Genomic DNA, 96,763 nt, shown 5'->3' with positions numbered 1-96,763 from the left:
GGCGGATGGTGACTTGAACGAAGTGGACATAACCCGCTCCCCAAGCTAAGCAAACCGCGCCTCTAACTTCCGGTACGCGTGCCATGCCCGAATTGCTGCTCGAACTTTTTTCCGAGGAAATCCCCGCCCGCTTTCAGCGTCGTGCGGCTGAGGATCTGCGCAAGGCAGTGACCAACGCGCTGGTGGATGCGGGCCTGGTCTATGAAGGTGCCAAGGCGTTCGTGACGCCCCGGCGCCTGGCGCTGACCGTGACGGGGCTTCCCGCCCGCTCGCCGGACACCCGCGAAGAAAAGAAGGGCCCCAAGGTCGGTGCGCCGCAACCGGCCATCGATGGCTTCCTGCGTGCTGCGGGATTGGCCTCGATCGAAGATGCCAAAGTCGAGAGCGATCCCAAAAAGGGTGACTTCTATGTCGCCCATATCAGCAGGCCCGGCGCCGATGCCGTCGATCTGCTGTCGGCCGTTCTGCCCAAGATTCTCACCGATTTCTCCTGGGCCAAATCCATGCGCTGGGGCAGCGGCACCTTTAATTGGGTGCGCCCGCTGCGTGCCATCACCGCTACCTTCGGCGCTGAAAACGAAGAGCCGGTGGTCATTCCCTTCGCCTCCAACGAGCTGAAATCAGGCCAGACTACGTTCGGTCACCGGTTCCTCGCGCCCGAGGCCATCAAGGTGCGCCGGTTCGACGATTATGCGGCCGCGCTGGAGCGCGCCAAGGTGGTGCTCGATATCGATCGCCGCAAGGACATCATCAGGACCGATGCCGAGCACCTGGCCTTTGCTCAAGGCCTGACTGTCATTGCCGATGAAGGCCTGCTCGAGGAAGTGGCAGGGCTGGTCGAATGGCCGGTCGTCATGATGGGCTCGTTCGATCCCGATTTCCTCAAGCTGCCCGAAGAGGTGATCATCGCCACCATTCGCGCCAATCAGAAATGCTTCTGCCTGCGCGATGCCGAGGGCAAGCTGGCGCCCAATTTCATCATCACCGCCAATACCATCGCCACCGATGGCGGCGCGGTGATCACGGCCGGCAATGAACGGGTGATCCGCGCCCGCCTCAGTGATGCGGCCTTCTTCTATCAGGGCGATCTGGCCCTGCCGCTCGAACATGGCCTGCCCAAGCTCGAAGACACCGTGTTCCACGCCAAGCTGGGCACCCAGTTCCAGCGCGTCGAGCGGCTGGTGAAGCTCGCTAGCGAAATCGCCCCGCAAGTGGGCGCCAATCCCGAACGCGCCAAGCGCGCCGCCATGCTCGCCAAGGCCGATCTCACCACCGGCATGGTCGGCGAATTCCCCGAATTGCAGGGCCTGATGGGTCGCTATTATGCATCAGCGCAGGGCGAGCCCGCTGATATCGCCACCGCCATCGAGATGCACTACAAGCCGCTCGGCCCCACCGATAAGGTGCCGACCGAGCCCACCTCCATTGCCGTGGCACTGGCCGACAAGCTCGACCTATTGACCGGCTTCTGGGCCATCGACGAAAAGCCCACCGGCTCCCGTGATCCATTCGCTTTGCGCCGTGCGGCACTGGGTGTGATCCGCATCATTTCCGAAAATGGGCTCAAATTCCCCCTCAAGGTCGAGCCGGACCTGCTGGCCTTCTTCCATGATCGGCTCAAGGTTTCCCTGCGCGATGCAGGTGCTCGGCACGATCTGCTTGATGCAGTGGTTTCGGCCGATAGCAACGACATCCTGCAGATCACCCAGCGCGCCGAGGCCCTCTCGACCCTGCTCTCGTCCGAAGACGGCAAGAACCTGCTCGCCGGCTACAAGCGCGCCGCCAATATCCTTGCTGCTGAGGAGAAAAAGGACGGCAAGAGCTACGCCGGCGCTGTCGATCAGGACACTTTGCAACTCGCGGAGGAAACCACGCTGGCCTTTGCCGTCGACGCCGTGCACGCCGCCGTCTCCGCCCATGTGGCCAAGGACGACTATAAGGGCGCCATGGCCGAATTGGCGACTTTGCGCGCGCCGGTGGATGCGTTCTTCACTGCGGTGCTGGTCAACGACGCCGATCCGGCTGTCCGAGCCAACCGGCTGAATCTGCTGGCCCGCCTGCGCGACACCATGCATCTGGTGGCCGATTTCTCCAAGGTTGCCGGCTAGGAAAAGCCGCCAACCCGCAGCGACGAGCTAGGCCGGGGTAGCGCACAAAACGCTGCCCATGTTCGTGCTGAACATGAACGAGGTCCTGCCGCCCTCGGTGCTGAAGCTGCCCGTGAGCCCGATATCGGCCAATGGGCCGCTCACAGCATTGACGCTATTGCCCGACGACGCCATTTGGCCTGTACCGCCAATGGCGGTGCTGGAACGGAAGTCGTAGTCGCCCGCCGGCGCAAGGCCCAGCGTGCCGAAGGCGGCGCCTTGCATGTCGACGCAAAGATAAACGCCGGGCGGTGGGAACTGGGCGAAAGCAGGGCTCGTTAGCGCCACGGCCAGTGCCGCACTGATTAAAAATCGTTTGCTCATGGGACGATATTGCGCTCGGTTGGCATCAACGCCAAACTAAACCGGCGCCGCTGCAAAAGGAAATACGCCAATGAGTGTTGGTTTGCTCGCCCTGCTCGACGACGTGGCCGGCCTGGTCAAGGTCGCCGCGGCGTCCCTGGATGATGTGGCGGGGCAAGCGGCCAAAGCGGGTGTCAAGGCCGCGGGCGCGGTGATCGACGATGCGGCGGTGACCCCGCGCTATGTCGATGGCTTTTCTGCGGACCGCGAACTACCCATTGTCGGCAAGATCGCGCTGGGCTCGATCAAGAACAAGCTGATTTTCCTGTTGCCCGCCGCGCTTCTGCTCAGCGCTTTCGTTCCTTGGTTGATTACGCCGCTATTGATGATCGGTGGCGCCTATCTTTGCTATGAGGGCGCAGAAAAGGTGCTGCAGGCGCTATTTCCGCACCTTGCCCACGACCACGAAGTGCAGGTCGAGGCTGCGCCGCCGAACCCGACGGCGCTCGAGGAATCCAAGATTGCCGGGGCGATCCAGACAGATTTCATCCTCTCTGCCGAGATCATGACCATTGCCCTGGCCGCCATCGAGACCGGCAATATCGTCAATGAAGCAATCATCCTGGCGGTCGTCGGCATCGGCATCACAATAGTGGTCTATGGCGGCGTCGCGCTGATCGTGAAGGCCGATGATGTGGGGCTGTGGCTGGCGACCAACGGTCGAACCGGCGGCGGCCGGGCATTCGGCCGGGGGCTCGTCACCGGCATGCCGGTCTTCATGCAGATTCTGGGCGTGGTCGGCACGGCGGCCATGATCTGGGTCGGTGGCGGCATCGTTATCCATGGACTGGTGAGCTTTGGGCTAACCGCGCCCGAACACATTGTCGAGGCGGCGGCCGAATGGGGCCAGCATGCTCTGCCGGCCATCAGCGGCTTCGCCGGCTGGTTCATGACTGCTTTGGTTGACGGCATTGCGGGCCTCGCGCTGGGCGCGGTGCTGATTCCGATTGCCGGCTATGTCATCATGCCGGCCTGGAAGGCCGTGTCGGGGCTGCTGCCGAAACGAGCCTGAGTTCTCAGTTCCGCCGTCATTGCCCGGCTTGTCCGGGCAATCCATGCTTCAGTGCGCTCGGAGAGAATGGATTACCCGGACGAGCCGGGTAATGACGATGGAACGAAGGTTCGAGTCCTCACCTAGAGATTGGACCGCGACAGCCCGCCATCGCGCTTGGGTTTGAACGGCGCCATGCCTTCATTGGCCAGCTGATCGGCGCGCTCGTTGAGGTCATGGCCGTTGTGGCCCTTGACCCAATGCCAGGAAATCGTGTGGCGCTTGGTCGCTTCGTCCAGCGCCTGCCAGAGTTCGAGATTCTTCACCGGCTTCTTGTCGGCGGTCTTCCAGCCATTCTTCTTCCAGCCATGCATCCAGCTCTGGACGCCATTTTTGACATATTGGCTATCGGTATGCAGCTCGACCACACAAGGGCGTTTGAGCGCGTTGAGTGCCTCGATGGCGGCGGTCAGCTCCATCTTGTTGTTGGTGGTCAATTGTTCGCCGCCACTCAATTCCTTGGTCTTGTCGCCATATTGCAAAATAGCGCCCCAGCCGCCGGGTCCCGGATTGCCGGAGCACGCGCCGTCGGTATGGATGATTACACTATCGCTCATGGGCAGGCCGTTTCAAATCATAGAATTGGTGGGGCATATCGGCAAAAATCGCCGCATAGGTCGGCTGCATGCCGATCTTTTCGAGGACGCGGCGAGAGGCTGTGTTGTCGCGATGCGCGAAAGCGATGAAGTAGTGCTCAGGCCGCGTGGCAAAGAACCAGTCGCGCAAGCCAATCGCTATTTCGGTGGCATAGCCTTTTCCCCACGCTTGGGAAAACAGCCCGTAGCCCAGTTCAGGTTCACCGGTCCGAGCATGGAGGCTGAACCCGGCGCGGCCCAGCAATCGGCCATCGGCGCGGCTTTCGAGGCGGTGCTTGCCCAGCCCGTGCTGCTCCAGATCCGCTATCCAACCATCAAGGCGCTCGCGGCACTTCTCCATCGACCATGCCGCGCCCGTAATGTCATAAAACCGTGCCACCAAAGGGTCAGAATGCAGGCTGAACAGCTCATCGACCTGATCGGCCCGCCAGGGCACTATGCGTAAGCGCTCGGTTTCAAGGATGACGTGGTCACTCACCGCGCAACCGCAGCTTCAATCGTGCGCAACTCGCGTGGAATGTTGAAGGCGATGTTTTCCTTGGCGGTGACGCGGGCCTCGACCTTTATGTCGTAGCGCTGCGCGAAGGCCTCGATCACCTCATCTACCAGTTTCTCGGGGGCCGAGGCACCGGCCGAAACGCCCAGCGATTTGATGCCTTCGAACCGCGCCCAGTCGATATCGGCGGCGCGGTCAACCAGCACGGCGACCTTGCAGCCCGCGCGCTCGGCCACTTCGACCAGGCGCAGCGAATTGGAGGAGTTGGGCGAGCCCACCACGATCATCGCATCCACCTCCGGCGCCACAGCCTTGATGGCCTCCTGCCTATTGGTGGTGGCGTAGCAGATGTCTTCCTTGTGCGGGCCGTTAATGGCGGGGAAGCGCTGCTGCAATGCGGTGACGATCTCGCGCGTGTCATCGACCGACAACGTCGTTTGCGTCACAAAAGCCAGCGTCTGCGGGTCGCGCGGCTCAAAGCGGCGGGCATCGTCAATAGTTTCGATCAACGTGATCGCGCCGTCGGGCAATTGCCCCATCGTGCCCACCACTTCGGGGTGCCCCTTGTGGCCGATCAGCACGATTTCATGACCCTCGGCAAAATGCCGCTGGGCCTCCACATGCACTTTGGAAACCAAGGGGCAGGTGGCATCGAGAAAGAACATGTTGCGGGTGCGCGCATCGGCCGGCACGCTTTTGGGCACGCCATGGGCCGAAAACACTACGGGCGCCCCGGTATCGGGGATTTCGTCGAGTTCTTCGACAAAGATCGCGCCTTTGTCGCGCAACCCGTCCACCACATATTTGTTGTGCACGATGGCGTGGCGCACATAGACGGGGGCGCCGTATTTTTCCAGCGCCAGCTCCACGATCTGGATGGCGCGATCGACGCCGGCGCAAAATCCGCGTGGGGCGCAGAGCAGAATGTCTAGTTGTGGCCGCTTTTCCATATCAGATCAGATGCTTTCGGCGCTGCGCCAAGTCAAGTCTTGTTGCAGCCGGTCTGGGTCATAGGCATTATGCACCCGTAAATATGGCAAGGACTTAACGGTGAGTTTGGCCCAGGAAATGTTCGCGATCGCCCCGGCCATGGGGAAGGCGAACCTGTCGGCCAGCCAACTCAAGCTGCTGAGCGGCAAATCGCGCTGGATTTTCCGCGTGGGCGAAGCCGGTTTCCCAACTGTGCCCACCATCTGCATCACCCGAGCCGCCTGGGACGCTCTGCAATCTGAGCGGGCGCGGCGGGACCTCAAGCTGCGCACCCATTGGATCGCGTGCCTGTTCAAGCTGGTAGACAAGGATGGCAATCCGCCGGTTCTCGTGGTCCGAACCTCGGCCGCCACCCATAATGGCGGGCTGATGCCGGCAAAGCTGGGGATTTCCGCCCCTGCCAATCCTGAAGATTCGGTCGATCCGGCAAGGCCACTGGCCAGGGCGATCAAGAACGCCTTTGACAGCTATGGCTTCGGCCAGGGCTGGACCAGCCCTCGCCAGGACGATGATCGCGGCAAGCAGATCGTGCTGGTGCAGGCTTTGGCCGATGGCGAAATCGAGCAATTCCTGACCCGCAATGCGGTCACCGGCGCGCTGGGTGCCTCGCCGATCAATGGCGGGCCACTGCCCAAATTGCCCGACACGATCGAGCCACTGGTGGCCCTTCTCGATGCCAAGGCCGGGCGTCATATGGTGTGTTCGGTTGCCATCAAGCGCGGCCAGGTGACGTTCGTTTCCGCACGGCCAGCGCAGGTGACGGCGGCTGCGGATCTGGAAGCGGCAGTCGACCGCGTCAATCGCAAGGTCTGGTCGGCCCAGAACGCCGTCTCCCGCGTCGATCCGTCGCGGCTGGCTCAATTGCTGCATCCCCGCATCCGCTCGACCGAGGGGGCCGCGCCGATCGCAGCGGGCCTGGGCGTCTCGCCGGGCGCGGCCAGCGGCATCATCGTGTTTAATCCCGAAGATGCGGCACGGCTGCGCGCGCGCGGCAAACATTGCATTCTGGTGGTCAACGAAACCGGCCCCGCTGATATCGAAGGCATGAAGGCCGCCACCGGCATTCTGACGGCGCGTGGCGGCATGTCCAGCCATGCTGGCGTCATTGCCCGCATCACCGGCAAGCCCTGTGTCGCCGGGGTGCGTACGCTTTCCGTCGATGCTGCCGAGATGGTGTGCCGTATTGGCGATCGTGAATTCCGCAGCGGCGATAGGTTGACCATCGACGGATCCGACGGCTCGGTTTATCTCGGCACCCTCTCGCTGGCGCAGCCTCATATCGGGGGGGCCATCGGCACGCTGCTGGGTTGGTCCGATGCCAGCCGCACCATCGCGGTGCGCACCAATGTGGAAACCGTGGAATCGGCCAATACGGCGCTGAGTTTTGGCGCCGAAGGCATCGGTCTCGCGCGTTCGGAACACATGTTCTTTTCGCCCGAGCGCATGGTGGCGCTGCGCCGCATGATCCTCTCCGAAGACGAGGAAGACCGCAGTCGCGCCGTCAATGGCCTGGTGGATTTCCAGACGGGGGATTATTCCGCGCTGTTTTCGGCCATGAAGGGCCTGCCGGTCACGGTGCGGCTGTTTGATCCGCCCTTGCACGAATTCCTGCCGCGCAGCGATGAGGACATTGAGGAAACTGCCGCCTCGCTGGGCCTTGCCGTGCGCGCGCTACGCCTGCGGCTCGAGCGGATTGCCGAGATCAATCCCATGCTGGGCCATCGCGGCGTGCGGCTGGCCATCACCTATCCCGAAATTCTGCAAATGCAGATGCAGGCCATCATGGCGGGCGTCCGCGCGGCCAGCGAAAAGCAAAGCGAGCCGGTGGCCGTCGAGGTCATGGTGCCCTTCGTCTCTACTGCGACCGAAGTCGCCTGGGTGCGTGAGCGGGCCCATGCCATTGCCGCCAATTCGGGCCTGTTACGCTCGGACCGGGTCAAATTCTCCTTCGGCACCATGATCGAACTGCCGCGTGCTTGCCTGCGCGCCGGGGATATCGCCAATATGGTGGATTTCATCTCCTTCGGTACCAATGATCTGACCCAGACCACGTTCGGCATTTCCCGCGACGACGCGCCCACTTTTCTCGCCGCCTATCAGCGCAAGGGCATTTATGAGCGCGACCCCTTCGTCACCATTGACGAAAAGGGCGTGGGCGAAATGATCTCCATCGCCATCGAGCGGGGCAGGGCCGCCAATCCCCATCTCAAGATCGGCATTTGCGGCGAACATGCCGGCGATCCGGTCTCGCTCAAGTTCTTTGCGGGGCTCGGCGTCGACTATGTCAGTTGCTCACCCTATCGTGTGCCGGTGGCAAGGCTGACGCTGGCGCAGACTTCTGCTTAAATAGTGCCCGACACTCCCCATATAAGGGGGCAATGAAGGCCGGCGCCAATTGACCGGTTACTTTGGGATGGGAACGAAGACCAAGTGAAATTTTTGCCGGTTCTGGTGCTGCTGCCGCTGCTTCTTGCAACTTCGCCACAGGCTTTCGCGCAAACCGGCGGCGAACAATGCGCTGCTATCACGGGCGATGCCGAACGCCTGATCTGCTATGACGGGGTGTTCCGCGCGCCCACGAGCGACGGACAGAGCCTCAGCGTTTCCCTTGAATCCGAGCAACTGATCCCCGCCCGGCCCAGCGGGCGCGCGCCTGCAATCATGACAGTGTCCTGTGATGCGGGCCTGCTCAGCATCGCCTTCGCCTTTGCGGGCAACAACCTGTCCGCCCTGGGCAATGATGCGGGCCTGACGCTGCAATATGATGTTCAGGCCGCCCGCAGCCGCACCCTGCCAGTCAATGCCGACAATACTGCTGTGCTGATCAACAATAGCCGGGATGCCATGGCGTTTCTCGATGGCCTGATTGGCACGACGAACCTGACGGCCCGGGTAACCCCCGTCAATTCGCGATCCCTGTCGGTGCGGTTCCGGGTGGATGGATTTATCGAGCAAGTGGCCCCGGTTCGCGCCGCCTGCAACTAGTCCTGCGACAAATCAGTCTTCACATTTTGGCCGGATAACGGCCATGCTGGCTCCTTTTGCGCGCCGGATTGCTCGTTTACGCGCTGCTAACCCTAATAAGCGATAACTTCTTCTGTCGGCATTTTAGCGTCACTTTCGCCGATCAGTAATTTGTTGCGTAGCGTTGAGTAGTGTTTTGATGGCCAGTCCACACCGGACCGCGGCGCATGCGCGCCCGGCTAGAGCGGTTCGTCGCGGGCATCCCCTTGCCAAGCTATCGGCTGTGGGAGTGTTTTGCGCTCTAAGCTATGCTGGTCTGACCGGCGGGGCCTTCGGCCCGGCTGCTGATCCCCTTGGCGATCTGGGCCTGCCCGGCGTCAAGATTGCCCAGGCAAGCCTGTCCTACACCGGCAGTGAAGCCGTCATCACCGGCTCGGTGGATCATCTCTTCCAAACTGCCAGCTTCACCGGCCCCAACCGCGCCGAAAAGACCGCCCGCGTCAAACCGCCGGTCGACGTGCTCGCGCTGTCCCGCGGCTTTGAGGAAGTGCGCACGCGCCTGGCTGCACTGCGATCCCCGCCGCCTGACCCGACCGACCTGGGCCAGTCCCGCCTCGCTGCTGTCACCGGCCAGGGCACGGGCGACGTGGAAGAGGGGCCGCGCATGTCCGTGGCGGCCATCAATCCCAATGCGGCGGCGGCGCTCGACGCCATTGCCGGTATTGCCCCCAATGCCGGCGGCGCTATGGCGGCCCTCCCGCCCGGCGACCCCATTCCCGCGCTCGCCTCCGAACAACTGGCCTATGCCCGCGCCAATGCGCCGGTCACCGGTGGTTTCTCGGAAGGCGCCGTCATGCAGGTGTCCACCAAGGAACTCTGGTGCCTGGCCACTGCGATCTATTTCGAAGCGCGCGGCGAGGCCTATCGCGGCCAGGTCGCCGTTGCTCAGGTCGTGCTCAACCGCGTCAAGGATCACCGCTACCCCAATACGATCTGCGGGGTGGTGTTCCAGAACCAGCAGCGGCGCAATTCCTGCCAGTTCTCGTTCGCCTGCGACGGCATTCCTGAAGTCGTCAACGACCAGAAATCCTGGGCGCAGGCCGAGGATATTGCCAGGCGCTTCACCGATGGCGAGCTGTATCTGACCGAGGTTGGCGATGCGACGCACTATCACGCCACCTATGTGCGCCCCGCCTGGGCGCCGCGCATGCAGAAGGTGACCCAGATCGGTCTGCACGTCTTCTACAAGTTCAAGCGCGGCTGGATGTTCGGCTGATCAGCAGACGCGAACCGACGCCGTGGCGACACAAATGACGTCGCCCAGCTGACTTAGAGCAACGGCGCCGGTGTCGAGGTAGAACCAGGAATTGCCGGGCTTGCTGTTGAACGAGGACCAAGCGCCATTGCTCCAGAAGGAGAAATGGTTGCGGTTTCTGTTATGGGGCCCGGGTGCGCGCTCGACCGAGATGCCGGGATACTGGATGTGGCTGGAAAACATCGCGTCGGTTGAATAGGTGCCGGTTTCGGTGGTGGTGATGTCGACATAGGACACTTTGCCCATCTCGATCTTTTTCACCCGTGTCGTCGACAGCGGCGTGGTGGAAACCCAGTTCTCGTTTTCGACCAGATAGTTAGTGCCTTCGAACCTGACCAGCTGCGAAGGGTCGAACCCCTGCGCACCAAACTCGTCACCGAAAGCCTCGACCACGAAACCGGGGCCGATGGCCGCCAGGATAGAGGCGCAAACGGCGCCGAGGGCGATGCCCAGCAACATGTGACGATCTGGCAGATCCATGATTTCCGTCCCGGAATGAAGCGTCGGCAGAGTTCTGTTAACGCTTGAGTAACCACGGCGGGCGGCGCGAGGCAAAATTCATCCCTTGTTAGGGTTAATGTTCACGGATCAGAGGGCGATGGAATCGAAGGCGTCGACGAAGCGGTCATGGGCTTCGCGGGTCGGCCAGGGGCGGATCAGGCGGTCGAAGGCTTCGACATCGAAGGCCGGCATGCTGGGCTCGCCGAACAGTTTTCGCGCTTCGGTATCTTCGAAGCCGGCCAGGTGGATGGCCTCGAAAAATGCGGCTTCGCGATCGGCTTTCTTGATCAGCTTGGCGAGGGCGCCGGTTTGGGCCGAGGGCAGCGAGAAACGCAGGTAGATCGCTGATAACAAACGATTTTCAACGTCTTTGTAATTGCCGCCCATGGCTGCCTTGAAGGGCGAAATAATGTCGCCCATGACATATTCGGGGGCGTCATGCAGCAGCGCCTGCAACTGGGAAATGCCGTCGCAATCGGGGTTGTGGGCGCGGAACAACTCGAGCACCAGTACCGAATGCTGGGCTACGGAAAAGGGGTAGTCGCCCAGCGTTTGCCCATTCCAGCGGGCCACGCGGGCAAGGCCGTGCGCGATGTCGGACAGCTCGACATCCATTGGCGAGGGATCGAGAATATCGAGCCGGCGACCCGACAACATGCGTTGCCAGGCGCGTCCACTAGTCCGTGCCATAATGCCCCGAGCAAGAATGAGTTAGCAAAGTGTTAACCCTGACGGCTCGATTCGCCAATGATCGGCTATTCCTCGGAGGCCGTCTCGCCGAATTGATAGGTCGCCCAAGCCGGCAGGCTGACCGTCACCGGTTTGCCATCCACGGTGACGGTGGCCGGATCGGCAATGCGGTCGAGCCGCAGGATCGCGACGGCCTTGCCATCGACCACCACGCCAATGCTGCCGGCTTCACGCGCCCCGGCCATGACCGGCATGCCAGCCGCTGCCTCGATACCCGAAACAATCACCGGCCGCCGCCTTGCGGTGCCGCGATGTTTCATGCGGGAGACGACTTCCTGGCCGACATAGCAGCCCTTGACGAAGTCGATGCCATCGAGGATGTCCATGCCCAGATCATGGGCGAAGGCATCCATGCCAGGGAAATCGGGACCAAGCTGGGGTATGCCGCGGGTGATGCGGGTGGCGTGATAGGCTCGGTCATCGGCCGTCCACCCGGCCGTCGCTTCGACGGGGGCGATAATGCGCCAACCCAACGCGTTCCCATCCTTATGCGAGATCAGTTCCGGCGCGGGCGCATCGGAAAAGCCGACACGGTGACTTTCCCGCAGATCATCGATCACCACCTGGGCGCGCAGGCGATACATCTTCATGCGCTTGAAGAAATCATCGGCCACTGACTGATGCACGTCGAGCCAGAGCGCGTCGTCGGCCCAACCGGCCAGTCCCTCGGCCAAAACCTTGCCTTGGGCGGAAAGCAGTGCCCACCAGGCGGCGACGCCCGGCTCCTGCGGGATGTGGCCGGTGACCACGTCATTGACCAGTTTATGGGCATCGACACCGGAAAACCGAAACACGGCCCGGTCGGCCCGCAAATGAATAGTCATGCTCGCTTGCCTCCCGGACGAAGTGTCCGCTAAACCGGCCATGGACAACGGCTCGATGGGAACCAAAGACATGGCGCACTACGACACGATTTTCAAGAACGCCACTCTGGTCAACCATGACGGCGAGGGGCAATCCGATATCGGCGTACGGGGCGGGCGGATCGTGGCTCTGGGGGCGCTGGCGGGCGATACGGCTGATGCGGTGGTCGATTGCAAGGGGCTGCATATCCTGCCCGGCGTCATCGATACGCAGGTGCACTTTCGCGAACCCGGCCTGACGCACAAGGAAGACCTTGAATCCGGCTCGCTCTCGGCCGTGATGGGCGGGGTGACGGGCGTGTTCGAAATGCCCAATACCAACCCGCTGACCACCAGCCGGGAAACGTTCGAAGCCAAGATCGCCGCCGGCACCAATCGCATGCATTGCGACTTCGCCTTCTATATCGGCGGCACCCACGAAAATGCCGGCCAATTGGCGGAACTGGAAAAGCTGCCCGGCTGCGCCGGCGTCAAGGTGTTCATGGGCTCCTCGACCGGCTCGCTCCTCGTGGCGGACGATGATGGCGTGGAAGCCATTCTGCGCGCGATTTCCCGCCGCGCGGCCTTTCATTCCGAAGACGAATATATGCTCGAGCAGCGCAAGCATCTGCGCGTGCCGGGCGACCCATCCAGCCACCCGGTCTGGCGCTCGCCCGAAGTGGCGCTCAATTCCACCAAGCGCCTGGTGGAACTGGCCCGCAAGACGGGCAAGCGCATCCATGTGCTGCATATCTCGACCGGTGAAGAAATCGCCTATCTCGCCGACCACAAGGACGTGGCCAGCGTCGAGGTCACGCCACACCATCTGACGCTGGACGAGACGGCCTATACCAGGCTGGGTACCTATGCCCAGATGAACCCACCGGTGCGCGACAAGGCACATCGCGAGGCAATCTGGGGCGGTGTGCGCAATGGCGTCGCCGATATTCTGGGCTCCGACCACGCGCCGCATACGCGGGAGGAAAAGGACCACGCCTATCCCGATTCCCATTCCGGCATGACCGGCGTGCAGACGCTGGTGCCGACCATGCTCGATCATGTAAATGCCGGTAAGCTGAGCCTCATGCGGTTTGTGGATATGACCAGCCATGGGCCCAACCGGTTGTTCGGCATCGCCAATAAGGGCCGGATCGCGGTGGGCTATGATGCCGACCTGACCATTGTCGACCTCAAGCGCCGCGAGACGATTACCAATGAGTGGGTGAAGAGCCGGGCAGGGTGGACGCCTTATGATGGGGTGTCGGTGACTGGCTGGCCGGTGGGCACGATCGTGCGGGGCAAGACGGTGATGTGGCAGGGCGAATTGGTGACGCCATCAACGGGCCAGCCGATGCGGTTTTTGGAGGCGCTGGGGTAGGGGGCGATCTCGCTGAGGCAACGTGTGCGTGACAGGCCGTCAGATGGCCGCCGGAGGCCGTCAATTCTTGTTCGCTGAATTAGCTGTCGGAGTTGATATTTTATCCACTTCACTTGGACGAACGGGAGTGGCGTTTGGGTCGCGTGGATCATCTGGAAACGGTATATCCAGACTGAGCTGCATCCCTTTCAGTATTGAAAGTAGATACATCGCATCACCCAGCGCCATGTCCAGCTGCTGCCACTGACCTGATTTGTCCTTATACTGGATGCCCACGGCCTCATGCCCGTAGCTGATGCGAACCCCCATCATTTCCCCAACAGCGGGCAGAATGTTGATGGGCGAGTTGGCCTTTTTCGGTTCCGCTTCGGGCTTGGGCATATCTGTCGGCTCCGGTGGGTTAAAATGAATGGTGCCTCGTCGTGGCGATGTTCTCTTGTTGTCCGGCGAACTCAGTTCGGGATGCACAAACCAGCTGGCGTTCTGATAGCTGATGGCGAAGGTTTCGATGGGGCGCAGCTGAATGGCGGCTGCCAGTTCAGAGGGCAGCATCAATTTGACGTTGAGCTGGGGGAATTCCTTGCGTTGCGAAGCACGCCTGAAGTTGTCTATCAGGGGAAAATCTACGGCTAGAAAGCAGTACAGATCATACTTGTGAGCCGTATGTATGTGCCACGCATCGAGATTGCTTTTTTTTGGTAGCAGCCGTGCCAGCGTCGCGAAAGGTTCGGCTTTGGACTCGGCGAGGCGTGCTTGCTGGGCGGCCTTGGGATCTACCGCATCAAAATGATGCCCATCGACTGAGGGCATGTGGATGTCATCAAAAACGTTGAGGTCCTGCGCTCCATATCCACGGAAACGACCGATTGGTTGTCTCAAACTTTCAGCCTGCAACTCCGCTGAGGTGACTAGTTTTATGTGACCTCGCTTAGCCAGCTCAGCAATGCCGACGAGGTATGTCACCTCGCGATAGAGACGATCTGAGCTATTCGGCGCGTGGACAGGAATTCGAGTCGAGTACCCTGTGTTTTCCGGTATCTGCCCTCCCCACAAGGACCTTCCGGTATTCATCCATGCCGTCTCGTGGGTGACGCCGTGCCCAAGTGCCGAATTGTCAATGAGGACCTTTATCGGACCCACCTTTCGCAGATGCACTTCCGCCTGCAAAATCGACAGACGCACATAGGCCCGCCCAAGTACCTTTTTGCAACGAAAGCTGACCGTATTCCGTAGCAGGAGTAAACGGCGCTTAACTTGCTCATATGAGGATGAAATGCGTACCATACCAGCAGTATAGCCGACCTCGCATGATCCGCCATTGAGTGGCTCGATAATCAGGCGGAACATTACATTGTGGGTGTTTCAAGAGTTTGGCGCGTGGGGAGGGCAAGAGGGAGCCACAACTGCGATGTCATCCCGGCGCAGACTGGGATTCATGCTGAAGGTTTTCCGCGATATCGGATGGGTGGATAGGGCACAGCATGGATTCCGGCCCGCGCCGGAATGACGTGGTGGGTGGGGTGAATTTTGCGGTGCACGAACTCTTTCACATAACCACAACTGTCCTCCCTGGGGCTTGACCCGGGGGCCATTCACAGCTTGTGCCGCATTGGGAGGGGCCCTCGGGTCGAGCCCGAGGGAGACGCGGCGGGTGGGGATGCTTGGGTGGCTCGGAGCGGCTTTCCGTCCCTTCCTTCTCCCCTTGAGGGAGAAGGTGCCCGAAGGGCGGATGAGGGGTTTCTTTCTGCATTTCTGGCATGGGATGGCGCAGTACCCCTCACCCTGCTTTTTCGCTGAACGCGAAAAAGCTGTCCTTGCCATTCGAGCGTAGCTCTCATGGCCTTCTTCCCTCAAATCGCTCCACCATTTGCCCTGCGGGACGGCTCGAAGTCCCTCAAGGGGCGAGGGGAACAGGGCCTCGTCCGCGATGTGCATGCTTGGATAGGCGCAGCATGGATTCCGGCCTTTCGCCGGAACGACATCATGGGTGTGGATGATGAGTGCCCTTGGCCGCCCGCTATTGCAGCACGCGATCCAGATTGTACTCGCCCGAGCGGATGCGGTCGGGGAGCATGGCGATGAGGTCCGCGGTGGCTTCGTCGCCGTGGAGTTTGACGAAGGTGGCGAGCGCGGCGAACAGGGAGGCGTGGGCCAGGGCCGCGCTTTCCAGGCCATCGTCTTCGGCGTGGTTCCAGGCTTCGGCCAGATATTCGAGCGCGAGCTGGCGCTCGCTCTGTTCGCGATCGAAGGGGCCCAGCCCGGACGCTGGCGAAAACATGGACTTGGTCGTGGTCATGGGCCTTGGGTTACCACGCGCGCAGCGTGAGATCGCGTAAGAAGTAACCCGAAGGTTAACGGGTGGTGCGAAATGCTATCGGGTTAGTAAACCGTTTAACTTCTCGTTAACCAATGGTCTATTCGGCAAACCGCGTATGGATGTCCCTGGCGGTGCGTTCGGCCTCGGCGAGCAGGCGCGTCAGGGCTTCATGCGCGGCGGGCGTGCAGGCGCGGTGAAAGCGGGCATAGGCGGTGTAGCCGCCATTGAAGGCCCCGGCCAGGCGCTGGCGGCGATCTTCGTCGGGTTCGTCCAGGCTGATCAGATCGGACATCTGGGCGCGCCAATCGGTATTGCCGGCCTTGCACAGCGGCTGCAGGAAATAAAGGCTGCCCATGATCTCGGCCAGCCGCTCCATTTCGCGCTGATAGAGCGGATCGATCGCCATGGCCGGCGAGGCGGAGAGGCCCAGCGTCAGCATCACGATCATCGCTTTGAACAATCTTGCCATGGCGTCCATTTATCCCTAGCCGCGGCGCTTGTATCAGCTTTGCGCCACCGCCGCGAAGGCCTTCGCGAGGACGTCATCAAGGCGGCTGGTGGTGCGGAAGGCGACGAGGGCTCCCGGGGCCACCCATTTGTGATCGCTGATTTCGTCGGAGGCGAAGAAGACGCCGGAAAAATCGGTGCTGGCGAACACGGCCAGCCGGAAGGTCTCGTCCTTGCCCAGCAATTGCACCATGACGGGTCTCAGATTCCGTACCGCAAGGCCCACTTCCTCGCGGATTTCGCGCTCCGCGCATTGCTCGATGGTTTCCTCAGGCTCGATGCGGCCGCCGGGCAGGGTCCACAAATGCTGATAGGGCGCATAGGCGCGCTTGATCAGCAGCACCTTGCCATCGCGGATCAGGGCAACACTGGCGGCGTTCGGGGTCTCGGTCACTGACGGGTCCATTTGCGATTCGCGTTGCCACAGACTACCTCTTTGGCGACCGATTCCGGAGGCCCCTCACATGTGCGGACGCTATGCATCGACCTTGCCGCCCGAACTGATGGCGGAGCTGTTCAAACTGCTCAACAGCGTCGAGTCGGTGCCGCGCTATAATATCGCCCCGACCCAGCCGGTGATCGCCATCTGGGAGGAGTCGGGCCGGCGCGAGGGGCACTTTGCGCGCTGGGGGCTGGTGCCGCGCTGGGTGAAAGATCCGCGCGAATTTCCGCTGCTGATCAATGCCCGGGTAGAAACCATGGCGGAAAAACCAGCGTTTCGCGATGCGCTCAAGCATGGCCGCTGCATCATTCCGGCCAGCGGCTATTACGAATGGCACACCAATCCCGATAAATCCAAGCAACCCTATTACATCACCCTGGCCGATGACCGGCCCATGGCGCTGGCAGGGCTTTATGCCACCTGGGTCGGCCCCGAGGGCGAGGAAATCGACAGCGTCGCCACCATCACCGTGCCGGCCAATGGGCAACTGTCGGCGGTGCATGACCGGATGCCGGCAATTCTTGAAGGCGACGCGATCGAGCAATGGCTGGATGTGCGCGGGGTTACGGCCAAGGCCGCCTATCAATTGGCGCTGCCGCTGGAGGACGGGGTGGTCAAGTTTCATCCGGTATCGACGCGGGTCAATTCGGCGCGGGATGATGATCCGGGATTGATCACTGAAGTGAGCGTGCAAAAGCCTGAGCCCATGCGCAAGAAGGCGGCGGGCGGGCAGCTGGACCTGTTTTAGGCCCCGATGCTGAAATAGCCCAGCGCGTCGCCCATGGCGTCTTCCTCGTAACCCAGATGGGACAGCAGCACGCGTTCGAGGGCGTGATAGATGGTCAGCGTGGTCTCGAAATTGGTGGGGGTAGGGTCGGCGGCGAGCGTGTTGAGCGCATCGACCAGGCGGACGAGCAATTCATGCACGACGACATGCTCGGCGCGCAGGCGATCAGCGATCTTGCGGAAGGCCTCGCCCTGTTCGGCCAGGGCCGGAAAGATCGCGTAATCCTCGATCGAGTGGTGGGTGTTGACGATCTGGCAATGCTGGCCGCAGAGGTTTCCGAAGCGGCGGTAATTGGCGACGATGGCCAATTCGGAGGTTTCAGCTTCGATCTGTGCGGCGGTGACGCTGCCCGCCTTGGCGCGCTCGATCAGCTTGCCGAGCGTGCGCATATTGTGCCGCAGATGGTCGTGTACCATGCGCAGATGCAGGCCCGGCTGGCGCTGTTCTTCAGTGACGTTTTCCAGCGCAACCGGAGGCGGACGGGTGGCGTCGTCGAGAAATTCGACGCCGGCAAGGGGCAGGATCTGGGTCATGGCGCTGAAATGGCGCCTATAGTGCCATTTCGCAAGTAGGTACTAAAAAGTGACTGGCGGTCCTTGGTGGTCGCGTTTCCGAACCGCAAAAGTGGTGTCCACTTTTGCTGGAAACGCTCTAGGGCAGCATCTTGCCCGGATTGAGGATGCCCTTGGGGTCGAGCGCGGTCTTGATGGAGCGCATCATGTCGAGCGCGACGGGGTCCTTGACCTGGGCCAAGAGGTCAATCTTGAGCTGGCCGATGCCGTGTTCGGCCGAGATCGAGCCGCCCAGCTTGAGGACGATCTCGTAGATTGCCCCATGCAGCTTCTCGTCCGCCTCAGCCATGAAGGCCTTGGGATCGGCACCCACGGGCTGGCTGAAATTGAAGTGGATATTGCCATCGCCCATATGCCCGAACGGCACTGGACGGATGCCTGGAAACAGGCGCTCGGCGGCGGCCGAGCCTTCGGCAATGAGCTGGGGCACGGCAGCGATGGGCACCGACACGTCATGCTTGATCGAGGCGCCTTCCTTGGATTGCACCTCGCTCATCTGCTCGCGGAAGGCCCACATGCGGGTGCGATCGGAGAGGGATTCGGCGAGCACCGCATTGTCGATCAGATTGCGCTCGAAGGCGGTTTCGATGGCGGCCTGCAACAGCCCGGACTGGCCGCCCGCCATGCGCGAAATTTCGATCAGCGCATACCAGGGCGAGGGGCCGGCAGTGGGGTCACGATCGAGCATGGCATGGCGCAATTGCATGTCGAGACCCAATGCAGGGACGATCTCGAAGGCATTGAGACGCCCGCCCAGCCGCTCGCGGAGGAGCTGAAACAGGGTGAGCGCGGCTTCGGGACCGGCGATATTGACCAGGCAGGTCTCGTAGTCCTCCGGCTTGGGGAAGAGCTTGAGTGTGGCCGCGGTGATGATCCCCAGCGTGCCCTCGGCGCCGACCAGCAGGTCCTTGAGGTCGTAGCCGGTATTGTCTTTTTTCAGCGAATTGAGGCCCTGATAGAGCCGCCCATCGGCCAGCACGGCTTCGACGCCCATGGTGAGTTCGCGGGCATTGCCATAGGTGAGGACGTTGACGCCACCGGCATTGGAGGAGAGCAGGCCCCCGATGCGGGCGGAACCCTGCGAGGCGAGCCAGAGCGGGAAAATTGTGCCCTGCGCTTCGGCCGCCTTATGGGCGTTTTCGAGGATGACACCGGCTTCCGCCGTCATGGTGCCGGCGGCGGGATCGACGCTGCGGATGGTGTCGAGACGGGTGAGGCTGATGATGACTTCGTCGCCTCGCAACGGCACCTGCGCGCCGACCAGCCCGGTATTGCCGCCCTGGGGGATGAGGCCCACACCATGCTCATTGGCCCAGCGGACGACGGCCTGCACTTCGGTGATCGAAGCGGGCAGCACGATCGCGGCGGCGCTTTTGTGGAAGCGCTTGCGGGGCTCGTTGAGGTAATTGCCCATCTGCTCGGGCGCGCCGATGACGGCGGCGGGTCCGACAAGGGTTGTGAGTTGGGCAATGATATCGGCGGTGGAAAGAGGCATGAAAAAACCGGACTTTGGTGGCCGAACGGCCGGGGCGCGAACTTGCCCCAAGGGATCACCACAATGACCACTCGATCAGGAGCAGGCAAGCGCGGTATACCTGCTTTCCGATTTGGACTGTGGCGTGACCGGGGGAATCCGATACGGTGCTGGCAGTTACCCTGATGTAGGACGCGTTGGCACAGCGCGGGAATGAGCACATGACAGCCTTGGTCTGGCCGGAAATCTACTTCATCCGGCATGGAGAAACACCCTGGAACGCCGAACGCCGCTATCAGGGGCGCAAGGACATTCCGCTCAACGACAAGGGCAGGGGCCAGGCCAACCAGAACGGGCTGACGCTGGCGGCTCTGTTCAAGGCGCGCGGGCTCGACCCAAGGGCGTTTGAATGGCATGCCTCGCCCCTCAACCGCACCCGTGACACCATGGATCGCGTGCGGGCGGGCTTTGATATCCACCTGCCTGACGTCAAATATGATGTGCGGCTGATGGAAATTTCCTTTGGCGTGCTCGAGGGCGAATTGTTCGAGCAATTGCCGGCCAATATGGCGGTGGCGCCGGGCGAACGCACCGAAGACTACTGGGATTTCCGTCCTGAGAATGGCGAGAATTATCGCGATGTCGAAGCCCGGCTCGAGGAATTTGCCGCGGTGCTGACCGGCCCCTCCGTGGTTGTCGCCCATGGCGGCATTGCCCGCACTTTGCGGGTGCTGATCGAACATGCGCCCATTATCGACGTCATCAACTGGGCGCCGCCGCAGGACGCGGTGATGCATTTCACACCGGGCCGAATGGAATTGCTGCGGGCGGGCGACGTCTAGGACTTGTCCTCTATGTCGCCGCAACCAACGCGCCTCCCTCGGGCTTGACCCGAGGGCCTCTCTCAACTCGGCGCAAGCGGCGAACGGCCCTCGGGTCGAGCCCGAGGGAGATGCGGTGGGTGGGGTGTTGACGGTTCAAACCCATCAAAATGGGCGTTGGACCAGCTGGGTAAGTACGATCTATCGGGACCCTTCGATTGACCTGACCGCCCCGCCTGCCTAGAAAGCCCTCAACCACGGGGCCGCGCCATGTCTTTCAATACGTTCGGACATCTTTTCCGTTTCACCACCTGGGGCGAAAGCCATGGGCCGGCGCTTGGCGTTGTGGTGGATGGGTGCCCCCCGGGCATCGCGCTGACGCCCGAAATGATCCAGCGCGATCTGGACCGGCGCAAGCCGGGGCAGTCCAAATTCACCACGCAGCGCCGTGAGGCCGACGAGGTGAAAATCCTCTCCGGCGTGTTCGAGGACGAGCGCACCGATGGAGCGCGCACGACGGGCACGCCGATTTCGCTGATGATCGAAAATACCGATCAGCGCTCCAAGGACTATGCCGAGATTCGCGACAAATATCGGCCCGGCCATGCCGACTACACCTATGACCAGAAATACGGCATCCGCGACTATCGCGGCGGTGGGCGCACTTCGGCGCGCGAGACGGCGGCGCGGGTGGCGGCAGGGGCGGTGGCGCGGCAGGTGCTGGCGGGGATTTCCATTCGCGCGAGCCTGGTGCAGATCGGGCCGCACAAGATTGATTACAACAATTTCGATTGGGACCAGGTCGACCAGAACCCGTTCTTCTGCGCCGATGCCCAGGCGGCAGAAATGTGGGCCGATTATCTCGATGGTATCCGCAAGGAAGGCAATTCGGTGGGGGCGGTGATCGAGGTGGTGGCCGAGAATGTGCCGGCGGGCTGGGGCGCGCCGATCTATGGCAAGCTGAGCGCGGATCTCGCGTCGGCCATGATGAGCATCAATGCGGTCAAGGCGGTGGAAATTGGCGCTGGGTTCGAGGCGGCAAGCCTGACCGGCATCGAGAATGCCGACCAGATGCGCAGCGGAGAAAACCGGCCCTATTTCCTGTCCAACCACGCCGGCGGCATTCTGGGCGGGATTTCCAATGGGGACCCGATTGTGTGCCGCTTCGCGGTGAAACCGACATCGTCAATCATCACGCCGCGGCAGACGGTGACGACGATGAATGAGGATACCGATATTGTCACCAAGGGGCGGCATGACCCTTGTGTGGGTATTCGTGCGGTGCCGGTGGGCGAGGCGATGATGGCGCTGGTGCTGGCGGATCATTATCTGCGGCACAGAGGGCAGACTGGGCGCGAGGGTGCGGTGGGGTTTGAGCGGAACTGAGGGTGTGCTTCCCCCTTGAGGCAGCTCAATCGTATAGAGAAATTCAGGTCTCTATCGTCCCCTCGCCCCTCAGGGGAGAGGGTTAGGGTGAGGGGTGCGATGCCTGGACATTTGAGCTGTTGCAGCATCGCACCCCTCACCCGCCGGCTTCGCCGCCGACCTCTCCCCTGAGGGGCGAGGTGAGCCCCGGCATGCGGTTGCCATGCTTAGATGCATCCAAGCATGGGATGGCTTGCGCCATTCGAGCATAGCTCTCATGGCCTTCTCACCTCAAATCGCTCCACTGGAGCGATTTGCCCTACGGGACGGATCGAAGCCCCTCACCCTGTCATTTTTGCTGAACGCAGAAATGCCGTCCCTCTCCCTTAAGGGGCGAGGGTTGGGCTCAGCTCATTGTTCAGTAGCTAGCTTCGTCCGAACACCAGCACCGTCTCCACATTGCCATCGCCGCCGGCAATCGGTGATGTCACCGAGTTCCGGTGCTGGAAGCCCTGGGCCTGCATGAAGGCAATGACATCGGTCAAAGCGGCCTGGATGGCCTCTTCGCTGGTGACGATGCCGCCCTTGCCGACATTGCGGCGGCCGACTTCGAATTGCGGTTTGAAGAGGATCACCGCGTCGGCATGCGGGGTGCAGAGCGCAAGCGGGGCTTCGAGCACTTTGATGACCGAGACGAAGCTGACATCGGAGACCAAGAGGTCAATGGGCTCGGGGATCATCTCGGCGGTCAGATCGCGGGCATTGACGCCTTCCATGCTGACCACGCGGTCGCTGCCCTTCAGGCGCTCATGCAATTGGGCGTGGCCGACATCGACGGCATAGATGCGGCGGGCGCCGCGTTCCATCAGGACCTGGGTGAAGCCGCCGGTGGATGAGCCGACATCGATGCAGGTTTTACCTGTGGCGTCGATGCCGCCGGCTTCGAGCCCGGCCACCAGCTTGAGGGCCGCGCGGGACACGTAATTGGCGGCGGGATCGCTGAGGGCGAGCTTGTCGTCGCGGCCGACCATCTGGTTCTGCTTGACGGCGGTGACGCCATTGACGGTCACCGTGCCGCGCAGGATGGCGTCGCGCGCCCTTGCACGGCTGGGCACGAGGCTTCGTTGTTCGAGCGCCAGATCGAGCCGGATACGCTCGCTCATTGCTTGACCAGCCGCTCGACCTTGGCGAGCGCGGTGCCGCCCGCTTCTTCATAGGCAATGGTGCCATCGAACTCGCCTTCGGCGTCGATCAGGAAGGTCAGGGCGGTGTGATTGACCAGGTAGTAATCGTCCGTAGCCTCGGCCTTCTCCGAGAAGACGCCGAAAGCGGCCTTGATCGCTTCGGTCTGCGCCGCATCGCCAACCAGGCCGATGATCGAGGGATCAAAGCCTTCGACATAGCCTTTGACCGCGTCGAGCGTGTCGCGTTCGGGATCGACGGTGACGAAGATGATGCGGAGTTGATCCGGCGTCAGGCCGAGCTGGGTGCGCCAGGCGGTGGTTTCGGCCAGCGTGGTGGGGCACACATCGGGGCAGAAGGTATAGCCGAAGAAGATCAGGCTTGGTTTACCCTTGAGATCATCCTGGGTGAACGTGCCGCCGGCGGTCGAGGCGAGGGCGAATTGTTGGGTGGCGAAATTGAGTGGCGCCGGCCTTGCGGGTGGGCGGAAGACGTAAAGCGCGGTGGCGCCCAAGGCCACGATTGCGACCAGGCTCCACAGCACGATGCGAAAATTGCGGAGGGACTTGTTGGTCATGGCGGGCGCTAGGCGTCCAGCGGCTCGGTGCCGGTGGGGCGGCCGTCGCGGGACAGGGTGATCTTTTCGATACGGGCTTCGGCGGTGCGCAGCAGGGTTTCGCAATGGGCCTTGAGGGCCTCGCCGCGCTCATAAATGGCGATGGATTCGGCCAGCGGCGCGCGGCCCGACTCGAGCTTGCCAACGATTTCCTCGAGCTGGGCCAAAGCGGCCTCAAAGCTCAGCGTTTTCACATCGTCATTGGTAGCTTCGGCCATGCGGGGCTCCTTAGATTGTGCGGACAATTCGGTGATGGAGGGCTGTAAATGGCGGTTTCCTCCGCTTCCGGTGCTCACGTACCCAAAAGTACGTTGCGCTCCGGTTCTCGAAAACCACCATTTTCGCCTCTCCCTGACCGAATTGTCCGCACAATCTAGTCTTCGAGGCGGCCTACGGCGCCGTCCATCAGCATGGCAACGTGATGCGAGGCACCGCCCGCCAGCCCCTTGAGGTCATAGCCACCTTCGAGCAGCGACACAATGCGGTTGCCGCAGCAGCGCTCGGCCACATCCATCAATTTTCCGGTGAGCCAGCTGAAGTCCGGGGATTCCCAATTGAGCTGGGCCAGCGGATCGAGGCGATGGGAGTCAAAGCCTGCCGAAAGCAGCAGCAGGTCGGGCGAAAAATCGATCAGGGCGGGAATAATGCGGGTGAGATAGGCGTCGCGCATGGCGGCGCCATCCGAATTGGCGTCAAGCGCCACGTTGACGATATTGCCCACGCCGGTTTCGCGGGGGTGGCCGGTGCCGGGATAGAGCGGCATCTGGTGGCTGGAGGCGTAGAAGACCGTGGGATCAGCCTTGAAAATATCCTGCGTGCCATTGCCGTGATGCACGTCGAAATCGACGATGGCGACGCGCTCGGCGCCATATTTGCGCTGGGCCTCGCGGGCGGTGATGGCGACGGTGTTGACCAGGCAAAAGCCCATGGGCCGGTCGATCTCGGCATGGTGGCCGGGCGGGCGGATGGCGCAGAAGGCATTGTCGGCCTGACCCAGCAGCACAGCATCGAGCGCCATGAGGGCCCCGCCAATGCCGGTGGCGACCGCATCGAGCGAGCGGGCGGAAATGAAGGTGTCGGGGTCCAATTGGCCGATCCCTTCGGCGGGGCGGGCGGCGCGCAATTGGGGGAGATAGCGGGCATCGTGCACCAGTTCGGCCAGCATCAGATCGCCGGTCGGCGCATTGCGGCGCACCAGGGCGTCGAAGCGGGAACGGGCCAGCGCTTCCTCGACCGCGACAATGCGGTCGGCGCGCTCGGCATGGCCTGGCGGGGTGACGTGGTCGGCAAAATCTGGTTGGCTGACGAGAAGCGTGGTCACTCGGGGCTCCGGTTTCCCTGCACTTCGTCTTGACGTGGCGGGGCGTCATTGTCAAACAACGGCCATGACGAAGACTGGTGAATTGAGCTTTCCTGAACCGAAAACAGTGGATGAAGCAGCAGCGCTGCTCCGTGCAGGCAAGCTGTGCGCGTTTCCCACCGAGACCGTTTATGGCCTGGGGGCGGACGCGACGGACCCCGATGCGGTGCTCTCCATCTACGAAACCAAGGGCAGGCCGCGCTTCAATCCGCTGATTATTCATTGTGCGGATCTGGCCATGGCCGAAACGCTGGCGGTATTTTCGCCGGTGGCGCACAAGATTGCCGCGCTCTGGCCGGGGCCGCTGACGCTGGTGCTACCGGCGCGGCCGGGCAATGGGCTGGCCGATGTGGCGACGGCAGGGCTCGATAGTGTGGCGATCCGTATTCCCGATCATCCGGTGGCGCTGGAGCTGCTGGCAGCTGTGGGGCGGCCGCTGGCGGCGCCGTCGGCCAATCCGTCGGGGCGGCTGTCGCCGACCACGGCCTATCAGGTGCGGCTCGGCTTTGGCGGGCGGGTGCCGGTGCTGGATGGCGGGCCATGCCGGGCGGGGGTGGAATCGACCATTATCCGGGTCGATGGCGATCGGCTGATCCAGCTGCGATCCGGCGCCATGGCGCGTGGCGATATCGAATTGGTGCTGGGCACGGTCGTGGAGCTGGCGGAAAAGGATGCTGTGGTGGCCGCGCCCGGCATGCTGCTCAGCCATTATGCGCCCGAGGCGCTGATGCGGCTGGATACCGAGCCGCGCGAGGGGGAGGCCTATCTGGCGTTTGGCTCGGCGGCGGCGTTTGACGGGCCGGTGCGGAACTTGTCGCCAGCGGGGGATTTGAAGGAAGCGGCGCGGAACCTGTTCGCCATGCTGCATGAGCTGGATGCAGAGGGGCGAGGGGTGATCGCTGTGGCGCCGATTCCCGATGAGGGGCTGGGCGAGGCGATTAATGATCGGTTGCAGCGGGCAGCGGCGCCGCGGGGGTAGGGGTGTTTCCCTCTCCCACAAGGGGAGAGGGAGGGGGCTCTGTGGTTGGGCTAGTTGTCCCGCACCTTATACGGCTTCTGATCGCGCATGAATCTGGCCAGCGCTTCGAGATCCGCGTCGCCGCCGGGGGGCAATACGACCTTGAGGTTCACATAGAGATCGCCGCCGCCATGCAGGCCCTTGCCTTTGAGGCGGAGGGATTTTCCGGTGTCGACGCCGGGGGGCAGGGTGAGTTCGACCGAGCCGTCCAGCGTGGGGACGCGCACCTTGGTGCCCAGCACGGCTTCGTAGAGCGTGATGGGGACATCGGTGCGCAGGTCGGCGCCGTCGCGGCGGAATTGCTTGGATTTTTCAAAGCGCACGGTAACCAGCGCATCGCCCGGTTCGCCGAACGGGTTGGGATTGCCCTGGCCCTTGAGGCGGATTTGCTGGCCTTCCTCGACCTTTTCGGGAAGCTTGACCGAGAGCACCTTGCCCGAGGGCATGCGCACGGGGATCGAGGCGGCCTTGTGGGCGTCCTCGAGTGAGACGGCGGCGGTGACGACAACGTCCTCGCCCTTGGCCGCACCACGGCCGCCGCCAGCGGCAGCCCCGGCAAACGGATCCCATTGGGCGCCGCTGGCAGCGCCGCGACCGGCGCCACCACGAGGCTGGCCACCAAAGCCGCTCATGAATTCCTTGAGAATGTCCTCGGCCGAGAACCCGCCCTGGCTGGAACGGCCGCCGCGCGCGGCGCCCGGATTGAAGCCGGCAAATTTGGGATTGCCATCGGCATCGATCTCGCCCCGGTCGAACTGGGCGCGCTTTTCGGCATTGGTCAACAGGTCATAGGCATTGGTCGCCTCGGCAAATTTGCCGTGCGCCGAAGCGTCATCAGGATTTTGGTCGGGGTGATACTTCTTGGCGAGTTTGCGATAGGCGGACTTGATGTCCTTCTCGCTCGCCGAACGTGGCACCCCAAGCACGGTATAGGGATCGCGCATCTGGTCCATTCAATCAGTCTGGCGTTGCTTCGCCAAGGTTTCCCGTCCTATATGGCCACCACCCCCCGCCTTGTCCAGTTTTGGGTGCATAGACATGTTGCAAACCCTCACAGAACGCCTGTTCGACGACGGCGACCGGGCCGATCTCGACCCTTTTGCCGTGTTCGAGGAATGGTACGCCTTGGCCCAGGAGGCCGAGCCGAACGATCCTCACGCCATGGCTTTGGCAACAGTGGACGATGAGGGCATGCCCGATGCCCGCATGGTATTGCTCAATGCCCGCGATTCGCGCGGCTTTTGCTTCTTTACCAATTTCGAAAGCGAAAAGGGCCGCCAATTGCTGGCGCACCGCAAGGCGGCGCTGCTGTTCCATTGGAAATCGCTGCGCCGGCAGGTGCGGATTCGCGGCAATGTGGAAGTGGTGGCGCCCGAAGAGGCCGACGCCTATTTCGCCTCGCGCGCCAGGGGCAGCCAGATCGCCTCATCGGCGTCCGAACAGTCGCGGCCGCTGGCCAGCCGGGCGGAACTGGCCGCGCGCGTGGATGCGCTGACGGCCCTGGCGGGCGAGGGGCCGGTGACACGACCGGCGCATTGGTCGGGCTTCCGGGTGGTGCCGCAGGCGTTTGAATTCTGGAAAGACGGGCAGCATCGCCTGCATGACCGGGTGCGGTTTAACCGCGAAGGCGCGCACTGGGTGAGTACGCGGCTTTATCCCTGACCCGCCGGGCGGAAAGTGCCATGAGCGAAACATACAATCCGGCGGGCCATAACGCATTCGACGATCGGGCGCGGGACGCCGTCTACCAGGCGATTTTCAGCCGCCGCGATGTGCGCAGCCAGTTCAGCACAGCGCCATTGGACGATGCCGTGCTGGCGCGGCTGCTCAATGCTGCCCATCACGCGCCCTCGGTGGGCTATATGCAGCCCTGGAACTTCATCATCATTCGCGACATGGTGCGACGGCAGGCCATGCGCGAACTGTTCCTGGCGGCGCGCCAGGAGGAATTGCCCCAGATCGAAGATGAACGGCGGGCGCTTTATGCCAAGCTGAAGCTCGAGGGCATCTGTGAAAGCGCGGTCAATATCTGCGTGACCTGTGACCGGCACCGCAGCCGGAACTCGCCGCTCGGCCGCTGGCACAACCCGCAAATGGACCTCTACAGCACCGTCTGCGCCGTGCAGAATTTCTGGCTGGCGGCGCGGGCGGAAGGGATCGGCGTGGGCTGGGTGAGCATTGTGGATACGCCGTCTCTGCAGCGTCTACTGGGCATGCCTGAACATGTCGTGCCCATTGCCTATCTGTGCGTCGGGCCAGTACACAGCTTTGCCAGCAGACCCGATCTCGAGCGGGCGGGCTGGGGCACACGGCTGCCGCTGGAAGACATGATCATGAGCGACTGTTTTGGCGGCGAGGGCGAGGCCGCGCTGAAGCAGATCGCCAGGACCCTGCCGGCCTAGCCGCGGCCGATCTTCAAACTCCCGCAAGACCTTGGCGTTACCATGCGCAGCGAACTGAACTGACGGCGGCAAGTTGCGCATTCTGATCCGGACATCGAGATGGGCTATCTGGGCGCGGCGCCTGGGCACGCTGGCCCTGCCGCTGGTGGTGATCCCGGTGCTGCTGCATCGCGAACGGTTCATCACCAGCGATGTGTTTGTGGTGGCGGCGATGCTGGCGGGGCTGGTGGCGCTGTTCGCCCTGCTGATCTCGCTGATCGCGCTGGCCCGGCTGTGGCATACGGGCGACCAGGGCTGGGGCAAGGCGCTGGCGGGGCTGGCGCTGAGTCTCGTGTGTCTGGCCCCGTTTGGCTGGTATGGGAGCCTCGCCTGGCGCTATCCGCCGGCGACCGACATGGCCACCACCACGCGCGGTGCGATGCCGCTGGTGTTCGAGCCGGGAACCGCTGCCATGCCTGCGCCCAGGCTGCTGACACCGGCGCAACAGGTGGCGATTTTCCCCAATGCACAGATGCGCACCTATCCGCTGCTGCCCGAGCAGACCTTTGCCATGCTCGAGCGCCTGGTGGCCGATCGCGGCTGGGACGTGCGGCTGGTGCGCGAACCCACGGCAGATGGCCCCGGCCGGATCAATGCGCAGGCCATGACCTTGCCGGGCTGGCGTGAGGAGGCGGTGTTGCGGGTGACGCCCGTGGCGGAGGGCTCACGGGTCGATATGCGCTCTGCCTCGCTCAACGCGCTGCATGATTTCGGCTCGAATGGCCAGCGGATCGAAGAATTTCTGATCGCGCTGGATGATGCGGTGACGGTGTTGCTGCGGGATAATCCGGTGGTGGAGCCGGTGGAGGGTGAGGCGGAGGTGGCGCCACCGGTGGTGCCGGTGGATTAGGGGCGCTTCCTGCCCACACTCACCCCATACGCGGTGTCATTCCCGCTTTCGCGGGAATGACACTGTGGTTGGATATGGGATCGGAGCGAGGACTGGGGCTACGCAGCCAGCCGGGTTCCAAACCACCCCCGCCGCACCTGCAGCAAGCCCTGCGCCTCCAGATATTCCACATGTGCTGTGATGGTCATGGCGGCCGCCCGCCGCACGATGAGCGATTGCGCCGGATAGATCGACTTCACCACCGCGCCAATGCTGCGCGCGCCAGACTTGACGGCGGCAAGGGTCTGTTCGTTCCGCCATTGGCGGTGTGCCAAGAGCGTTTTGGCATAGGCAGGACCATCGGCGATGGGGCCGCCATGGGCGGGGACATAAAGCCGATAGGACAGGGCGATGACCTTTTCCAGCGAGGCCAGATAATCGGCCATCGAGCCGTCCGGCACACTGACCAGGGTAGAGTTCCAGCCCATGATGTGATCGCCGCTGAGCAGGATATCCGTACCGGTGAGGCCGAACGCCAGGTGATTGGCGCAATGGCCCGGCGTGGCGTGGACCGTGAGCGTGCTATCCCCGGCGGGGATGGTTTCGCCGTCGAACAGGGTGCGGTCGGGCACCAGGTCCCAGTCGCAGGATTTGCGAATCGGGTTGCGTTCGAACCGGCGCAATGGGCGCGCCAGGCGATGCGGGCCGCCGAACCACAGCGGCGCGGCGAGCAGTCCGGCCATGCGGCGGGCCAGCGCGCTGTGGTCGCGATGGGTATGGGTGAGGATGATGGCCTCGACCGGCCGGCCGGCAATGGCAGCGGTGAGCGCGGCAACATGGGCCTCGTCTTCCGGGCCCGGATCCACCAAAGCCAGCCGCTCCCGGCCGATCAGGAAGCTATTGGTGCCGGTAAAGGTATAAGGGCTGGCATTGGGCGCGGTGATGCGCACGAGGCCCGGCGCCACGCTGATCGGCTGGCCGGTTTGGGGCGCAAAGGTCTTGTCATAGGCCGGGGAGGGGGCTGGTCTGGTCATTGCGCTGGCTTTGCCGAGAGACTAAGAAGTCAGGAGTAATGCGCGCCCCGGACGGGCGGCGCTTTGATTTGAAGCATGGAAGGTATGAAATGGCCGTGACTTTGACCACGCCCAACACGCTGCTCGGCGTATTCCAGCCCAAGGGCGACGCTGCCAAGCTGGCGTCCACTCTCGCCACATTGGTGCTCGGCACGCTGTTGCTGACCATTTGTGCCAAGATCAATGTGCCGGTCTGGCCCGTGCCGGTGACGCTGCAGAGCTTTGCCGTCGCTGCGCTCGCCGCCGCCTTTGGCGCCCGTATCGGGGTGGCCACCGTCGCGCTCTATCTCGTTGAAGGCGCGCTCGGCCTGCCGGTTTTCGCCCTCGGCGGCGGTCTTGCCTATCTGGTTGGTCCCACCAGCGGGTTCCTGTTCGGCTTCCTTCCCATGGCCGCCATTATCGGCTTTGCCGCCGATCGCGGCGCGTCGGGCAAGCCGCTGGCCCTGTTCGCCGCCATGCTGGCCGGCGGCGCGGTGATGTTTGCGCTGGGCTTTGCCTGGCTTCTTGCAATGTCCGGCCAGGCCGGCTGGATCGACCAGGCCAATATCGTGGGTTCCGCCTTCGCCAAGGCCGTACAACCCTTCATCATCTGGGACATGCTCAAGATGGCGCTGGCCGCCCTGACCGTGACCGGCGCCTGGGGCTTGTTCGGCCAGAAGCGCTGATCGTCTCCCCGATCGAAATTGAAAAAGCCGGTCCCGATGGGCCGGCTTTTTTGTTTTGGTGGCAACGCGAGGGGCTTGCGGCGCGTTGACTGGGCCGGAGGGTAAGAATGGCCAATCACTATGTCGTCGCTGAGCAGGATCGCTCCTGGCACTACAGCTTCAAGGGTGCGCTGGTGGGGCCTTATACATCCAAGCAAGCGGCCATCGCCGCCGCTATCGAGCAGGCCCAGGCCTCCGGCGACAGTGATATCGAAGTAGTGGTGCGCGACGCCAATCTGCGCTCGGAAACCGTGTGGCGGCCGAAATAGCTGCCGGACAAACAAAAACCCCGGCCTCTTGCGAGACCAGGGCCTGATTGGTCGGAGTAGAGTGATTCGAACACTCGACCCCCTGCTCCCGAAGCAGGTGCGCTACCAGGCTGCGCTATACTCCGTCAGGGATCGCGACAATCGGGGTCTGCGGCGGTGGGCTTATACCCGTCGCGCCATGTCGTGATTGGGCGCTTTATAGCGATGCTTCCTGCAGCGCACAAGCGCCTCGCCACGCGTTTTTCAACACCCTTCCAGCCATGTTGCGAAGCGCCACCAAACCGTGTACGAACCGCGCCAGTTGGGGTGTCGCCAAGTGGTAAGGCACCGGTTTTTGGTACCGGCATTCCTAGGTTCGAATCCTAGCACCCCAGCCAGTTTCCCAATAAGTAAGTGTCCGCTCAGATCGGATCCGAAGCTGGCCGACATTGCCTTCCGAGCAGGCGGGTGACCTGCTCGGCCATGGCAGGTTGGGGCCTTGCGTGGCCGTGCCCGAACGTATTTTGGAGATTGCAAGCTGCGCCGGATGGCTCACCATGATCATAACGAGGGCAATGAGCTAGTCGTCCTGATCATTACTTAGGCAATTGCAATTTCTGGCGCCGTCTTGCGCGTTTTATCCTTGCACTGGCAAATTCCGTGCGCTTTGTTTTGTGGAACAACAAACATTGGATCCACATTCATGCTGAATCGCAGGCTGTTTTCTGCCGCCACCCTTGCTGTATTTGCCCTGGCAGGCTTCGCCACAACGGCCTTTGCCCAGACCGCCGTCAAGCTGACGCTGGATTGGCGTTTCGAAGGCCCGGCGGCAGGTTTCCTGCTGGCGCAGGACAAGGGCTACTTTGCAGAAGAGGGCCTGGACGTGACCATAGACACCGGCAATGGCTCGGTGGAAGCCATTCCGCGCGTTGCCACCGGCGCCTACCAGTTCGGGTTTGGCGACATCAATTCGCTGATCAAGTTCCTCGATGAAGATCCGGCCCAGCCGGTCAAGTCGATCATGATGGTCTATGACAAGCCGGTGTTTTCGATCGTCGGCCGCAAGTCGCTGGGCATTACGGACGACCCGAAATCGCTGGAGGGCAAGACATTGGGTGCGCCGCCGCCGGATGGCGCTTTTGCCCAGTGGCAGGCCTTCATTCCGGCAGCCGGGATCGATGCTTCCACCATCACCATTGAGAATATCGGCTTCCCGGTGCGTGAGCCGATGCTGGCTTCGGGCGACGTGGATGGCGTGTTCGGCTTTGCCTTTTCGGTTATCCTCAACCTGATCGCCAATGGCGTGCCGGAAGACGATATTTCCACGATCCTGTTTGCCGACCACGGCCTCAACCTCTATGGCAATGCGATCCTGGTCAACGAGACCTTTGCCGACGAGAACCCCGACGTGGTGAAAGGCTTCCTGCGCGCGCTGGCCAAGGGCTTTGCCGATGCGGTGGCTGATCCGGCAGCGGGCGCTGCGGCCGTGCTGGCCCGCAATGAGACGCTGAATCTCGATACCGAAACTGCGCGCCTGACCATGGCCAACCAGATGAACATCAAGACGCCCTATGTGGTCGAAAATGGCTTTGGCGGCATCGACGAGGCCCGGCTCACCGCCTCGCTCGAAACGCTGAAACTGTCGCTCGGCCTCAAGGGTGCCGTGACCGCGGCGGACGTATTCGACGCGCAATATTTGCCGCAGGCCGAAGAGCGTATGCTGCCTTAGGGCAGGGCGCTTTCCGTTCCTCCCTTCGCAAAAGGGAGGAACGGCGCCGCGTGGTATCGAAGTTCTCTACAATAGCGGAACCGCCATGCCTTTGGTTTCCATCGAAAATGTCGACATGCGTTATGGCGGGCCGAGCGGGACGCTGGCTGTGAGCGGCCTTAACCTGAGGATCGAGCGCGGGGAGTTTGTTGCCGTAGTGGGGCCGTCCGGCTGCGGCAAGTCCACGTTGATGAAGCTGACGACCGGCCTGCACATTCCGCAAAGCGGCACCGTGATCGTTGCCGGTCAGGAAGTGAGCAAGCCGGTCTCGATCGTTGGCATGGCGTTCCAGAACCCGACCATGCTGCCCTGGCGCACGACGCTGGAGAATATCCTGCTGCCGCTCGAGATCGTGGAGCGGCACCGCCATCGTCTGCGGGCGCACAAGAAGGAATATGTCGAGAAGGCGGAAGCGCTGCTGGAAACGGTGGGTCTCAAGGGCTTTGGCGACAAGTTTCCCTGGCAGCTTTCCGGCGGCATGCAGCAGCGCGCCAATCTTTGCCGGGCGCTGATCCATGAGCCTGAACTGCTGATGCTGGACGAGCCATTCGGCGCGCTTGACGCATTCACCCGCGAAGAACTGTGGTGCGTGATCCGGGATCTGCATGCCAGCCAGGACGTCACCATCGTTCTGGTCACCCATGACCTGCGGGAGTCTGTGTTCCTGGCCGACAAGGTTGTGGTGATGAGTGCGCGTCCGGGTCGGGTTATTTCCGAACATGTCGTGCCGTTCGAGCGGCCACGGCAGCTCGACATTCTCTATCGGCCGGCATTCAACGAAATGGTGCAGGCGCTGCATGGCGAGATTGCCATCGCGAGGGTTGCAGCATGACCAATCTCGAAACCGTCACCGCCGTATCGGCCCCGCCGCCACCGCGTGCCGCGTTCAGGATCAACTGGCTTCGCCTGGCGCCGCTGCTCTACACGATCGGCCTGTTCGTGATCTGGGAAGTCGGGGTTAGGATCTCGGGCCTGCCGCATACGATTTTTCCGACGCCAAGCCGGGTATTCGAAGCGATCGCGCAATATTGGTCGCCGATCTGGAAGAACTCGCTGCAGACGCTTTACACCACGGTACTGGGCTTCCTCATCGCCGTCATTGCGGGGCTGGGGATAGGGCTGTTCATCGGCTGGTCCAAGACGATTTATGCCGGGCTTTATCCGATCATGATCGGATTCAATGCAATTCCCAAAGTGGCACTGGTCCCGATCCTGGTCATCTGGTTCGGCATCGGCACTGTACCGGCAGTGCTGACGGCTTTCCTGATCTCGTTCTTTCCCATTGTCGTCAATGTCGCCACGGGCCTGGCCACGATCGAGCCGGAGACCGAGGACGTCCTGCGGGCGTTGGGGGCAAAGAAGCTGGACATCATGCTCAAGGTCGGCATTCCGCGCTCAATGCCGTATTTCTTCGGTTCACTGAAGGTGGCAATCACGCTGGCCTTTGTCGGCTCGGTGGTCAGTGAAACCGTGGCCTCCAACAATGGATTGGGCAATATGATGGCGTCTGCCCAATCCAATTTCAACGTGCCGCTGGTGTTTGCAGGGCTCCTGATGCTCGCGATCGAGGGCATTGCCATGTATGCGCTCATGGCGTGGCTGGAGAAGCGGATGACCGGTTGGGCGCACCGCTCGACAATGAGCAATTGATCCGGGCAATGGCGCGCCACCACTCCGAACGCCGCGGCAAATAATAGGTCGGTTAGGTCGCGCGCGGCGCTACCGCCCTTGCGCTGCGCCGGCACACGCTGGATAGGTAATCCATAAATTGCCGAGAGAGTTGCCGTGAACCCCTGGGTCCTGATCGATACCGTTCCGCTGCCCGATGGCCGCGGTGACATCCGCCTGATCCAGCGCGCCGATGAATTCTCCATCATGCTGGGCACGATTGCCTTGATGAATAGTCGCCTCAGCGGGTCCGAAGAAGCCATGGCCGGGTTGGCAAGGGCGCGGATCAGTGACCGGCCGGATGCCCACGTGTTGATCGGCGGGCTTGGTATGGGCTTCACCCTGCGTGCGGCGCTCGCCGAGTTCCCCAAAACGGCTACCATCACCGTTTCCGAACTGATGCCTGCGGTCGTAGCCTGGGCGAAAGGGCCAATGGCCCCCATTTTCGGCGATTGCCTTGGCGATCCGCGTGTCGGCATAAAGGTCGTCGACGTGCGCCGATTGATCAATTCGGCCAAGGCGCGCTACGACGCCATCCTGCTCGACGTGGACAACGGCCCCGATGGATTGACTGTCGAGACCAATGACGCACTCTACAGCATGAGCGGCCTGAAAGCCGCCAGTGCTGCGCTACGCCCGGGCGGTGTGCTGGCAATTTGGGCCTCCGCACCCGACCGGGCCTTCACCCAGCGCCTGCAGCGCGCAGGCTTTACGGTCGAGGAAGAGCGGATCCGGGCCAATGGCAAGAGCCGAGGCTCTCGCCACGTCATCTGGCTGGCCACCCGCCCAGGCACGCACTCGCCTGAGTCCCGGCGTCGCGGAGAAATTTGAAGGCGCCATCGCCTCACGGCATTGGTCCGCACCAGACCGGGTTTGCTGTTTTTGGGGAACGAGCGAGCAAGATACACGTTGCCGCTAGGCAAACAGGTGATGCCAACGCGGCCTTGCAGCGGTCGCACCTGTTCCATTCCCGAAGGAGACTTGAAATGCTGGTCAGTGAACTGATGACACGCGACGTTCGCATAGCGGCTCCCAACGACACGATTGAACACGCCGCAGCAATGATGGGCGAAGTCGATGCTGGAGCTATCCCGGTTGGCGAGAATGATCGGCTCGTTGGCATGATTACCGATCGCGACATTGCCGTACGCGCGGTGGCGCAAGGAAAGCCGCCGCAGACCAGGGTGGGCGAGGTGATGAGTGCGGATGTCAAATATTGCTTCGAGGACGAAGCGATCGAGGACGTGGCCGCCAATATGGGCGGCATTCAGGTTCGCCGCTTGCCCGTATTGAATCGTGGCAAGCGTCTGGTTGGTATCGTCTCGCTTGGCGATCTGGCCGTTGAGCATGCGGCGCAGGCCAGTGCTGCCCTGAGCAATATTTCCGAGCCAGGAGGCCAGCACACCCAGACCGGCTGAGGCGGTGGCCTGCGAACTCTACGACGGGACAGGCATCCAGCGCCGAGGCGAGTATTTTCGTCTGGCACGCGACACACACTTCGCCAGCGACTCGCGGTTACCCGGCAATGAGGGTGACCGGTTTCGGCACTATCCGGGACGCGATCCATGATCACGCGCTCCCCACTATTTGCCGATCGGCAGGACGCAGGGCGACAGCTCGCCAAGGCGGTTGCGGCGTTGAATCCCGAACACCCGCTGGTCTTGGCCCTGCCGCGTGGGGGCGTGCCGGTTGCCGTCGAGATCGCCCGCGCATTGCACGCGCCGCTGGACCTGGTGCTGGTGCGCAAGATCGGTGCACCTGGGCACGAGGAATATGGCCTGGGCGCGGTGATCGATGGCAATGCCCCTCAAATCGTTCTCAACGACGAGATCATGCGATTGGTGAACCCGCCAGCCGGCTATGTGGAACGTCAGGCTCATGACGAACTCAAGGAACTTGAGCGGCGGCGCAAGGTTTATCTTGGTTCGCGCCCCCCGATCCCGCTCGTGAAGCGCACCGTGATCGTGGTGGATGATGGCATTGCCACCGGTGTCACTATGACGGCGGCGCTGAAGGGGCTGAAAAGGACTGGTGCCGCCGCCCGACTGATTCTGGCGGTCCCCACAGCGCCATTGGACGTTATCGAAGCGCTGAAGCCGGAGGTCGACGATATCGTTTGCCTGACGACACCAGAACCCTTTCGCGCGGTCGGTTTGCACTACGCCGATTTCAGCCAGGTTTCGGACGGGGAGGTGGTGACCCTGCTAAAGGAGGCGGAACTTTGGGTATAGGCCGCCCAAAGAAAATCGCACGGAAGACGCTGGGACCGAAAGGGTGGGACGCTAGTTGCGCCGCAGGCCGCCATGCCCTGCTTCAATTCAGGGCCGCGAGAAGGCTTTGAACGGATTGTGGTGGGTGAGTTGGACAATCATTTCCTGCGATAGTCCACGGTCGGCCAGCAAGGGAATGAGTTCGGTGCTGACCACGGTATAAGGCTTTGGTACGCCGCCATTCGGCAGCGCGGGATCGAACCAGCCGCGGTCGTGGCTGATCAGCAATTGGTCGCCGAGACCGGCTTCGAGGGCTCGCAGGATCAGGTCGGCGCTGTCGCTAACCGGAACGGCACCGACATTGTCATATTCGATCCAGGCGCCGCGCGCGGCAATTTCGCGGTGCAGCGAAAAGTCGGGTTCAGCCTGGGTGTGGATGGACACGAAGCGGCTGGGTGAGCCGCCTTCGGCTTCGATAATATCGAGTTGGTCCATCACCACCCGGCCGCGGATGGTATGGCTGCCGATCAGGGCGCCGGTTATTGTCGAGGCGCGGGTGGCGGCGCGCAATATCCGTTTCTCGAGGTCAGTGATGCCGTCATCACCCGCGCTGATCTTGATCCAGCCGGCGAGCATGCCGGTTGCTTCGATCCCGTCCCGTAGTTCGGACAGCATCCAATCATGAAGCGCGGTTTCACTGGCGTCGTGCACCCATGCAGGAATCCAGGGTTCACGATAATTGCCGGTGGGAACGACGATCGGAAAGCCTGTGGCCCGGCTGACGGCAAGATCGATATCGGCCCGCCGTCCGACCCCGCCAGTTGAGCACTCGACCAGCGCGGTCACGCCCAGCGCCTTGATGGCCTCGATCTGCGGAACCATCAGGGCCAGCACTGCCTCAGTTTCGGCCTGGGCATAACCAGGCTGGTCTGGCGTTCGCAGATCGACGAAAACATGCTCGTGCGGCAGAATCATGCCGAGCTGTTCGGCCCGCATCTTCCCCAGTGTTGTGTAGAGGTACCGCATCTTGAAACTACCATTCTGGGGGTGAGCTATCTGGATCAATAGTGGAGCAGCAATCCTTGAGAATTGCCGGGCCTCTGCTTCATCTGCGGCGATAGCTTCCAACGATATGTATCTTAGCCACATAGTTGAAACGTTCGCAACTGCGCCGCGAGTTGCACTGAACGAGGAATTTTGGCCCGAAGATGTCGCGAAGAACGCCTGAAAGGGCGCCGCCGCATTACTTCCCCAGATCAGGGCAGCCGGCTTGCAAGTTTTGCGTGCAGCCGCGCAAAACTTGGGGCGGTGGCGGCGGCCACTGATTGTGCGGCGATGCCGCGAAGTTCGAGCGCTCTCTGATATCGCAGCGCTTCCGGGCTGGCGCCCACGACCAGAACAGATGCCTCCTGCAACGGCCATTCGGCCTGGGCTTCGGCGATTTCCGCGCCGGCCAGGAGGCCCGCAATATAGCCGCTGATTTCGCCTGGTGGCATACGATCGAAGAGCACGAGACTGCGCGCGGAAAAAATACGGCGCAGCGGGCCGCCCGGCAGGTCGCCGAGCCATGACGTGCGCAGGCCGCGCTCGAACCCGGTGCCGTCAATGGTGGCCACGGGCGGAATGAGCCGGCCGACGAGCGAATCCTTGCGCAACAGATTGGCTATTTCGCCGCCCATATAGGTCGCCAGGCCAGTGATGCGACCGTCCTTGATAGCTACATATTTCGTGTGCGCGCCTGGCAGGATCACCACCGCGCTGGCCATGCCGTCGCCAGCCGCAAGTGCCTTGAGTTCTTCGCCTCGCATCACATCGGGCAGCGCGCCCGCGGCCGATATTCCGGGCAGGAAGATGTGCGGGATAGTCTCGCCCTGCACAATGGTCGCCGCGCCGGCAAGGTCGGCAAACCCGGCGGGGGCCGGCACGAAGCCGGTTTCGCGCCAGCCATTGCGGGCCGTCACCATGCCCGAAAAATAGACCGCCTCGGCTTGTCTGAGCCAGCCAGCGGGCAGCAGTTCCGCACAGCGCGCCGCAAAATCGCGGTCGGCGACCGCGTTGGTTCCCACTGGGTGATGTGTCTGCGCCAGAACCGTGCCGCCATTATCGATCAGTTCCGCGCTAAAACTCGATGACGTCCATTCTACACCGATCAGCATGGTCACTCCTTGCATGGGGACAGTGGACCGCGCGGGTCGCCCTTGACCGCTAGCACAGCTCATGTATGTTGTTCCACATAAAAGAAGAAGGTTCCATATAATGGAACTAAAGGAGGATCGCCAGATATGCTGCTCGGGGTATTGCCAGTTCTGCCAACGCCGTTTGCCGCCGAAGGCGGGGTCGACCCGGCCGCCATGGCGCGTGTGACGGCTTTTGCGCTTGACGCCGGCGCGGATGGTGTCGTGTTCCCGGGGGTGGCGAGCGAGTTCGATTACCTGGGCGCAGATGAGCGGCAGATGCTCGTGGAGGTGGTGGGCAGGACGCTGGCGGGCCGCAAACCCTTCATCGTCGGCGCCAGCGCTGCGACCCCTGCGGAGGTGATAGCCTTCTGCCGGAGCGGCAAGGCCGCAGGCGCCAGCGCCGCCATGGTGATGGCCCCCGCCAGCGTCGGGAGCGATCTCGCTGCGCTCATCGCCTTCTTCTCGGCGGTTGCGGCGGACGGCGGGCTCGACCTGATCCTGCAGAATGCACCCGCTCCAGTTGGCTCCGGCCTGCCGGTGGCCACGATTGCCGAAGTGGTCAAGGCCGTGCCCGCCATCCGCTATGTCAAGGAAGAAACCCTGCCATCGGGGCCGCGTATCACGGCGCTGATTGAAGCCACGGGTGATCGGCTCGCGGGCGTCATGGGTGGTGGCGGCTCGCGTTACGTGCTTGACGAGTTACAGCGCGGCGCCGTTGCGCTGATGCCCGCCGTCGAGATCGCCGATCTGCATGCGGACCTGTTCCGGGCCTTTACGGACGGGCACATCGAGCGGGCGCGCGAGCTCTATATCCGGTCGCTGCCGATCCTTTTGGTGCAGATGATCTATCGGATGGCGCTGACCAAGGAAGTGCTGGTGCGCCGGGGCGTTTTTACCTCCGCCACAGTTCGCGCGCCGCTGCCGGCATTTGATGCGCAGGGCCGTGCGGAAATCGACATGATGCTGGCAGAGATTGCCGATCTGCTGACAGTAGTGCCGGCAGAGACGCTACGCGCTGTGGGAGAGGCAAGATGACCAGCCGCATCAAATCCGTCGAAAGTTTCACCATCCAGATCGCCCGCCAGGATGAGCCCTATCTGGGCGGCCCCAAGCCGGGCGAGGCCACTAATGCGGCCGGATATTTCGTTCGCGGCGGCAACCGTACGGTCTACCCGATCAAGGATCGCACGGTGATCTGCCGCATCGAAACGGTGGATGGTACGGTGGGTTGGGGTGAGACCTATGGCATCGTAGCGCCGGCCGCGGTGATGGCGATCATCGATGATCTGCTTTCTGGTTTTGTCATTGGCCGCGACCCATTCGATGTCACGGTGATCTATGAAGATCTCTATGACCTGATGCGTGTGCGCGGCCATGATGGCGGCTATTACCACGATGCCCTGGCGGCGGTGGATATTGCCCTTTGGGACATCTGCGGCAAGCTGCGCAACGCCCCGGTCGCCAAGCTGCTGGGCGGCGTCCGCCACGCCGAAATTCCCGCCTATGTGTCGGGCATTCCCGGGCCTTCGCTGGCCGAGCGCGCCGCCTTTGCCAGGAGCTGGCAGGACAAGGGCTTCAATCAGTTCAAGTTTGCCTCACCCCATGCCGATGACGGCGTGGTCGCCGAGTTCCGCTCGTTGCGCGAAGCGCTGGGGCCAACGGCCATGATTGCCGCGGACCTGCACTGGACGCTGTCTGATGTCGAGACCATTGCGCTGGCGCACCAGTGCCTGCCGTACAATCCCTGGTTTCTCGAAGCGGTCTGTAAACCCGAGGACATCGAGGGCATTGCCCGGGCGGCCGAACATGCTCCAGCGCTGATCGCCGCCGGCGAGGAATGGCGCACGGTATTCGACGTGCGCCGCCGGCTTGAGGCCGGGCCGCTGGCCATCATCCAGCCTGAAATGGGCCATGTCGGCATCACCGCGTTCCACCGCATGGGCTTGTTTGCGGCGGCGCATCACCGTGCGGTCATTCCACACGCCACTATCGGCACCGGCATATTCCTTGCGGCGAGCCTGCAGGCCAGCGCGGTGCTGCAGAATGTCCGCGCCCACGAATTCCAGCACTCGGTGATGGCGCGCAACGCGCCCTACATCACCACTGCCCTCGAAGTGAAGGAGGGACGCTACATCGTCCCTGACGCACCCGGCATCGGCGCCGAACCATCGGCCGAGGCCATCGCCATCATGCACAAGTAACAATGACAATCGGGAGGAACGTCATGAAACTTACCAGCAAACTTACCAAGACCTTGGCCAGCCTGTTGCTGGCTGGCACCATTCTGCTGCCGGGCGTCGCCGCCGCCCAGACCACGCTCAGTTTCGTTTCCTGGCAAAAGGGCGAAAAAGGCTATGGCGATTGGTGGGATCTGCTGATCAAGGAATTCGAGGCCACCCACCCCGACGTCAAAATCGATTTCACCCTGGTGCCGCGCGATGGCTATAGCGACGCCATGATCACCCAGTTCGCGGCCGGTGCCCCGCCCGATATCGTGCACCTGACGTCGTTCGAATATCAGACCTTTGCTGAAAACGGGTGGCTGGAAGACCTGGATCCCTGGATCGAGAAATCCGGCATGGACCTGACCGGCTGGGCCGGCCAGGGCGCCTGCACCTGGGATGGCAAGACCCAGTGCATCATGATGCTCTATTTCGGCTATATCCTGGCCTATAACGAAGCCTTGTTGAACGAGGCCGGGATTGCCGTTCCCACCAACTGGGACGAGTTCCTGGCCGCTGCCCGCGCCACCACGATCGACCGCGATAATGATGGTATCAAGGATGTCTACGGCACCGGCGTCCATCTCGCCACCGCCAATTCCAGCTATACCAATGACGTGCTGATGTATGTGCTGTCGGCTGGCGGACGCTGGACCAATGCCGAGGGCAAGGTAACCATCAACACGCCCGAAGTCATCGAAGGCATCAACCGCTGGCGCATGCTGGTGGAGGAAGAGCTGACCCCGCTCGGCATGGTGGGCGGCGATACCGACCAATTGTTCATGGAAGGCAAGGTCGCCATGCGCATCAACGGGCCATGGATCAACGGCTTCGTGCAGCGCGCCGAACCCGGGATCCAGGAGAACCTCAAGTTCGCTGCCGATCCGCTGTCGCCCCCGCTCGGTGGCTCCTCCAACGTTTTGACGCTGGCGTCCGAAACCCCGGCCGAAAAGCAGGAACTGGCCTGGGAGTTCATCCAACTCGCCACCAGCCAGAAGTTCCAGGAGCTTTATTCCGAACTTGGCGCCTCGCCGGCTCCCAAGCCTGGCGCGGTGAGTGAAGCCGCCTTCAAGGCGGTGCCGCATATGCAATTGCTGATCGATGCTTCCGCCGCTGCTTCGGCCGCCGGTGTCGACCGCATTCCCACCGGGCTCGAAGCGCAGAACAACGAGTTCACCAAGATGGCGGCGGAAGAGCTGCAGCGCATGCTGATCGAAAAGCTGCCGACCGAAGACGTCGTGGCCGTGATCCAGCAAAAGGCCGAAGCCCTGCAATAGCAGGCGCATGGAGGTCGCCCCGATATGGGGCGGCCTCATCCATCACCCGCAGATTTCGAGGAGGAAACGATGCGGAGATATGCCTTGCCCGGCCTGCTGCTCGGGGCGCTGATGAGTTCGGTCGCGCCTGCAACAGCCGAAACGCTGACCTTTGTGACCTGGCAATTGACCGAGGACACCTACGGCCCCTGGTGGGAAGCGGTGATCGCCAAGTTCGAGGAGACTCATCCCGGCGATACGATCGAGGCGACGCAGATCGCCCGGCAGGAATTCGCCGATACGATGATGACCCAGTTCGCGGCGGGCGCAGCGCCCGACATCGTCCATCTGGCCTCGTTCGAATATCAGCCCTTTGCCGAAAACGGCTGGCTGGAAGATCTGGGCCCCTGGATCGACAAGGCCGGTCTCGATCTCAATGGCTGGGCCGGGCAGGGGCTCTGCACCTGGGACGGCACCACGCGCTGCATCAACATGCAGTATTTCGGCTACATCATGGGCGTGAACCAGGCGCTTCTCGACGCTGCCGGTGTGCCCGTGCCGACCAATTGGGACGAGTTTATCGACGCGGCCCGCAAGCTGACGCAGGACACGGACGGCGACGGCATTACCGACGTCTATGGCACGGGCCTGCATTTGGCAGCGGGTAATAATTACCTCAACGACATGCTCAATTTTGTGCTCCACGCCGGCGCCAGCTGGACGACGCCGGAGGGCGTTCCGGCGATGGACACGCCCGAAATGATCACCGCCATTGAGCATTGGACAACGTTGATCAAGGAGGGGCTGGTGCCCGCCGATACAACCGGCGGCGATGCGAGGCAACTCTTCGTCGAAGGCAAGGTGGCAATGCGCATCGAAAATCCTGGCTTGGCTGGCGTGATCGAGACGACCGCTTCCGACGAGATCAAACCATCGCTCAAGCTCGTGCCATCGCCGTTCGATCCGCCGGTTGGCGGCGCCTCGGCAGTGCTGACCATGCCGGCCGAACTCTCCGATGAGAAAAAGCAACTTGTCTGGGACTTCATTGCCGTCGCGACGTCGCAAGAAATGCAGGAGCTGTTCTCCGAAATCGTCGGTGCACCGGCGCCGCGTCCGGGTTCGGTTACGCAGGCCGTGCTGGATTCATCGCCGGAATATGGCCTCGTCGTCGAAGCCATGAACAAGGCCGCCGCCGCCGGTGTCGATCGCGTCCCGGTGGGCCTTGAGACCCACTACAACGAAATCGCGGCCATCGTGCGCGAAGAAATCCAGCGCATGCTGATCGAGGACCGTTCTGCGGCCGACACAGCAGCCACGTTGCAGGAGCGCTTTCTTGCCCTGCAATAATCACTTCGCCGGTGCGGTGGACACTCACTGGGCCGGCATCGATATCGCTAGGAAAATGGTGAGATCATGAGCGAGTTCAGCCAATCACGGCCAGCGGCCCCAATCGTGCGGCGCTCGCATGGATTGTTCGGGATCGACCTGGCGAGCCCTCGCCATGCCAACAAGCTCGGCTATCTGCTGCTGGCGCCGGCCGCTTTGCTGATCCTGGCCATTCTGGTCTATCCGATGCTGCTGGCGATCGATCTCAGCTTCCACGACGTCAAGTTCGCCACGCTGTCGTTCGGCGCCGACGATTATACGCTCAAGAATTACCAGCGGTTGTTTTCCTCGCCCGAATTCTGGAACGCCATTCGCACCACCTGCATGCTCCTGCTGGTCGTCACCAGCATCTCTCTTTGTGTTGGCATGGGCACGGCTCTGCTGGTCAATCAGCAATTCCGCGGCCGCAGCTTTGCGCGCATGCTGATTGCCTTGCCCTGGGCAGTGCCGGAAGTCGTCGCTGTGGTCACCTGGGTGTGGATTCTGGATGCCTCCTTCGGCGTGCTCAATTGGCTGCTGCTCAAGGCCGGTCTGATCGGTGGACAGGTCAGCTGGTTCTCCTCCCCCGGCAGTGCCTTTTCCGCCGTTACCATGGTCATGGTGTGGAAGGGCTATCCGTTCATTTCGATCATGATCCTGGCCGGGTTGCAGTCCATCCCCGAGGAATTCTACCAGGCGGCCAAGGTCGATGGCGCCAATGTGTTCCAGCGCTTCATCTGGATCACCGTGCCGTGCTTGGCCCCCGTGCTGGGTGTCACGCTGGTGCTCACCGTGCTCTGGGTATTCCGCGATTTCTCGATCATCTATGTGCTGACCGGCGGCGGACCTGTCGGTGCCACCGAGACACTGGCGATCATGACCTATGAGGAAGCCTTCTCCTTCTTCCGCATGGGTTACGCTTCGTCCATCGGCGTGGTCACCCTGCTGATCTGCGCCGTCATCAGCGCCTTCCTGGTCAAAAAGACCAGTCACGCGATCTATTAGGAGGCGCCGCGATGAAACGCACTCTGCTCCAGTCCATCCTGCTCTATGCCACGGTCATCGTGGTCTGCGGCTTCCTGCTGTTTCCTATCTACTGGATGATCATCACCTCGCTGGCGCCGGCCAGCGCGCTGCGCAGCTTTCCGCCCCAATTCTGGCCGGCCAATCCGCAATGGAGCACCTATACCAACCTGATTTTCAACACCGACATGCCGCGCTGGCTGTTCAACTCGGCCTTGGTCGCCATCGTCTCCACCGCGATTTCGCTGCTGGTCTCGGTGCTGGCCGCCTATAGCCTGTCGCGCTACACGATGAAGGGCGGCGAGGCGGTCGGGCTGTTCATCCTGATGAGCAAGATGCTGCCCGCGACCATGCTGATCATTCCCCTGTTCGGCATTTTCCGCAGCCTGGGGCTGATGGGCTCGCTCTGGTCGCTGATCATCGCCCATGCCACTGCCATCGTCCCCTTCGCCACCTGGATGCTGAAGGGCTATTTCGACTCCATCCCGCAGGAGCTCGAACAGGCGGCACAGGTCGATGGCTGCACGCCCTGGGGGGCGTTGTTCCGGGTCATTCTGCCGGTCTCGGCGCCCGGCCTCGCCGCTACAGCGCTCTATGGCTTCGTGCTGTCCTGGGCCGACTATCTCTATGCCCGCACTTTCCTGGCCAGTGCCACGCACAATTGGACGGCCAATATCGGCATTGCCACCTTCAAGGGCGAATACCAGACCGACTGGAACGTCATCATGGCGGCGTCACTCCTGGCGGCCCTGCCCATCATGCTCGCCTACCTGTTCCTGCAACGCTATCTCGTCGGCGGCCTGACCGCTGGCTCGGGGAAATAGACCCATGGCCGACATTCAGATTCAAAATCTCAGCAAGTCCTTCGGTGCTTTCAATGCCCTCAAGGACATGTCCCTCCAAATCAATGATGGCGAGTTCGTGGTTTTTGTCGGACCCTCGGGTTGCGGCAAGTCGACCGCGCTCAAAATCCTCGCCGGGCTCGAAGCCGCCAGCGGCGGCCGCATCATCATCGGCGGCGAGGACGTAACCGAGCTTGCTCCCGGTAAGCGCGACATCGCCATGGTGTTTCAGAATTATGCGCTCTATCCGCACCTGACCGTCCGCCAGAATATCGGCTTCGGCCTCAAGATGCGGAATACCGACAAGGCCGAGATCAATGCCCGCGTCGAGCGTGCCGCGCAGGCGCTGGAAATCACCGACCTGCTCGACCGGCGTCCCAAGGCCCTCTCGGGTGGGCAGCGCCAGCGTGTCGCGCTGGGCCGGGCCATCGTCCGCGAGCCGCGCGTCTTCCTGATGGATGAGCCATTGTCCAATCTCGACGCTGCCCTGCGCGTGCAGATGCGCGCCGAGATCACCGCCCTGCAGCGTCGCATCGGCGTCACCACCATCTATGTGACGCATGACCAGACCGAAGCCATGACCATGGCAGACCGCATCGTCATCATGCGGCGTGGCGTGGTGCAGCAGATCGGCACCCCCGATGAGCTGTTCAATCGACCCAACAATATCTTCGTGGCCGGTTTCATCGGATCGCCCTCGATGAACTTCATCACCGGCACCCTGGCGCGCGACGACAAGGGCGTCTTCATCGAGGCTGGTGGCCTGCAATTGCGACCTGAAGGCGCAGTGGCGCATGCCGCTTCGGCCTATATCGGCAGAAGCGTCATCTGCGGCATTCGCCCGGAAGCGCTGGGGCTTGCCGCGCCCAATGAGGCGGCACTCGAAGTCGAACCCATGCTGGTGGAAAGCCTGGGCAGCGAGGCCTATGTGCATTTCCGCCTGCCGGGCCATCAGGTTGCAATCCCGGTGGCGGGCGAGCATGAGCACGAGGGCCGTGCCTCGGGCACACTGATTGCCCGGCTCTACGATGTGGACCAGTCGCTGATCGGCAGGCAGGTACGGTTGGCGATCAAGCCAAACACTTCCATACACCTGTTCGATCCGGCTACAGAAGAAGCCATCAAGTAGCGGGATCAGCATGGCAATAGAACTCAAGCGCATCGGCGAGCACGAGATGCCCCAGGGCACCTCGGCGCTCGGCAAGGGTCTCTACGTTCTCGACCTGCTTGGCGAAGTGGACCGGCCGCAGCGCTTCACCCAGTTGATCAAGCTCACGGGCTTTCCCAAGGGGACGCTGCACCGCATTCTTGAGGCCTTGCTGGAATTCCGGCTGATCCGCTTCAACGAGGCCGACCAGACCTATCGGCTGGGACCGCGCCTGTTCGAACTGGCCCACAAAGTGTGGGATGAATTCGACCTGCGCGGCGCTGCGGCGCCAGAGCTGGATCGGCTGGCCGACATGACCAGCGAAACCGTGTCGCTCTGCGAGCTGGAAAACGGCTCGATCCTTTATATCGATCGGAGGCTATCCGCCGATGCCTTCGGCTTCCGCATCGAGGTCGGCCGGCGCGCGCCGCTGCATTGCACTGCGGGGGGCAAGGCCCTGCTGGGCTTCCTGACGCCGCATCGGCAGCGCGAGCTGATCGCCGAACTGCGCGCCTCCAATGACCCGGCCAAGGTGCCGGGCAACGAGGCCGAACTGCTGACCGACCTGGCGCTGACCCGGGCCCGCGGCTATGCGCTTTCGATCGAGGAGCATGTGGCTGGCGTCGTCTCGGTCGCCGCCCCCGTACTCGATCACCGCCATGAGCCCATTGCGGCCATCGGCGTCTCCGGCCCGCGCGAGCGGCTGCCGATCGATCGCCTGCACATTATCGGCCGCGATCTGATGGAGGCCGCACGCCGCATTTCTGGCAATGTCGGAGCCACCGCCATGAGCATCACTGCGCCCGAGCGCCCGCGCGCGCTGGTTCACGCCAATGCCGAATGTGTGCTGCCGGTCGCGGCTCATCTGGGCGAAGGGCCGACCTGGAGCGAGCAGGACGGCAAATTGTTGTGGCTCGATATCCTGTCGCCCAGCGTCCACGCCTTCGATCCCGCCAATGGGAATAATACCACCACCAAGATGTCGCGCATGGTCACCTCCATCGCGCCGCGCCTGGGTGGCGGGCATGCCGTCATGACGCAGAACGGGCTGGAACTGCTCGATATCGCCAGCGGCGCGCTGACCCCAGTGGTTGATCCGGAGGCCGACATTGCCACCAACCGGTTCAACGACGCCAAGTGCGACCGGCGTGGCCGGTTCTGGGCGGGCAGCATGGCGCTCGACGCCTCGGGACCGTCGGGGAGCCTTTACTGCATCGAACCCGATGCCAGCTGGCGCCGCGTCGATACCGGCTTCACCGTCTCCAACGGCATGGGCTGGAGCCCCGACGACAAGATCATGTACTTCGCCGATTCCGCGCTGGGCTGCATCTTCGCCTATGACTTCGATCTTGCTGCCGGCACCATAGCCAATCGCCGCGTCGTCGTGCAGATCCCGCCCTCCGAGGGCAAGCCGGATGGCATGAGTGTCGATGCCGAAGGCTATCTCTGGGTGGCTGTCTGGGACGGCTGGGCGGTGCGCCGCTACGCACCCGATGGACGGCTTGATCGTGTCGTCGGCGTGCCCGTGCCGCGCCCATCGAGCTGCGCCTTTGGGGGCCCCAATCTCGACCGTCTCTACATCACCTCCGGGCGCATCCGCCTCGCCGAGCGCATGCTGGTGGAAGCACCCCTATCGGGCGGCCTTTTCGCCTTCGATCCGGGCGTGCGCGGCCAGCGGGGCGGGGCCTTTGCCGGATGAGCCGGGAGAACAGCTATCATAGCCTTGCCGGCAAGCCGGTCATCGTCACGGGTGGAGCAGCGGGTATCGGCAAAGCCATGGCTTTGGCCTTTGCCCGGCATGGCGCCCTTGTCGGCATTATCGACCGCAACGTCGAGGGCGCCGAGGCAGCGCGTGACGCGATCGTGGCCACAGGCGGAACCGCTGCAGCAACCGGCGCCGATGTAGCCGATATCCCGGCTCTTATCGCCGCCATATCGACGCTGCGCCAGCAACTTGGGCCGATCCAAATTCTGATCAACAATGCCGGCCACGACGAGCGCCACGATTTCGAAACGGTGACGCCCGGCTACTGGGATGATCGCATGGCCGTAAATCTGCGGCATCTGGCATTTGCGGCCCAGGCCGTCACGCCGGACATGAAGCAATCGGGGGGCGGCACCATTATCAACCTGGGATCGACCTCCTGGATGCAAGGGGCTGCCGGGCTCATCGCCTATGGCACGGCCAAGGCGGCCATCGGCGGCTTCACTCAATGCCTCTCTCGCGACCTTGGCCCATATGGAATCCGCGTCATGTGCATTGCGCCCGGGCGCACGCTTACCGAGCGGAGCCAGGCTTCGGCAAATGATCCCGCCTATATCCGCGAAACGCTGGGCCGCCAGGCGATCCAGCAATTGGTTGCCCCCGAGGATATAGCCCGCCTCGCCCTCTGGCTCGCCTCCGACGACGCCAGGATCATGTCCGGTCAGACCATCATTGCCGATGGCGGGCATATCCAGCGCTGAGGCTGGCTGGCCGCCATGAGGGCCGCTCGCAATAATGCGGGTCGGGTGAATTGCGCGGGCACATTGGCCATGATTTGTCCCCCGCGATCAGACGGGCCGCCTCGCGGAAACAGCCTAGCGCCTTTGGTCAGCCGAGTTCGAGGCTGGAGATGCCGAAGACAGCGGGCATGTGCATAGAAGGTGGCTTGCCCCTGTACATGCGGCGCGTTGTGAAACCCTTCCGGAAGCCAAGCCTCGATAAGTTTGAGAGCCATTCAGTCTGGAAGGCCGGGACGTCGATATGGATGGTGCCGGATTGGGCGGTCAGGATGTTGGTGGCAGCATGCATCGTATGGGCGAAGAGAGGGCCGATCTTGGAGCCCTCGCGGCACGGACGGCGCACGGCGTAGCCGTCGATCGTGCCGCCGGTTCGGTGCACAAGGCTATGGCGCGGTGGGGCGAGCCAATGCCGCAAAAAGGCATCGCGTGGGGCGGGGAAGCATAGGCGGTCCAATTCGCGGATCTCGTTGAGATATCCGGGCGAGGGGCTTTGGAGATGGGCGGGGCGGTCGGGCAATGTTCCGCTCATGCGGATGGTTTCATAGACCGGCACGAAACCCATGCTTGCGTAATTGGCTTGCTGCTCAGCTACCCCATCGAGCCCTACGGTGCGGGAGCCAAGGTGGGCCATGGCAGTATCCCACACGGCCTTGCCGTGACCCTGTCCGCGCCAGTCGGGATGGCAGATATAAAGACCGATGAAACCAAAATGGGCGTCATAGGCGACAGCGGAGATGCCGGCGACCATCTGCTCGCCGACAAAGGCGCCGAAAAACCCACCGGGATCGGCGGCGTGGAAAGGCTGCGCATCGTCAAGCCCGGGATTCCAGCCTTCGGCGGCCGCCCAATCCAGCAGGTGCTGGATTTCTGCCAATGTCAGCGTGCGAATGGTCCGGTTCATGCGGGAGCAAACTCGGCTAGCGCGCCATCATAGCGCTTGACCAGAGGCGCGGCATAGGCGCCGCGTTTGCTGGTCGTCAACCCCAGCGCCACCAAGGCCTCGGCCTGTTTCACCGCTGCGCCAACGCCATCGATGACTGGCAGCCCGAATTCCCGGCTCAGGGTTTTGGCGAGGTCCGCCATGCCGGCGCAGCCCAGCACGATGGCTTCGGCATTGTCCTCGGCAATGGCGCGAACGATTTCGCTGCGCAGCTGGTCACGGGCACCTGAATTGGGGTCTTCAAGCGAGAGCACCGCGATATTGGCAGCGCGAATGCGGGCACGGCCAGTCATGCCATAACGATGCGCCAGTTCCTCGATCGGCACGAGCGAGCGCTCCATCGTCGTCACCACGGTGAAACGCTTGGCGATGAAGGCGGCTGTCGCCAGTGCCGCCTCGCAGATACCGACTACCGGTATACGCACCATGGCACGGGCAGCATCGAGCCCAGTATCGTCGAAGCAGGCAATCACCGCCGCGGCGGCGCCTTCGCGCTCGGCCCTGCCGATCTCGCGCAACAGGCCGGGCAGGGCGAAGGCTTCGTCATAATAGCCTTCGATCGACACCGGGCCCATGCTCGAGGTCACCGGAACGACCTCGGTGGTTGGCGCCGCCACCAGCCGCGCGGCATGGGCGATGGTCGCCGTCATGCTGGCGGTGGTGTTGGGGTTGATGACGGCGATGCGGTTCATGATTGAGCCCGCCGGCGATTGACCCACAGGATGGTGCCGAGCGTGACCAGGATGACGAGGAATGAGAACAGTGTCGTCACCGTGCCCAAGGCATAGAGCACGGGCGTCGTGACATTGGTGGTCATGCCGTAGATTTCGAGCGGCAGGGTGTTGGAACTGCCCGAGGTCATCAGCGTGCGGGCGAATTCGTCATAGCTCAGCGAAAAGCCGAAGAGGCCAACGCCGATCAGGCTGGGGGCGATCATGGGGAGAACCACATGATAGAAGGTCTGCCATGACGAGGCCCCGAGGTCGCGCGCTGCCTCCTCGTAGGCGGACGAAAAGCGGTTGAACACGGCGAACATGATCAGCACGCCAAACGGCAGCGTCCAGGTGAGATGGGCGCCGAAACCCGAACTGAACCAGTTGGGCTGGATGCCGATCTGCTGGAACAGAACGCCTATGCCGAGCGACACAATGATCGAGGGCACGACGAGGCTGGCGACCGTAAGATAGAACAGCGGCGACGCACCAAGGAATTTGCGGCGGAAGGCAAGCCCGGCGAGCAGCGATACCAGCACTGTTGCGATCATCACCATCAGGCCCAGCGCCAGCGAGCGGCCAAAGCTGGCGCCGAAATTGCCGACGGCCTGGGTCTCGAACAGGTTCTGGAACCAACGGAGGGAGACGCCATTGAGCGGAAAGGTCAGCCCGCCCTGCGGCCCCTGGAAGCTGAGGATGAACACGGCGGAAAGCGGACCATAGAGGAACAGCACGAACAGTATGAAGAGAGCTGCCAGCATATAGAATCCGGGGGTGCGTTTCTCGCTGCCCATCTCAGAGTTCCTTCCTGATATCGACGATGCGCAGGATGCCCGCCACCATGAACAGCACCAGCACGAGCAGCACGATGGCATTTGCCGCGGCGGCTGGATATTGCAGCAGGCTCATCTGGTTGCGCATCATCAGCGCTACCGAGGCGGACTGGCCGCCCGACATGACCTGAACCGTCGAAAAGTCGGCCATGACCAGCGTCACCACGAAGATTGTGCCAATGGCGATGCCGGGCTTGGCTAGCGGCAGGATGACATTCCAGATGATCTGCCAATCCTTGGCGCCACCGTCGCGCGCCGCCTCGATCAGCGATTTGTCGATGCGCATCATGGTGTTGAAAATGGGCGTCACCATGAACAGCGTATAGAGATGGACCATGGCCAGGATCACCGCGAAATCGGAATAGAGCAACCATTCGATCGGCTGATCGATGACGCCGGCCCCGACCAGCCCGGAATTGATCAACCCGTTGCGGCCAAGCACGGGAATCCACGAGATCATGCGGATGATGTTGGACGTGAGGAAGGGGACGGTGCAGACCAGGAATAGCACCATCTGCATGGTCGCCGTCCGCACATGAAAGGCCAGGAAGTAGGCGACCCAGAAACCGACAAAAGCGGTGATCGCCCAGACCATGGCTGCGAATTTCAACGTATTGCCGTAGGTTTTCCAGGTGACCCAACTCCCGAGCGTCTCGGCATAGTTGAGCGTCATGAAATCGGGGTACATGCCGGCAAAGTCGTAGTCCCAGAAGCTGACGATCAGCAGCAGCAGGATCGGGATGGCGAGGAAGAAGCCGAGAATGAGAAGCAGCGGCGCCGCCTGCAGGTAGGGCGTGGCGCGGCTCAGAAGGTTGTTCATTGGCTTGTCCCTGACATCTGCAGCCCCCTCATCCGCCCTTCGGGCACATTCTCCCACAAGGGGAGAAGGGACCACGGAGAGCTCAACGAACTCCCCTTCTCCCCTTGTGGGAGAAGGTGGCGCGAAGCGCCGGATGAGGGGGCCTCACCGGCCCCCTCGCCGTCATCAGGCCACGATGAACTCGTTCCAGCGGCGGACCATGTAGCGGTCTTCGTCCATCACCGAGTTCCAACAGGCGACCTTGCCCATGCGCTCTTCGAATGAGCCACCATCGCGAATGGCACCGGCCTTCTCCATCACGGTCCCATCGGGCGCCAGGATATCGCCCGTGGCGGCCTTGCCCTCGATCCAGTAGCCCCATTCGTCCGCCGACATATATTCCTTGGCCGTTTCCATGGCCGCTGAATAATAGCCCTGGCGGTTGAGATAGCCGCCGACCCAACCGGACGTGTACCAGTTGATATATTCATAGGCGGCGTCGAGCTGCGCGCCTTGCAGATGCGCGGCAAGGCCCAGGCCACCACCCCAGGAGCGATAGCCTTCCTTGAGCGGCTGATAGGTGCAGGCGATGCCCTTGGAGCGCACGGCTGCAACGGCCGGCGACCACATGGACTGGATCACCACTTCGCCCGAACTCATCAGGTTCACCGATTCATCGAAGCTCTTCCAGAAGGCGCGGAACTGGCCATCCTGCTTGGCCTTGATCAGGAAATCGATGGTCGCATCGATTTCGGCCGTGGTCATGTTGCCCTTGTCGCCATAGGTGATATTGCCCATGGCTTCCATGATCATGGCCGCATCCATGATGCCGATCGAGGGCACGTTGATAATGGCGGTCTTGCCCTTGAAGGCCGGGTCCATGATATCGGCCCAGGTGGTGATATCACGCCCGACCAGGTCCGGACGGATGCCCAGGGTATCGGCGTTGTAGATGGTCGGCACCATGGTGAACCAACCGGTTTCGCCCTTGGCGAAGGTCTTGCTGTCGGGGGCATCGACATAGCCCACGGTGTGGGGCGCGGTGCCTTGGGCGATGACGCTGTCGGGTAGCAGTTTGCCGGTTTTGAACAGCGGCACGATCTTGTCGTAATAGGTCAGCCTGCTGGTATCCATCGGCTGGATCACGCCCGCCGGGAAAACCTTCTTGAGAATCCAGTATTCGATATCGGCGATGTCGTAGCTGTCAGGCTGGGTAACGGCGCGCTGGGCCGCCGCGTCGGAATCCGTCGCCGTCATCTCCAGCGTGATGCCCAGGTCTTCCTTGCACTTTTCAGCGATGGCATTGAGGTTGCTCACACCCGTGCCGAACTGGCGCAGGGTGATCGGATTCTGTGCCCAGATAGTGGGAAAGCCGGTGATGGCTCCGGTGCCGAGAGCCGTACCGGCCATGGCGGCAGCGCCGGTCTTGAGCAAGTTGCGGCGGGAAATGCCGGTCTTCTTGGCAGTCTCTGTCATAGCCTGAACGTCCCTGTTTGCTGGTTTGTGGTCATGGATTGGGCGCGCCGAGGACGATGGCGTCCTCGATATCCCAATGGAGGGGCACCGCATCGCCCACCGCGACTGGCGCCGCGTAGAAGGCCTTGTCGGTGACGATGGCGGTGAATTCGGCGATGCCGGCGCCTTCGATGGTCAGCTTTATCGTGCCGCCGCGATATTCGAGATTGGAGACGATGCCGGTGAAGCCAAGGCCCTTGATCGGGCTTTCGCCGATCCTGACGTGGTCGGTGCGCACTGCGGCATCGACATCGGCGCCTGGCGTACGCGGCTTGCCCGCGGCCGAGAAGGTACCGCCGCCAACGATCTCGAAGGTCACAAGGCCGTCGGCGGAATTCACCACCTTGCCGGATATGACGTTATGGTCGCCCATGAAGCGGGCCACGAATGCCGTTGCGGGGCGCTCGAACACTTCGCGGGGGCTCGCAGCCTGCTCGATGCGGCCTTCGCTCATCACCACGATAATGTCGGCCAGCGCCATGGCCTCTTCCTGGCTATGGGTCACGTGCACGAAAGTGATGCCGAGCTGCTTCTGCAGCTTCTTGAGCTCGGCGCGCATACGGATCTTGAGGAAGGGATCGAGCGCCGAGAGCGGCTCGTCCAGCAGCAGGGCTTCGGGGTCGGTGATGAGCGCACGCGCCAGAGCCACGCGCTGCTGTTGGCCGCCCGACAGTTGCGCCGGCTTGCGGCTGGCATAGGCGTCCATCTGCATCAGCTTGAGCATGTCGAGCGCCTTGGTCCGGCGCGTGACCTTGTCGACCCCGGCCATTTTGAGGCTGAAGGCTACATTGTCGATCAGGTCGAGATGAGGAAACAGCGCGTAAGACTGGAACATCATTGCCGTTCCACGCTTGGCCGGCGGCAGATGCGTCACCACAGTCTTGCCCAGCACGATGTCGCCCACCGATACGCTTTCGTGCCCGGCAATCATGCGCAGCGTCGAGGTCTTGCCGCAGCCCGACGGTCCCAGCAGGCAGCAATAGCTGCCAGCCGGAATCTTGAGGCTGATGGCATCGACTGCCGTCGTCTTTCCATAAATCTTGGAAACGGAAGCGATGTCGATTTCGGCAGCCTTGGACATGAGCATCCCCAATTATCGGGGCCTTATATGCATCTGCCGTGCCAGTTGGTGAGCGAGCTATTAACCTGCTGCCAGCATTGGTTTATCTTGGTTCATCGCAATTGTGTGATTTATAAGCAATGCTGGTGTCTGCATCATTTGTGGGCATGCGTTCGCACGATGCGCCAAAATTGTATGCAATCCTTGTGGTGCTCGTGTGCGATTTTTGCTTTCGCTGCCCTTCGATTCTGCCTATGAGTGAGCTATGACGCTTGCAGACCAGAGTTTTGTCGCGCCGCCTCTTGTCGAGGACCGCGCCATGATAATTCGCGATCACCTGCGCGACGCAATTGTCGATCGCCGGCTGGCGCCTGGCACCAAGCTCAACGAGGCCGAAGTTGGCGCGCTGTTCGAGGTCAGCCGTACTGTGGTTCGTGCAGCGCTCCAGGCGCTGGCTTTCGAGGGGCTGGTCAAGACCGAACGCAATCGTGGCGCCTTCGTCGCCAATCCAACGCCGGAAGAGGCTCGTCAGGTCTTTGCCTCCCGCCGTTTGATCGAGCCGGGACTGGCGCTCGCCGCCGCGCAGCGCATGACGTCCGGCGAAATCGCAGCATTTCGCGAACGCCTGCAGCACGAGAGCGAATTGCTCAACCAACGTGGCCCCACCGCTCGCCGCGCCGAAATCCATGCCTCCGGCGACTTCCACCTGCTGCTTGCCAAAGTTGCGGGCAATGCCATCCTCTTGCGTTTTATGGAGGAATTGATCGCACGCTCCTCCCTGGTCATCGCGCTCTATGGCAATTCCGGCGCCTCCAGTTGCGGCCATGGTGACCACGCCAACATTCTGGCAGCTCTCGAACAGGGTGACGGGGAACGCGCCGGCAAGCTGCTGCTCACCCATATCGACCACATCGAAGCTGATCTCGACTTGCGCAATACTAGCAACCTGCCACTACGCGACGCTCTGGTCACCGGCGCGGGGAAATTCCAGTAGCTTGAGAGCGGCAGCGGACTGCCCCGCCTCCTTTGCACCTGCAAAAAAAGATGATAGTTAGACTCCGATTAACTGAGCGGTGTCTGTACAGATTGCCGGCCGCTCGATAGGCCGGCTGCGACCTCGCGGCCTAAACCCGAGGTGGATCAGCCTTGCACTACTGGCCCTCAATGACTTGGCACACCGAGGGGATCAATGTGGTCGCGCCGGTCAAATGGCGCTGTCTTGATGGGTTGATGGGCGCGTTCTGGGAAGCTGACTGCCAGTCGGGCGCGCGGGGCTACTATTTGGCGGACGATCCGCGCATCATGATTTTCTTCAATGATGTGTCCGACAGCGTCCGAATTTCCAACCACAGCGGTGATTTTTCCCGGCAATATCGGCCTATGACCCGGGCGATCTTCATTCCCGCCGGTGTTCCCATGTGGACCAATATCGAGGCCACCCATCGGGTGACTCATCTCAATCTACACATGCATAAGAACCGGTTATTGCGGTTCCTGGCGCCTTCATTGGGTAAGTCCGCAGCGCTGGCGGCGCTGCGCAGTCCGGTGGAAATCCAGGATGTCGAAGCGATTGAAACGCTGGCCAAACTACTCGTCGACGAAATCTCGCAACCATCACGGCACCCGATCTACGCCGCAAGCCTTGCCAATAGCATTGTTGCCGGCCTGCTCGACATTCCGGGTGAACGGAGCGAACAGAACGAAGGTCGCTTGACCCAAGCCCAGATGAACAAGCTGATGGCGCGTCTCAACGCTCGCAGCAATGGCCGGCTGAGCGTGGCCGAAATGGCGGGCGCAGTCGGCCTGTCCGAAAGCTGGTTCAGTACGGTCTTCAAGCAAACGACGGGCAAGACCCCGCTGCAATGGCAATTGGAAAAGCGCATTGAGCTGGCCAAGAAGCTGTTGGTGGAAAGCAATCTGAGCGTGGCCAATATCGCAGCCCAGCTCGATTTTTCCGATCAGGCGCACCTGACCAAGGTGTTCCGCCACGTGGCGGGCGAAACCCCAGCGGCATGGCGCCGCATTCAAACGCGCTAGGCCCAAAATTGTCCCACCCGCGCGGACGGCGGGTGGGACAGGCATTTACCAGGTCTGGCGCAAAGTAGCCGTTACGGTACGGCCGGGGTTGTAGAAATCGGCGCCGAACCCGCCATAAGCCACATGCTTTTCGTCAAAGATATTGCTGACATTGAGCTGCAGCGTGGTGTTGTCCTGCACCTTGTAGTTGAAGGCGGCGTCGAACACGATGCTGCTGCCGGCCGATTGCGTATTGGTGTCGTTGAAGAAATACGAGCCGGAATAGCGCGCACCGAGCCCGAAGGTCATGTCCCCGATAACGCCATTGCTGGGCAGGGTGTAATCCACCCACAGCGAAGCAATGTGGTTGGGCACGAAGGACAATTCATTGCCCTCATTGCCGCCGGTGCCATTCTCGACAATGTCGGACAGCATGTAGGAATAGGCGACGGTGAGGCTCAGATTTTCCATCACCTCCGCCTTGGCTTCCAGATCGATACCGCGCACGCGCACCTCGCCAATGGTTTCCTGCATCAGGGTGGCAGGATTGGTGCGGGTCATATTGTTCTTGGTCAGGTCATAGACGGCGGCGCTGAACAGGGCAGGGAACGCATCGGGCTGGTATTTGATGCCGGCTTCCCACTGCTCGCCACGCTCGGGCTCGACCGACAGCGATGCGGGAACAGCGGATTCGGCATAGCTCACATAGGCGGCAAGCTCGTCGGTGAGCTTGTAGGTCAGGGCGCCACGCTTGGTGAACTCGCTGAATTCGGCCGCCGTCAACGCGCCGGTCAGATTGTTGGTCTGGTCGATATCCATCCAGTCATTGCGCAGCCCGATGGTCGCGGTCAGCCGGTCAAAGGTCAGGTCCTGCTGCATATAGGCGGCATTGGTCCTTTGATCGTTGGTCGTGCTGCCGATCAGCGGCACCGAGCCCGGTGCGCCACTATAGACCGGGTTCAGCCAATCGATGCTGGGCGCCGGACCCCAGTAGGTCTTGTTGGTGGCATGGCTGGAATTGTGCTCGAGGCCGATCAGGGTAGTGCTGTCCACCATGCCCCAACTGGCGTCATATTGAACGCGTCCGTCGATGACGAAGTTTTCGTGGGTGGATTCATTGCCGAAAAAGGCGCGGCTGGCCAGCGTCGAGCCATCGGTCGGCGTGGCTGAAATATAAGCATAGCCGAAATCGCTGGCAGTATTGCTGTAGCGCGCGTTGGAACTGAAGCTCAGGCCATAGCCGACATCGTGGCTGAGCATTACGCTGAGCGTATCCCGGTCGACGCCCCGGAAATTGTAGTCCGGTTCGCCGAAAAAGACGTCCCGGTCGAAGTCGCTGCCCACGGGATGGCCGCCGCTGCCGGGCACACCTTCCTTGCTCAAATGGTCGTAGACGACGGTGAGGGTGGTTGCATCGGTCGGGCGCCAGGTCAGGCCGCCCATGATGAATTGCGTCTCGTCGCGCGAATAGTCATATTCGCCATCGCCCACCCGGACCTTGCCGGTGAGGCGGTAGGACAGCGTCTCATCCACGGTGATATTGTCGCCGAAATCGGCCCCGATCTCGGCCGTGCCGAATGCACCACCGGTGATATAGGCCTCTCCGAACTTTTCATTCTTGGGCGTCTTGGTGACGTAATTGACCGCGCCGCCGGGGTCGGAAACGCCGAATGTCGTCGAATTGGCGCCCTTGAGCACTTCGATGCGCTCGAAAGCATAGGGCTCCTCGCGGATGCCGCCGAAGGGGGCGCCGATCACCAGGCCATCGCGATAGGTATAGGCGTCAAAGCCGCGAATCTTGAAGAAGTCGAAGCGGTCGTCCGAGCCATAGAAATCGGTACTGACACCGGCGGTGTATTGGATCACTTCTTCGGTCGTCTGGGCGTCACGCTGCTGGACTTCCTTGGCGGTGATCACCGAAACCGAGGCGGGCGTGTCCAGCAGCGGCGCCGCAATCTTGCCACCACTGGTGGTGGTCGTCGCCACGATCGAATTGCGATCATCGTCGGTTCCGACGCCACTCACGTTGACCACGAGTGTCGGCAAAATCGTCACCGTTGCCGGATCATCGGCCTCTTGGGCGAACGCAATGGTGGGCGCCATGCTCACAAGCGCCGTGCATCCCAAAAACATCGCGTTTCGATAGCGGGTTCGGCTGGCATCCCTGATGGTCATCTTCAATTCCAGAATTTGTGTGGCGGCAGCAGCGACGTGATCGCCACCCTGTTCGGCGCTGTGTGGCCGGCTTGTGCTACTAACCTGAGCGTATTTGTCTGGTATTGTAGAATCCGGCGGTTTTGTACGAAACCATGGGAGATTTACGTTTGTTCACCGGGTGGTAAGCATTGCGGTTGACGGAGCCGGACTAAACCTGAAAGTGAGAGTCCACTTTGATATCAGGAGATATTGCCTCATGCTGCGGCTGTTTGGCTTTTCCGCACCATTGATCGCGGCATGCCTGTCGATCTTCGCCCTCGGTTCCGCCTCGGCACAGGATGGTCGGGCTTTTCCAATCACTATCGAGCATGCGCTGGGCACGACGGTCATCGCCGAAAAGCCCGAACGGGTGGCGACAGTGGCCTGGGCTAACCACGAGGTGCCGCTGGCACTGGGCATCGTGCCGGTCGGCTTCGCCCGCGCCAATTTCGGCGATGACGATGGCGATGGGCTCTTGCCCTGGACTGCCGAAAAGCTGGCCGAACTCGGCGCCGATACGCCGGTTCTGTTCGACGAGGGCGATGGCATTGATTTCGAGGCCGTCGCCGCGACCCAGCCAGACGTGATCCTCGCCGCCTATTCCGGCCTCAGCCAGGCTGATTACGACACGCTGAGCCAGATTGCGCCGGTCATTGCCTTCCCCGATGCCCCCTGGTCCACCGATTGGCGCGGCATGATCCGCCTCAATAGTTCGGGTCTTGGTATGTCCGCCCAAGGCGAAGCGCTGATCTCGAGCATCGAGGCCGAGATAGCCGGCGCGGTTGCCGGATACCCCGAACTCAAGGACAAGGCGGCGCTGTTCGCCACCCATCTTAATGCGTCGGATCTCAGCGCCATCAACTTCTATACGACCAATGATACGCGGGTGAAATTTTTCACCGATCTGGGGATGACCTCGCCGCAAAGCGTTGTCGAGGCCACGGCGCCGGGCAGGTACTCGGGGTCGGTAAGCGCGGAACGCATCGACACTTTCGACGATGTCGACATCATCGTGACCTATGGCGACCAGCAACTGTTGGATGCGCTCAAGGCCAATCCGTTGCTGGCCAAAATGCCTGCCGTGGCAAACGGCGCACTGGTCATCTTGGGTGGCAATCCGGTTGGCACGGCAGCCAATCCGACGCCGCTGTCGATCTCGTGGGTGCTCGATGACTATCTGACGGTGCTCGCCGAGGCGGCCAAGAAATCTCAATGACGGCGCCCGACTTGCATCCCCCCGTCCGACGGTCCATCGCCGGGCGGTCCAATGGCTTACGGAGCCTGTGGCTCGCAGGGCTTGTAGCGCTCCTCGCGGGCCTTGGCGCGCTTTCAGTCACTACCGGCTCGCGCGACGTCGCCTGGGCCGACATTGTCGCGGCCCTCGCAGGCGGGCGCGATACGATCGGTCAGGCTGCCGTCGCTTTGCGCATTCCGCGCACATTGCTGGCCATGCTGGCCGGGTCGGCACTCGGGCTTGCCGGCGCCGTCATGCAGGGCGTGACGCGCAATCCTCTCGCCGATCCGGGCATTTTGGGGGTCAATACCGGCGCCTCGCTCGCCGTCGCCATCGGCGTGGCCTGGTTCAATATCGCCTCGGCCGACGCCTATATCTGGACCGCGATTGCCGGCGCCGGACTCACTGCGGCCTTTGTTTACACCATCGGTTCCATGGGACGCGGCGGCGCGACGCCGCTCAAGCTGGCCCTCGCAGGCGTCGCCACCTCGATTGCCTTCTCGTCGCTGGTGACGGCCGTCGTGCTGCCGCGCAACGACATTGCCGGCGGCATCCGCTCCTGGCAGATGGGTGGGGTAGGCGGGGCAACTTTTGAGCGCATCCTGCCGGCTATGCCGTTTCTGGCGGTAGGCCTCGCCATCGGCCTGCTCTCCGCCCGCCGCTTGAACTCGCTGGCACTGGGCGACGAACTGGCGGCCGGGCTGGGTGAGCGGGTGGCCCTGGCCCGCGCCGTGGCTGCGCTTGGCGCGATCCTGCTCTGCGGGGCTACGACCGCCGTGTGCGGTCCCATCGGCTTTCTGGGCCTCGTCGTGCCGCATCTATGCCGCCTGCTGGTCGGGCCGGATTATCGCTGGCTATTGCCGTTTTCCACGCTGGGCGGTGCTTGCCTGCTGCTTGCCGCCGATATTGCCGGGCGCATCGTCGCCCGGCCCGCCGAGCTTGATGTCGGCATCGTCACTGCCTTTATCGGCGCGCCCTTCTTCGTCTGGGTGGTGATGCAACAGCGGATCCGCGAACTGTGACAACGCCGTTGACCGCCACCCGCGCCCGCCAGATGCGCTACTACCGGCTGGTGACCACAATTCTGCTGGCACTGATGACAGTACTCTTCGTGCTGACCTTGTCACTGGGGCAATCCTTCACGCCGCCGGGCGATGTCATTCGTGTGCTGCTGGGCGAGCAGGTGGGCGGCGCCAGCTTCACCGTGGGACAATTGCGCTTGCCGCGAGCTGTGTTTGCCGTCCTCGCGGGGCTCAGCTTCGGGCTGGGCGGGGTCGCCTTCCAGATCATGCTGCGCAACCCGCTGGCTAGTCCCGACATTATCGGCATCAGCTCGGGCGCCAGCGCCGCCGCCGTCTTCGCCATTGTCGTGCTGTCGTTGAAAGGGCCGCTCGTGTCGCTGTTTGCAGTCATCGCTGGGCTGGCAATAGCATTGCTGGTCTATGCCCTGGCGTTCCGCAAAGGCGCGGGCAGAACAAGGCTGATCCTGATCGGCATCGGCATTTCGGCCATGCTGGAAAGCACGATCGCCTATATCCTGTCCCAGGCGCCGGATTGGAACTTGCAGGAGGCGCAGCGCTGGCTGACCGGGAGCCTCAATGGCGCCCAGCTCGGCCAGGCGCTGCCGCTTCTCGGGGCATTGATAGTTTTCGGCAGCTTGCTGCTCAGTCGCACCCGGGACCTGGAACTGCTGCGGCTGGGCGACGATGCGGCCGCCGCTTTGGGCGTTCAGGTCGGCCGCACGCGGCTAATGGTCATCATCGCTGCAGTTGGCATGATTGCGATCGCCACAGCAAGCACCGGCCCGATCGCCTTTGTCGCTTTCCTCTCTGGCCCGATCGCCGCCCGCATCGTGGGACCGCGCGGCTCTCTGCTGATCCCCGCCGCGCTGCTTGGCGCGACCCTTGTGCTGGTGGGCGATTATGCCGGCCAGTTCCTTCTGCCGATGCGTTACCCGGTTGGCGTAGTGACCGGAGCCTTGGGCGCGCCCTATCTCATCTATCTGATCGTGCGCGCCAACCGGGCAGGGAGCGGGCCCTGACCGGTTCCTACGCCCCTGGGGTCAAGCAGGTCGCTGGACCCAAGTTGTTGTTTCAGCCGGTTCGGCCGTCGCGCAATTCATCATACAAGTGTACGGACATTGTATGTTGACTTCGGCAGCGCATTCTTGACAGTTTCGCTGCAGTCCCGAGCGCCTGGCGCTGGCCATCTAGGAGGGGCGCCGGTTTGTCGTGGAGGACGAGACCGGCGCGGACATGCATGAGGGAGGATACCATGTTTCAACTGCCTAAACTGGCAGCGACGGCGCTTGTCGCTGCATCTCTGATGATCTCGACCGCCAGCGCCCAGACCGTGCTGCGCTCGTCCGATACCCATCCCGATGGCTATCCGACGGTCGAAGCGGTCAAGCATTTCGGCGAGTTGCTGAGCCAGAAGACCGACGGCCGCTATTCGGTGGAAGTGTTCCATTCCGCCCAGCTCGGCCAGGAAGCCGATACGATCGAACAAACCCAGTTCGGCGTGATCGACCTCAACCGCATCTCGATCGGCGCCTTCGGCACCCAGGTGCCGGAAGCAACGGTGACACAACTGCCCTACATCTTCCGCTCGGCTGACCACTTCCATGCCGTGCTGGATGGGCCGATTGGCGAGGAAATCCTGGCCGCCTTCGAGGCCGTGGATGTTATCGCGCTGGCCTATTACGATGGCGGCGCCCGCTCGTTCTACAACAGCAAGAAGCCGATCAACACGCCTGCCGACATGGCCGGCATGAAGATGCGCGTGATGCAGTCGGACATCTTCGTGGACATGGTCGCGGCCTTTGGCGGCAATGCCACGCCGATGCCTTATGGCGAAGTCTATTCTGGCATCCAGACCGGCGTCATCGACGGCGCGGAAAACAACTATCCGAGCTTTGATACCGCCGGTCACGCCGAGGTCGCCAAGTATTATTCGCTGAACGAACACCTGATGGTTCCAGAAGTGCTGGTCATCTCCAAAATCGTTTGGGATGGCCTTACCCCCGAGGATCAGGCGCTGTTCCGCGAAGCGGCCAAGGAATCGGTGGCCAGGCAGCGTGAGCTGTGGGCGGCCAAGGAAGTGGAATCCAAGGCCGCCGTGGAGGCCCTCGGCGCGACGATTAACGAAGTCGACAAGGCTCCCTTCATCGAGGCCATGAAGCCGGTTTACGAGAAGTATGTGACCGATCCCAAACTGCAGGACCTGGTTGCCCGCATCCAGGCGACCGAGGGCTAGCTGGCCAAAGGCTGGCGCGTTGCGCCAGCCTCGTCCGCCCCGAAAATGTACTTCGGAATTTCATCATGAAATCCTGGCTTTTGCCGACCAGTCGAATCCTCGGCCGACTGTCCAACGCCATATTGTGGCTGGCCGGTATCGGCCTCGTGAGCATGACCGTGATCGTCGCCTATCAGGTATTCATGCGGTTCGTGATCAACGCTTCGCCATCGTGGACGGAAGCGGGCGCTATCATGCTGATGACGTGGTTCATCTTCCTGGGCGCTGCTGTGGGCGTGCGCGAGAATTTTCACATGGGGTTCGACGCGCTGCTCCAGGTATTGCCCCCGAGTGCCAAGCCGTGGCTGCGCGGCATTAGCGATGTTGCCATTTTCTGCTTTGCCTTCGGCATGGTCTGGTATGGGGGAGGACTGGCGATCCGCTTCTGGTCCACTCGCATTCCGGTGCTGGGGCTGCCGACCTCCTTCACCTATTTTCCCATCGTGGTTTCGGGCGCGCTGATGTGCCTGTTCGCCCTCGAGCGCTTCCTGCTGCGCCTTGCCGGCGAACCGGTTGACGATATCGCCGCCGACCCGACGATCACCGAGGCCTGACGCGCATGGAATATTGGATTCTCTTCGGCGTCTTCACATTGCTAATGCTGATCGGTACGCCGATCGCCTATTGCCTCGGCATTGCCAGCTTTGCCACCATCGTCTATCTCGGCCGCCCGGCCATCGTGGTGTTCCAGCAACTCAATTCGGGCGTATCCGCCTTCAGCCTGCTGGCCATTCCCTTCTTCATCTTTGCTGGCGACCTGATGATGCGTGGCGGCATTGCCAGCCGGATCATCTCCTTTGCCGGTTCGCTGATCGGGCATGTCCGAGGCGGCTTGGGCCAGGTCAATATCGCGGCCTCGACGCTGTTCGGGGGTATTTCCGGCTCGGCCGTGGCAGAGGCCGCGGCGGTGGGCGGCATCATGATCCCGCAGATGAAAGCACGCGGCTATGGCGCCGATTATGCGGTCAACGTTACCTCCATGGCAGCACTAATTGCGCTATTGCTGCCGCCCAGCCACAACATGATCATCTATTCGCTCTCGGGCGGGGGCAATATCTCGATCGCCGACCTGTTTACCGCGGGGATTATTCCAGGCCTGCTGCTGGCGCTGGCGCTGAGTATCACCGCCTATATCGTCGCCATCAAGCGCGGCTACCCGACCGAGGCCTTTCCCGGCTTCCGCAAGGCAGGCTACTTCTTTGTCGTTGCCATTCCAGGCCTTATGCTGATTGCCATCATCTTCGGCGGCGTACGCTCGGGTATCTTCACGGCGACGGAAAGCTCGTGCATCGCGGTATTCTATGCGCTGCTGGTAACGCTGCTGGTCTATCGCTCGCTGAGCTGGGGCGAGTTTGTGCATTCCGTGCTGGGCGCGGTGCGGACGACCGCCATGGTGCTGTTCATCATCGGCGCGGCGGCCTCGTTCGGCTGGCTGATGGCCTATCTCAAGGTGGCGATTATCCTCACCGATGGCATTGCGGCGATTTCGTCGGACCCGCTGCTGGTGCTGCTGATGATCAACTTGTTGCTGCTGCTGCTGGGCACTTTCATGGATATGGGCCCACTGATCATCATCACGACACCGATCTTCCTGCCGATCGCCAAGTCGTTCGGCATAGACCCGGTGCATTTCGGGGTGGTCATGATCCTCAACCTGGGGATCGGCTTGAACACGCCGCCGCTTGGGCCTGTGCAGTTTGTGGCTGCGGCGGTGGGCAGGATCAGCGTATGGGAGGCGATGAAGAGCATCTGGCCGTTCTATATTGCGGGCCTCGTCGTGTTGGGGCTGGTGACCTACATCCCGGCGCTGTCGCTGTGGCTGCCGGCCGTGTTCAGGGGATAGCGATGAGCCTTTCCGGAACTGAGGCTGTCGCGGCACGCCGGCCCAAGCTGGCGGACCTCGTGATTGAGACGCTGCGCAAGCGCATCAGCACGGGAGAATATGACGCCAGCGGCAAACTGCCGACAGAGAGCCAGATGACTACCATATTCGGCGTTAGCCGGACCGTGGTGCGCGAGGCCATTGCTGCCCTTGCCGCAGATGGCCTGGTGCAATCGCGGCAGGGCGCCGGGGTGTTCGTGGTCGCCAATGCGGCGACGCCGTTCAATGCGATCGGGGCGGAAAAATCCAACAAGATCTCGGTGGCCATCAATGTGCTTGAGGTGCGCATGGGCATCGAGATCGAAGCGGCCGGGCTTGCCGCACTGCGGCGCAGCGCCAGCCAGGAGGCGGCGATCCAGGAGGCCTGGAACGAATTCGGACGTTTGCTGAAGTTGAGAATTCCCACTGGCAAGACCGATTTCGCCTTTCACCGAACCATCGCCGAGGCAACCAACAATCCGTTCTATATCGAGGTGCTCGACGGGCTGGGAAGCCGGACCATTCCCTGCGACGTGGCTTCGCCCTGGGGGACCGAAAGCGTGTTGACGCATGAATACCAGGCGGGATTGCAACGCGAGCACCTCGCCATTCTCCGGGCCATCTCGGCGCAAGATGCCGGTGCGGCGCGCGAGGCCATGCGGCAGCATCTGTCGCTGAGCCTTGAACGTTATCGCCAGCGGCTCCGCCAACAATCCACGACCAAACAGGACTGACCATGACCACCGATTTCGACATCCGCTTCGCCATCGACCCGATAACCGCCGGCACGATGAACACCGATGAGCTGCGCGAGCATTTTCTGATCGAGGAATTGTTCACCCTGGGCGGGATCAACTGGACCTATACCCATTATGACCGCATGGCGGTGGGTGGGGCCATGCCGGGTGCCAAGGCGCTGCCGCTGGAGACGATCAAGCCGACCGGAACGGCCGGCTTCCTCGACCGGCGCGAGCTGATTGCGGTCAATATAGGTGGGGCCGGTACGATTGCCGTTGATGGGACTGACCATCCTGTGGGCCCGCGCGACATGCTCTATATCGGCATGGGCGCAGCCGAGGTGAGTTTTGCGTCGGCCGACGCGGAGGCACCAGCCAAGTTCTACCTGCTGAGCGCGCCGGCGCATGCGAGCCATCCCACCAAGCTGATCCGGCAAAGCGATGCCAAACGGCTCGACCTGGGCAGCCAGGAAACCGCTAACGAACGTTCCATCTTCCAGTTCGTCAATGCCGATAGCGTCAAGACCTGCCAATTGGTGGTGGGATTGACCAGCTTCGCGCCCGGCTCGGTGTGGAACACCATGCCCGCCCACGTGCACGACCGGCGCATGGAGGCTTACCTCTATTTCGATCTCAAGCCCGATGCCTTCGTCGTGCATCTGATGGGTGAACCCACCGAAACGCGGCATCTGATCGTGCGCAATGAACAGGCGGTGCTGTCGCCGCCCTGGTCGATCCATTCCGGCGCGGGCACCGGCGCCTATACCTTCATCTGGGCCATGGCCGGCGACAATGTCGACTATACCGACGTCGAAAAAATCGAAATGGGCGAGCTCAGGTAATCAGCCACCGGCACCCTGGTAATTGCGCAGGCAATAGCGCCAATGGAGCATGGCGATGAGGACAAAGACCGGGCCAATGGCGAGGGAGGCCGGGCCGGCCAAGTCGCCGAGGATTGGGACGGGTTTGTCGAGCACCACGGCCGTGGGTATGAAGGCAAGGAAGCCGAGGGGGGCAAAGGTGATCATCATGATCTGGAGGGGCAGGGGGAAGATGTTGAGTGGGTAACGCGCCAATTCCCAGAAGCCGAAATAGATCGAGAAGAGGTGCCGCGATCGGACCCAAATGAGAGCAGTGGCGCCGATGATGGTCATGAGGGCGGCGGTTAGCATGGCGGCGCTGATGATCGCAGCGAGGAAGTAGAGTGCCAAGGGCGCCGACCAATCCAGGGGCAGGCTCGCCAAGGCCCACGCCATGAGGCCGATTGCCAGGACAATATGGCCGCCATATTCGATATTGAGACCGGAAAAGGCCAGATAAGTCCAGGTGCCGATAGGCTTAACCAGGATTGCATCGAAGGTACCCAGGCGGACCTTTTCTTCCATGTCGCGGAACTGCACGAAACTCAGCGACGCGCCCAGGGCATAGGCCAGGAGATGGAAGGCGAGCAGCAAGGCCATTTGCGGCCAGGACCAGCCGCCGAGATTTTCAAAGCGGGCGAGTACGAGGGCGATGGAGGCATAGACCCCTGCATAGCCGATGGCCTGGGCGATCCAGCTGATGAAAAGGGCGCCGCGATATTCCATGTAGGTGCGCACATGGATGCCGACCAGATGGGGGACAACCCTGAGATGGCGCAGCATGGCTCAGCCTCCCTGCACGACGAGGCGGCGGCTTGCTCGCGACCAGAGCCAGGCGAGAAATCCCCCCAGCGCGGCAAGCCAGGCCAGGCCCAGGGCGAGATGAAGGAATGCCGCGGGGATATCGAGTTTTCCGAGATAAACGGCGCTTGGGTAATAGCTGACCCAAGCGAAGGGGAGATTGCCAAGAATGGTCGCCAGGGGCGCGGGCATGAACCAAAACGGCATGATGGCGCCGGAGGCGACGGCCATGATGCCGCGCAGGAACCAGTCGAGCGCGAAGGCAGTGAGGACCCAGAAGGCGAGCAGGCTTACAACGGTGGCGATGAGGAATAGCATGGACCAGGACACGGCCCAATAAGCGAGGAAGAGGGCGCCATGAGCAAAGCTCGCCGGGGGCAGCAGGCCAACGGACAGAGCCACGACGATGGCAACCGGAAGAGTGATGGTGACCTGCTCGAAGGCATTATTGCCGAGCTGGTTAAAGAGCAGCAGGCCCGGATAATGGAGCGGCTTGAGCAGGTAGGCGGTGACATTGCCGGTGCGGATGGCGTCCCCGACTTCGCGGATGAAGGGGGTGGTGTTCCACTGCAGCAATGGCCCCGCGATTAGCACATAGGTGACCATTTCGGGCAGGCTGACCCCGTCGACACTGCCCCTGTCGGCAAAGGCGGCGGTCCAGACCGCGATGAAGGCAAAGGTGGCGACCAGCTCGCCAAAGACGCTCGACCACACCTGGTTGCGATAGGCGAGGCGCGCCTGGAAGGCGGTGGCGGTGAAGGCCGGATAAGCGCCGAGCTTCACGGCGATACCCCCGCCAGGGTCGGCTTGGTCTGGTAGAAGGTACGGATTACTTCTTCGATGTCGGGTTCTTCGAGCTTGATATCCTTGAGGCCATGGCCGCGGCCGAGTTCGCCCAGCACGTCGAGCAAGGAGATGTCTTCGCGCTCCAGCAGATAATGCTTGGCGGCGCCTTCGTCAGCGGTGAGCGTGGCAGTGGTGAGCGTGATCGTTCCAGGATCGGTACCGAAGGTCAGCGTTAGCCGCCGGCGCGAGCCGAGTGCGGCGCGCAGCCGCGTCACCTCGCCGTCGAACAACAGCTTGCCTTCATCGACCATGATGAGGCGCGGGCAGATTTCCTCGATATCCTGCAGGTCATGGGTGGTGAGAATGATGGTGGTGCCGCGCTCGCGATTGAGCTTGGACAGGAATTTGCGCACCGCGTCCTTGGCAACCACGTCCAGCCCGATCGTGGGCTCGTCCAGAAACAGAATCTTGGGATCGTGCAGCAGCGCCATGGCGATTTCGGCGCGCATACGCTGGCCCAGGCTAAGCTGGCGCACCGGGCGATCGAGATACCCAACCATGGCCAGCATGTCGCTGAGATAGGCGAGGTTCTCGGCATAGCGGGCGGCGGGAATGTCGTAGATATGGCGGTTAAGCTCGAAACTGTCGCGCACCGGCAAATCCCACCAGAGCTGGCTGCGCTGGCCGAAGACCACGCCGATCTCGGCGGCATTGATCATGCGATGGCTGTGCGGCGCACGACCAAGTACGCTCAAAGCGCCGCCGCTCGGCACGAGAATGCCGGTCATCATCTTGATCATCGTCGACTTGCCGGCGCCATTAGGCCCGAGATAGCCCACCGCCTCACCGGCCGCGATGGTGAAGCTGATGTCAGTGACTGCGTGGATTTCGGTGTAATCGCGGTTGAACAGGCCCTTGAGCGCCCCGCGCAGCCCAGCAAAGCGTTTGGGCTGATGAAAAGTCTTGCTGACCCCACTAGCGGCAATTATCGCCGTCATCATCACCCCCATTGTGTCCCGACCTCACCTTCGACGGGCTGAGTGCAGAGGCGTAATCGGTGCGCGATTCTGGCACCGGGAACAATAGCGCGGCTGTTAGTGCCGGGCCATTTCCGGCCGCCAGTCAGCGGTGAGGTCGGCGACCGAGACGGCCTTCAGGGAGAGTTCAAACTGCTGGCGAGCCTCCGTCAGCGCTCTATTGGTCGCAGCGTTCGCGGCGCGGGCCAAGAGGCAAGTGGGTTCGTCTTCGTCATTGCCGATGGCGAACAATTCGGGTGAGCCCAGTGCCTGGTAAATTTCCAGCAACGAAATCCGGTCCAGGGGCCTCGCCAGCGACCAGCCGCCGCCATGCCCCTTGGTTGCGGCAACGATGCCCGCCGAACGCAGGCCCGCCATGGTCCGCCGAACGACGGACGCGTTCGTGCCCAGCATCTGCGCGAGCAAATCCGAAGTCGCTGGTGCCTCCATGCCATGCAGGTGAAGGAGCGCATGCAGCACCCGGGACAGGCGGCTGTCTTGTCGCATAAATGAGCAATCCCGCTAATAGTCGACGTCTTGGTGCAGGATGTTACATGGTTTCAAAACCGGACACCAATGCTGACCGCCACTTCTACTAGTCCTGGCAGGAAGGGGTGAGAGGCCGTCCGGGCCCCTCACATCTTGTCAGGCGAAGGCGTAGGAGCCGTCGGGACGCTTGGGCACGCGGCGCTGCCAATGCACGTAGCTGTCCTCTTCCATGGCCTTTTCGTCCATGTCGACACCCCAGCCAGGGCGATCCGGGCGCAGTTCCAGATAGCCATCCTTGGGGAGATATGGATCGACCACATAGCGGGTGGCGTCCTCGCGGCTTTCCACTTCCGTGCCGCCATAAACATAGCACTGGCCCACGGGCAGGCGGTATTCGAGGATCCTGAAATTCTGCTGGGCTGCGGCGAAGTGCACATTGACCGCGGTGGCCAGCGGACCCATCGGATTGTGCGGTGCGACACCCACGAAATGAGCCTCCGCCAGGGTCGCGATGCGCCGCATTTCGGAAATGCCGCCGACCACACAGATGTCAGGCTGGATGAGATCAGCACCCTTGACCTGTAGCAGGCGCAGGAATTCGTTGCGGTTATAGAGGGATTCCCCGGTGGCCAGGGTGCAGTTCAGGCCCTGGTTAAGATCGCCATAGAGCTCGATATTTTCGGGGCGGAGCGGTTCTTCGTAGAACAGAGGGTCGTAAGGCGCCAGGGCATTGCCGAGCTGGCGGGCGGATTTGACGTCAAAAATCTTGGCATGGGCGTCGAAGGCGATTTCGTAGGTCGGGTCGACCGCTTCGCGCACCTGGCGGAAATATTCGGCCGAGGTGCGTACGACTTCGCCCCAGCGATGGCTATTGAGCTCGAGCCGCCACGGGCTGAGCTTGAAGGCGGTAAAGCCCCATTCCGTGTTGAGGCGATCGAGCTCTTCCTTGGCGGCGGGCACGTCGGGCGCGGTATAAACACCGGCATAAACCTTGATGCGGTCGCGCACTTCTCCGCCCAGCATCTTGTAGACCGGCACGCCGCGCGCCTTGGCCGCTAGGTCCCACAGGCAATGATCGAGCCCGGAAATGGCCGCCAGCCCGAGCGCGCCAGGCGGAAAACGGCATTGCTGGATCATGTAATTGACCAGGTAGTCGACCCGCGACGGATCCTGCCCGGCCAGGAAATTGTAGAGATAGTCGAGAATGGGCGGCAGCGCGAGGTCGGGACCGTGATTGTAGCATTCGCCCCAGCCGGTCAGCCCGTCATCGGTATCCAGCGCCACGATAACGCGCGGCCGGTCCTTGTCCCGGGTCACGAATACCCGCATGCGGTCGATTTTCATGGCAGTCTCCTTGTAGTGGGCCGGCAGCAAGGGCACGGCTTGCCGCGCGTTCGCCATCGACATCACGTAAAATCTGGTATATCAGATTTCATATACTGATTGACGCGTCAACTGGGGACGGGGAGTTTGCAGGAGAAGGCGATCCTCGAACTCGCGCCCTTTGGCTTGAGGCACTTATGGCCGAAATTATCTCGAAGACTAAGCAAGGACTACGATAGTGACCGATCGGATGGCTTCAGTGCGTGCGGCCCTCAAAGGGATTTCAGGGGTTCCGGTAACGCCCTATGGCGCGAATGGCGAGGTGAACACGTCGCTCCTCACCGCATTGATTGCGCGGCTGGCCGGGGCCGGCATTCATAATCTGATGGCCGCGGGAAATACGGGCGAGTTCTTCTCGCTCTCGCTCGATGAGATTCGCCGGGTGCATGCGACCACGATTGCGGCGGCGGAGGGCAGATGCCTGATCAGCGCGGCGGTCGGTCGCTCGCTGGTCGAAGCCAAGGCGCTGGCCCGCGATGCCATTGCAGCCGGCGCAGGGGCGATCATGGGGCATCATCCGATGGACCCCTTCGCCGGCCCCTCCGCACAAGCCGACTATTTCCTGGAACTGGCCGAGGCATCAAGCGTGCCATTCATCGCCTATGTGCGGACCGATACCTTCTCGGTCGGCGATTTCCGCCGGCTGGCCGCGCACGAAAATGTCGCCGGCGTCAAATTCGCCTCGACCAATCTCATGCTGCTGGCCGAGGTGATCCGCTCCACCCAGGACCTGCCCGCTATCTGGGTCTGTGGTCTGGCCGAGGCTTGGGCTCCGGCCTTTTATGCCATCGGCGCCCAGGGCTTCACCTCCGGCTTCGTCAATGTATTCCCCGAAATCTCGCTGCAGGTACACGCGGCGCTGGTCAGCGGCGACTTTGCCGGCGCCCGCAAACTCATCAACAGGCTCGCCCAGTTCGAAGAATTGCGCACTCACTACCGGAACGGGTCCAACGTTACCGTGGTGAAAGAAGCTCTGGGCATGATGGGTATGGATGTCGGCGCTGTGCGCCTGCCGGGCGTCCCGTCTCTCTCCGAGGCCGAGCGTTCCACCTTGCGCGGCATTATCGAGGCTCAGCGAAGCGAACAGGGCGGCCCGGGCCGCGATATTTAAGATTTGCCCGGTGGAATCCGGTCGGGTGCCGCGGCGGCAGGGCTCGCGTGCCGGGGCGTGGAATCGGTGGGCAATGGCGTTTCGGGAAACTCGTCCGCGCTGAGAGCGCCGCTTTCCAGAAGCGACACTATTTCCGCGGCTTCGTGCTGGGCCATGCCGTCATAGGGGTGACCTGCAATCACAATGACGCGGCCGGTCGAGATTTCGTAGACCTGCCACAGATCTTTGTCCTGAACGCGCTTGTCGTATCTAATCACCATGGGTGCGCTAGCGCGGCTCCCGAATCTTAACCATGCAAAACATGGGTGCAAAATAATTTGGCCAAAAACACGTCAACAAGAAGGCTTTGTTGGTTCAAGGATTTGCTTGCATAAATGGCCGTGCAAAATATCAATAAAAAATCTGTTGTATAGAGGAATAGATGAACTTGGAATATGAATTAATGCGCTCTTTTGAGTGTATGCAACTATTCCCGCTGTAAAAAAACTATGCGGGTTTTGCTTGCAAAGTTTTGATGATACGTATGACGACTGGCGTGAGTAACGGAAATATGCGAATACACAATTGATGGCCTGTGGGAAGGTTCCCTCAATGGCTGCGTTTTGAAATTTCGCGTTAGGCCGCGGCTAACTTTGATCGCAGCAAACAAGTTGCGAATCGATCTCAAATTGCGGAGCGTACCTCACAGACGACTCGATACAGGGGCCGCCGAATGCTACATGACTGCGACGAGGCGCGGCGACGGCTCGGAGTTGATCAAGGGGCGTCGGCCATCGATATTCTGTGGCCCATTCCCATTGAGGCCGGCCCGCGGGTGACCACCTGCCGGGGTGGTGCGGTGCATTCGATCCGGCCGCCTGGATCCGAGGCCTTTACTGCAGACGCCCATTTCATCGAGGTAATGCTTGCCCCTTCGCCGAATATGGCGGCGGCTTTCGGTGGCGACCAGCTGCGCCATTTCGATGCTCCTGCGGGCATGATCGTCATCAGCCCCGCCAATGTCGATAGCCGCTCGAGTTGGGCATCCATCAGAGAAAATGCGATTATTGCCATAAAGCCCGAAAGTCTGCTCGAACTGGCGGCGCACGAGGCCGATCTTGGCAAGGTGGAGCTACGGACCCTGCCCTTCGGCACGGTCGATCAGGAGGCCCTGCGCATGGCCAGGCTCCTTAGGGCAGAGCTGACGGAGCGGGTCTCGGCGAATGAACTCTATGTCGATTCGCTGGTAACGCTTTTCGGTATTCACGTGCTGCGCAACTATTCCGATGCCGCCAAGCTATCGGCCAGCGCCAGAAATGGCGGGCTGTCGCCGCAAAATGCGCGCCGGGTGCAGGAGTTTCTGCATGCCAATTTTGCGGCGCCCATGTCGGTCGCCGAACTGGCTGCGGTGTGCAATCTGTCGCCCAGCCACTTCATTCACGGGTTTACCCGAACCTTTGGCCGGCCGCCGTATCAATATGTGCTCAATCTGCGGCTCGATTTTGCCGAAACACTGCTCCGCAAGGGCGACATGAAGATTGAGGAAGTGGCCCATTACAGCGGGTTTTCCAGCCAGAGCCACCTGACCTCCGCCATGCGGCGCTACCGCGGCAAGACCCCCGCCCAAGTGCGATTGAGTACGTAATCTCCCCGCAGTCTGATGCTGGCCCCGGCATTGTCGGGCGTACAATTCTGCCAAATTTCGGTGTGGCGATCGCGCCACAGCCATTCCACCATGTGGCCTTTTTTTGTAAATCCGCCGGAGTTTTCTGACAAAGCCGGATTATCCTGAAATACGGCCTTTCACGAATATGCTCCCTTGGACCCCGACTGGAAACGTTTCCGGTTGTCGGGGGCGACTTCGCCAGGACATTGATGCAGCGCGCTGAACCGATCTGACAATCAGCGTAATGCCTGGCAGCGAAACGGCATAAGACAGAAGGCGGCCCCGCCAACGGAATGCGTTCCACCTTATTGGGGGCCATCTATGCACAAGCCATTTTCCTGGCGCGATGTCGCGCGTCGTGTTTTTGGAAAGCCAGCTGATAGTGTGCGGACCGACTTGCAGCACGGGCGGCGGCGCTACCCTGCTGAAGCGGCGAGTGCGCTGGGCCTCAAGTGGAGCAGCTTGGCATGCCTGATGTTCGCTGGCGTTGTTCTGAGCATGGCGGACGTCAAGCCCGCCTATAGCCAGTCGAACCTGTGCAATCTGGCCGTCAACGGCTCGTTCGAATCTCCCAACATTCAAACGGAGGCGCAACGGCCGGGCGAAAACACGCTCTTTTCGAACGATGGCTACGCGATCTGGCGGACGACGACCTATCCTCTCGATGGCTGGCAGACCGTCAGTGGCACGGTGGACATACTGCGCCACCACAGCAATGCCAGCGACGGAATGCAGAGCATCGATCTGTGGGGCACGGCGGCGGCAACGCTCCGGCAAACCTTCACTGGCCTGAATCCTGGGCAGCAATATACCTTCTCGATCGACTATGCCGGGCAGTCGGCGTCGCAATCGATCGCTTCCGTTCAACTGGGGAATGGAAACGGAGTGGCGCCTGTTACCCTCACGACCCTTCAGCCTGTTGCCAATTCTGTCACCAATGGGGGTGGCAATCTTCCCACGACCCCGCTGCACACCCAAACTTGGGCCACTTATCAGCATACTTTCACGGCAGCAGGTACCGAGGCGACGATTCAGTTCGTCAACAACACTGCCCCCGGCCCCGCGAATACGGGCCTGTTCATCGACAATTTTGCTTTCGCCAGCGCTGATCCCTGCGCCGACCTTGCCATCACCAAGGATGATGGCGCGACCACGTTTACGCGCGGGTCCGTCGTCACCTATGCCATCGTCGTCAGCAATGCCGGCCTCGACGATGCGCCGGGTGCCACAGTCAGCGATCCCCTGCCGACCGGCATCACCACGGCGAACTGGACTTGCGGCAGCGCCACCGGTGGCGCGGTGTGCGGCGCGGCGAATGGCACAGGTGCGATCAACACCACGGCCGACCTGCCGGCGGGTTCTTCGGTTGCCTATACCCTCAACATGACCGTGCCGGCGGGATACCCGGGCGTCAACCTGACCAATAATGCCACCGTCACGGCGCCGGGCGGTTTTATCGACCCGGACACGAGCAACAACACTGCGAGCGACACGAATGCGGTCTCGCCGCCGCAGCCCTCGTTCGGCGCGTGCACGCCGACCATGTATCTGTCGATCGGCGGCGCTCCGACCCAGCTTGTCAGCGTCGACACCAGCACCAATCCGTTCGGCTTTCCTCCCGTCGGCGCTCCCTATAGCGGCACCTACAACGCCATCGGCTATAACCCCAACGACAACTATATCTACTCCGCGGTCTGGGACGGCGTGAGCAGGCACAAACTGCTGCGCGTCGGCGGCGACGGCTCCGTGGTGGATTTGGGTCCCATTGCTGGGGGCGGCATCAATGTAGGCGACGACGCAACCGTTCTCGCCAGCGGCGTGATCGGCGCGGACGGCTTCTATTACGTCAAGAATAACGCGCAGGTCGATCGGCTATACCGCATCGACCTGTCCACGCTGACGGCGACGCTGATCACAATGAGCCAGCCGCTCGATACCGCGGATTTCGCCTGGAACAACGGACTGATCTACACGCATAGCCTGGTCAATGGCTTTTTGTATTCGATCAACCCCGCCACGGGGGCAGTGAACCCGATCGGGCCCTCGGGTGTCATCGACGTCTTCGGGTCGATGATCAGCGCCAGCAACGGCATCTTTGGCCGTCTCAATAACGGAGGGTTCTACCGGTTCGACCTGACGACGGGCGCGGCGACACTGATCTCCAGTTCGCCCACGGGCGCCGGCGACGGCGCCAAGTGTCCCACGACGGCGGTGACTCTTCCCGCCGACGTCCAGATCAGCAAGACGGACAATGCGACGGTCTATTCGCCGGGCACCGATGTTACTTACACGATCGTGGTGAGCAATGACGGCCCGTTCGGGGTGCAGGGTGCGGCGGTCGAGGATCCGCTGCCGGCCGGTATCAGTACGGCGAACTGGATCTGCGTGGGCGCCGGGGGTGGCGTGTGCGGCGTGGCGAGCGGGGTTGGCGGGATCAGCAGCACGGCCAATTTGCCGGTGGGCGGCACGGCGACCTATACGCTGACCATGAGCGTGCCGTCCGGGTTCACCGGCGACCTGGTCAATACGGCCAGTGTCACCAATCCGCCGGACTCGCCCGATCCGGACACCAGCACCAATACCTCGACCGATACCAATGAGCCGGCCGCACCGGCCATGACCATCGTCAAATCCGGCACGTTGAACGATCTGGATGGCGATGGCCTGCTCGATCTGGGCGAGACCATCAATTATTCGTTCCTGGTCACCAATACCGGCAATGTTCCAATGACCAATGTCAGCGTGAATGATCCGCTGGTGACGGTCAATCAAGGCCCGCAAACGCTGGCGCCCGGGGGCAGTTTCACCTTCACGGCCAGCTATACGCCCAGCCAGGCCGATATCGATGCCGGGCAGGTCTCCAATACCGCCAGGGGCACCGGCACGCCGCCCTCGGGTCCGCCGACCGAAAGCCCGCCCGACACCGTCGTGGTGCCGCCAGAGCAGACATCCGGCCTCACCATCGTCAAGACCGGCACGCTGAACGATTTGGATGGCGACGGCCTGCTCGATCTGGGCGAGACGATCAGCTACTCGTTCCTGGTCAGCAATACCGGCACGCTCACCATGACCAATGTCATGGTCAACGATCCGATGGTGAGCATTGACCAGGGCCCGCAGACGCTGGCGCCGGGTGCCTCCTTCACCTTCACGGCGACCTATGCCCCCAACCAGGCCGATATCGACAATGGCTCGGTGACCAACAGCGCCACCGGCGCCGGCACCGATCCCGGCGGCACCACGACCGAAAGCCCGCCCGATACCGTCACCGTACCGCCCGACCAGACGCCGGGGCTGACCATCGTCAAGACCGGTACGCTGAACGATCTGGATGGCGATGGCCTGCTCGATCTGGGCGAAACCATCTCCTATTCGTTCCTGGTGCGGAACACCGGCACGGTGACCCAGACCAATGTCAGCGTGAACGATCCGCTGCTGAGCGTGGACCAGGGGCCGCAGATGCTGGCGCCCGGCGGCAGCTTTACCTTCACGGCGACCTATACGCCCAGCCAGGCCGATATCGACAATGGCTCGGTGGTCAACACGGCGACCGGCACCGGCACCGATCCGGAGGGCGGCACCACGACCAGCCCGCCCGACACGGTGACCGTGCCGCCGGACCAGACGCCGGGACTGACCATCGTCAAGCAGGGTCATCTGAACGATCTGGATGGCGACAGCCTGCTCGATGCCGGCGAGACGATCAGCTACAGTTTCCTCGTGCGCAATACCGGCACGGTGACGCTGACCGATGTCATGGTGGAGGATCCGCTGGTCACGATCGACCAGGGCTCGCAAACGCTGGCGCCCGGCGCGATCTTCACCTTCACGGCAAGCTATACGCCGAACCAGGCCGATATTGATGCCGGCTCGGTGGTCAATACGGCCACGGCCACGGGCACGCCGCCGGGTGGCGGCACGCCCCCGGTCAGCCCGCCCGACACGGTGACGATTCCGCCCTCGCCGGTCAGCCTGGAAACGCTCAAGACCGGCGTGTTCAACGACCTGGACGGGGACGGCAATGCCAGCCTGGGCGACACCATCACCTATACGATCGTGATCACCAATGAGGGTGGCCAGACGGCCGCCGGGGTCTGGCCGCTCGATGCCGGCCCCACCTTCAACGGCCGGCCGGCCTCCAATAGCCTGTCCACATTCGAGCCCGGCCCGACGAGCCTGGCGCCCGGCCAGTCGCAGGCGTTTACGGCGACTTACGTGCTGGACCAGACCGATATCGACAATGCCGCGGGCATGGCCGATGGGGTCGAAAATACTGCACGGGCACAGGGCTCCTTTAACGGGATCAATGTGCCATCCAGCACGGCACGGTCCGAAGTCACCATGCCGGCGGCCGCATCCGGCGACATTTCGGTGGCCAAGGTTGCGCTGCGCCGGCAAATCAGGCGCGGCGAGGAAGCGCCGTTTGCGATCACGGTGACCAACCATGCCGGCACCTCGGCCAGCGGGCTGACGATTGTGGACACGCTGCCGTCAGGGTTCCGATTCGTGGAGGGCTCTGCCAGCATTGGCGGGGTGGCTGCGACGCCGGTGATCGATGGGCGCCGGGTGGTGTTCGAGGGCATCACGGTGCCGGCCAATGGCGCAGTCGAGGTTCGCCTGCGCATGCTGGCGCTGAGCTCGGCGGGTCCGGGCGAGCATGTCAACCGGGCCAGCGTCACCGATGCGGCGGGCAATCCGCTGGCGCCCGACGCCACCGCGAGTGTCGAGATCATGATCGAGCCGGTGTTCGATTGCAGCGAGATCATCGGCCGGGTGTTCGATGACAAGAACCGCAATGGCTATCAGGACGAGGGCGAGCCGGGCCTGCCCGGGGTGCGCCTGGCCACGGTCAAGGGCTGGCTGGTGACCACCGATGCGCATGGCCGCTTCCATGTGGCCTGCGCGGCTTTGCCCGATCAGCGGATCGGCTCGAACTTCATCATGAAGCTCGATCCGCGCACGCTGCCGAGCGGCTATCGGCTCACCACCGAAAATCCGCGCGTGGTGCGGCTGACCGCCGGCAAGATGACCGCGCTCGATTTCGGGGTGGCGATCGGGCGGGTGGTGCGGCTGGACCTGCAGGACCAGGCCTTTGAAGCCGGCAGCACCGGGCTGCAGCGGCAATGGATGGATGGCATTGATCAATTGATCGGCTTTCTGGCCGAGGAACAATCGGTGCTGCGCCTGTCCTATATCGACCCTGGGGCCGATCCCGGCCTGGCGCAGGACCGCCTGCGGCAGGTGAGCGAGCTGATCCGCGAGCGCTGGGAGCGCCTGTCGGGACAATACCGCCTGGAAATCGAGATGCGCGTGGAGACGGGACGATGACAAGGGGCACGAGCATGACCACAATCCTCCGCCTGCGCCATGTGCTGCTCCTGGCCGGTACGGCGCTCACCGCCAATGCCGGGCTGCTCGCGCCCGCGTTCAGCCAGGGCGGGGAGCCGGGCAATACCGCCTATAATAGCGCGACCGGCAGCCTGCCGGCCGGGGAGAATACCGAGGCTGAAACCCTGGCCGATGCGGCCAGCATTCCCTTCATGATCAGCGTTGACGGGCAGACCTTGGACGCAAGCGGCAAGCCCCGCCCGGTCGATGTGCAGCGCCAGACCGATCTGGGGCTGAGCGCGGTGGACATCCAGGTCAAGTTCGATGGCCTTGAAGCCAAGCCGCTACTCAACGTCCTGGCCCGGCCCAGCGGCGGGCAGGTCACCTTCGAAACGGCGTCCAACTATCCCGGCTTCATCGCCCGCTCCGAAATCCGGATCCTTGGGGAAACGAACTGGTTGGGCCAGCAGGCGGTGATCATCCTGCCGGTCGACATCAATGGCACAGCCAGCTGGACGCCGCCGCAGGGCGAGACGCCGCTCAGCTATGTACTGCGTGTCTATGATGGGCAGGGGCGGTTCGACGAGACCCTGCCGGCGCCGGTCAAGCCTGTGGGGCAGGGCATGATCGACCTCTCCAATGACCGGGCCGGCAGCCGCAATATCCCGATCAATGGCGGCGCCGTGACCGTTTATGGCCGCAGTGTGCCGGCTGGCTACGCCGTGCGGGCCCTGGGCGAAACCATCGCTCTGGACGCCAACCGCGCCTTCGTCGTGCAACGCATCCTGCCGCCCGGCGATCATCAGGTCGATGTGGCCCTCAGCGGCAATCAGGGCAAGGACGGGCTGCAATTCAGCCGCGATATCAATATTCCCGACAATGACTGGTTCTATGTGGCTTTGGCCGATGTGACCGTGGGCCTGCGCACCGGGGACGAGCATATCGAAAGTGTGCGGCCCGGTGAATATGACGATATCTACAGCAAGGGGCGCCTGGCCTTTTACGTCAAGGGCAAGATCAAGGGCGAATATCTGCTGACCGCCGCCGCCGATACCGACGAGGAGGAATTGCAGGAGCTGTTCGGCAATATCGGCAAGCGCAATCCGCGTGACTTTCTGCGCCATCTCGATCCCGATGACTATTATCCGGTCTATGGCGATGACTCGACCATGGTCGAGGACGCGCCCACCAGCGGCAAGTTCTATGTGCGGCTCGAGCGTGGGGACAGCCATGTGATGTGGGGCAATTACCAGACCAGCATTACCGGCACCGAATTCCTGCGTTCCGAGCGGGCGCTGTATGGCGCCAGCGCCCTCTATCGTTCCGAGGAGGTGACCGCCTTTGGTGAACGGCGCACTGAGGTTACCGCCTATGCGGCTCTGCCCGATACGCTGCCGCAGCGCGAGGAATTCCTGGCCACTGGCGGCTCGGCCTATTTCCTGCGCCGCCAGGACATTACCGTAGGCTCGGAAACCCTGAGCGTCGAAATCCGCGATGGGGTCACCGGCCGCGTGGTCAGCCGCCGCAGTCTGCAATATGGCAAGGATTACAGCTTCGACTACCTGCAGGGCATCGTCATCCTCAAATCCCCGCTGTCCTGGCAGACCGCAACCAGCGGGCCGGTGCGCGATGGCGCCTTTGGCGGCAGCAATGTCTATCTGATCGCTCAATATGAGTTCGTACCGGCCGCCGGCGATGTGGACGGCTATGTCTATGGCGGGCGGGCGCAACACTGGTTCACCGACAATCTGCGTGTCGGGGTGACCGGCATGAGCGAAACCACCGGGCCCGCCGACCAGGTGGCCTTGGGCGCCGATGTCGAATTGCGGGCGTCCGAAACCACTTTCCTGCGCGCCGAGATCGCTCATTCCGAAGGGCCCGGCTTTGGCCTGTCGCGCTCCGCCGATGGCGGGCTGACCTGGGGCGAACACGGTACCGCCGGCATTGCCAATAAATCGGCTTTGGCCTGGCGCGTCGAAGGCCAGCTCGGCCTGGGCGATCTGGGCCATGCCGGGCTCGATGGGGTGGCCGGGTTCTATTACGAGAACAAGGAAGCCGGTTTTTCCAGCCTCTCCCAGCAGGTTTCGACCGACCAATGGCTGTGGGGCATCTCCGCCGATATGGCGCTCAATCAGGATGTCGCCCTGGCCCTCAGCTATGACGATTTCGAGGATGGCGAGGGCCAGATCAAGCGTGAAGGCGATGCCAGCGTCGGCTGGCAGCTCGATGATTACTGGAACGCTTCGCTTGGCCTGAGCTATACCGAATTGATGTCGCCCCGCGCCATCAGCGCCGGCAAGTCCGGCTATGACGGCTCCCGCCTCGATGCCGGTATCCGCATCGAGTATGAGTGGGAAGAAAACTCCAAGCTCTATGCCTTCGGCCAGGCTACGCTGGGCGTGCAGGGCGATATCAGCCGCAATGACCGCGCCGGTATCGGCGCCGAGTTCGGCCTGACCGACACCATCGCGATTTCGGGCGAAGTCTCCTATGGCACAGGGGGCCTGGGCGCCATGGCCGGCATCACCTTCGATCCCAATCCGGACGAGCATTATTATGCCGGCTACCGGCTCGAGCCCTTGCGCGCCTTCGACGTCAGCAAGAGCTTTGCCTTGCTCGATGACCAGGGCGGCACCCTGGTAATGGGCCTCAAGCGCCGGCTCGACGAATATGCCTCCGCCTATGCCGAAACCAGCTATGACATGTTCGGGCAGAAGCGCTCGCTGGCGCAGACCTATGGCATCCTGTTCACCCCGGATTCCTTCTGGAGCGTGGATGCCGGGCTGGTGGTGGGCCAGGTGCGCGACCAGACCATCGATCCGCTGACCAATCTGGAACGCAGCGATTTCGACCGCTATGCGCCCTCCCTGGCCGTCAGCTATGTCGATGACGAGGCCGGCATCAAGGCCAATGCCCGTGGCGAAGTGCGGATCGAGGACTCTCCGGATCACACCCGCGACCAGAACACCTATCTGTTTGCCGGGGGCCTCTCCTGGAAGACCAGCCAGGACTGGCGCCTGCTCGCCAACATCGATGCCGTCATCTCCGATGCGCGCTCCCCCGATACGGTGTTCCAGGACACCGATTACATGGAGGCCTCGATCGGCTATGCCTATCGCCCGGTCGAGGATGACCGGCTCAACGCGTTGTTCCGCTATACTTGGCTCTATGACATGCCCGGCAACAATCAATTGGTCAGCGGCGCCACCGGCGATCTGTTCGCGCCGGCCCAGCGCAGCCATATCCTGTCGGTGGATGTCGATTACGACCTGCTGCCCTGGCTGACCGTCGGCGCCAAATACGGCTTCCGCTATGGCGAGGTGAAGAACCGCACCGATGACGGCTCGGGCACCGGCTTTGAAGAAGACTGGCAGGTCTCCTCAGCCCATCTGGGCATCCTGCGCGCCGACCTGCATGTGGTCAAGAACTGGGACGTCCTGCTCGAGGGCCGCGTCATGCACATGCCCGAGGCCCAGACCACCGACCTGGGCGCCCTGGCCGCCGTCTACCGCCATCTCGGCGACAATTTCAAAGTCGGTCTGGGCTACAATTTCGGCCAATTCTCCGACGACATGCGAGACCTCACCTTCAACGATCAGGGCGCCTTCGTAAACCTCATCGCCAAATTCTAACCGCCGTGGCCCCGACCAATTCCGGGGCCAAAGCCGCTTTCAGCATTGCGCCCCAAAAGACCCGTGCTTACCCTTGCCAGTGATATCGGCAAAGGATCGTGGCCATGAGCGACAAGCAACCGCACTACAAGACCTACCGCCATCCTGCGGGCGGTTGGGGTGCGGCTGCGGCGACGGCCAAGGTGCTCATGGAGCAGAGCGTCATCACCAAGGGCTCGCGGGCGCTGCTCGCGATGAACCAGCCCGGCGGCTTCAAATGCCCCAGTTGCGCCTATCCCGATCCGGAATGCAAAAAGACGCTGGAATTCTGCGAGAACGGCGCCAAGGCCCTAGCGCATGAGGCAACCAAGTTCCGCGTCACCCGCGAATTCTTCGCGCAGCACACTGTGTCCGAGCTTATGGAACAGTCCGACTACGCGCTCGAAATGCATGGCCGCCTCACCGAGCCGATGCGCTACGATGCGGCGACCGATCATTATGTGCCTTGTTCCTGGAGCGACGCCTTCGCGCTGATTGGCGAGCATTTGCGGGCGCTCGATAGCCCCCATCAGGCCGAATTCTACACCTCCGGCCGCACGCCTAATGAGGCGGCGTTTCTATATTCGATCTTTGTCCGCGAATTCGGCACCAACAATTTTCCCGATTGCTCGAACATGTGCCACGAGCCCACCAGCCGCGGCCTGCCGTCCTCCATCGGGGTGGGCAAGGGCACGGTGGTGATCGAGGATTTCGAGCATGCCGAAGCGATCTTCATCATTGGCCAGAATACCGGCACCAATTCGCCACGGATGATGACCAATCTGGTCGAAGCTCGAAAGCGCGGCGTGCCCATCGTTGCGGTCAATCCCATGCCCGAGCGGGCGCTGATCCGCTTCACTGAGCCGCAGGACGTGGTGCAGATGGCCACCTTCGGGTCGACCCCGATTGCCAGTGAATTCGTCCATATCAGGATTGGTGGCGATCTGGCCCTGCTCAAGGGCATCATGAAAGTGCTGTTCGAGCGCGACGCGCAGGGCGAGGCGGTCATCGATCATGACTTCATCGCTGAGCACACCACCGGTATCGACGCCTTGCGCGACGATGTGATGGGCCAGGATTGGGCCGATATCGTCGCCGTCTCGGGCATTGACGAGGAGCAGATCCGGCGCTGCGCCGAGATCTACATCCGCTCCAAAGCTACCATGATCTGCTATGGCATGGGTGTCACCCAGCATCAGCAAGGCTCCAAGCTGGTGCAGCAAGTGGCCAATTTGCTGTTGCTGCGCGGCAATTTCGGCAAGCCCGGCGCCGGTATCGCCCCCATTCGTGGGCATTCCAATGTGCAGGGCGACCGCACGGTCGGTATCGATGAAAAGCCGTCCCAGGCCTATCTCGACCGGGTCCGCGACGTGTTCGGCTTCGAGCCGCCGCGCGAGCATGGCCACCACACCGTGGAATCCGTCGAGGCGATGAAGAACGGCACGGCCAAGGTGTTTATCGGCCTGGGCGGCAATTTCGTCCGCGCCGTGCCTGATACCGAGCAGGCCTATGCCGCCATGCGCAAGCTGGAACTGACCGTTGGCATCGCGACCAAGCTCAATCGCGGTCATCTGGTGCATGGGCGCGACGCACTTATTCTGCCCGTGGTGGCCCGCTCGGAACGCATCCATACCAAGGCCGGCGAGCAGTTCGTAACCATCGAGGACGCAATGTCCAACGTCACCGCATCGCGCGGCGTGCTGGATCCGGCCAATGCCGATCTGCTGCCTGAAGTGGAGATCGTCTGCCGCATGGCCATGGCAACCTTGCCGGACAGCAAGGTGGATTGGGCCAGCTATATCCATGACTACGACGCCATCCGCGACAAGATCGCCGAGGTCTATCCCCAGATCTACGAAGATTTCTCCGAGCGCATCAAGAACCCCAAGGGCTTCCATCTCGATATTCCACCCCGCCGCCGGAGCTGGCCCACGCCCAGCGGCAAGGCTAATTTCCTGGTCTTTGCCGGGCTGCATGTCGATGCGGAAGTGGCTGACACAGCCATGCTGCGCCTCGCCACGGTGCGCTCGCACGATCAGTTCAACACCACCATCTATAGCCACAGCGATCGCTATCGGGGCGTCTACAACGACCGCATGGTGCTGTTCATGAACGAAGACGACCGCAAGGCGCGTGGCCTCGAAGCAGGCCAGCGCATCACGCTCGAAACCATCGCCACCGATGGCATCGAACGGCGCGTCGCTGGCCTGACGATCATCGACTACCCGATGTCGCGCGGTTCCGTTGCCGGCTATTATCCCGAGCTCAACCCACTGCTGCCACTCGATTATTATGACCGAATCAGCGGCACGCCGGCCGCCAAATCCGTGCCGGTCCGCGTCGTGCAATCCGGCGCGGCCTGATGCCAGCGTACGTCAAGGCCCTGTCCGGTCCGCAAGCGCAGGACATCGCGTTTGATCGTCTGGGCCTCAGTCTGGGCCAAGAGGCCGATGTGCGGATCATCCGTGCAGTGCCGGTCGAAGCGCCGGTCGCCATCGAAATCGGCGGCATTGGCTATGCGGTGATGATGGCGACGCCCTCGGACCTGGTGGACTACGCCATCGGTTTTGCCCTGAGTGAAGGGCTGGCGGGCACCCCGGGCGACATCTTGGGCATACAGACCCACGCCGTCGAAGGCGGCTGGATCATCCGCATGACGCTGCCGCCCGAGGGGACCAAAAAGGCGATGGCACGGGCGCGCGTCCGGGTCACCGAGAGCAGTTGCGGTCTTTGCGGCATCGACAATATCGAACAAGTGTTGCGGCCGCTCCCACAGGTAACCGCGCGTATCTCCGTCGAACGCGGCGCCATTTCGCGGGCGCTTGCGGCGCTTCCCGATCATCAGCCGCTCAGCCAAAGCACCGGCGCCGTGCATGCGGCCGCCTTCTGTACGCCAACGGGCGAAATCGTCCTGACGCGCGAAGATGTCGGCCGCCACAACGCCCTCGACAAGCTCATTGGCGCATTGGCGCAAAAGTCGATCGCCCCCGCGACCGGCTTTTTCCTGCTCACCGCGCGCTGCAGCTACGAGCTGGTCGAAAAGACCGTGCGTGCCAATTGCCCCATGCTGGTCACCATCTCGGCGCCCACTACCTTGGCCGTTGAACGCGCAACCAGGGCCGGATTGACCCTGGTCACACTTGCCCGCCCTGATGCCGCCCTGGTCGTCAGCGGGCTGGAGAATATTGCCGGTCTCTCGCCCGACTAGGGGCTGGAAGGCTGCTCGGCGCCCTTGCGTCCGAACAGGCCTCTGACGCGCTTGCCCACCGGCGGGATCGACATGAGAATGGTCGCCATGATGATCAGGCAGATGACCGCACTGATCGGGCGCGTAAAGAAAGGGCTGGGGTCGCCCTGGGTGAGCGCCAGCCCCCGCCGCAGATTGAGATCGAGCAGGTCTCCGAGCACGATCCCCAGAACCAGCGGGGCCATCGGATATTTCATCTCGCGCATCAGGAAGCCGACGGCGCCGAAGACCAGCATGACATAGACGTCGAACATCCGCTGCGTGATGGCGAACGAGCCGACCACGCATAGAATATAGATGACGGCCATCAGCCGCTCACGCGGTACGACCAGCACCTTGATGAATAGCTTGGTCAGCGACAGGCCGAAGATCAAATTGGCAATCGTCGCCAGCAGCAACATTGCCACGATCTGGTAGAGGAAGGGCGCATTCTCCACCATCAGCATGGGGCCGGGGCGAACGCCGTGGATCAGCATCGCGGCGATGAGGACGGCAGCCGCCGCCGAGCCCGGCAGGGCCAGCGTCAGCGTCGGGATCATGGCGGCCGAGACCACGGCATTGTCGCCGGTCTCGGCGGCGATCAGGCCTTCCTGGCTGCCCTTGCCGAATTCTTCGGGATGCTTGGAGGCGCGCTTGGCCGCTGCATAGGATGACCAGGACCCGACATCTTCACCCACGCCGGGAATGATGCCGATAAACGTGCCAATAATCCCCGAGCGGATAATGGTGCGCCAATATTGGAAGATTTCGCGCAGCGTGGGGATCACCCGATCATTGACCGGCGCCACATGGCCGGTAACCTTGCGCTTCATGGTCGACAGGATCTCGGCAAGGCCGAAGGCGCCCACCATTGCCGGAATGAGGTCGATACCCCCGCCAAGCGCGGCGATCCCGAAGGTGAACCGCTGGTGCGCATGCAGCGTCTCCATGCCCACCATGGCCACCAGCAGGCCCAGAATGCCGGCAATATAGCCCTTGAGGGGAGTGTCGCTGCCGGTCATCTGCCCGGAAATCACCACGCCAAACAGCGCCAGCCAGAAGAACTCGTAAGAACCGAATTTCAGCGCCGCTTCGGACAGCAGGGGCGCGATGATGGCCAAAAAGAAAATGCCGACCATGGTGCCAAGCGTCGAGGACGTGGTGGCCAGGCCCATGGCAAGTCCCGCCTTGCCCTGCTGGGCCAGCGGATGGCCATCGAGTGCCGCCGCGGCATTGGCGGGGGTGCCTGGAATATTGAGCAGGATGGCGGTGCGGCTGCCGCCATAGATGGCGCCGAGATAGACGCACATCAGGGTCAGGATCGCCTGGTCGGGTGCCATCTTGTAGGTGAGGGTCACCAGTAGGGCGACCCCCATGGTCGCCGTCAGCCCGGGCAATATGCCGATGGTAACGCCCAGCAATGTCGCCCAGGCGACGTTGAACAGCGACCAGGGGGTAAGAAAATGGACAATCCCTTGCCCGAGGAGGACCAGGCCTTCCATATGGCTCTCCTAAGGCAGACGGACGAGAAAAATACGCTCGAAGACGAGATAGATCCCGCCACCACCCACCACCGCTATGGCGAGCGCCCAGCACAAGCTCTTGAGCGGCTCGGCTGGTTCTTCATTGAGCCAGGTCTCAAAGATCATGATGAAGGCAAAGATGAACAGCATGGCCGCCGCCCAGAACGGGATGAGGCCGACCAGCACCAGCGTGTGAATGAGCGCCAGCCCCAGTACCACGCCGATGCGCAATGTTTCGCGCGTTCTGAGCAGGCCGAACAGGCTCTGCCAGCCGCCCGGCGCTTTTATCCGCCATGATCTCCACAAGAGCAGCCCGCCGCAGCAGGTGAGCCCGATGCCTAGAAAGAGCGGCACAAGGCCGGGAATGGTGGCTGGGTGAATGTGGCGCGCTTCGAGCCGCGGCATCGTCCAGGACAGATAGACCACCGCCAGCCCCAGGGCGACCAGCACCAGGGCGGTCAAAAGGTCGGCGCGCGCACGCACGCCCTCTTCTGTTGCGTCTGAATTGTCCGGCATGCTTGGTCCTTGAAGGCGGCGGGCGGATGGTTCCGCCCGCTTTGATGTCAGTAATGGGCAGGCCTCGCCATTGCGGCGAAGCCTGTTCCTTATGGTGTGCCGACTTCTGTGCGGGTTTCGCAGTCGATGCCGATGGTCGAGGGATCGTTGACCGCTTCGCCACGCTCGACCGACGAGCATGCTTCAAGGATCACGACCGGCATGGCACGCTCACGGGCTTCCTCGCCATAAGAGGGCGCAAAGACCGCGCCAAACGTCTCGGCATAGGTCTTGAGCGATTGCGCATCCAGCACCTGTTCGGCCCAGATCTTGTCGACAGTGGCGACGACCTCATCAGGCACGCCGCGCGGAATGAAGATGCCGAAATAGTCCGGTGCCAGTTCCATATCGGGCAGCCACTGTGTGATCGGCGGGATCGGATCCACCCCTTCGAGCACCAGCGGCTCCGCCGATAGCACGGCCAGCGCCCGCAGCCGTCCGCCGCGGATCAATTCGGTCTGTTCAACCGCTAATTGGGTGGTGACCATGGCTTCGCCGGAGGCGGTTGCGATAGCCGCCGGCCCGCCGCCATCATAGGTGATCATGTTATAGTTGAAATCGCCGGTATCGGCGAGTGCGGCAATGGCCGTGCCGCCCGAAGAGGTAATGCCGGCAGTCGCCACCGTAACCTCGTTGCCGCGGGTTTTCAGCGCCTCGAGCAATTGCCCGAAATCCTGGAATTCGCTGTCTGCCGGCACGCTTACCACCGGCACATTGGCGACCGAAAGATAGATGTGCCAGTCGTCGATATCGGTGCCTTCGAGCAGCCCGGTCACCGAATAGGTGGCGTTGTTGGCGATGGCATTGGCCGTCCAGGTATAGCCGTCCTTGGCCGCGTTGAGCACTTCCTGCGTACCGATGGCGCCCGAGGCGCCGGGCTGGTTGACCACCACCACGTCGACGCCGAGCGCTTCGGCGAGAATGGGCGCGGTGACGCGGGTCACCTGATCGGTGGAGCCGCCGGCGCCCCAGGGCACGATCAGATTGATCGGCCGGTCCGGCTTCCATTCCTGGCCGAGCGAGCCGGCTGTGCCGCTGAGCAGCACGACCGTGCTGGCAGCCAAAATCCGCCACGATGCAAGATACATCCTTCCCTCCCAATATTGTTTTTTCGGACCATATCCTCCGAGGTCCTTGCCGCTAGACTGTGCCCCGACGCCGGGCGTGTCAACAGGTAAGTAACCATTTGGTGCAGAGTAAATGGATGCAGGACCAGCAGCTCTTATGCGCCAACTCGCGACAAATGCCGATAAAGAACTGTTCGGTTAATCCGTGCGCCGCTATAGATTGGTGCGGGCTGGGAGTTGTGTGGCAAATGGAAATTTCGAGTTATCTGGTGATGGGGCTGGCGCTGGCCGCTGGCGCGGTCGTCAAGGGCGCTACCGGCATGGGTCTGCCGCTGGTCGCCTTGCCGGTGCTGACCACTTTCTTCGGGTTGCAGCATGCGGTGGGTTTGATGGTCATTCCCCTGATCGTCACCAATGCCTGGCAGGTCTGGCGTTTTCGCGAGGAAGCACGGTCCGAGCGCATGGCGTTTTTGCCGCTGTTCCTGGTTGCGGGCGTCGCCGGTATTATGCTGGGCGTATGGCTCCTGGCGACGCTGCCGGAGCGCCTGTTGGTGCTGACGCTGGGAATCATTCTGATCGCCTATGTGGTGCTGCGGCTGTTCAATCCGCACTTCGCCTTGCCATTGCGCGCTGCCAAGAGATTCGGCCCGCTGGCCGGGGCAGGGGGCGGCATTTTGCAAGGAGCTACCGGCATTTCCGCCCCGATCGGGGTGACGTTCATCCATTCGATGAGCCTCGATCGCAATGCCCATGTCTTTGCCGTTTCGGCGATGTTTTTGGTCTACGCGCTGACCCAGTTGCCGTCGATGTGGATCGCAGGGCTGATGCGGGGCGATTGGCTGTTGCAGGGCGTGCTGGCCCTGGTACCGATCCTGGTTTTCATGCCGCTGGGGCAGGCGATTGCCGGTAAGCTCAGCCGGCGAGCTTTTGACCGGCTGATCCTGACCTTTCTCGGCCTTGTCGGGCTGAAAATGGTGGTCGGTATCTAGGGGCGTTGCGAGAGCTCCCGGCCGGCTTGTTTGAGCAGGGTCAGGGCCTGATCCATGTCAGGTGTGCCTTGCTTGTCGAGGCGCTGCGTATAGGGGCAGGTGAGAGCGGCGATGACTGTGCCGAGCGGTCCGAAAATCGGTACGGAGATGTTAAAAACCCCCGAAACCTGGGCGCTTGGCATCATTTCGTGACCTTGCTGGCGGACGAGGTCGAGGCGGTTTTTGAGGTTGGCGGTGAGGCTGGCGGGATGGCCGGGATCCTGTTCTTCCAGCATCAGCAGACGTTCCTCGGGCGTCGCGAAGGCCATGAAAACATGGCCTGAGCCGGTGTGGAGCAGGCCGAGCCGGCTGCCGACGCGGACCGAGACATTCCAGTAGCCGGGACTGTCCACCTGGGTGACGACGACCAGGATATTGCGATCCCGAATGACCAGATGCACGGCCTGTTCGGCCTGTAGCGCGAAGCTGCGCAGGACGGGAGTTGCCTGATTTATCAAGCGGTTAAGCGGCGGGCGGGCATGGGCGAGCTCGAAGAGTTTGAGGGTCAGTTCGTAGCGATCTTCGGGCGTGCGGCGCACGTAGTTGCGGCGGACCAGGCGGTCGAGCATGCGGTAGATTTCGTTGGGTGAACGGGCCAGCGCCTTGGCAATTTCGGCCTGGCTGAGCCCGTCGGCCGTGGCCGCGAGCAGCTCGATGATGTCGAGGCCCTTGTCGAGCGCAGGGGCTCGATAGCGGTCCTGGTCATTGGACTCCTGATCCATTTCAGGCTCACTCCTGGGTAACATAGGCAAACAATCGGTTAGCGGCCTGTGCACGTTGACGATCGCACAAATCGCCTTGCGTCCACACTTCATTTATGAATAGATTGTTCGTATATAACGCGAAGTCAATCGCGAAGAGGAGCGCCGACAAGATCATCGCCAGCAAGGCAATGACTGTTCGGGACGCGAGGGATGGACCATGGATGCACTGATTGAGCTGATCGGCATCGGCAAGTCGTTCCCCGGCGTGCGGGCGCTGCACAATGTCAATTTCGATCTGCAGGCAGGCGAGGTTCACGCCCTGATGGGTGAGAACGGCGCCGGCAAATCGACACTGATGAAAATCCTGTCCGGGGTCTATCGGCGCGATGCTGGAGAAATCCGGCTCGATGGCAAGCCGGTCGAGATCGGCAGCCCGCGCCAGGCCCAGGAAATGGGGATCGGCATCATCCATCAGGAATTGGCGCTGATGCGCGACCTGACGGCGGCGCAGAATATCTTCATCGGCCGCGAACCGCGCCAGCTGGGTGGGTGGCTGCTGGATGAAAAGGCGCTCAATCGCGCCACCCAGGCGATCTTTGACTCCATGAATCTCAAGCTCGCCCCGACGGTGCCGGTGGGCAGCCTGACGGTGGCCAAGCAGCAGATGGTCGAGATCGCCAAGGCGCTGAGCTATCGTTCGCGCATCCTGATTATGGACGAGCCCACGGCGGCGCTCAACGATGCCGAAATTGCCGAGCTGTTCGTCATCATCAATCGGCTCAAGGCCGAGGGCGTGGGTATTGTCTATATCTCGCACAAGATGGACGAGATCAAACGTATCTCCGACCGCGTGACGGTGATGCGCGATGGCGAATATGTCGGCACCGTGCCGGCCGCGACCACCTCGATGGAAACCATCATCTCGATGATGGTGGGGCGGACACTGAGCAATGAGGCGCTGGTCGTGCCCAATACTTCTGCCGCGCCGGTGGCGCTGGAAGTGCGCAATCTCAATCGCGGGCGCGAAATCCGCGATGTCAGCTTTTCGGTACGGCAGGGCGAAATTCTGGGGCTGGCCGGCCTCATGGGGGCAGGGCGCACCGAAGTCGCCCGCGCCATCTTCGGCGCCGACCCGCGTGACAGCGGCGAAATCTGGGTCAACGGCCAGCGCGTGGGGATTTCGACGCCCGGCGACGCCGTGCATGCCGGCATTGGCTATCTGTCGGAAGACCGCAAGCATTTTGGCCTCGCGACCGGCATGAATGTGCGCAACAATATCGCGCTGGCCAGCCTGGCCCGGTTTACCCGCCCCGGCGGCCTGCTCGATGACGGCGCCATGCGCAAGGTGGCCGAGCGCTATATCGGCCAGCTTTCCATCAAGACGCCTTCCGACACCCAGGAAGCGCGGCTGCTGTCAGGCGGCAACCAGCAAAAGGTGGTCATTGCCAAATGGCTGCTGCGCGACTGCGATATCCTGATCTTCGACGAGCCGACGCGCGGGATCGATGTGGGTGCCAAGTCGGAAATCTATAAATTGCTCAACGCCCTGGCCGCCGAGGGCAAGGCCATCATCGTGATCTCGTCCGAACTGCCCGAAGTGCTGCGCCTGAGCCACCGCATCGCGGTGATGTGCGAGGGTCGGCTCACCGGCATGCTGCCGGGCGGGGCATCGCAGGAAGAGATCATGCACCTGGCGACGCAGCGGCAGAGCGCGGTGGCGGAGATGCGTCATGCGGGGTGATGTTCTGCTTCACCTCTCCCTATGGGGAGAGGTCGGCCTGAAAGGCCGGGCGAGGGGGCCTTCCCCTCGCACCTCACCCAGAAAAGGCCCCCTCACCCGACCCAAGGGGGTCGACCTCTCCCCCAGAGGGAGAGGTGTCGCAGGAGCCGACATTTCCGATCAAGCCGATACAAGGAGGTCTGCATGACCGATATCGCAGCGACCCCCGCCAAATCCGGCATTCGCATTTCCGGCGCCTTCCACCGGCTGTTGGCCTTTTCCGGGCTGATTGCGCTGGTCGTGGTGTTTTCGCTCGCCTCGCCCAATTTCATGCAGACCCAGAATGTGCTGGCCATTCTGCAGGCGACATCGGTGAATGGCGTGCTGGCGATTGCCGCGACGCTGGTGATCATCACCGGCGGCATCGATCTGTCGGTGGGCACGCTGATGACGTTCTGCGCCGTGATTACCGGCGTGGTGCTGACCTATTTCGGCCTGCCTTTGCCTTTGGGCATTGTGGCGTCCATCCTGGCCGGCACGGGCGTGGGGCTGGTTTCGGGCACCATTATCGCCAAGCTCAAGGTGCCGCCCTTCATCGCCACGCTGGGCATGATGCTGATCCTCAAGGGGCTGTCGCTGGTCATTTCGGGCACCAAGCCGATCTATTTCAACGACACGCCGGGCTTTACCCAGATCGCCCAGGGCTCGTTCGTCGGCGCCATCATTCCCGCCATTCCGGTGCCCAATGGCGTGATGATCCTGTTCCTGGTGGCGGGGCTCGCCGCCTTTGTGCTGACCAAGACGGCTCTGGGCCGCTACACCTTCGCGCTGGGCTCCAATGAGGAGGCCGTGCGTCTCTCCGGCGTCAATATCGATCGCTGGAAGATTGCCGTCTATGCCACCGCCGGCGGCATTTGCGGGGTAGCGGGCCTGTTGATCGCCAGCCGGCTCAATTCGGCGCAGCCAGCGCTGGGGCAGGGCTATGAGCTGGACGCCATCGCGGCGGTGGTGATTGGCGGCACCTCGCTTTCAGGCGGACGCGGCACCGTTATCGGCACGCTGATCGGCGCGCTGATCATTTCCGTGCTGGCCAATGGCCTGCGCATTCTTTCAGTCCCCCAGGAATGGCAGACGGTCGTGACCGGCACCATCATCATCCTGGCGGTCTATGCCGACATACTGCGGCGCCGCAATCTGTAGCGCCGATTTCGCTGCGCCGAGCCAAACCCGGCGCCAATATCAAGCAGGCGACAAGCCTCGTTCAAAACGACGACTTCAAAACACTCCGGGAGGAAAAATGTTCAACCGCCGCACCCTGATCGGGGCCATCAGCGCCCTTGCTCTCCTGAGCGCCAGCGCACCCGCGTTTGCCCAGGACAATTACGATATCGCCCTGATCTCCAAGGGCTTCCAGCACCAGTTCTGGCAGGCCGTGAAGGCCGGTGCCGACAAGGCCGCCGCCGAATTCGGTGCCACCGTGACCTTTGAAGGCCCGGAAACCGAAAGCCAGGTCGACCGCCAGATGGACATGCTTGCCGCAGCCCTGTCGCGCAAGCCCGACGCCATCGGCTTTGCCGCGCTCGACAGCCAGGCGGCAACGCCCTTGCTGCAACAGGCCAAGGATGCCGCCATTCCCGTCATCGCCTTCGACTCCGGCGTCGACAGCGACATTCCGCTGACCACCGCGACCACCGACAATGTGGCGGCCGCCGCGCTGGCCGCCGACAAGATGGCCGAACTGATCGGCGGGGAAGGCAAGGTCGCCGTGGTGGCCCATGACCAGACCAGCCGCACCGGCATCGATCGGGTCGATGGCTTCGTTAATCGCATCAAGGAAGCCTATCCCAAGATCGAAGTGGTGAGCGTGCAATATGGCGGCGGCGACCAATTGCAATCGACCGAGATTGCCAAGTCGATCCTGCTGGCCAATCCCGACCTCAAGGGCATTTTCGGCGCCAATGAAGGCTCCGCCATCGGGGTGGTCAATGGCAAAACCGAGCTGAACAGCACGATCGTGGTCATCGGCTTCGATTCTGGTGCGGCGCAAAAGGGCTTCATCGAAAGCGGTGCCATGGCCGGCGCCATCACCCAGAACCCGGTCGGCATCGGCTACGAAACCGTCAAGGCCGCGATCTCGGCGCTGAAGGGCGAAACCCTGCCGCCGATCATCGATACCGGCTTCTATTATTACGACAAGGCGACCATGGGTAATCCCGAGATTGCCGCTGTATTGTATGACTAGGCTCCGAACAAGGGTATGGCGGTGAACTCGCCATACCCACCGGTTGCACCTCCCCCTTGACGGGGGGAGGGATTACTTTGGACTTGGCCGCCTGCTCGATTTTCCTGTTCATCGTCATCACCCGGCTTGTCCGGGTGATCCATCTCTCAGCGCATGCGGAAGCATGGATTGCCCGGACAAGCCGGGCAATGACGGCGGAACTGAGTTTGGGGAACATGACAAAGTCCCCGCAAGAGGGGGGACGACTGATGGTTTTAGGATAGAAATTTCATGGCCGATCTGACTGGAAAAATCGTACTCATCACTGCTGCCGCGCAGGGCATTGGCCGGGCTTCGGTCGAGGCCTTCGTCAAGGCCGGCACCAGGGTGATCGCCACCGATATCAATGAAGGCAAGCTGGCGGAACTCGATGGCATGCCGGGGGTGACCACGCGCGTCCTCAACGTGCTCTCCGACGATGCGGTCAAGGCCGCTGTCGCCGAGATCGGCCATATTGACGTGCTGTTCAACTGCGCCGGCGTGGTGCATTCGGGCACCGTGCTCGAGATGAGCGACAAGGATCTCGATTTCGCGCTTGATCTCAATGTGCGGGCGCAAATCCGCACCATCCGCGCGGTGCTGCCGCAAATGCTGGAGCGCAAGGATGGCGCCATCATCAATATGGCCACCGTTGCTTCCTCGGTGAAGGGTGTGCCCAATCGCGCTGCCTATTCGATTTCCAAGGCGGCCGTGGTGGGGCTGACCAAATCGGTCGCCGCCGATTATGTGACCAGCAATATCCGCGTCAACGCCATCTGCCCCGGCACGGTGGAAAGCCCCTCGCTGCATGAGCGCTGGCAGGCAACCGGCGATTTCGAGGGCGCGCGGAAGGCCTTTATCGCGCGCCAGCCGATCGGGCGCATCGCACGGCCCGATGAAGTGGCGGACCTGGCGGTGTATCTGGCCGGGGCGACCTATACGACGGGGCAGGTGCATATCATTGATGGCGGTTGGACGGGGTGAGGTTCGCAGCTAGAGGGCCACGATCCAATCCCCTCCCCCTTGAGGGGAGGGCTAGGGTGGGGGTGCTGCGGCTACCTCACGTTCGATATCTGCGGAG

The 96,763-nt window shown here is 62.3% G+C and carries 88 protein-coding genes, 2 tRNA genes and 1 pseudogene; 52 read left to right on the top strand and 39 right to left on the bottom strand.

Going from position 1 to position 96,763, the window contains the following annotated elements:
- Positions 1-83: 83 nt before the first annotated feature.
- A complete protein-coding gene (gene glyS, locus FF80_RS06845) occupies positions 84-2,108 on the top strand; it encodes a glycine--tRNA ligase subunit beta (RefSeq protein ID WP_035098844.1) in 2,025 nt (674 codons plus the stop codon).
- A 27-nt stretch (positions 2,109-2,135) separates the two neighbouring features.
- Here the strand turns inward: glyS and FF80_RS06840 are convergent, their stop codons facing one another.
- On the bottom strand, positions 2,136-2,471 hold the full coding sequence (locus FF80_RS06840; RefSeq protein ID WP_152558294.1) for a hypothetical protein: 336 nt from the start codon (positions 2,469-2,471) through the stop codon (positions 2,136-2,138).
- Between the two features lie 70 nt (positions 2,472-2,541).
- Between FF80_RS06840 and FF80_RS06835 the strand changes: the two genes are divergently transcribed.
- Entirely contained in the window at positions 2,542-3,522 is a 981-nt protein-coding gene (locus FF80_RS06835; RefSeq protein WP_035098842.1) for a DUF808 domain-containing protein, read from the top strand.
- A 122-nt stretch (positions 3,523-3,644) separates the two neighbouring features.
- Here FF80_RS06835 and rnhA read toward each other — a convergent pair whose 3' ends face one another.
- From rnhA to ispH, 3 genes are read right to left on the bottom strand one after another with little or no spacing between them, the layout of a single operon-like run.
- Positions 3,645-4,118 carry a ribonuclease HI gene (gene rnhA / locus FF80_RS06830; protein WP_035098841.1) on the bottom strand — a complete coding sequence of 158 codons (474 nt, stop codon included), beginning with the start codon at positions 4,116-4,118 and terminating at the stop codon, positions 3,645-3,647.
- Positions 4,108-4,635 carry a GNAT family N-acetyltransferase gene (locus FF80_RS06825; protein ID WP_081917304.1) on the bottom strand — a complete coding sequence of 176 codons (528 nt, stop codon included), beginning with the start codon at positions 4,633-4,635 and terminating at the stop codon, positions 4,108-4,110. The genes rnhA and FF80_RS06825 overlap by 11 nt, the downstream gene beginning before the upstream one ends.
- Positions 4,632-5,603, bottom strand: a complete 972-nt coding sequence (gene ispH, locus FF80_RS06820) for a 4-hydroxy-3-methylbut-2-enyl diphosphate reductase (RefSeq protein WP_035098840.1) — start codon at positions 5,601-5,603, stop codon at positions 4,632-4,634. The genes FF80_RS06825 and ispH overlap by 4 nt, the downstream gene beginning before the upstream one ends.
- A gap of 100 nt (positions 5,604-5,703) precedes the next feature.
- On the opposite strand from ispH, the gene FF80_RS06815 reads away from it, so the two are divergent.
- From FF80_RS06815 to FF80_RS21630, 3 genes are all read left to right on the top strand, one after another.
- Positions 5,704-7,989, top strand: a complete 2,286-nt coding sequence (locus FF80_RS06815; RefSeq protein WP_152558293.1) for a putative PEP-binding protein — start codon at positions 5,704-5,706, stop codon at positions 7,987-7,989.
- An 84-nt stretch (positions 7,990-8,073) separates the two neighbouring features.
- Complete coding sequence (locus FF80_RS06810; RefSeq protein ID WP_035098838.1) at positions 8,074-8,628, top strand: hypothetical protein; 555 nt, start codon at positions 8,074-8,076, stop codon at positions 8,626-8,628.
- Between the two features lie 268 nt (positions 8,629-8,896).
- Positions 8,897-9,883 (top strand): cell wall hydrolase, encoded by a 987-nt coding sequence (locus FF80_RS21630; protein ID WP_052153271.1) that lies wholly within the window; start codon positions 8,897-8,899, stop codon positions 9,881-9,883.
- On the opposite strand, the gene FF80_RS06800 is transcribed toward FF80_RS21630, so the two are convergent.
- The 3 genes from FF80_RS06800 to FF80_RS06790 all read right to left on the bottom strand — a co-directional run bounded on the left by FF80_RS06800 (position 9,884) and on the right by FF80_RS06790 (position 11,997).
- Entirely contained in the window at positions 9,884-10,402 is a 519-nt protein-coding gene (locus FF80_RS06800) for a hypothetical protein (RefSeq protein WP_152558291.1), read from the bottom strand.
- A gap of 108 nt (positions 10,403-10,510) precedes the next feature.
- Positions 10,511-11,113 carry an HD family hydrolase gene (locus FF80_RS06795; protein ID WP_035098836.1) on the bottom strand — a complete coding sequence of 201 codons (603 nt, stop codon included), beginning with the start codon at positions 11,111-11,113 and terminating at the stop codon, positions 10,511-10,513.
- 65 nt (positions 11,114-11,178) lie between these two features.
- Positions 11,179-11,997 carry a folate-binding protein YgfZ gene (locus FF80_RS06790; RefSeq protein ID WP_035098835.1) on the bottom strand — a complete coding sequence of 273 codons (819 nt, stop codon included), beginning with the start codon at positions 11,995-11,997 and terminating at the stop codon, positions 11,179-11,181.
- Between the two features lie 70 nt (positions 11,998-12,067).
- Between FF80_RS06790 and FF80_RS06785 the strand changes: the two genes are divergently transcribed.
- Positions 12,068-13,393, top strand: a complete 1,326-nt coding sequence (locus FF80_RS06785; protein ID WP_035098864.1) for a dihydroorotase — start codon at positions 12,068-12,070, stop codon at positions 13,391-13,393.
- Between the two features lie 60 nt (positions 13,394-13,453).
- On the opposite strand, the gene FF80_RS20865 is transcribed toward FF80_RS06785, so the two are convergent.
- The 4 genes from FF80_RS20865 to FF80_RS20860 form a co-directional block, all read right to left on the bottom strand.
- Positions 13,454-14,740, bottom strand: coding sequence for a hypothetical protein (locus tag FF80_RS20865; protein ID WP_052153270.1), 1,287 nt, complete (start codon positions 14,738-14,740; stop codon positions 13,454-13,456).
- A 670-nt stretch (positions 14,741-15,410) separates the two neighbouring features.
- Complete coding sequence (locus tag FF80_RS06775) at positions 15,411-15,689, bottom strand: hypothetical protein (protein WP_052153269.1); 279 nt, start codon at positions 15,687-15,689, stop codon at positions 15,411-15,413.
- A gap of 118 nt (positions 15,690-15,807) precedes the next feature.
- Positions 15,808-16,179, bottom strand: coding sequence for a TIGR02301 family protein (locus FF80_RS06770; RefSeq protein ID WP_160172806.1), 372 nt, complete (start codon positions 16,177-16,179; stop codon positions 15,808-15,810).
- Positions 16,180-16,212: 33 nt separating this feature from the next.
- On the bottom strand, positions 16,213-16,611 hold the full coding sequence (locus tag FF80_RS20860; protein ID WP_200877174.1) for an NUDIX domain-containing protein: 399 nt from the start codon (positions 16,609-16,611) through the stop codon (positions 16,213-16,215).
- Between the two features lie 70 nt (positions 16,612-16,681).
- On the opposite strand from FF80_RS20860, the gene FF80_RS06760 reads away from it, so the two are divergent.
- Positions 16,682-17,407 carry an SOS response-associated peptidase gene (locus tag FF80_RS06760; RefSeq protein ID WP_035098832.1) on the top strand — a complete coding sequence of 242 codons (726 nt, stop codon included), beginning with the start codon at positions 16,682-16,684 and terminating at the stop codon, positions 17,405-17,407.
- Here the strand turns inward: FF80_RS06760 and FF80_RS06755 are convergent.
- Positions 17,404-17,979: a hemerythrin domain-containing protein gene (locus FF80_RS06755; RefSeq protein WP_035098831.1), complete on the bottom strand. Its 576-nt coding sequence runs from the start codon at positions 17,977-17,979 to the stop codon at positions 17,404-17,406. The two genes, FF80_RS06760 and FF80_RS06755, sit on opposite strands and share 4 nt — an antisense overlap.
- Before the next feature lie 118 nt (positions 17,980-18,097).
- A complete protein-coding gene (locus FF80_RS06750; protein ID WP_035098830.1) occupies positions 18,098-19,513 on the bottom strand; it encodes an FAD-binding oxidoreductase in 1,416 nt (471 codons plus the stop codon).
- 200 nt (positions 19,514-19,713) lie between these two features.
- Between FF80_RS06750 and FF80_RS06745 the strand changes: the two genes are divergently transcribed.
- Together FF80_RS06745 and aroC are read left to right on the top strand one after the other, a co-directional pair.
- Positions 19,714-20,334, top strand: coding sequence for a histidine phosphatase family protein (locus FF80_RS06745; RefSeq protein ID WP_035098829.1), 621 nt, complete (start codon positions 19,714-19,716; stop codon positions 20,332-20,334).
- Between the two features lie 249 nt (positions 20,335-20,583).
- Positions 20,584-21,699: a chorismate synthase gene (gene aroC, locus FF80_RS06740; RefSeq protein WP_035098828.1), complete on the top strand. Its 1,116-nt coding sequence runs from the start codon at positions 20,584-20,586 to the stop codon at positions 21,697-21,699.
- 404 nt (positions 21,700-22,103) lie between these two features.
- Here aroC and FF80_RS06735 read toward each other — a convergent pair whose 3' ends face one another.
- The 4 genes from FF80_RS06735 to FF80_RS06720 form a co-directional block, all read right to left on the bottom strand.
- Positions 22,104-22,841 (bottom strand): TlyA family RNA methyltransferase, encoded by a 738-nt coding sequence (locus tag FF80_RS06735; protein WP_035098827.1) that lies wholly within the window; start codon positions 22,839-22,841, stop codon positions 22,104-22,106.
- The gene (locus FF80_RS06730; protein WP_035098826.1) at positions 22,838-23,437 is read right to left on the bottom strand and encodes an SCO family protein; all 600 of its coding nucleotides are present in this window, start codon (positions 23,435-23,437) and stop codon (positions 22,838-22,840) included. Before FF80_RS06730 ends, FF80_RS06735 begins: the two co-directional genes overlap by 4 nt.
- Before the next feature lie 8 nt (positions 23,438-23,445).
- Entirely contained in the window at positions 23,446-23,694 is a 249-nt protein-coding gene (locus FF80_RS06725; protein ID WP_035098825.1) for an exodeoxyribonuclease VII small subunit, read from the bottom strand.
- A gap of 155 nt (positions 23,695-23,849) precedes the next feature.
- The gene (locus FF80_RS06720) at positions 23,850-24,797 is read right to left on the bottom strand and encodes a histone deacetylase family protein (RefSeq protein ID WP_035098824.1); all 948 of its coding nucleotides are present in this window, start codon (positions 24,795-24,797) and stop codon (positions 23,850-23,852) included.
- 64 nt (positions 24,798-24,861) lie between these two features.
- Between FF80_RS06720 and FF80_RS06715 the strand changes: the two genes are divergently transcribed.
- Positions 24,862-25,815, top strand: a complete 954-nt coding sequence (locus tag FF80_RS06715) for an L-threonylcarbamoyladenylate synthase (RefSeq protein ID WP_035098823.1) — start codon at positions 24,862-24,864, stop codon at positions 25,813-25,815.
- Between the two features lie 50 nt (positions 25,816-25,865).
- Here the strand turns inward: FF80_RS06715 and FF80_RS06710 are convergent, their stop codons facing one another.
- Complete coding sequence (locus FF80_RS06710; RefSeq protein WP_035098860.1) at positions 25,866-26,798, bottom strand: DnaJ C-terminal domain-containing protein; 933 nt, start codon at positions 26,796-26,798, stop codon at positions 25,866-25,868.
- A gap of 94 nt (positions 26,799-26,892) precedes the next feature.
- Between FF80_RS06710 and pdxH the strand changes: the two genes are divergently transcribed.
- The 3 genes from pdxH to FF80_RS06695 all read left to right on the top strand — a co-directional run bounded on the left by pdxH (position 26,893) and on the right by FF80_RS06695 (position 29,145).
- Positions 26,893-27,516: a pyridoxamine 5'-phosphate oxidase gene (gene pdxH, locus FF80_RS06705; protein ID WP_052153267.1), complete on the top strand. Its 624-nt coding sequence runs from the start codon at positions 26,893-26,895 to the stop codon at positions 27,514-27,516.
- Between the two features lie 20 nt (positions 27,517-27,536).
- Complete coding sequence (gene bluB / locus FF80_RS06700) at positions 27,537-28,256, top strand: 5,6-dimethylbenzimidazole synthase (RefSeq protein WP_035098821.1); 720 nt, start codon at positions 27,537-27,539, stop codon at positions 28,254-28,256.
- 73 nt (positions 28,257-28,329) lie between these two features.
- On the top strand, positions 28,330-29,145 hold the full coding sequence (locus tag FF80_RS06695) for a DUF1499 domain-containing protein (RefSeq protein ID WP_035098820.1): 816 nt from the start codon (positions 28,330-28,332) through the stop codon (positions 29,143-29,145).
- Positions 29,146-29,243: 98 nt separating this feature from the next.
- Here FF80_RS06695 and FF80_RS06690 read toward each other — a convergent pair whose 3' ends face one another.
- Positions 29,244-30,158 (bottom strand): MBL fold metallo-hydrolase, encoded by a 915-nt coding sequence (locus FF80_RS06690; protein ID WP_052153266.1) that lies wholly within the window; start codon positions 30,156-30,158, stop codon positions 29,244-29,246.
- 89 nt (positions 30,159-30,247) lie between these two features.
- Between FF80_RS06690 and FF80_RS06685 the strand changes: the two genes are divergently transcribed.
- Positions 30,248-30,862 carry a biotin transporter BioY gene (locus FF80_RS06685; RefSeq protein ID WP_035098819.1) on the top strand — a complete coding sequence of 205 codons (615 nt, stop codon included), beginning with the start codon at positions 30,248-30,250 and terminating at the stop codon, positions 30,860-30,862.
- A 107-nt stretch (positions 30,863-30,969) separates the two neighbouring features.
- On the top strand, positions 30,970-31,170 hold the full coding sequence (locus FF80_RS06680) for a hypothetical protein (protein ID WP_035098818.1): 201 nt from the start codon (positions 30,970-30,972) through the stop codon (positions 31,168-31,170).
- Between the two features lie 48 nt (positions 31,171-31,218).
- On the opposite strand, the gene FF80_RS06675 is transcribed toward FF80_RS06680, so the two are convergent.
- A tRNA-Pro gene (locus FF80_RS06675) sits at positions 31,219-31,295 on the bottom strand.
- 177 nt (positions 31,296-31,472) lie between these two features.
- Here FF80_RS06675 and FF80_RS06670 point away from each other — a divergent pair.
- From FF80_RS06670 to FF80_RS06640, 7 genes are all read left to right on the top strand, one after another.
- Positions 31,473-31,547 (top strand) — tRNA-Gln (locus FF80_RS06670).
- A 305-nt stretch (positions 31,548-31,852) separates the two neighbouring features.
- Positions 31,853-32,878, top strand: a complete 1,026-nt coding sequence (locus FF80_RS06665; RefSeq protein WP_035098816.1) for an ABC transporter substrate-binding protein — start codon at positions 31,853-31,855, stop codon at positions 32,876-32,878.
- 115 nt (positions 32,879-32,993) lie between these two features.
- The gene (locus tag FF80_RS06660; protein WP_035098857.1) at positions 32,994-33,749 is read left to right on the top strand and encodes an ABC transporter ATP-binding protein; all 756 of its coding nucleotides are present in this window, start codon (positions 32,994-32,996) and stop codon (positions 33,747-33,749) included.
- Complete coding sequence (locus FF80_RS06655; protein WP_035098815.1) at positions 33,746-34,567, top strand: ABC transporter permease; 822 nt, start codon at positions 33,746-33,748, stop codon at positions 34,565-34,567. The genes FF80_RS06660 and FF80_RS06655 overlap by 4 nt, the downstream gene beginning before the upstream one ends.
- Positions 34,568-34,702: 135 nt before the next feature.
- Positions 34,703-35,416: an MnmC family methyltransferase gene (locus tag FF80_RS06650; protein WP_052153265.1), complete on the top strand. Its 714-nt coding sequence runs from the start codon at positions 34,703-34,705 to the stop codon at positions 35,414-35,416.
- A gap of 155 nt (positions 35,417-35,571) precedes the next feature.
- Positions 35,572-36,003, top strand: coding sequence for a CBS domain-containing protein (locus FF80_RS06645; protein WP_035098814.1), 432 nt, complete (start codon positions 35,572-35,574; stop codon positions 36,001-36,003).
- 147 nt (positions 36,004-36,150) lie between these two features.
- Positions 36,151-36,816 carry a phosphoribosyltransferase gene (locus FF80_RS06640; protein WP_035098813.1) on the top strand — a complete coding sequence of 222 codons (666 nt, stop codon included), beginning with the start codon at positions 36,151-36,153 and terminating at the stop codon, positions 36,814-36,816.
- Positions 36,817-36,903: 87 nt separating this feature from the next.
- Here the strand turns inward: FF80_RS06640 and FF80_RS06635 are convergent, their stop codons facing one another.
- Together FF80_RS06635 and FF80_RS06630 are read right to left on the bottom strand one after the other, a co-directional pair.
- Positions 36,904-37,821 carry an esterase gene (locus FF80_RS06635; protein ID WP_035098812.1) on the bottom strand — a complete coding sequence of 306 codons (918 nt, stop codon included), beginning with the start codon at positions 37,819-37,821 and terminating at the stop codon, positions 36,904-36,906.
- 230 nt (positions 37,822-38,051) lie between these two features.
- Positions 38,052-38,951, bottom strand: a complete 900-nt coding sequence (locus FF80_RS06630) for a 2-dehydro-3-deoxygalactonokinase (protein WP_035098811.1) — start codon at positions 38,949-38,951, stop codon at positions 38,052-38,054.
- A 126-nt stretch (positions 38,952-39,077) separates the two neighbouring features.
- On the opposite strand from FF80_RS06630, the gene FF80_RS06625 reads away from it, so the two are divergent.
- The 9 genes from FF80_RS06625 to FF80_RS06585 all read left to right on the top strand — a co-directional run bounded on the left by FF80_RS06625 (position 39,078) and on the right by FF80_RS06585 (position 49,293).
- A complete protein-coding gene (locus FF80_RS06625) occupies positions 39,078-40,007 on the top strand; it encodes a dihydrodipicolinate synthase family protein (RefSeq protein WP_035098809.1) in 930 nt (309 codons plus the stop codon).
- Positions 40,004-41,173 carry a mandelate racemase/muconate lactonizing enzyme family protein gene (locus FF80_RS06620; RefSeq protein ID WP_035098807.1) on the top strand — a complete coding sequence of 390 codons (1,170 nt, stop codon included), beginning with the start codon at positions 40,004-40,006 and terminating at the stop codon, positions 41,171-41,173. The genes FF80_RS06625 and FF80_RS06620 overlap by 4 nt, the downstream gene beginning before the upstream one ends.
- A 23-nt stretch (positions 41,174-41,196) precedes the next feature.
- Entirely contained in the window at positions 41,197-42,471 is a 1,275-nt protein-coding gene (locus FF80_RS06615) for a sugar ABC transporter substrate-binding protein (protein ID WP_035098805.1), read from the top strand.
- Between the two features lie 69 nt (positions 42,472-42,540).
- Positions 42,541-43,797 carry a sugar ABC transporter substrate-binding protein gene (locus FF80_RS06610; protein ID WP_035098803.1) on the top strand — a complete coding sequence of 419 codons (1,257 nt, stop codon included), beginning with the start codon at positions 42,541-42,543 and terminating at the stop codon, positions 43,795-43,797.
- 66 nt (positions 43,798-43,863) lie between these two features.
- Entirely contained in the window at positions 43,864-44,820 is a 957-nt protein-coding gene (locus FF80_RS06605; RefSeq protein WP_081917299.1) for a sugar ABC transporter permease, read from the top strand.
- Between the two features lie 11 nt (positions 44,821-44,831).
- Positions 44,832-45,662, top strand: a complete 831-nt coding sequence (locus tag FF80_RS06600) for a carbohydrate ABC transporter permease (RefSeq protein ID WP_035098802.1) — start codon at positions 44,832-44,834, stop codon at positions 45,660-45,662.
- 4 nt (positions 45,663-45,666) lie between these two features.
- A complete protein-coding gene (ugpC, locus tag FF80_RS06595; protein WP_035098800.1) occupies positions 45,667-46,809 on the top strand; it encodes a sn-glycerol-3-phosphate ABC transporter ATP-binding protein UgpC in 1,143 nt (380 codons plus the stop codon).
- A 10-nt stretch (positions 46,810-46,819) separates the two neighbouring features.
- Positions 46,820-48,526, top strand: a complete 1,707-nt coding sequence (locus tag FF80_RS06590) for an SMP-30/gluconolactonase/LRE family protein (RefSeq protein ID WP_035098799.1) — start codon at positions 46,820-46,822, stop codon at positions 48,524-48,526.
- Positions 48,523-49,293, top strand: a complete 771-nt coding sequence (locus FF80_RS06585; protein ID WP_035098798.1) for an SDR family oxidoreductase — start codon at positions 48,523-48,525, stop codon at positions 49,291-49,293. The genes FF80_RS06590 and FF80_RS06585 overlap by 4 nt, the downstream gene beginning before the upstream one ends.
- A 127-nt stretch (positions 49,294-49,420) precedes the next feature.
- Here the strand turns inward: FF80_RS06585 and FF80_RS06580 are convergent, their stop codons facing one another.
- From FF80_RS06580 to FF80_RS06555, 6 genes and pseudogenes are all read right to left on the bottom strand, one after another.
- On the bottom strand, positions 49,421-50,233 hold the full coding sequence (locus tag FF80_RS06580; protein WP_035098797.1) for a GNAT family N-acetyltransferase: 813 nt from the start codon (positions 50,231-50,233) through the stop codon (positions 49,421-49,423).
- Entirely contained in the window at positions 50,230-50,964 is a 735-nt protein-coding gene (locus FF80_RS06575; protein ID WP_035098795.1) for an aspartate/glutamate racemase family protein, read from the bottom strand. The genes FF80_RS06580 and FF80_RS06575 overlap by 4 nt, the downstream gene beginning before the upstream one ends.
- Positions 50,961-51,779: an ABC transporter permease gene (locus tag FF80_RS06570; protein WP_035098794.1), complete on the bottom strand. Its 819-nt coding sequence runs from the start codon at positions 51,777-51,779 to the stop codon at positions 50,961-50,963. Before FF80_RS06570 ends, FF80_RS06575 begins: the two co-directional genes overlap by 4 nt.
- Position 51,780: 1 nt before the next feature.
- Positions 51,781-52,608, bottom strand: a pseudogene (locus tag FF80_RS06565) (ABC transporter permease); the annotation flags it as partial.
- A gap of 195 nt (positions 52,609-52,803) precedes the next feature.
- On the bottom strand, positions 52,804-54,093 hold the full coding sequence (locus FF80_RS06560) for a PotD/PotF family extracellular solute-binding protein (RefSeq protein ID WP_035098792.1): 1,290 nt from the start codon (positions 54,091-54,093) through the stop codon (positions 52,804-52,806).
- A 31-nt stretch (positions 54,094-54,124) separates the two neighbouring features.
- Positions 54,125-55,213 carry an ABC transporter ATP-binding protein gene (locus tag FF80_RS06555; RefSeq protein WP_035098852.1) on the bottom strand — a complete coding sequence of 363 codons (1,089 nt, stop codon included), beginning with the start codon at positions 55,211-55,213 and terminating at the stop codon, positions 54,125-54,127.
- A gap of 244 nt (positions 55,214-55,457) precedes the next feature.
- Between FF80_RS06555 and FF80_RS06550 the strand changes: the two genes are divergently transcribed.
- Complete coding sequence (locus tag FF80_RS06550) at positions 55,458-56,186, top strand: GntR family transcriptional regulator (protein WP_035098790.1); 729 nt, start codon at positions 55,458-55,460, stop codon at positions 56,184-56,186.
- A 152-nt stretch (positions 56,187-56,338) separates the two neighbouring features.
- Positions 56,339-57,229, top strand: coding sequence for an AraC family transcriptional regulator (locus FF80_RS06545; RefSeq protein ID WP_152558290.1), 891 nt, complete (start codon positions 56,339-56,341; stop codon positions 57,227-57,229).
- A 45-nt stretch (positions 57,230-57,274) separates the two neighbouring features.
- Here FF80_RS06545 and FF80_RS06540 read toward each other — a convergent pair whose 3' ends face one another.
- Entirely contained in the window at positions 57,275-59,383 is a 2,109-nt protein-coding gene (locus FF80_RS06540) for a TonB-dependent siderophore receptor (protein WP_035098788.1), read from the bottom strand.
- A 238-nt stretch (positions 59,384-59,621) separates the two neighbouring features.
- On the opposite strand from FF80_RS06540, the gene FF80_RS06535 reads away from it, so the two are divergent.
- From FF80_RS06535 to kduI, 8 genes are all read left to right on the top strand, one after another.
- Positions 59,622-60,620 (top strand): iron-siderophore ABC transporter substrate-binding protein, encoded by a 999-nt coding sequence (locus FF80_RS06535; protein WP_035098787.1) that lies wholly within the window; start codon positions 59,622-59,624, stop codon positions 60,618-60,620.
- Complete coding sequence (locus FF80_RS06530) at positions 60,617-61,660, top strand: iron ABC transporter permease (protein WP_035098786.1); 1,044 nt, start codon at positions 60,617-60,619, stop codon at positions 61,658-61,660. Before FF80_RS06535 ends, FF80_RS06530 begins: the two co-directional genes overlap by 4 nt.
- A 32-nt stretch (positions 61,661-61,692) precedes the next feature.
- A complete protein-coding gene (locus FF80_RS06525; RefSeq protein WP_052153275.1) occupies positions 61,693-62,679 on the top strand; it encodes an iron ABC transporter permease in 987 nt (328 codons plus the stop codon).
- A 233-nt stretch (positions 62,680-62,912) separates the two neighbouring features.
- Positions 62,913-63,893 carry a TRAP transporter substrate-binding protein gene (locus FF80_RS06520; RefSeq protein ID WP_035098784.1) on the top strand — a complete coding sequence of 327 codons (981 nt, stop codon included), beginning with the start codon at positions 62,913-62,915 and terminating at the stop codon, positions 63,891-63,893.
- Between the two features lie 65 nt (positions 63,894-63,958).
- Complete coding sequence (locus tag FF80_RS06515) at positions 63,959-64,486, top strand: TRAP transporter small permease (protein WP_035098783.1); 528 nt, start codon at positions 63,959-63,961, stop codon at positions 64,484-64,486.
- A 5-nt stretch (positions 64,487-64,491) separates the two neighbouring features.
- Positions 64,492-65,775 carry a TRAP transporter large permease gene (locus tag FF80_RS06510; RefSeq protein WP_035098782.1) on the top strand — a complete coding sequence of 428 codons (1,284 nt, stop codon included), beginning with the start codon at positions 64,492-64,494 and terminating at the stop codon, positions 65,773-65,775.
- 2 nt (positions 65,776-65,777) lie between these two features.
- Positions 65,778-66,527, top strand: a complete 750-nt coding sequence (locus FF80_RS06505; RefSeq protein ID WP_035098781.1) for a FadR/GntR family transcriptional regulator — start codon at positions 65,778-65,780, stop codon at positions 66,525-66,527.
- Between the two features lie 2 nt (positions 66,528-66,529).
- Complete coding sequence (gene kduI / locus FF80_RS06500) at positions 66,530-67,372, top strand: 5-dehydro-4-deoxy-D-glucuronate isomerase (RefSeq protein WP_035098780.1); 843 nt, start codon at positions 66,530-66,532, stop codon at positions 67,370-67,372.
- Here kduI and FF80_RS06495 read toward each other — a convergent pair whose 3' ends face one another.
- From FF80_RS06495 to FF80_RS06475, 5 genes are all read right to left on the bottom strand, one after another.
- Positions 67,373-68,173: an ABC-2 family transporter protein gene (locus FF80_RS06495; protein WP_035098779.1), complete on the bottom strand. Its 801-nt coding sequence runs from the start codon at positions 68,171-68,173 to the stop codon at positions 67,373-67,375.
- A gap of 3 nt (positions 68,174-68,176) precedes the next feature.
- Entirely contained in the window at positions 68,177-68,974 is a 798-nt protein-coding gene (locus FF80_RS06490; RefSeq protein WP_035098777.1) for an ABC-2 family transporter protein, read from the bottom strand.
- A complete protein-coding gene (locus FF80_RS06485; protein WP_035098850.1) occupies positions 68,971-69,975 on the bottom strand; it encodes an ATP-binding cassette domain-containing protein in 1,005 nt (334 codons plus the stop codon). Before FF80_RS06485 ends, FF80_RS06490 begins: the two co-directional genes overlap by 4 nt.
- A 96-nt stretch (positions 69,976-70,071) precedes the next feature.
- A complete protein-coding gene (locus FF80_RS06480; RefSeq protein ID WP_035098776.1) occupies positions 70,072-70,500 on the bottom strand; it encodes an Rrf2 family transcriptional regulator in 429 nt (142 codons plus the stop codon).
- 138 nt (positions 70,501-70,638) lie between these two features.
- On the bottom strand, positions 70,639-71,826 hold the full coding sequence (locus FF80_RS06475; protein ID WP_035098848.1) for a galactarate dehydratase: 1,188 nt from the start codon (positions 71,824-71,826) through the stop codon (positions 70,639-70,641).
- 229 nt (positions 71,827-72,055) lie between these two features.
- Between FF80_RS06475 and FF80_RS06470 the strand changes: the two genes are divergently transcribed.
- Positions 72,056-72,976, top strand: a complete 921-nt coding sequence (locus FF80_RS06470; protein ID WP_035098846.1) for a dihydrodipicolinate synthase family protein — start codon at positions 72,056-72,058, stop codon at positions 72,974-72,976.
- Here FF80_RS06470 and FF80_RS06465 read toward each other — a convergent pair.
- A complete protein-coding gene (locus tag FF80_RS06465; RefSeq protein WP_035098775.1) occupies positions 72,973-73,236 on the bottom strand; it encodes a hypothetical protein in 264 nt (87 codons plus the stop codon). The genes FF80_RS06470 and FF80_RS06465 overlap by 4 nt on opposite strands.
- 452 nt (positions 73,237-73,688) lie before the next feature.
- On the opposite strand from FF80_RS06465, the gene FF80_RS06460 reads away from it, so the two are divergent.
- The 5 genes from FF80_RS06460 to fdhD all read left to right on the top strand — a co-directional run bounded on the left by FF80_RS06460 (position 73,689) and on the right by fdhD (position 86,807).
- Entirely contained in the window at positions 73,689-74,600 is a 912-nt protein-coding gene (locus FF80_RS06460; protein ID WP_035098773.1) for an AraC family transcriptional regulator, read from the top strand.
- Between the two features lie 495 nt (positions 74,601-75,095).
- On the top strand, positions 75,096-79,949 hold the full coding sequence (locus FF80_RS06455; protein ID WP_035098771.1) for a DUF11 domain-containing protein: 4,854 nt from the start codon (positions 75,096-75,098) through the stop codon (positions 79,947-79,949).
- Positions 79,950-79,963: 14 nt separating this feature from the next.
- Positions 79,964-83,581 carry a hypothetical protein gene (locus FF80_RS06450; protein WP_035098770.1) on the top strand — a complete coding sequence of 1,206 codons (3,618 nt, stop codon included), beginning with the start codon at positions 79,964-79,966 and terminating at the stop codon, positions 83,579-83,581.
- A gap of 104 nt (positions 83,582-83,685) precedes the next feature.
- On the top strand, positions 83,686-85,962 hold the full coding sequence (locus FF80_RS06445; protein ID WP_035098769.1) for an FdhF/YdeP family oxidoreductase: 2,277 nt from the start codon (positions 83,686-83,688) through the stop codon (positions 85,960-85,962).
- Positions 85,962-86,807 (top strand): formate dehydrogenase accessory sulfurtransferase FdhD, encoded by an 846-nt coding sequence (fdhD, locus tag FF80_RS06440; RefSeq protein WP_052153261.1) that lies wholly within the window; start codon positions 85,962-85,964, stop codon positions 86,805-86,807. The genes FF80_RS06445 and fdhD overlap by 1 nt, the downstream gene beginning before the upstream one ends.
- Here the strand turns inward: fdhD and FF80_RS06435 are convergent.
- The 3 genes from FF80_RS06435 to FF80_RS06425 all read right to left on the bottom strand — a co-directional run bounded on the left by FF80_RS06435 (position 86,804) and on the right by FF80_RS06425 (position 89,991).
- Positions 86,804-88,327 (bottom strand): tripartite tricarboxylate transporter permease, encoded by a 1,524-nt coding sequence (locus FF80_RS06435; protein WP_035098768.1) that lies wholly within the window; start codon positions 88,325-88,327, stop codon positions 86,804-86,806. The genes fdhD and FF80_RS06435 overlap by 4 nt on opposite strands.
- 9 nt (positions 88,328-88,336) lie before the next feature.
- Entirely contained in the window at positions 88,337-88,864 is a 528-nt protein-coding gene (locus FF80_RS06430; protein WP_035098767.1) for a tripartite tricarboxylate transporter TctB family protein, read from the bottom strand.
- Between the two features lie 89 nt (positions 88,865-88,953).
- Positions 88,954-89,991: a tripartite tricarboxylate transporter substrate binding protein gene (locus FF80_RS06425; RefSeq protein ID WP_035098765.1), complete on the bottom strand. Its 1,038-nt coding sequence runs from the start codon at positions 89,989-89,991 to the stop codon at positions 88,954-88,956.
- Between the two features lie 227 nt (positions 89,992-90,218).
- Here FF80_RS06425 and FF80_RS06420 point away from each other — a divergent pair, with 227 nt between their 5' ends.
- Complete coding sequence (locus tag FF80_RS06420) at positions 90,219-90,959, top strand: sulfite exporter TauE/SafE family protein (RefSeq protein WP_035098763.1); 741 nt, start codon at positions 90,219-90,221, stop codon at positions 90,957-90,959.
- On the opposite strand, the gene FF80_RS06415 is transcribed toward FF80_RS06420, so the two are convergent.
- A complete protein-coding gene (locus FF80_RS06415; RefSeq protein WP_035098762.1) occupies positions 90,956-91,720 on the bottom strand; it encodes an IclR family transcriptional regulator in 765 nt (254 codons plus the stop codon). The two genes, FF80_RS06420 and FF80_RS06415, sit on opposite strands and share 4 nt — an antisense overlap.
- 199 nt (positions 91,721-91,919) lie before the next feature.
- On the opposite strand from FF80_RS06415, the gene FF80_RS06410 reads away from it, so the two are divergent.
- The 4 genes from FF80_RS06410 to FF80_RS06390 all read left to right on the top strand — a co-directional run bounded on the left by FF80_RS06410 (position 91,920) and on the right by FF80_RS06390 (position 96,666).
- The gene (locus FF80_RS06410; protein ID WP_035098761.1) at positions 91,920-93,443 is read left to right on the top strand and encodes a sugar ABC transporter ATP-binding protein; all 1,524 of its coding nucleotides are present in this window, start codon (positions 91,920-91,922) and stop codon (positions 93,441-93,443) included.
- Between the two features lie 183 nt (positions 93,444-93,626).
- Positions 93,627-94,622 (top strand): ABC transporter permease, encoded by a 996-nt coding sequence (locus FF80_RS06405; protein WP_035098759.1) that lies wholly within the window; start codon positions 93,627-93,629, stop codon positions 94,620-94,622.
- Between the two features lie 97 nt (positions 94,623-94,719).
- On the top strand, positions 94,720-95,664 hold the full coding sequence (locus FF80_RS06400; protein ID WP_035098758.1) for an ABC transporter substrate-binding protein: 945 nt from the start codon (positions 94,720-94,722) through the stop codon (positions 95,662-95,664).
- Between the two features lie 270 nt (positions 95,665-95,934).
- Positions 95,935-96,666: an SDR family oxidoreductase gene (locus FF80_RS06390; protein ID WP_035098756.1), complete on the top strand. Its 732-nt coding sequence runs from the start codon at positions 95,935-95,937 to the stop codon at positions 96,664-96,666.
- Positions 96,667-96,763 lie beyond the last annotated feature (97 nt).

Source organism: Devosia sp. LC5 (assembly GCF_000735585.1).
Classification (GTDB): domain Bacteria; phylum Pseudomonadota; class Alphaproteobacteria; order Rhizobiales; family Devosiaceae; genus Devosia.
This window is presented reverse-complemented; position numbering and strand designations above follow the sequence as displayed.

Bases quoted from the DNA above. Each gene is read 5' to 3' on its own strand.
- FF80_RS06660 (WP_035098857.1), top strand. From the start codon at position 32,994: ATGCGTTATGGCGGGCCGAGCGGGACGCTGGCTGTGAGCGGCCTTAAC.
- FF80_RS06750 (WP_035098830.1), bottom strand. From the start codon at position 19,513: ATGCCTCTTTCCACCGCCGATATCATTGCCCAACTCACAACCCTTGTC.
- FF80_RS06600 (WP_035098802.1), top strand. From the start codon at position 44,832: ATGAAACGCACTCTGCTCCAGTCCATCCTGCTCTATGCCACGGTCATC.
- FF80_RS06840 (WP_152558294.1), bottom strand. From the start codon at position 2,471: ATGAGCAAACGATTTTTAATCAGTGCGGCACTGGCCGTGGCGCTAACG.
- FF80_RS06655 (WP_035098815.1), top strand. From the start codon at position 33,746: ATGACCAATCTCGAAACCGTCACCGCCGTATCGGCCCCGCCGCCACCG.
- FF80_RS06435 (WP_035098768.1), bottom strand. From the start codon at position 88,327: ATGGAAGGCCTGGTCCTCCTCGGGCAAGGGATTGTCCATTTTCTTACC.
- FF80_RS06480 (WP_035098776.1), bottom strand. From the start codon at position 70,500: ATGCGACAAGACAGCCGCCTGTCCCGGGTGCTGCATGCGCTCCTTCAC.
- FF80_RS06665 (WP_035098816.1), top strand. From the start codon at position 31,853: ATGCTGAATCGCAGGCTGTTTTCTGCCGCCACCCTTGCTGTATTTGCC.
- FF80_RS06800 (WP_152558291.1), bottom strand. From the start codon at position 10,402: ATGGATCTGCCAGATCGTCACATGTTGCTGGGCATCGCCCTCGGCGCC.
- bluB (WP_035098821.1), top strand. From the start codon at position 27,537: ATGAGCGAAACATACAATCCGGCGGGCCATAACGCATTCGACGATCGG.
- FF80_RS06760 (WP_035098832.1), top strand. From the start codon at position 16,682: ATGTGCGGACGCTATGCATCGACCTTGCCGCCCGAACTGATGGCGGAG.
- FF80_RS06410 (WP_035098761.1), top strand. From the start codon at position 91,920: ATGGATGCACTGATTGAGCTGATCGGCATCGGCAAGTCGTTCCCCGGC.
- pdxH (WP_052153267.1), top strand. From the start codon at position 26,893: ATGTTGCAAACCCTCACAGAACGCCTGTTCGACGACGGCGACCGGGCC.
- FF80_RS06605 (WP_081917299.1), top strand. From the start codon at position 43,864: ATGAGCGAGTTCAGCCAATCACGGCCAGCGGCCCCAATCGTGCGGCGC.
- FF80_RS06775 (WP_052153269.1), bottom strand. From the start codon at position 15,689: ATGACCACGACCAAGTCCATGTTTTCGCCAGCGTCCGGGCTGGGCCCC.
- FF80_RS06785 (WP_035098864.1), top strand. From the start codon at position 12,068: ATGGCGCACTACGACACGATTTTCAAGAACGCCACTCTGGTCAACCAT.
- FF80_RS06425 (WP_035098765.1), bottom strand. From the start codon at position 89,991: ATGTATCTTGCATCGTGGCGGATTTTGGCTGCCAGCACGGTCGTGCTG.
- FF80_RS06625 (WP_035098809.1), top strand. From the start codon at position 39,078: ATGCTGCTCGGGGTATTGCCAGTTCTGCCAACGCCGTTTGCCGCCGAA.
- FF80_RS06450 (WP_035098770.1), top strand. From the start codon at position 79,964: ATGACCACAATCCTCCGCCTGCGCCATGTGCTGCTCCTGGCCGGTACG.
- FF80_RS06430 (WP_035098767.1), bottom strand. From the start codon at position 88,864: ATGCCGGACAATTCAGACGCAACAGAAGAGGGCGTGCGTGCGCGCGCC.
- FF80_RS06540 (WP_035098788.1), bottom strand. From the start codon at position 59,383: ATGACCATCAGGGATGCCAGCCGAACCCGCTATCGAAACGCGATGTTT.
- FF80_RS06630 (WP_035098811.1), bottom strand. From the start codon at position 38,951: ATGCTGATCGGTGTAGAATGGACGTCATCGAGTTTTAGCGCGGAACTG.
- FF80_RS06735 (WP_035098827.1), bottom strand. From the start codon at position 22,841: ATGAGCGAGCGTATCCGGCTCGATCTGGCGCTCGAACAACGAAGCCTC.
- FF80_RS06400 (WP_035098758.1), top strand. From the start codon at position 94,720: ATGTTCAACCGCCGCACCCTGATCGGGGCCATCAGCGCCCTTGCTCTC.
- FF80_RS06535 (WP_035098787.1), top strand. From the start codon at position 59,622: ATGCTGCGGCTGTTTGGCTTTTCCGCACCATTGATCGCGGCATGCCTG.
- FF80_RS06495 (WP_035098779.1), bottom strand. From the start codon at position 68,173: ATGCTGCGCCATCTCAGGGTTGTCCCCCATCTGGTCGGCATCCATGTG.
- FF80_RS06570 (WP_035098794.1), bottom strand. From the start codon at position 51,779: ATGGGCAGCGAGAAACGCACCCCCGGATTCTATATGCTGGCAGCTCTC.
- FF80_RS06640 (WP_035098813.1), top strand. From the start codon at position 36,151: ATGATCACGCGCTCCCCACTATTTGCCGATCGGCAGGACGCAGGGCGA.
- rnhA (WP_035098841.1), bottom strand. From the start codon at position 4,118: ATGAGCGATAGTGTAATCATCCATACCGACGGCGCGTGCTCCGGCAAT.
- FF80_RS06555 (WP_035098852.1), bottom strand. From the start codon at position 55,213: ATGTCCAAGGCTGCCGAAATCGACATCGCTTCCGTTTCCAAGATTTAT.
- FF80_RS06420 (WP_035098763.1), top strand. From the start codon at position 90,219: ATGGAAATTTCGAGTTATCTGGTGATGGGGCTGGCGCTGGCCGCTGGC.
- ugpC (WP_035098800.1), top strand. From the start codon at position 45,667: ATGGCCGACATTCAGATTCAAAATCTCAGCAAGTCCTTCGGTGCTTTC.
- FF80_RS06520 (WP_035098784.1), top strand. From the start codon at position 62,913: ATGTTTCAACTGCCTAAACTGGCAGCGACGGCGCTTGTCGCTGCATCT.
- FF80_RS06510 (WP_035098782.1), top strand. From the start codon at position 64,492: ATGGAATATTGGATTCTCTTCGGCGTCTTCACATTGCTAATGCTGATC.
- FF80_RS06755 (WP_035098831.1), bottom strand. From the start codon at position 17,979: ATGACCCAGATCCTGCCCCTTGCCGGCGTCGAATTTCTCGACGACGCC.
- FF80_RS06620 (WP_035098807.1), top strand. From the start codon at position 40,004: ATGACCAGCCGCATCAAATCCGTCGAAAGTTTCACCATCCAGATCGCC.
- ispH (WP_035098840.1), bottom strand. From the start codon at position 5,603: ATGGAAAAGCGGCCACAACTAGACATTCTGCTCTGCGCCCCACGCGGA.
- FF80_RS06525 (WP_052153275.1), top strand. From the start codon at position 61,693: ATGCGCTACTACCGGCTGGTGACCACAATTCTGCTGGCACTGATGACA.
- FF80_RS06460 (WP_035098773.1), top strand. From the start codon at position 73,689: ATGCTACATGACTGCGACGAGGCGCGGCGACGGCTCGGAGTTGATCAA.
- FF80_RS06645 (WP_035098814.1), top strand. From the start codon at position 35,572: ATGCTGGTCAGTGAACTGATGACACGCGACGTTCGCATAGCGGCTCCC.
- FF80_RS06455 (WP_035098771.1), top strand. From the start codon at position 75,096: ATGTTCGCTGGCGTTGTTCTGAGCATGGCGGACGTCAAGCCCGCCTAT.
- FF80_RS06635 (WP_035098812.1), bottom strand. From the start codon at position 37,821: ATGCGGTACCTCTACACAACACTGGGGAAGATGCGGGCCGAACAGCTC.
- FF80_RS20865 (WP_052153270.1), bottom strand. From the start codon at position 14,740: ATGTTCCGCCTGATTATCGAGCCACTCAATGGCGGATCATGCGAGGTC.
- FF80_RS06470 (WP_035098846.1), top strand. From the start codon at position 72,056: ATGGCTTCAGTGCGTGCGGCCCTCAAAGGGATTTCAGGGGTTCCGGTA.
- FF80_RS06575 (WP_035098795.1), bottom strand. From the start codon at position 50,964: ATGAACCGCATCGCCGTCATCAACCCCAACACCACCGCCAGCATGACG.
- FF80_RS06530 (WP_035098786.1), top strand. From the start codon at position 60,617: ATGACGGCGCCCGACTTGCATCCCCCCGTCCGACGGTCCATCGCCGGG.
- FF80_RS06415 (WP_035098762.1), bottom strand. From the start codon at position 91,720: ATGGATCAGGAGTCCAATGACCAGGACCGCTATCGAGCCCCTGCGCTC.
- FF80_RS06615 (WP_035098805.1), top strand. From the start codon at position 41,197: ATGAAACTTACCAGCAAACTTACCAAGACCTTGGCCAGCCTGTTGCTG.
- FF80_RS06505 (WP_035098781.1), top strand. From the start codon at position 65,778: ATGAGCCTTTCCGGAACTGAGGCTGTCGCGGCACGCCGGCCCAAGCTG.
- FF80_RS06475 (WP_035098848.1), bottom strand. From the start codon at position 71,826: ATGAAAATCGACCGCATGCGGGTATTCGTGACCCGGGACAAGGACCGG.
- FF80_RS06685 (WP_035098819.1), top strand. From the start codon at position 30,248: ATGGCCGTGACTTTGACCACGCCCAACACGCTGCTCGGCGTATTCCAG.
- FF80_RS06690 (WP_052153266.1), bottom strand. From the start codon at position 30,158: ATGACCAGACCAGCCCCCTCCCCGGCCTATGACAAGACCTTTGCGCCC.
- FF80_RS06550 (WP_035098790.1), top strand. From the start codon at position 55,458: ATGACGCTTGCAGACCAGAGTTTTGTCGCGCCGCCTCTTGTCGAGGAC.
- FF80_RS06485 (WP_035098850.1), bottom strand. From the start codon at position 69,975: ATGACGGCGATAATTGCCGCTAGTGGGGTCAGCAAGACTTTTCATCAG.
- FF80_RS06465 (WP_035098775.1), bottom strand. From the start codon at position 73,236: ATGGTGATTAGATACGACAAGCGCGTTCAGGACAAAGATCTGTGGCAG.
- FF80_RS06745 (WP_035098829.1), top strand. From the start codon at position 19,714: ATGACAGCCTTGGTCTGGCCGGAAATCTACTTCATCCGGCATGGAGAA.
- FF80_RS06445 (WP_035098769.1), top strand. From the start codon at position 83,686: ATGAGCGACAAGCAACCGCACTACAAGACCTACCGCCATCCTGCGGGC.
- FF80_RS06835 (WP_035098842.1), top strand. From the start codon at position 2,542: ATGAGTGTTGGTTTGCTCGCCCTGCTCGACGACGTGGCCGGCCTGGTC.
- kduI (WP_035098780.1), top strand. From the start codon at position 66,530: ATGACCACCGATTTCGACATCCGCTTCGCCATCGACCCGATAACCGCC.
- FF80_RS06390 (WP_035098756.1), top strand. From the start codon at position 95,935: ATGGCCGATCTGACTGGAAAAATCGTACTCATCACTGCTGCCGCGCAG.
- FF80_RS06730 (WP_035098826.1), bottom strand. From the start codon at position 23,437: ATGACCAACAAGTCCCTCCGCAATTTTCGCATCGTGCTGTGGAGCCTG.
- FF80_RS06770 (WP_160172806.1), bottom strand. From the start codon at position 16,179: ATGGCAAGATTGTTCAAAGCGATGATCGTGATGCTGACGCTGGGCCTC.
- FF80_RS06515 (WP_035098783.1), top strand. From the start codon at position 63,959: ATGAAATCCTGGCTTTTGCCGACCAGTCGAATCCTCGGCCGACTGTCC.
- glyS (WP_035098844.1), top strand. From the start codon at position 84: ATGCCCGAATTGCTGCTCGAACTTTTTTCCGAGGAAATCCCCGCCCGC.
- FF80_RS06585 (WP_035098798.1), top strand. From the start codon at position 48,523: ATGAGCCGGGAGAACAGCTATCATAGCCTTGCCGGCAAGCCGGTCATC.
- aroC (WP_035098828.1), top strand. From the start codon at position 20,584: ATGTCTTTCAATACGTTCGGACATCTTTTCCGTTTCACCACCTGGGGC.
- FF80_RS06405 (WP_035098759.1), top strand. From the start codon at position 93,627: ATGACCGATATCGCAGCGACCCCCGCCAAATCCGGCATTCGCATTTCC.
- FF80_RS06790 (WP_035098835.1), bottom strand. From the start codon at position 11,997: ATGACTATTCATTTGCGGGCCGACCGGGCCGTGTTTCGGTTTTCCGGT.
- fdhD (WP_052153261.1), top strand. From the start codon at position 85,962: ATGCCAGCGTACGTCAAGGCCCTGTCCGGTCCGCAAGCGCAGGACATC.
- FF80_RS06580 (WP_035098797.1), bottom strand. From the start codon at position 50,233: ATGAACCGGACCATTCGCACGCTGACATTGGCAGAAATCCAGCACCTG.
- FF80_RS06725 (WP_035098825.1), bottom strand. From the start codon at position 23,694: ATGGCCGAAGCTACCAATGACGATGTGAAAACGCTGAGCTTTGAGGCC.
- FF80_RS06710 (WP_035098860.1), bottom strand. From the start codon at position 26,798: ATGCGCGATCCCTATACCGTGCTTGGGGTGCCACGTTCGGCGAGCGAG.
- FF80_RS06795 (WP_035098836.1), bottom strand. From the start codon at position 11,113: ATGGCACGGACTAGTGGACGCGCCTGGCAACGCATGTTGTCGGGTCGC.
- FF80_RS06680 (WP_035098818.1), top strand. From the start codon at position 30,970: ATGGCCAATCACTATGTCGTCGCTGAGCAGGATCGCTCCTGGCACTAC.
- FF80_RS06590 (WP_035098799.1), top strand. From the start codon at position 46,820: ATGGCAATAGAACTCAAGCGCATCGGCGAGCACGAGATGCCCCAGGGC.
- FF80_RS06610 (WP_035098803.1), top strand. From the start codon at position 42,541: ATGCGGAGATATGCCTTGCCCGGCCTGCTGCTCGGGGCGCTGATGAGT.
- FF80_RS06560 (WP_035098792.1), bottom strand. From the start codon at position 54,093: ATGACAGAGACTGCCAAGAAGACCGGCATTTCCCGCCGCAACTTGCTC.
- FF80_RS06715 (WP_035098823.1), top strand. From the start codon at position 24,862: ATGACGAAGACTGGTGAATTGAGCTTTCCTGAACCGAAAACAGTGGAT.